Annotated in this window: 102 protein-coding genes (2 of these 102 running past the window's edge); 49 read left to right on the top strand and 53 right to left on the bottom strand. The window is 38.0% G+C overall.

The annotated features are described in order from the left end of the window. The 3 genes in view from WAO84_RS01775 to WAO84_RS01765 are tightly spaced (at most 60 nt apart) and all read right to left on the bottom strand, a layout consistent with a single transcriptional unit that may run on beyond the window. Nucleotides 1–314, bottom strand: the start of a protein-coding gene (locus tag WAO84_RS01775; RefSeq protein WP_340063306.1) for a hypothetical protein. The gene continues 418 nt to the left of window position 1, outside the view; 314 of the gene's 732 nt are visible here — the first part of the coding sequence; its start codon is at nt 312–314; its stop codon lies off the left edge, out of view. Between the two features lie 60 nt (nt 315–374). After that, a complete protein-coding gene (locus WAO84_RS01770; protein WP_340063305.1) occupies nt 375–1,937 on the bottom strand; it encodes an FAD-linked oxidase in 1,563 nt (520 codons plus the stop codon). A 5-nt stretch (nt 1,938–1,942) separates the two neighbouring features. Next, nucleotides 1,943–2,290, bottom strand: a complete 348-nt coding sequence (locus tag WAO84_RS01765; RefSeq protein WP_340063304.1) for a hypothetical protein — start codon at nt 2,288–2,290, stop codon at nt 1,943–1,945. 342 nt (nt 2,291–2,632) lie between these two features. Here WAO84_RS01765 and WAO84_RS01760 point away from each other — a divergent pair, with 342 nt between their 5' ends. Then, nucleotides 2,633–2,818 (top strand): hypothetical protein, encoded by a 186-nt coding sequence (locus tag WAO84_RS01760; RefSeq protein ID WP_340063303.1) that lies wholly within the window; start codon nt 2,633–2,635, stop codon nt 2,816–2,818. 628 nt (nt 2,819–3,446) lie between these two features. On the opposite strand, the gene WAO84_RS01755 is transcribed toward WAO84_RS01760, so the two are convergent. The 7 genes from WAO84_RS01755 to WAO84_RS01725 form a co-directional block, all read right to left on the bottom strand. Then, nucleotides 3,447–3,893 carry a cold-shock protein gene (locus WAO84_RS01755; protein WP_340063302.1) on the bottom strand — a complete coding sequence of 149 codons (447 nt, stop codon included), beginning with the start codon at nt 3,891–3,893 and terminating at the stop codon, nt 3,447–3,449. A 113-nt stretch (nt 3,894–4,006) separates the two neighbouring features. Continuing rightward, nucleotides 4,007–4,198, bottom strand: a complete 192-nt coding sequence (locus WAO84_RS01750) for a cold-shock protein (RefSeq protein WP_340063301.1) — start codon at nt 4,196–4,198, stop codon at nt 4,007–4,009. 86 nt (nt 4,199–4,284) lie between these two features. Beyond that, entirely contained in the window at nt 4,285–5,226 is a 942-nt protein-coding gene (locus WAO84_RS01745; protein WP_340063300.1) for a fatty acid desaturase family protein, read from the bottom strand. A gap of 544 nt (nt 5,227–5,770) precedes the next feature. Beyond that, the gene (locus tag WAO84_RS01740) at nt 5,771–6,283 is read right to left on the bottom strand and encodes a ferritin (protein WP_340063299.1); all 513 of its coding nucleotides are present in this window, start codon (nt 6,281–6,283) and stop codon (nt 5,771–5,773) included. An 89-nt stretch (nt 6,284–6,372) separates the two neighbouring features. Next, nucleotides 6,373–6,642 carry a hypothetical protein gene (locus tag WAO84_RS01735; RefSeq protein WP_340063298.1) on the bottom strand — a complete coding sequence of 90 codons (270 nt, stop codon included), beginning with the start codon at nt 6,640–6,642 and terminating at the stop codon, nt 6,373–6,375. A gap of 498 nt (nt 6,643–7,140) precedes the next feature. After that, nucleotides 7,141–7,851, bottom strand: coding sequence for a LytR/AlgR family response regulator transcription factor (locus WAO84_RS01730; RefSeq protein WP_340063297.1), 711 nt, complete (start codon nt 7,849–7,851; stop codon nt 7,141–7,143). Nucleotides 7,852–7,874: 23 nt separating this feature from the next. Continuing rightward, the gene (locus WAO84_RS01725; RefSeq protein WP_340063296.1) at nt 7,875–8,957 is read right to left on the bottom strand and encodes a sensor histidine kinase; all 1,083 of its coding nucleotides are present in this window, start codon (nt 8,955–8,957) and stop codon (nt 7,875–7,877) included. Nucleotides 8,958–9,201: 244 nt separating this feature from the next. Between WAO84_RS01725 and WAO84_RS01720 the strand changes: the two genes are divergently transcribed. Continuing rightward, a complete protein-coding gene (locus WAO84_RS01720) occupies nt 9,202–10,425 on the top strand; it encodes a serine hydrolase domain-containing protein (protein ID WP_340063295.1) in 1,224 nt (407 codons plus the stop codon). Nucleotides 10,426–10,620: 195 nt separating this feature from the next. On the opposite strand, the gene WAO84_RS01715 is transcribed toward WAO84_RS01720, so the two are convergent. Next, nucleotides 10,621–11,358 carry a bacteriorhodopsin-like gene (locus WAO84_RS01715; protein WP_340063294.1) on the bottom strand — a complete coding sequence of 246 codons (738 nt, stop codon included), beginning with the start codon at nt 11,356–11,358 and terminating at the stop codon, nt 10,621–10,623. 89 nt (nt 11,359–11,447) lie between these two features. Here WAO84_RS01715 and WAO84_RS01710 point away from each other — a divergent pair, with 89 nt between their 5' ends. Continuing rightward, nucleotides 11,448–12,350 carry a Brp/Blh family beta-carotene 15,15'-dioxygenase gene (locus WAO84_RS01710; RefSeq protein WP_340063293.1) on the top strand — a complete coding sequence of 301 codons (903 nt, stop codon included), beginning with the start codon at nt 11,448–11,450 and terminating at the stop codon, nt 12,348–12,350. 669 nt (nt 12,351–13,019) lie between these two features. Further along, nucleotides 13,020–13,565, top strand: coding sequence for a phosphatase domain-containing putative toxin (locus WAO84_RS01705; RefSeq protein ID WP_340063292.1), 546 nt, complete (start codon nt 13,020–13,022; stop codon nt 13,563–13,565). A gap of 67 nt (nt 13,566–13,632) precedes the next feature. On the opposite strand, the gene WAO84_RS01700 is transcribed toward WAO84_RS01705, so the two are convergent. Both WAO84_RS01700 and WAO84_RS01695 read right to left on the bottom strand, forming a co-directional pair. After that, nucleotides 13,633–16,254: a lanthionine synthetase LanC family protein gene (locus WAO84_RS01700; RefSeq protein ID WP_340063291.1), complete on the bottom strand. Its 2,622-nt coding sequence runs from the start codon at nt 16,252–16,254 to the stop codon at nt 13,633–13,635. Between the two features lie 57 nt (nt 16,255–16,311). After that, the gene (locus WAO84_RS01695; protein WP_340063290.1) at nt 16,312–16,638 is read right to left on the bottom strand and encodes a hypothetical protein; all 327 of its coding nucleotides are present in this window, start codon (nt 16,636–16,638) and stop codon (nt 16,312–16,314) included. 376 nt (nt 16,639–17,014) lie between these two features. Between WAO84_RS01695 and WAO84_RS01690 the strand changes: the two genes are divergently transcribed. From WAO84_RS01690 to WAO84_RS01680, 3 genes are all read left to right on the top strand, one after another. Then, nucleotides 17,015–17,206, top strand: a complete 192-nt coding sequence (locus WAO84_RS01690) for a hypothetical protein (RefSeq protein WP_340063289.1) — start codon at nt 17,015–17,017, stop codon at nt 17,204–17,206. Nucleotides 17,207–17,295: 89 nt separating this feature from the next. Continuing rightward, a complete protein-coding gene (locus WAO84_RS01685; protein WP_340063288.1) occupies nt 17,296–17,499 on the top strand; it encodes a hypothetical protein in 204 nt (67 codons plus the stop codon). Between the two features lie 245 nt (nt 17,500–17,744). Continuing rightward, nucleotides 17,745–17,942, top strand: a complete 198-nt coding sequence (locus WAO84_RS01680; protein ID WP_340063287.1) for a hypothetical protein — start codon at nt 17,745–17,747, stop codon at nt 17,940–17,942. A 349-nt stretch (nt 17,943–18,291) separates the two neighbouring features. Here WAO84_RS01680 and WAO84_RS01675 read toward each other — a convergent pair whose 3' ends face one another. The 7 genes from WAO84_RS01675 to WAO84_RS01645 form a co-directional block, all read right to left on the bottom strand. Continuing rightward, the gene (locus WAO84_RS01675) at nt 18,292–19,398 is read right to left on the bottom strand and encodes a D-TA family PLP-dependent enzyme (RefSeq protein WP_340063286.1); all 1,107 of its coding nucleotides are present in this window, start codon (nt 19,396–19,398) and stop codon (nt 18,292–18,294) included. 66 nt (nt 19,399–19,464) lie between these two features. Then, nucleotides 19,465–20,619, bottom strand: coding sequence for a pyridoxal phosphate-dependent aminotransferase (locus tag WAO84_RS01670; RefSeq protein WP_340063285.1), 1,155 nt, complete (start codon nt 20,617–20,619; stop codon nt 19,465–19,467). A gap of 79 nt (nt 20,620–20,698) precedes the next feature. Then, entirely contained in the window at nt 20,699–21,727 is a 1,029-nt protein-coding gene (locus tag WAO84_RS01665) for a helix-turn-helix transcriptional regulator (protein ID WP_340063284.1), read from the bottom strand. Between the two features lie 55 nt (nt 21,728–21,782). Further along, the gene (locus WAO84_RS01660; protein WP_340063283.1) at nt 21,783–22,730 is read right to left on the bottom strand and encodes an EamA family transporter; all 948 of its coding nucleotides are present in this window, start codon (nt 22,728–22,730) and stop codon (nt 21,783–21,785) included. A 110-nt stretch (nt 22,731–22,840) separates the two neighbouring features. Beyond that, a complete protein-coding gene (locus WAO84_RS01655) occupies nt 22,841–24,139 on the bottom strand; it encodes a retropepsin-like aspartic protease (protein WP_340063282.1) in 1,299 nt (432 codons plus the stop codon). Between the two features lie 70 nt (nt 24,140–24,209). Continuing rightward, nucleotides 24,210–25,322, bottom strand: coding sequence for a helix-turn-helix domain-containing protein (locus tag WAO84_RS01650; protein WP_340063281.1), 1,113 nt, complete (start codon nt 25,320–25,322; stop codon nt 24,210–24,212). Between the two features lie 64 nt (nt 25,323–25,386). Then, nucleotides 25,387–26,016, bottom strand: a complete 630-nt coding sequence (locus tag WAO84_RS01645; RefSeq protein ID WP_340063280.1) for a hypothetical protein — start codon at nt 26,014–26,016, stop codon at nt 25,387–25,389. A gap of 80 nt (nt 26,017–26,096) precedes the next feature. Here WAO84_RS01645 and WAO84_RS01640 point away from each other — a divergent pair, with 80 nt between their 5' ends. Then, a complete protein-coding gene (locus WAO84_RS01640) occupies nt 26,097–26,222 on the top strand; it encodes a hypothetical protein (protein WP_340063279.1) in 126 nt (41 codons plus the stop codon). 209 nt (nt 26,223–26,431) lie between these two features. Here the strand turns inward: WAO84_RS01640 and WAO84_RS01635 are convergent, their stop codons facing one another. Continuing rightward, on the bottom strand, nt 26,432–27,808 hold the full coding sequence (locus WAO84_RS01635) for an exonuclease domain-containing protein (protein WP_340063278.1): 1,377 nt from the start codon (nt 27,806–27,808) through the stop codon (nt 26,432–26,434). 125 nt (nt 27,809–27,933) lie between these two features. On the opposite strand from WAO84_RS01635, the gene WAO84_RS01630 reads away from it, so the two are divergent. Beyond that, nucleotides 27,934–28,725, top strand: a complete 792-nt coding sequence (locus tag WAO84_RS01630) for a DUF3050 domain-containing protein (RefSeq protein ID WP_340063277.1) — start codon at nt 27,934–27,936, stop codon at nt 28,723–28,725. Nucleotides 28,726–28,766: 41 nt separating this feature from the next. On the opposite strand, the gene WAO84_RS01625 is transcribed toward WAO84_RS01630, so the two are convergent. The 4 genes from WAO84_RS01625 to WAO84_RS01610 all read right to left on the bottom strand — a co-directional run bounded on the left by WAO84_RS01625 (nt 28,767) and on the right by WAO84_RS01610 (nt 33,135). Then, nucleotides 28,767–29,390, bottom strand: coding sequence for a response regulator (locus WAO84_RS01625; protein WP_340063276.1), 624 nt, complete (start codon nt 29,388–29,390; stop codon nt 28,767–28,769). 1 nt (nt 29,391) lies between these two features. After that, nucleotides 29,392–31,116 carry a tetratricopeptide repeat-containing sensor histidine kinase gene (locus tag WAO84_RS01620; protein ID WP_340063275.1) on the bottom strand — a complete coding sequence of 575 codons (1,725 nt, stop codon included), beginning with the start codon at nt 31,114–31,116 and terminating at the stop codon, nt 29,392–29,394. Between the two features lie 41 nt (nt 31,117–31,157). Next, a complete protein-coding gene (locus tag WAO84_RS01615; protein ID WP_340063274.1) occupies nt 31,158–31,526 on the bottom strand; it encodes a hypothetical protein in 369 nt (122 codons plus the stop codon). Between the two features lie 130 nt (nt 31,527–31,656). Continuing rightward, nucleotides 31,657–33,135, bottom strand: coding sequence for a hypothetical protein (locus WAO84_RS01610; protein WP_340063273.1), 1,479 nt, complete (start codon nt 33,133–33,135; stop codon nt 31,657–31,659). Nucleotides 33,136–33,652: 517 nt separating this feature from the next. On the opposite strand from WAO84_RS01610, the gene WAO84_RS01605 reads away from it, so the two are divergent. Further along, nucleotides 33,653–34,393, top strand: coding sequence for a thioesterase II family protein (locus WAO84_RS01605; protein ID WP_340063272.1), 741 nt, complete (start codon nt 33,653–33,655; stop codon nt 34,391–34,393). Between the two features lie 139 nt (nt 34,394–34,532). Further along, nucleotides 34,533–35,285 (top strand): tyrosine-protein phosphatase, encoded by a 753-nt coding sequence (locus WAO84_RS01600; RefSeq protein WP_340063271.1) that lies wholly within the window; start codon nt 34,533–34,535, stop codon nt 35,283–35,285. Here WAO84_RS01600 and WAO84_RS01595 read toward each other — a convergent pair. From WAO84_RS01595 to WAO84_RS01560, 8 genes are all read right to left on the bottom strand, one after another. After that, nucleotides 35,275–37,686 carry a GumC family protein gene (locus WAO84_RS01595; protein ID WP_340063270.1) on the bottom strand — a complete coding sequence of 804 codons (2,412 nt, stop codon included), beginning with the start codon at nt 37,684–37,686 and terminating at the stop codon, nt 35,275–35,277. The two genes, WAO84_RS01600 and WAO84_RS01595, sit on opposite strands and share 11 nt — an antisense overlap. A 33-nt stretch (nt 37,687–37,719) precedes the next feature. Then, nucleotides 37,720–38,490, bottom strand: coding sequence for a polysaccharide biosynthesis/export family protein (locus tag WAO84_RS01590; RefSeq protein WP_340063269.1), 771 nt, complete (start codon nt 38,488–38,490; stop codon nt 37,720–37,722). Between the two features lie 47 nt (nt 38,491–38,537). Further along, the gene (locus tag WAO84_RS01585; RefSeq protein WP_340063268.1) at nt 38,538–40,463 is read right to left on the bottom strand and encodes a polysaccharide biosynthesis protein; all 1,926 of its coding nucleotides are present in this window, start codon (nt 40,461–40,463) and stop codon (nt 38,538–38,540) included. After that, nucleotides 40,463–41,590, bottom strand: a complete 1,128-nt coding sequence (locus WAO84_RS01580; RefSeq protein ID WP_422614469.1) for a DegT/DnrJ/EryC1/StrS family aminotransferase — start codon at nt 41,588–41,590, stop codon at nt 40,463–40,465. The genes WAO84_RS01585 and WAO84_RS01580 overlap by 1 nt, the downstream gene beginning before the upstream one ends. 451 nt (nt 41,591–42,041) lie before the next feature. Then, the gene (locus WAO84_RS01575) at nt 42,042–43,529 is read right to left on the bottom strand and encodes a pectate lyase family protein (RefSeq protein WP_340063267.1); all 1,488 of its coding nucleotides are present in this window, start codon (nt 43,527–43,529) and stop codon (nt 42,042–42,044) included. Nucleotides 43,530–43,778: 249 nt separating this feature from the next. Then, nucleotides 43,779–44,711, bottom strand: coding sequence for a hypothetical protein (locus WAO84_RS01570; protein WP_340063266.1), 933 nt, complete (start codon nt 44,709–44,711; stop codon nt 43,779–43,781). Between the two features lie 4 nt (nt 44,712–44,715). Beyond that, complete coding sequence (locus tag WAO84_RS01565; RefSeq protein WP_340063265.1) at nt 44,716–46,122, bottom strand: MBOAT family O-acyltransferase; 1,407 nt, start codon at nt 46,120–46,122, stop codon at nt 44,716–44,718. A gap of 127 nt (nt 46,123–46,249) precedes the next feature. Further along, nucleotides 46,250–47,518 carry a right-handed parallel beta-helix repeat-containing protein gene (locus WAO84_RS01560; protein WP_340063264.1) on the bottom strand — a complete coding sequence of 423 codons (1,269 nt, stop codon included), beginning with the start codon at nt 47,516–47,518 and terminating at the stop codon, nt 46,250–46,252. 301 nt (nt 47,519–47,819) lie between these two features. On the opposite strand from WAO84_RS01560, the gene WAO84_RS01555 reads away from it, so the two are divergent. From WAO84_RS01555 to WAO84_RS01455, 21 genes are all read left to right on the top strand, one after another. Beyond that, nucleotides 47,820–48,851 (top strand): NAD-dependent epimerase, encoded by a 1,032-nt coding sequence (locus WAO84_RS01555; protein ID WP_340063263.1) that lies wholly within the window; start codon nt 47,820–47,822, stop codon nt 48,849–48,851. Nucleotides 48,852–48,943: 92 nt separating this feature from the next. Beyond that, nucleotides 48,944–49,942, top strand: coding sequence for an SDR family oxidoreductase (locus WAO84_RS01550; RefSeq protein WP_340063262.1), 999 nt, complete (start codon nt 48,944–48,946; stop codon nt 49,940–49,942). Between the two features lie 10 nt (nt 49,943–49,952). Beyond that, nucleotides 49,953–51,284 carry a UDP-glucose dehydrogenase family protein gene (locus WAO84_RS01545; RefSeq protein ID WP_340063261.1) on the top strand — a complete coding sequence of 444 codons (1,332 nt, stop codon included), beginning with the start codon at nt 49,953–49,955 and terminating at the stop codon, nt 51,282–51,284. Beyond that, nucleotides 51,277–52,551 (top strand): nucleotide sugar dehydrogenase, encoded by a 1,275-nt coding sequence (locus tag WAO84_RS01540; protein ID WP_340063260.1) that lies wholly within the window; start codon nt 51,277–51,279, stop codon nt 52,549–52,551. The genes WAO84_RS01545 and WAO84_RS01540 overlap by 8 nt, the downstream gene beginning before the upstream one ends. A gap of 5 nt (nt 52,552–52,556) precedes the next feature. Then, nucleotides 52,557–53,930, top strand: a complete 1,374-nt coding sequence (gene murJ, locus WAO84_RS01535) for a murein biosynthesis integral membrane protein MurJ (RefSeq protein WP_340063259.1) — start codon at nt 52,557–52,559, stop codon at nt 53,928–53,930. Nucleotides 53,931–53,939: 9 nt separating this feature from the next. Then, nucleotides 53,940–55,019: a glycosyltransferase family 4 protein gene (locus WAO84_RS01530; RefSeq protein ID WP_340063258.1), complete on the top strand. Its 1,080-nt coding sequence runs from the start codon at nt 53,940–53,942 to the stop codon at nt 55,017–55,019. Nucleotide 55,020: 1 nt separating this feature from the next. After that, entirely contained in the window at nt 55,021–56,265 is a 1,245-nt protein-coding gene (locus WAO84_RS01525) for an O-antigen ligase family protein (RefSeq protein WP_340063257.1), read from the top strand. Continuing rightward, the gene (locus tag WAO84_RS01520) at nt 56,262–56,843 is read left to right on the top strand and encodes a serine O-acetyltransferase (protein WP_340063256.1); all 582 of its coding nucleotides are present in this window, start codon (nt 56,262–56,264) and stop codon (nt 56,841–56,843) included. Before WAO84_RS01525 ends, WAO84_RS01520 begins: the two co-directional genes overlap by 4 nt. A gap of 16 nt (nt 56,844–56,859) precedes the next feature. Then, nucleotides 56,860–57,930: a glycosyltransferase gene (locus tag WAO84_RS01515; RefSeq protein ID WP_340063255.1), complete on the top strand. Its 1,071-nt coding sequence runs from the start codon at nt 56,860–56,862 to the stop codon at nt 57,928–57,930. Between the two features lie 7 nt (nt 57,931–57,937). Further along, nucleotides 57,938–59,083, top strand: coding sequence for a glycosyltransferase (locus tag WAO84_RS01510; protein WP_340063254.1), 1,146 nt, complete (start codon nt 57,938–57,940; stop codon nt 59,081–59,083). An 11-nt stretch (nt 59,084–59,094) separates the two neighbouring features. After that, nucleotides 59,095–60,993 (top strand): asparagine synthase (glutamine-hydrolyzing), encoded by a 1,899-nt coding sequence (gene asnB, locus WAO84_RS01505; protein WP_340063253.1) that lies wholly within the window; start codon nt 59,095–59,097, stop codon nt 60,991–60,993. A gap of 9 nt (nt 60,994–61,002) precedes the next feature. Then, a complete protein-coding gene (locus WAO84_RS01500) occupies nt 61,003–62,133 on the top strand; it encodes a glycosyltransferase family 4 protein (RefSeq protein WP_340063252.1) in 1,131 nt (376 codons plus the stop codon). A gap of 18 nt (nt 62,134–62,151) precedes the next feature. Continuing rightward, complete coding sequence (locus tag WAO84_RS01495; RefSeq protein ID WP_340063251.1) at nt 62,152–63,189, top strand: sugar-transfer associated ATP-grasp domain-containing protein; 1,038 nt, start codon at nt 62,152–62,154, stop codon at nt 63,187–63,189. Nucleotides 63,190–63,195: 6 nt separating this feature from the next. Beyond that, on the top strand, nt 63,196–64,512 hold the full coding sequence (locus WAO84_RS01490) for a phenylacetate--CoA ligase family protein (RefSeq protein ID WP_340063250.1): 1,317 nt from the start codon (nt 63,196–63,198) through the stop codon (nt 64,510–64,512). 96 nt (nt 64,513–64,608) lie between these two features. Then, a complete protein-coding gene (locus WAO84_RS01485) occupies nt 64,609–65,919 on the top strand; it encodes a phenylacetate--CoA ligase family protein (protein WP_340063249.1) in 1,311 nt (436 codons plus the stop codon). Between the two features lie 11 nt (nt 65,920–65,930). Beyond that, nucleotides 65,931–66,545 (top strand): sugar transferase, encoded by a 615-nt coding sequence (locus WAO84_RS01480; RefSeq protein ID WP_340063248.1) that lies wholly within the window; start codon nt 65,931–65,933, stop codon nt 66,543–66,545. Then, a complete protein-coding gene (locus WAO84_RS01475) occupies nt 66,523–67,125 on the top strand; it encodes a formyltransferase family protein (RefSeq protein WP_340063247.1) in 603 nt (200 codons plus the stop codon). Before WAO84_RS01480 ends, WAO84_RS01475 begins: the two co-directional genes overlap by 23 nt. A gap of 6 nt (nt 67,126–67,131) precedes the next feature. Continuing rightward, nucleotides 67,132–67,749, top strand: coding sequence for a sugar transferase (locus tag WAO84_RS01470; protein ID WP_340063246.1), 618 nt, complete (start codon nt 67,132–67,134; stop codon nt 67,747–67,749). Next, complete coding sequence (locus WAO84_RS01465) at nt 67,746–69,851, top strand: GNAT family N-acetyltransferase (protein ID WP_340063245.1); 2,106 nt, start codon at nt 67,746–67,748, stop codon at nt 69,849–69,851. Before WAO84_RS01470 ends, WAO84_RS01465 begins: the two co-directional genes overlap by 4 nt. A gap of 207 nt (nt 69,852–70,058) precedes the next feature. Then, nucleotides 70,059–71,084: a glycosyltransferase family 2 protein gene (locus WAO84_RS01460; protein WP_340063244.1), complete on the top strand. Its 1,026-nt coding sequence runs from the start codon at nt 70,059–70,061 to the stop codon at nt 71,082–71,084. After that, complete coding sequence (locus tag WAO84_RS01455) at nt 71,081–72,049, top strand: ATP-grasp domain-containing protein (protein WP_340063243.1); 969 nt, start codon at nt 71,081–71,083, stop codon at nt 72,047–72,049. Before WAO84_RS01460 ends, WAO84_RS01455 begins: the two co-directional genes overlap by 4 nt. Here the strand turns inward: WAO84_RS01455 and WAO84_RS01450 are convergent. The 12 genes from WAO84_RS01450 to WAO84_RS01395 form a co-directional block, all read right to left on the bottom strand. Beyond that, a complete protein-coding gene (locus WAO84_RS01450) occupies nt 72,046–73,014 on the bottom strand; it encodes a hypothetical protein (RefSeq protein ID WP_340063242.1) in 969 nt (322 codons plus the stop codon). The genes WAO84_RS01455 and WAO84_RS01450 overlap by 4 nt on opposite strands. Nucleotides 73,015–73,019: 5 nt before the next feature. Then, entirely contained in the window at nt 73,020–74,471 is a 1,452-nt protein-coding gene (locus WAO84_RS01445) for an MBOAT family O-acyltransferase (protein WP_340063241.1), read from the bottom strand. Nucleotides 74,472–74,488: 17 nt separating this feature from the next. Continuing rightward, a complete protein-coding gene (locus WAO84_RS01440) occupies nt 74,489–75,064 on the bottom strand; it encodes an MBOAT family O-acyltransferase (protein ID WP_340063240.1) in 576 nt (191 codons plus the stop codon). 544 nt (nt 75,065–75,608) lie between these two features. Beyond that, nucleotides 75,609–76,064, bottom strand: a complete 456-nt coding sequence (locus WAO84_RS01435) for a protease complex subunit PrcB family protein (protein WP_340063239.1) — start codon at nt 76,062–76,064, stop codon at nt 75,609–75,611. Then, nucleotides 76,065–77,195, bottom strand: coding sequence for an N-acetyl-alpha-D-glucosaminyl L-malate synthase BshA (gene bshA / locus WAO84_RS01430; protein ID WP_340063238.1), 1,131 nt, complete (start codon nt 77,193–77,195; stop codon nt 76,065–76,067). A 2-nt stretch (nt 77,196–77,197) separates the two neighbouring features. After that, nucleotides 77,198–80,125 carry a serine hydrolase domain-containing protein gene (locus tag WAO84_RS01425; RefSeq protein WP_340063237.1) on the bottom strand — a complete coding sequence of 976 codons (2,928 nt, stop codon included), beginning with the start codon at nt 80,123–80,125 and terminating at the stop codon, nt 77,198–77,200. Between the two features lie 82 nt (nt 80,126–80,207). Continuing rightward, nucleotides 80,208–80,693, bottom strand: coding sequence for an ABC transporter ATPase (locus tag WAO84_RS01420; RefSeq protein ID WP_340063236.1), 486 nt, complete (start codon nt 80,691–80,693; stop codon nt 80,208–80,210). A gap of 13 nt (nt 80,694–80,706) precedes the next feature. Beyond that, a complete protein-coding gene (locus WAO84_RS01415) occupies nt 80,707–81,501 on the bottom strand; it encodes a (Fe-S)-binding protein (protein WP_340063235.1) in 795 nt (264 codons plus the stop codon). Between the two features lie 56 nt (nt 81,502–81,557). Then, entirely contained in the window at nt 81,558–82,004 is a 447-nt protein-coding gene (locus WAO84_RS01410; RefSeq protein WP_340063234.1) for an LNS2 domain-containing protein, read from the bottom strand. 17 nt (nt 82,005–82,021) lie between these two features. Then, a complete protein-coding gene (locus WAO84_RS01405) occupies nt 82,022–83,350 on the bottom strand; it encodes a 4Fe-4S dicluster domain-containing protein (protein WP_340063233.1) in 1,329 nt (442 codons plus the stop codon). Between the two features lie 2 nt (nt 83,351–83,352). Next, complete coding sequence (locus WAO84_RS01400) at nt 83,353–84,312, bottom strand: MlaD family protein (protein WP_340063232.1); 960 nt, start codon at nt 84,310–84,312, stop codon at nt 83,353–83,355. A gap of 55 nt (nt 84,313–84,367) precedes the next feature. Continuing rightward, a complete protein-coding gene (locus WAO84_RS01395; protein ID WP_340063231.1) occupies nt 84,368–85,444 on the bottom strand; it encodes an N-acetylmuramoyl-L-alanine amidase family protein in 1,077 nt (358 codons plus the stop codon). A 198-nt stretch (nt 85,445–85,642) separates the two neighbouring features. Between WAO84_RS01395 and WAO84_RS01390 the strand changes: the two genes are divergently transcribed. Together WAO84_RS01390 and WAO84_RS01385 are read left to right on the top strand one after the other, a co-directional pair. Beyond that, entirely contained in the window at nt 85,643–88,354 is a 2,712-nt protein-coding gene (locus tag WAO84_RS01390) for a putative LPS assembly protein LptD (protein WP_340063230.1), read from the top strand. A gap of 34 nt (nt 88,355–88,388) precedes the next feature. Then, nucleotides 88,389–88,769, top strand: coding sequence for a RidA family protein (locus tag WAO84_RS01385; protein WP_340063229.1), 381 nt, complete (start codon nt 88,389–88,391; stop codon nt 88,767–88,769). Between the two features lie 22 nt (nt 88,770–88,791). Here WAO84_RS01385 and WAO84_RS01380 read toward each other — a convergent pair whose 3' ends face one another. The 3 genes from WAO84_RS01380 to pfkA form a co-directional block, all read right to left on the bottom strand. Further along, nucleotides 88,792–89,649 (bottom strand): N-acetylglucosamine kinase, encoded by an 858-nt coding sequence (locus WAO84_RS01380; protein ID WP_340063228.1) that lies wholly within the window; start codon nt 89,647–89,649, stop codon nt 88,792–88,794. A 71-nt stretch (nt 89,650–89,720) separates the two neighbouring features. After that, nucleotides 89,721–90,722 (bottom strand): type I glyceraldehyde-3-phosphate dehydrogenase, encoded by a 1,002-nt coding sequence (gene gap / locus WAO84_RS01375; RefSeq protein WP_340063227.1) that lies wholly within the window; start codon nt 90,720–90,722, stop codon nt 89,721–89,723. Between the two features lie 29 nt (nt 90,723–90,751). After that, nucleotides 90,752–91,738, bottom strand: a complete 987-nt coding sequence (gene pfkA, locus WAO84_RS01370) for a 6-phosphofructokinase (protein ID WP_340063226.1) — start codon at nt 91,736–91,738, stop codon at nt 90,752–90,754. A 112-nt stretch (nt 91,739–91,850) separates the two neighbouring features. Here pfkA and WAO84_RS01365 point away from each other — a divergent pair, with 112 nt between their 5' ends. After that, nucleotides 91,851–93,578, top strand: a complete 1,728-nt coding sequence (locus tag WAO84_RS01365; RefSeq protein ID WP_340063225.1) for a sodium:solute symporter family protein — start codon at nt 91,851–91,853, stop codon at nt 93,576–93,578. Nucleotides 93,579–93,593: 15 nt separating this feature from the next. Here WAO84_RS01365 and WAO84_RS01360 read toward each other — a convergent pair whose 3' ends face one another. Further along, nucleotides 93,594–98,006 carry a translocation/assembly module TamB domain-containing protein gene (locus tag WAO84_RS01360; protein ID WP_340063224.1) on the bottom strand — a complete coding sequence of 1,471 codons (4,413 nt, stop codon included), beginning with the start codon at nt 98,004–98,006 and terminating at the stop codon, nt 93,594–93,596. Nucleotides 98,007–98,091: 85 nt separating this feature from the next. Between WAO84_RS01360 and tsaD the strand changes: the two genes are divergently transcribed. From tsaD to WAO84_RS01325, 7 genes are read left to right on the top strand one after another with little or no spacing between them, the layout of a single operon-like run. After that, a complete protein-coding gene (gene tsaD, locus WAO84_RS01355; RefSeq protein WP_340063223.1) occupies nt 98,092–99,117 on the top strand; it encodes a tRNA (adenosine(37)-N6)-threonylcarbamoyltransferase complex transferase subunit TsaD in 1,026 nt (341 codons plus the stop codon). Continuing rightward, nucleotides 99,107–99,433, top strand: a complete 327-nt coding sequence (locus WAO84_RS01350) for a TfoX/Sxy family protein (protein WP_340063222.1) — start codon at nt 99,107–99,109, stop codon at nt 99,431–99,433. The genes tsaD and WAO84_RS01350 overlap by 11 nt, the downstream gene beginning before the upstream one ends. Beyond that, entirely contained in the window at nt 99,434–100,138 is a 705-nt protein-coding gene (locus WAO84_RS01345; protein ID WP_340063221.1) for a 16S rRNA (uracil(1498)-N(3))-methyltransferase, read from the top strand. It abuts the gene before it with no gap. A gap of 39 nt (nt 100,139–100,177) precedes the next feature. Next, the gene (locus WAO84_RS01340; RefSeq protein WP_340063220.1) at nt 100,178–100,828 is read left to right on the top strand and encodes a DUF4159 domain-containing protein; all 651 of its coding nucleotides are present in this window, start codon (nt 100,178–100,180) and stop codon (nt 100,826–100,828) included. 16 nt (nt 100,829–100,844) lie between these two features. After that, a complete protein-coding gene (locus WAO84_RS01335) occupies nt 100,845–101,933 on the top strand; it encodes an AI-2E family transporter (RefSeq protein WP_340063219.1) in 1,089 nt (362 codons plus the stop codon). A 4-nt stretch (nt 101,934–101,937) separates the two neighbouring features. Beyond that, nucleotides 101,938–103,137, top strand: a complete 1,200-nt coding sequence (locus WAO84_RS01330) for a class I SAM-dependent methyltransferase (protein ID WP_340063218.1) — start codon at nt 101,938–101,940, stop codon at nt 103,135–103,137. Nucleotides 103,138–103,184: 47 nt separating this feature from the next. Beyond that, on the top strand, nt 103,185–103,934 hold the full coding sequence (locus tag WAO84_RS01325; RefSeq protein WP_340063217.1) for a hypothetical protein: 750 nt from the start codon (nt 103,185–103,187) through the stop codon (nt 103,932–103,934). 68 nt (nt 103,935–104,002) lie between these two features. On the opposite strand, the gene WAO84_RS01320 is transcribed toward WAO84_RS01325, so the two are convergent. Then, nucleotides 104,003–104,734 (bottom strand): M15 family metallopeptidase, encoded by a 732-nt coding sequence (locus WAO84_RS01320; RefSeq protein WP_340063216.1) that lies wholly within the window; start codon nt 104,732–104,734, stop codon nt 104,003–104,005. 204 nt (nt 104,735–104,938) lie between these two features. Here WAO84_RS01320 and WAO84_RS01315 point away from each other — a divergent pair, with 204 nt between their 5' ends. Further along, nucleotides 104,939–105,133, top strand: a complete 195-nt coding sequence (locus WAO84_RS01315; protein WP_340063215.1) for a hypothetical protein — start codon at nt 104,939–104,941, stop codon at nt 105,131–105,133. A gap of 23 nt (nt 105,134–105,156) precedes the next feature. Continuing rightward, nucleotides 105,157–105,363, top strand: coding sequence for a hypothetical protein (locus tag WAO84_RS01310; protein ID WP_340063214.1), 207 nt, complete (start codon nt 105,157–105,159; stop codon nt 105,361–105,363). A gap of 93 nt (nt 105,364–105,456) precedes the next feature. Here the strand turns inward: WAO84_RS01310 and aceA are convergent, their stop codons facing one another. Next, nucleotides 105,457–106,734 carry an isocitrate lyase gene (gene aceA, locus WAO84_RS01305; protein WP_340063213.1) on the bottom strand — a complete coding sequence of 426 codons (1,278 nt, stop codon included), beginning with the start codon at nt 106,732–106,734 and terminating at the stop codon, nt 105,457–105,459. 109 nt (nt 106,735–106,843) lie between these two features. Then, on the bottom strand, nt 106,844–108,442 hold the full coding sequence (gene aceB / locus WAO84_RS01300; RefSeq protein WP_340063212.1) for a malate synthase A: 1,599 nt from the start codon (nt 108,440–108,442) through the stop codon (nt 106,844–106,846). Nucleotides 108,443–108,568: 126 nt separating this feature from the next. Between aceB and WAO84_RS01295 the strand changes: the two genes are divergently transcribed. After that, nucleotides 108,569–110,047 (top strand): helix-turn-helix domain-containing protein, encoded by a 1,479-nt coding sequence (locus WAO84_RS01295; protein WP_340063211.1) that lies wholly within the window; start codon nt 108,569–108,571, stop codon nt 110,045–110,047. 155 nt (nt 110,048–110,202) lie between these two features. After that, a complete protein-coding gene (locus WAO84_RS01290) occupies nt 110,203–110,346 on the top strand; it encodes a hypothetical protein (protein WP_340063210.1) in 144 nt (47 codons plus the stop codon). A gap of 168 nt (nt 110,347–110,514) precedes the next feature. Here the strand turns inward: WAO84_RS01290 and WAO84_RS01285 are convergent, their stop codons facing one another. Next, nucleotides 110,515–111,168 (bottom strand): OmpW/AlkL family protein, encoded by a 654-nt coding sequence (locus WAO84_RS01285; RefSeq protein ID WP_340063209.1) that lies wholly within the window; start codon nt 111,166–111,168, stop codon nt 110,515–110,517. Between the two features lie 226 nt (nt 111,169–111,394). On the opposite strand from WAO84_RS01285, the gene WAO84_RS01280 reads away from it, so the two are divergent. The 3 genes in view from WAO84_RS01280 to WAO84_RS01270 are tightly spaced (at most 11 nt apart) and all read left to right on the top strand, a layout consistent with a single transcriptional unit that may run on beyond the window. Then, nucleotides 111,395–112,708: a TolC family protein gene (locus WAO84_RS01280; protein ID WP_340063208.1), complete on the top strand. Its 1,314-nt coding sequence runs from the start codon at nt 111,395–111,397 to the stop codon at nt 112,706–112,708. Nucleotides 112,709–112,713: 5 nt separating this feature from the next. Beyond that, a complete protein-coding gene (locus WAO84_RS01275; RefSeq protein WP_340063207.1) occupies nt 112,714–113,799 on the top strand; it encodes an efflux RND transporter periplasmic adaptor subunit in 1,086 nt (361 codons plus the stop codon). Between the two features lie 11 nt (nt 113,800–113,810). Next, nucleotides 113,811–115,343, top strand: the 5' end (the start) of a protein-coding gene (locus WAO84_RS01270; protein ID WP_340063206.1) for an efflux RND transporter permease subunit. The gene runs 1,659 nt beyond the window's last position; only the first 1,533 of its 3,192 coding nucleotides appear in the window; it begins with the start codon at nt 113,811–113,813; its stop codon lies off the right edge, out of view.

Below are 115,343 nucleotides of genomic sequence, written 5' to 3'. Positions count from 1 at the left end.
GAGATCATGATCTGTGAAACTTTAATATCGTCTAAAACATCGGGGCTCAACTTATCTATTAGGTTGTTATACCGTTTTGAAGCGATATCAAAGTTCTCTTTTCCAAAATAAAACGCGAGTACGGTTCCTACCCAGGTGGCGAACAAGGGGATGAGGGTGTTAAAAATAGTATTCATGGTTTCCGGATCTCGGTTGGTAAGATAATAGACCAATGCAAGTATAATGATAGCCATAAATGTAAACCAAATCACTGTAGTGGCTAACCGGTTTCTGTTAGCAGCATCACCTAACTGATACCATTTTTTGTTTTCCATTGTTACAAGTTTTTAGGAGTTAGTTAATGAATTGTTTCTTTAGCTGTTATGTACCATACATTACCTGTCCAGCCCTACGGTTTTTAAAAAATTATTTGAAAACAGTTCCTGCATTTCCTGTGATAAGATTTTTTTACGCTGGATCTTCCATTCTTCTGCCTGATCGCCGAACATATAGTTTACCAAACCATTAAAAGCCCAATCGCTGTTTTTCCCCCAATGTATAGTAAATGGTATGTTGTTTTCCTGTAATACTTCTATCATACGCCGGCAATACTCTTTTAAACTCATGATCTTACGTGTTTTTTTCCAGAGCACACCATCTATTTCGATCATACAGGTAATGGGGAATTTGGTAAAGCCTATGGTAGCTTTGGTTTGCTTTACAAAACGCAGGGCAAAAATGCCGGGTATAGGGCCCTCTTCTCTCGTAAGCTTTCCCAAAAGACCCATTACTTTTTCTGAATGTGTATGGTCAACACCAAACGAACAGGCAAAGGCCGGACCCTGATAAGGTGCATCCCAGAATATTTCTTTTAGCGTTCCGGTAGTTTCGTCATCTACTTTTGGTAAAATGGTTTTACGTAAGCGTTTTACTAACCACGGAATGCTCTTGGGAAAATTTTCGGCAATTTTTACAAAAAGGTAGATCAGATCACGATAAACAGATTCTTTAATCACCGGAAACGGATCGGGATAAGACTCTCTATACGGTTTTTTATACATAATTTCTACTACACAATCAGGTTCATTACTGTATTGATTGATAAATATTTTGTAATGAAAGGGCCTGTTTCCTTTTCCCTGTGCGTTGGTCTCTTCGGGAATAACAAATTCTGAATTTTCAAAATCCATGGTGTTGGCCAGTGTAAAGGCCAGGCTCTTCTTTATTTTTTTTACATAACGCTTTATGAGAAACAAGGGTTCTGCTTCTATGACTACTCCGTGAATGAACCCGAAACTTCCCAATCCTACTAAAGCGGCATAAAAAAGAGCATCATCCCTAATTATCCGGGCCTGTAAAGTGCTTATGAAATTATCATGAAGGGCAGGTCTGGATGCGGGCTCCAGGTACACAATGTCTTCTGCATTTGGACCAATAATAAGATTAAGACCAACCACATAGTCCTGCACCGAACCTATGTCAAGTCCGGAGCCATGCACACCGGTAGAGATACAACCCGCTATGGTTTGTCCGTTACTGGCCCCGCTGGTTTTCAAGGATTTTCCATTTTGCACCAGAGTTTCTGAAATTTCTTTAATAGTGTTTCCACACTCAAATAAAAACAGGTTTGTAGGATCATAAGTACTGTCTTCGTGACACTGGCTGGCATGAATAGGTAATGAAATATTCATGGATGCATTAAAATGCATTCGGTCTTTATGACTGGCAATAGCATTCATAGACCATGCGGACCCATAAGCTCTAAAACCTTCGTTTGTGTGGTGGGTTTCTCTTAGTAGTCGTTGTATTTCATGTGCTGCATCATTATAACGTTCTATTTTATCCGGCATTACCCGCTCACCCTCGAGTTTTGTTTCATATAATAACTTTAAGGGAAAAGGCCCGTTTTTATGTAATGTATCCCACTTGTTTAATTGTTTTTCTATGGTAGTAGCCATCGTAATTAGTTTTGAAGTTTTTCACATACGTATTTTATTTTTACTTTTCTCTTTCTGCCAAAAGTGATGGCACTAAGCAATATACCTCCCAGCGTATTGCGATACTCTACTATGTTAATTCTGCCTGAGGGGCAGGAATCATTTTCAGTAATGAGGTAAGTGAAGTCTTTTGAAGTGAGTTTCATATTGATAACCGTATCTATCTCAATAACCTTCATGCCCCGGTAATAATCATCTCTATTCGAAAAAGGATCTGGTTGTGGCGCTCCATTCTCATTTCGCAACCTGACCGAATAACAGGAAGTGAGTACACAAAGGCTTAAGCCCGCTAAGAGGTATCTAATTTGTTTCATAATAAATGTATTGAGGTTTATTCTTATTGGTTACTTTTTAGTGCCTGAAAGTCGTAAACGCTTTGCCTTATTGTTTGCTAATGGCCAACGTAACGAAGCCATAGATCAAACATTAGCTTATATACACCTGCTCTTGGGGGGGGGGGGGGGGGGTAAACGGCAGAAAATCAATTATTTGGAGTACTTAAATATAGAAATTAATTGTTAAAGTTGATTATTGTAAAACCTCACAATTTATAAGGTTTTATGCTTCTTTTGGTGGCATTTCACGTGCTTTACCCCTTTTGTTCTTGTTTGGTTCAAGGTTTGTTTAATATTACTCAAATATGGAAAGTAAAAGCAATGCTTCCTAAAAAGGAAAAGTTGTGTAGAAATAAACTTCCCAATTATGTGTTTCAGGGGGAAGCGGTCTTTGAGAAGGAAAATACAGATAAGCGCAGTGGTGCCGAAAAAGAAGAACAAACCATTCTCAGTACCCTTGGTCAATTAAAAGTTGAGGACGATTTTTTAAAGGGTATTTTGCGCTGATACCATTTGCCGAATGCAGGAAAATAATGTGCAAAGGTCATTCCAATGCGAGTGTATCCGGCCGGTATTGTATGTTATATGTGCCTCTCGCCGGGTTTATTTCAAGCCCCGATCAGGCATGGGCTATATATTACCTGTAAACCCCAATGAATAGTGAATATATGTGTCTTATGGGCAGCATTGACATAAACACTGCATAGTTGCTTTTGTCATTAACCGGAGCTTATCATGTATAATGATGTGCAAACACCATGTAGGAGGCTGTGGAACAACACGGGGCACCTTAGTTCTTAAATACCGATCTGGTTAGCCGGTTTTCTTCTGCAGAATTTAATGCTATGATTTTAAACAATGGTATTAAACTATGGATGAATATCAAAGGAAAAGCTACTGACGATATTTTTATTGAGCGACTTAGTGAAATGTAAAGTGCTAAAAATCTATCTAAACCCTTCTTGTGATGGTCTGGAGCTGTTTCTTTTACGGGCAGAATACTTTGACCAGTATAACCATTAAAGAAGCTATGTATCCATTAAGTATGACAGACCTATGAGTATTTAAAAAGCTACATACATTGTTTAAGTTTGAATAAAAGCTGTCGTAAACATTGGGGAATGATCAATAGGGTCTAATCTATTCTGGTAACACGAACAGCGTTCATACCTTTAAGTCCTTTTTCAAGTTCAAAAGATACCACATCGTTTTCTGCAATGTCGGAAAGTAAAGAGCTAACATGAGTAAAGTGTTTTTCCTGAGTTTCCGAATCAATAATAAACCCGTATCCTTTTGAAGTATCGAAATAAGTAACTTTACCTTTACGTATGGGGTCTATTTCTTCTTTAACCTTTTTAGGCACACTTATTTCTATATCTTCGATATCAACCGGTTCTTTAAGGCTTTTATCTACAGGGGTATCTATTAAATTGCCAAATTGATCTGCATACGCAAAGGGAATTCCCTGCTTACCATCTTTTGAAGCATTGCGCTCTTCTTTTTTCTTTCTTTTTTCTTCCTGCTTCTTTTGTCGTTTCTTTTCACGTTCAAATTTGCTAAAGGATCTTTGAGATTTTGCCATTCATTTACTGCATTAATTGCATTACGTATTTAAAATTATTTTCAGTTTTTTATTAAAGCTATATAAAAAAGCCATCATTTACTGATAGCTTTTTTATATATAATGTGAGTTAACTATATTAACTCTACATTAATTGCATTAAGTCCTTTTTGGCCTCTTTCAAGGTCAAACTTCACCTTGTCATTCTCCTGAACTTCATCAATAAGACCACTTTTGTGTACAAAAACGTCTTCGTCTGAATCAGCCTGTGTAATAAAACCAAATCCTTTGGTTGTATTAAAAAATTTTACGGTGCCTTCTTTCATAATGTTAACTTTATTATTAATTATTTTATGTATTAATTGTTTTAAAACTTTCATGTTTTTTGTTTTATGCGAATGTAAAAATCTTTTTATTGCCCGAGCTTCTTCAACATCTTGTAATGGTCAAGTACGGCAGAAGCAAAGGTCTTTTTACTATGGTACGGTATTTCAAATTCTTTCGCGGTATCTGAAACTATTGCAGATAGGTTCTTATAATGAATATGACAAATATTTGGTAACAGATGGTGCTCGATCTGAAAATTCAATCCTCCTATACACCATGAAAAAAAACGGCTTTTTGGAGAAAAATTAGTAGTAGTGGCCAATTGATGGGTTGTCCAGTCACCATGTATCGATCCGTTTTTGTCAGGTAGCGGAAACGTGGTATTTGGCATTATATGCGCCACCTGAAAAATGATACTAATTAGTAATCCGGTCACAAAGTGCATACTTAAAAAAGCAGCAAGAACCACCCAGGGTGATATGGGTAGAATAATAATAGGTAAGATGATAGTATAGGAATAATATAACAGTTTCCAGGCGGTAATCTTAGCAATTTCTTTTCGATATTCATTTTTATGAGGCAATAACCCCATTTGGTTATAGCGGCTGAGTCTTATATAATCTTTAGTGGTCACCCATGAAATGGTAGAAAGTCCGTAAAACAGCCACACATATAAATGCTGGTATTTATGGAGCCAGTACTTTTTAGCATGGGGTGAAAACCTTAAAAACGCAGGAGCGTTTATGTCATCATCTGCTTCTTCAATATTAGTATAGGTATGATGCAGCACATTGTGCTGAATTCTCCATACGTTTGCATTGGCACCAATAAGATTTAAGGAATATCCTAAATATTTATTGATCTTAGGTTTTTTTGAATAGGACCCGTGAATAGCATCGTGCATAACACCCATGCCAATACCTGCCATACCCAGACCGCTGGTAATGTACAGGGCAAACAGCATTGGTATTCCCGATACAAACCCACTGTTAATAATGATAATTGGGATAAAAAACACTGCAAGCATAATGATGGTTTTAACTATCATATTCTTGTTGGCATGCCTGCTAAGGTTATTTGATACAAAATAAGTATTTACTCTGCGTCTTAAAGTTTTTGAAAACTCAGAGCTTGTTTTTTTTGAGAATGTCGGATTTTTGATACAGTTACTTTTTATTAATTGTTACTATTTTTTTGAGATCTTTTTAATAAACGCAAAAAAATAATTTGGGCGGAACCGTAAAGAAACTAATTGAAAAACTATGATGAAGATGGATCCTCACTTAGGATAACAATAAAACTTACGCTGTTATTCCTTGCATTAATATATTTAATGCTCTATTTCTAAATACTAAAGAAAGCGAAAATCTATTAAGTTGTAATAATTTCAACAAAAAGGGAAAGCTAACTAACTATTTACGGGTGTAAAGATAGTCTAAATTATAATAGTGTATTCAAAAAATACGTTAAAATTCAATTTTGAATTAATCATGTTCTTTTAATAAGAGAAAAGCTCATTGCATACACAATGAGCTTAGCCGGTATATTTCAAGTAATGTGCGTGTTGAGATCTACTCTCGGGATATACGCTTGTCAAGAACATATAAATTCTCTGCATCATCGCCATGAAGCTCGTAAATTTTGATAGCATGTCTCATTTTCTGTTCTTCTTCCAGTTGCTCGTTAATAAACCACTGGAGGAAAAGCTCAGTAGGCACATCATTTTCTTTTCGGCATGTCAAAAATATCTGCTGGATCGATTTACTAACTGCAATTTCTTCCTGTAGTGCTGTTTTATAAAGATCGAGAATCGATTCGTACTCATGATTCACTTTTGGTACTTCAGGTGAATAGGCAATACCTCCGTTATCATTTATAAACTTAAAGATCTTAAGCATATGCTCACGTTCTTCATTAGATTGGTCGTAAAAAAACTTGGCGCTGTAATCAAACCCCTGTTGATCGCACCAGGAGGCCATAGCCAGATAGGTAGCTGATGCCTTTGCCTCCATTTTGATCTGCTCATTTAAGAGATCAATAATTTTAACGTTTATAGATAGATTTTCTCGTATAAGATTTTCCATAGCGAATGAATTTTAAATTTGTACAAATTTACAAAAAACAGAGGCATCATGCGCTGTCCAGAGATATTTGGGATTGGTCTAAATAAGTGTTAGTACGGGAGGGTCACTCCTCTTGGCGTAAAAATATACTCCATGATTTTTTTTAACTCTATAAGATCTTCTGTTTCGAGAATTAAGATCTCTTTTAAATTACAAAGGGAAACAATCTCAATACCACTGTGATGGTTATAGAAATGAGTATCAATATCAATAGCCTTTATAGTATTCCTAAAAGCTAGCAATTCACAGAAACTAAGAAGTATTTCCTTTCCGTGGAAATTAAACTGATATCTGTTTGAAGAGGTTGTAAACGTAATCACGCTCCAAAATTACAATTATTTAGAATTATTTCAAATAAAAAAATGATACTTATCTTATTTTTTTGGTATATTACCTTGTATTTGAAGTATAATGAGAATGTACCTCCATATCGTCATCGGGTAAAAAAAGAATAAAAGCCCACTTAAATCAATCAATCCTATTCAGGCCATATTCAAGGTAAAAACATTTTAATACCGGTTTTGATATGGAGGCCATCTCAAAAATTGAATTATGGTTAACTCCTTAAATAATTAAACTCGTCTGGGTAAAAGAGTCTTCTCATAACCATTTGTTACAGTATTTCTAAATTTTCTGACCGTTTTATGTCATTCAAGGCACCACTTCCTTATTTCCATAGATTGCATGAAATTATTATACACGCTCTTGAATAGGGAAAAACAGCAATGTAACGGACAAATACTCCCTAAAGGATAGCAACCGGGATCTATATTAGTAAATAAAAGGTATTCCCTTTTCGGATTGTATCGTTATATAATCTAAGATGCATGTAATGCTTCCCATACATGTTTTTTATAACGTACTCCGATGGGGATTTCAAGTGTGCCTATTTCAATATCATGAGCGGTATAGGCCGTAATTTTATTCATATTCACAATATAGGATCTGTGTGTACGAAGAAATTGTTTGGGTAATTCCTTTTCAAAATCACTTATTTTATACCTGGTGAGAATAGTAGCTTCGTTGGTGTGTATTTGCACATAATCTTTTAAACTTTCGGCATATAAAATATCTGAAAACAAAATTTTATAATGCTTCTTGTTGACATTTACATACATAAAACCGGAAGTTGGTTCCTTTTCAGAAACGGTAATCTTATTTTTACTCCTGTTTTCAATGCCGGTAAAATATTTATTAACCGCTTTGAAAAAACGATCAAAAGAAATAGGCTTTAATAAATAGTCAACTACCTCCAGTTCATAACTTTCTACTGCATACTCTCTGTAAGCTGTAGTTAAAATTACTTTGGGCGGATGGCTCAGGGATCTTAAAAACTCAATCCCGGTAAGCATTGGCATTTGGATATCTAAGAATATAAGATCTACCTGTTTCGATTTTAATACTTCAAAACCCTCCATAGCATTATTACAGGTAGCTACTACTTCCAGATTGGGGATTTTGGCAATGTGTGCCTCGATCAATGTAATTGCCAAAGGTTCGTCGTCAATTATAACACACTGTACATTCACATATTTGCATTTAAAGTCACAATTTAATCTTTTAAATTTATTTGGAGTAGCACCTTATAGCTGGTTTTATCCTGTTCTATTTTTAGAGAATGTTTTTCAGAGTAAATAAATTGTAATTGATTTTTTGTATTTACCAGCCCTATCCCCTTTTTATACTTAGTAGTGTCTGCCTGCACATGTATGGGTTTTGTATTATACACAGAAAATATGAGTTGTTTATTATTAACACGTATTGCTATATCTATTTCCGGATGAGTAACCGATCCGCTGGCACCATGTTTAAATGCATTTTCAATAAGAGATATCAGAATTAACGGTGCTATGGGTGTTTGTACATTGTCAATATCTTTTTGAAAACGAAGTGTTAACCGGTCTCCATATCGCAATCGTTCCAGGTCTATATAATTTTGTATCAACTGGATCTCTTCTGAGATAGAAACGGTTTTTTCATTGCATCTATATAGCATATAATCTAACATTTCCGAAAGTTTCAGTACGGTATCAGGAGCTTTATCTGATTTTTGTAGTGTAAGAACATACAAATTATTTAATGTATTAAACAAAAAATGAGGATGGATCTGGGCCTTCATAAAGTTTAACTCGGCTGTAATCTTTTCTTTTTCCAGTAACTCCCTCCTGCTCTTTTCTTCAAAGCGCTCTTTTAACAGCTTTACGCTCACAACGATAAATACCGGCAAAAAGACAATACTAAAAAAATCCATGTAGAGCCGTTTAATATCTGCGGCAATTTCAAAAAGAGATTCCTGTCTAAATGGAGGCGACCTGTACAGTTCCTCAGCTACATACACCACTAAAACACGTGCTAAAAATGAAAATACATACGTGCTTATTAAAAACAGAAGCCCAAAGAGCAGATATTTCTTTCGGTATAAAAAAAACGGATTAAGAACATACATAAGGTAATACGAAGCCAGTATTTGAGGAACCAGTATAATGGTATTGCGAACCAAAGACTCTGACATAGAGCCGTATGTACCCTGCAGGGCTATGGTATAAAAAAACAATAATACCAGCCAAAACAAAACGTGGGTCAACCAGCGTTTTTGAAGGATCGCATTGATAAATTGAATGAGAAAGTTATTCATGAACCTTTAAAACTAGCCTTAAAAATACATAATACCCTCTTACCCTTATCAAATTCAGACGAACTGGCATTTGCAACATACGTATAAAGCATACCTGCCCACCAAGTGCATATAACATTGTGTATGTACTATCGGTATGTATCAACAGAGTATGGGTCGATTTTTTTGAATGCATGCCATTTTAAGGAAGACTTTTGGCTTTGTAAAATATGATTTAGATAAAAAACAAATAAAACCAGCTACTATGACTGTTAAACAAATGAAACCCGTTTTTATAATTTTGATTATCTATGGCCTGGGCAAGATTCTTCTCTCCTGTTCTACATCAAAAAAGGTACTGGACTTTGAAAATTTGCCTAATACCGTACATATCTTTGATAAAAATTATGAGAAAGAAATTACAGGCGCACAAAAGTACCTTCAAACCATCCCTGAAAAAATTAACACCCCTTCTTTCTCTGTAGCAGTGGGCTACAAAGGAAAAGTAATCTGGTCCGAAGCAATTGGTTATCAGGATATAGAAAATAAAACCCCAGCTCATCCAAATTCCATTTACCGTATAGGAAGTACTTCAAAGGCAGTAACTTCAGTATTAGCGGCAAGATTGGTTGACAAGGGGCAAATGGACCTTGAAACCCTTATAACAGATGAAATAGCCAACTATCCTAAAAAAGAGTGGGGTTTTACACCCAGGCAATTATTGAGCCATTCGGCGGGAATACCTGACTATAACGATCTAAAATTAGGAGGGTTATACAGAACTCTGTGCAATTGCAGGAACTATACATCAGTAACAGAAGGCTTAAAAGTGTTCAATAAAGTAAAGCTCCTGTATAAGCCCGGTAGTAGTTTTAAATATACTTCTTTTGATATTGTGCTTTTAAGTGCCTATATGGAAACTGTTACCCAAACCGATTTTCTCTCTCTCTTAAATACAGAGGTTCTAGAACCTTTAGAGATGAAACACACTTTTGCCGACCATAGCAAATACCAAAAAGATACTATAGTTAAGTTTTATAAAACCCGGGATAATACTTATAAAAAATGGCCTGCTTTTGGGATATTCAATAAAAAAATTGACCTGAGCTACAAATGGGCAGGTGGCGGTATTCTCTCTACCCCTACCGACCTGGTTAAAATGGGAAATGCGGTATTAACCGATCGTACTTTTATGACCTGGGAGACCAACGCTTTGTTCTTCGAACCTCAAAAATTAGACAACGGAGAGCTAAACCCACAGCATTATGCCCTGGGATGGCGTTCATATTATGAGTATGAAAATGAAGCATTGAACCAAAAGGTATGGATCGTTCACCATGCAGGTATTAGTAAGGGCGCCATGAATTTTCTTATTTTATTTCCCGAGTACGAACTGGTTATAAATGCATCCGTAAACACCAGAACTGATGAGTTCTGGACTTTTGGGAATGAAGTAATTGCTTTAGCAGGCTTTTTTATAAATAATTAATGATGTACGGTAACCGTTTTACTTTCAAAAACAGGTATTGATCAGAGGGCCCCGGTCCTGCAAATTGTTTTCATACTTTTTTATCGGGGCCTTTTTGTTGAGTTTATATGCTTTCTGGGGTGAACCGTAAGTACCGGTAAAAACAAAAGCCGTTCATAACAGAACAGCTTTTGTATATACAAAACATGAAAAAATTTATGCGGTTTCCTTTTGTGATGTGCTTATTACAGCAAGATTATAAACCACTAAACCAAAACCAATCTTGTTAACGGCATCACCAATGTTATAAATAACGTCCATATTGAGTCCGGTAAAAATACCTTCATACCAACCTGGGGTACCTGCCATATAACCAATAGGGTAAATGGCCCATCCCACCAGTACAAACCAGCAAAGGGTTTTGTGAGCTCTTAAGACGGCCCCACCTGCCTCCATAGCCAGTTTTTTGGCGGTTCCAAACCAGATTTCGTAAACAATGGCAAAGTAAGCAATACCGGAGACGAGTCCCCAAAACCAGGCTTGATCACGATATACGGCCTCTCCAAAGTATCCGGTTACCAGCATCACTACAGATAAAAAGATAAGACGCCACATTAAAGACTTTCTCGCCCCTGCAACCTTGAGAATAAGGTAGAACTCAACGCACATTAATGGTACGGTAAGCACCCAGTCTACATAACGGAAAAAGGTAGGGGATTCGGCATTCGCGGCCCAGTAGTCACGCATGTACCAGTAATGTACTGCAGCAATGAAAGTAATAAGGCCCGATACCAGTATCGAGGTTTTCCACTTTCGGTCAAAATTATTCATTGAAAGAAAAAAGAAAGCCGAGGCAGCCATCATGGCCATGCACCCTACAAAGAAGGTAAAGCCCACATAATCATCGGTTGCTATAGTAGCAACCATGGGTAGAGAAGTTAATAAATATTTCATAATTAGAGTGATTAATTAATTTTGTTTAAGTAAATTTAAAAAAGATTAAACATATTTTGTTTATCTTTTTGTTAAAATTTTTAAACAAAATGAAAAATCAGGCCTTTTTTTTACCAAAAATGAACAATATTGCCGTTGTTGCCACTTTTCTTTTTTTGTGGATTGCCGTGTATTTTAACGACGATGTGGAGAATATGCTTGCCTATTTTTTAATCCTTACTTTTGGTATGTTACATGGGGCTAACGACCTGAAATTAATTCGAAAAAGCACTCAGAATACCACCGGGAGACACGTATTTTTTAGAATATTGTCTCTGTATGTGTTGGTTGTGTTATCTGGTTTTGCACTTTTTTATCTGCTACCCGGCCTTGCTTTTGTTTTATTTATTGTAGTAAGCGGGTACCATTTTGGAGAACAGCATTGGTTTCCAAAACTGTACACCAAAAGTCTGTTGGGACGTTGTCTGGCACTTCTTTATGGCTTATTCATATTAAGTATGCTTTTTGCAGCACATCCTGAAACTGTTTCGGCGGTGATAGAGAAAATAACAGGGTACTACGTTGCTGAGGTTATCTATTCCTGGTCTTTATGGGCTTGTGGGGGGTTAACTGTTCTCCTCTATCTTATTCTACACTTTCAAAAGCAGATAAAGGCACATATCGTGAAACAATTGTTTTTTTTGCTGGTTTTTTTCATCGTTTTCCATACGGCCTCCCTTCTTTGGTCTTTTGCCATTTATTTTGTGCTGTGGCATTCACTGCCTTCTATAGCAGATCAAATTGTGTATTTGTACGGTAACTTAACAAAACAAACTTTTTTACAATATGTGCGATCATCTTTTATTTACTGGTTAGTGGCGGTACTGGGGTCTATTGCCATCCTATTTGTTCTCAGGAATGATATGGAAACCGCTCTTTCCTTTTTTATTTCGTTTCTTGCTGCCATTACGTTCCCTCATGTTTTGGTTATTAGCAGACTCGAACACTATTAAATAAATTACTTTATACCTCTTTTATGGAGTTTACAGAAAAGGCCTTTATGAAGAGAATTGCACATGCGATAAACAAATAATCCATGAATTATACTTACTGTCTATGAAACTCGGTTTCAGAAACCCTATTTGTATTTTATTTGGACATATACTCGTTTTTAGTTTCTATTATGAAAACTAATACTTCTTTAAAAAAAGAAAAAAGTATTAGCATTAATACCTGTTACAAAATCTGAGTCGAACTCTGATTGAAAAGTTGCCAGTACATAAAAACTAAAATTGGATGTCATTTTTAGAATTCTCTTTAGGGTTTTGCTTTTCTTTTGAAGGATTTCAGACCTCGTTATGGTCTCAGTAATAATGGGTAAAATAGCAATAAGCCATAAGAGTATTTTTGTAAAAAATAACAGCATGCTTTCTAAGAAATATACTAGGGAGTAAAACAGAGAACACTATACTCTTTAAGGAATAGATAAAGGTATCAGTAACGAGCTTAAAAGAATGTCTGCCTAACTAAAAAAAAATCTCAAAACGAAAAGGATATAACCAATTTGACATAGGTACCGGTCTATGAAAGAATATCATATAAAACAGCCCATTAGGAACCCTATAGGTTGTACATACCTGTTCACTTTTATTATTGTATCTTTCCATAAAAATTCTTTTGCTATGCGTGCCCCATTTTATATACTAGTACTGTTTATTTTACCTGTAGTTAAATCATCTGCCCAACAAAACGAAGCTAAAAAAATAGAATCATACTACTTTAAAAAATTGTATCGTATTAACGATAGTGTGTACAGGTCTGAACAGCCTCTTAAAAAAGGGTTTCGCGAACTGGAAACTATGGGCATTAAAACCATTCTCAATTTACGACGCTTAAGAGATGATACAAGGAAAGCCAAAGGCACCGGGTTACATCTGGAACACCTGCGACTCAAATCGGGTGAAATTACTGAGCAGGACATTATTGAAGCGCTTCGCTTACTCAAGGATGCAGAAAAACCAGTGTTAATTCATTGCTGGCATGGGTCAGACCGTACTGGTGTGGTAACGGCAGCCTATCGTATCATTTTCGAGAACTGGCCTAAAGAAAAAGCTATAAAAGAGTTTATGCTTCCTGAATTTGGTTATCACAGAAATTGGTATCCTAATCTTTTGGAACTTCTGGATCAACTGAATGTTTCTCGTATAAAGAAAGAATTAGGAATATAGCCTTTCTGCTGTTTTAAATCCTGACATTATACAAAATGAATCAATGGTTTTTTTAGGAGTGCTTTTTTTAAGTTATTGGGAATAGTACCTGAGCTTTCTTGTAAACTGTATTATAATAATCAATTAGAAAATATAAGATTCCCCCATTACCAACAAAGAAATCAGCTGTTGGATAATCGGGGTTTTCGGTTAGCCAATACATGTTTTTCCCATCTTTAATATAAGAACTTAACAGGGTCTCTGCTACACAGCCTGCTCTTTCCAGAAAAATCTTATCTTGGGTTACACTGTATGCATGTAACCATACTTCCCCAACACCACTTAAACCGTGACATAAACTGAAATTAGAAAAATTTGGTTTGGGCGGAAGGGAACTTAATGACTTGATTACAACATCCAGGTATTTTTTATTATTAGTTATAGCGTAAAGGTTTAGAAAAAAAATAGAAATTCCTGTAGCTCCATGGCACCACCAGTTCCATGTTTCATTATTTGTTTTACTAAAACTCCATGAATAATGCTTTCCGTTATCTTTTTTACTTTGAAAAAGCCATTCCGCAGTTTTTTCAGCACGTTCTAAAGCATCCGGCTCTTTGGTATATTGATAATATGATAAGAAAAAGTTGGCTATCCCGGCTACGCCGTGCGCAAACCCGTACATGGTTTCGCCACTAATACCTTCTACACCCTCTTCTATTACCCAGGAACCGTTTTCTTTTTGAGCATCTTTTAGATAGTTGAAACACTTCTCTAAAAACCATTCTATTTCTTTATCAAAACCTAACAATTCAATGGTTTTTAAACATGCCATTCCTTGACCAGCGGCCCCATGTGTATAATCACTCCAGTCTAAACTTCTCTGTAAGCTTTTTTTTATGTAGCTGAGGTTATCTTTACTTTTTGGCAGTATTCCTGATGATATACCATATGCAATAGATACTGCGATTCCAGCAGTACCAAAATGAAGACCCGGTAATAAATCTTTATTTTGATCAACATCGTAATACTTTTTTAGATATACTATTGAATTATCAATGATTTTTGTATTTGAAACAGTAAACCCTGATTTTACTAGATGTGCCAGAACGTATAAAACACCGCTAACACCTCTGTTAAGAGACCCGTAAAAGGTTTTATCTGAAGACCTAATTTTACCCATATGCTTATTCTTATCCAATGATTCTGAAAACCATAAATCATTAGACAAAAAAAGGCTGGAAACTAATGAATTAGAAAAATTAATGATGGTTGCGGTCAGCCTGTTTTTATTACTGGTAAACCATATTTTTTTGTGATTTGACTTCTTAAATTTCAATTGTTCTAATTTTGATTTCAGGCTTAACAAAGAAGGTATAGAGTCTTCCGGGTTAAAACAACTGAGTAAATCATCCAATAAGAATTCGATTTCCGTTCCGGCTAGATAAAGTAATCGCTTTTTAACCTGATTCAAATCACCTTTTACCACTCGTCTTGGATCTAAGCCTGTAAATATTAAAATCATAATGGCTGATACAGAATACGTGTCATCTTTAAATGTGGGAAGTTGGTTGTTTTTTTGCTGATTAGACATAAAACCTTCGGTCCCCCCTTTAAAAGGTTTTTGGGATCTACTTGTATCATACGCCAGCTCAAAATCTGATAAATACACTCGATTTTTTGCTGAAATTAAAACATTACTGGCAGATAGATCTCTGTGAACTATTCCCTGATCGTGTAACTTAATTACTTCTTCAATTAATTGAATGGCATAACTTATCAATAGACTTTTAACTGAGAAATCAGAAAATTTGAATGTTGACATTTTTAACAGTTCAAAAACCTTATTTTCCAGATTCTCTCCTTCTATATATTCAGTAATTAAATAATAATTTTCCTTGCATTTCCTTAAATCATAAGGAATTGGAATATTTACATTTTTGATCTTTTTACATATTTGGAACTGTGATTTAAGCCTGTTTATGATATCTCTATCATCGGTATCGGAAAGCATGTGGGCTACTCCTTGTTTTAAGACCACAGGTTTGATGCTCTTTTTGTTTGAAACATCAAGAGCTCTAAAAACGTTTCCTTTTGGGTCTGATTTTAATACATCTAGTACTAGATACTGGTCCAACAGAAGTTTATTTTTGTTATTGGGAGCGGTCTCAAATTTGAAGTCTTCAAATGGAAATTTATAATATTTTAGGTCTAAATGAGTGGTATAGTTGTCTTCAATAAGATTATTATACGGGTCATAAATCATTAATTTTTTACGCCCAAACCTGTCATATTCTATAATGGGATTATAACCTCCATATCTACAATATAGAATACTCCCCAGTCTTACATCTGTGCTGATTCTGGGCCCTGTGAATTTAAAGTCGGTTTTAGCTTTTATGAATTCAATTATATTTTTTGCTGTTTGATAGTCTTCTGGGTATATGGTCATTGTTTTTCCAATTTGTGTTTGCCCAAGCTCTCCACTATTTAGTTGTACACAAAGTGTTTCATTAGCTATAATTTTAAAAACAACGCTATTTCTATTCAAATATGGACATATAATGTTATATATTTCATCAATTTCATTGGGCATAGAAGACACATGTAATTTCCATCCCTGAATTAAATTTGTTTTTCCGCAAATTAACCAAGGTGATTTTTCATCAAAACTGATATTATACTTGTTTAAAATAGTTTTATAAGAGTCCATGTTTTTGTGAAAAGCCACCCCTTTTTACATGTAAAAAGAGGTGGCATTGATATTAATTTAAAATAATAGTCTTCCTGGGTTCTTTAGGCCAAGAGTTCTAAAATCAACCGGGTTAACTATATTGGTAGTGTAACCGCAACTTTCGTTACACGTAACCCCACAACTACTTGTGCAGGTCACATCGCATCCTGCTGCAGGTGCGATATCTCCAACAATTACCCCTATAAATTCTTGAGGATCAAGAGAAAGTATGGCAGCTTTGCTCTTTCTGTCTAAAAAATTAAGTTTTTCTAAAGCCTTTTCTGTATCAAAAACCAAGGCATGTAAAAACTTTGGGTCGTTCTCAACTTCTTTTAATAATTGGTTGAATTGTTTTGCATTCATGTTTTAAAAAAATTTACCTACATTTTCGCATTCGGTTTTGCGCCCTACTCTATTGAAGGCTTTTCGGAGTCTGCCTCATACAACTAGTTGTTAATATCAAAATCATTATTTATTCTTTACATTAACTAAATTAGCATTTTTCAAAATACAGATTAACAGTTATTTACACCTTTTTAAAAGGGGATTTTACCTTATTTGAAAAATGTTAAAAACAGGGATCGTTCAATAAGAAACCTGGTTTCTTGATATAGGACATCAAACTAAAAAAAAGTGCTTTTATCAATATTATTTACATTATTTATAAGTTATTTCCTTAATTAAAAAATCTAATACCGTACCTTTAACGGCGATTTACATTAATTCAAAACAATGTCTTATGAAAAAAAAGCATCTAAAATCACTAGCATTTAAAAAAGTGTCTATCTCTGATTTACAATCAAATTTTGGTGGGCGTCCCTACACTACTGATTATCCGCAACTACCGGAAGAACCAAGAGTTGAAGAAACTATGGCTCGTATGTGCCCTACCGGGGTTATCACTACGAGTTGCCCTACCGCAATTTGCTAACAATGAATAGAAAAGCAGGTTAAAAGCCTGCTTTTTCTTTTTTAAAATATCTACCGTCTTTTATATTGTTTAACTAAAAAAAATTAATTATGAAAAAAAAACATCTTAAAACATTATTGCTTAACAAAGCATCTGTTTCCAGTTTACAGTCTAATTACGGAGGGCGTACGTACACTACGCATACCACTGACCTTCCTGATAAGGATACAGGTACAGGTAATGATCCATCACCGCAAAGTCTTTTAACAGGTACGTGCCCTACAGATTATATAACTTTACGTGGCTGTAATTAAACTATTGTAAATATTTGTGAAAGTGGGCTTACGCCCACTTTTTTTTTACTTTCTTCATTTTATCTAGATTAACACTTTATCTATTCTAAAAACACACGGTTAAACTTCTGTGAATTGATATACTTACTTAGTGATCTATTTAAAATAATTATATATATAATTATTTTTATAAATACAGTTTTTTCTTACTTTATATGAAAAATCACTATATTAAAGTCATTAATAATCAATTTAAATCTTTCTATATGAAAAGGAAAAGTTTGCAATACCTAAAGTTTACTAAAATATCTATTTCTAACCTCCAAAAAATAGGAGGACGTCCACCCGATGGTGGGGCATCAGGCCACAATCCGCCAGATGACGAAGGATATGGGGTATCTGTGAACCGCATCTGTACTGACGATATTATGCTTACTTTGCTATGCCATTCCAATTTCTGTTAAGAAATCGGCATAGAGCACGTAATAAATAACTTTTCTTTTATTCATATTATCCACTCCTTTATTTCATTTTTATAAAGAAGCCTAAAATACTCTTATTATAAAAAGAAATTTAAAATCATTACCTTTTACCAAAGTATCTGTAGCTGATTTACAATCGAATGTCGGGGGGCGCCCCAACCCCATAGAGACTGAAGCCTGTGAAAGCCCAACCGGGGATGTTGATGTCCCAACTGTTGCCCGCACTTGCCCTGGTACTTTGTTTACCACCGGATGCCCTACGGCAAAGTGCTAGAAATTAATTGACAAGCAGGTTTTTACCCGCTTTTATATTTGTTATGGCAGTATCTATCTATATTGTAAGTTTTCTACGATTGGCCAGAATCTCCCATTCTGTGACTTTTTTACCCTTACGTATCACTGAAATGTGATGATGCAGGTTTATGGTAGGACAAATATGATAGGGAACACCGTAAAGCACGGTCCCTATGGGCAGAGCATCGGCATTTTCTACTTTTAAAACGCCGTGCTCTTCACTCTGTGAAAGCAGTGTATATGTTTCGAGATTTAAAAAACGTACTCTTTGATCTATGGGGTTTTCAGCTGCCACCGCTTTATGTCCCAGATCGATCGTTACGATTCCCTCTGCCGGCTTTGAAATAACCCGGGTGAGTAACAACACTGCCCATTTAAACGGCTGTTCTGCCAGTTTCTCACTATACCCCCAATCCCAGAACACGCATGTGCCAGGACTACATACACGGTCATTATAGAGAGCATGAGTGGAGAATGAAGGCGTACCTCCGCAAATAAGCTCTATTTCCGGGTAACGCTTTTTAGCTGCTCTAAAATACGGCTCGAGCGTATGAAGACTGTTTTCTATCTCAGTTTTTCGATAGGTATATTCCGGTTGTCGTAAATGCCCGTCATACACATGAAATCCTTTAAATACCAGGTTTTTATAATTAGAAAAAGCCTCTGTAAGTTGTTCCATTCCTGTTCCCGGCTTAATCCCGGAACGATCCATTCCGTTATTGATATCTATATATACACCTAATAGTTTAGTGCGAATGCCGGCTTCTGTCTCTAATTGGCCCAGAGTTACTGCATTATCTGCTATAACACAAAATGAAACGTTGGGGAACTTTTGTATTAACTTACCTAAATGCGAAATCTTAGGCCCTACTAGCTGATGTGCCAGTAAAACAGTTGAAGCCCCCGAAAAAGCAACCATTTCTGCCTCTGCCAGTGTAGAAACTTTAAAACGGGTAATCCCTAATGCAAGCATACGCTTTACAACTTCTGGCATTTTATGTGTTTTTACATGAGGCATGAGCCTTGAAACATCTCCCTTTACCATATTGAGCATGGTAGAGAGATTATGCATAAAATGTGCTTCGTACAGAACTACTGAGGGAGAATCAATTTCATGACTATTCTCAATTTCAAACCAATGCATTGTTTCGTTTTTTTACTACCTTCAAAGGTAGCAAAAACTCATGCATAACCGGTATATCTTACCCGTTTATTGACCTACCCATTTTTTTATCTCTGCCATATAGATTTCCATTTCAGGACGGGTAGCTATGCTTACTCTTACCCAATCAGGATATTTAGGCCAGCCGCCAGGTAAAATTCCCAGTCCCGCCTTTTTAATTGCTTCTTTAAAACGTTTTACGTCACCCACTTCGTGCATGATAAAGTTGGTATTACTCTCTAAAACACGCAACCCTGACTTTTGTAGTTCGCCTATGACCCAGTCACGTACTTCTTGATTTTTTAACCGATAGTTCTCTACATAGTTATCATTTGTCAGAGCGGTAATGGCTGCAGCAGTCCCAAGGTTATTCAATAATCCGTAAAACCCTATATGATGATCTTTTATTTTTTGAATGGTTTCAGGGAGTCCTATAAGATATCCTATGCGTAAACCGGCCATTCCATAGGCTTTTGAGAAGGTTCGAATACTGAGTATATTGTATTTTTCCTGTAACAGTTTTATCAAATCAGGGCGCTTCTGTGGAGGTGCCAGATCAATATAGGCTTCGTCTATTGCAATAACACGTTCACCGGATGCTACTTCTTTGCAAAAATCTTCCACACGGCCGGCTGGTAACAGCTTACCTGTAGGATTGTTGGGATTACAAAGATATACCAGTTTTGTAGCCGGGGTAATAGCATTGATAGTAGCATCCAGGTCAATATCTGCTTCACTGCTCATAGGAACATAGGTGGCGGCATTCTCAAATATCTTATTGGCATACGCGGCAATCACATTAAATGTAAGTTCGGGAGCAATAATACTTGCGGGACTCCCTCCAAAGGCCCTGCTAAGCATACACAAGATCTCAAATGATCCATGGCCCAAAAGTACCTGATCGGGATGAAGGCTGTTCTTTTGAGCGATGGCCTCTGCCAATTGATCTGTAGCAAACGGATGGTAGGAAGCATACCTGTTTACGCGTTTGCTTTGCTGTGCAATTACCTTCAATACTTGGGCAGAAGGCCCATAAGGATTTTCATTAGAGAACAACCGTACTTTTTCTGGGTCATCATAAAATACCATTTGGTTTTTGATCCAGGAAGCCGCCTGTAACTGCGGGCCCACGGTTCCTGCCAAAGCAGCTGCACTTCCTAACTGTAGAAATTTTCTTCTGGGTACTTTTGAGTCTGTTTTCATGGTTTTGTTTTTCACAAAAATTGATCACATTCTTCATTTTTCCTAACAGGATCATGATCCTGGCTATCTACCGGAAGTTTTATTTACAAGATTGTCGATACGCGGCGGCGGTGGTATGGGTGAGCTTTCGGAAAATACTATTGAAGGAGGAGATGCTGTTAAAACCACTTTCATAGGCAATAGCGGCTATCTTGTAATGGCGGTGTTTCTCTGAAGCTAATAACATTTTGGCTTCCTCTACCCTATAGCGGGCTATGTATTGTGAGTAGTTTTCATTTTGTACCTGGTTAATTACCTGTGATAGTTTTTTAGGTGACATAGCTACCTGTTCACTCAGACTTTGCAGGCTCAATTCGGGATCCAAGTATGGTTTTTTTGTCTGCATGTAGGTTTCGAGGCGCTCAATAGAAGCTATTATCTCTTCTGAGCTCCACGAAGAATTGGCATATTTCTTTCGGTTTTCAGAAAATATGGATGGGGTTTTCAATGCCTTACCCGCCAGAAAAAGTATGGCCAGTGAAAAAAGAAAGGCATTACTTAAATAGGGGATCCACCCAAAGAAAACCCCAATATGAGTAAGTGCTAAAGCAATGGTCACTACATTAAAAAAAAGCAACCAGTTTTTTAAAACAGAAAGCTTGTCTGTCAATGAATCTTTCCGTAGCCAAAACAAAGTATAAAATGCATATGCAAGTATATTCACCTGCAAAATCATATAAACTACCCGGGAAATAAAACTGCCGTCATTTGGGATTACAGTACTTAAAAGCAGCATAGTCACAAATGGTATAAAATGCAAAAAAACAGACCTTTGCAATCTTCGGGGACGAAATGAATAATATCCGTAAAACCATAGAGAGGGGCCCGCCACAAATAACAACCCTAAAAACACATTACGAAGGGCCGCATGAATGGGAAAGTAATTAAAAAACAACGATTTAGCTATACGCAGACTAAAAGCTATAAGGAAAAAAGCTAAAAATATATTTGCCCCGGGACGCTTGCGATGAGTAATCAGCAGGAAAACACCAAAAAACAAAGCCATACTTACCCCAATGCTGGCAAATAGCAATTCAGCATGTTTTAGTATTTGGGTATTGATTTCCATGTCTTGTTTACATACTTTTTCTTTATAAAAGTTTCTGTTTATAACTGTTACCTACCTACATGGGTTTTGACCTCCCTCCTGCCCTTTTTCTAAAAATGGTTAAAAAAACATCTCCCTTTTTGCTGGTATTTATAAAATACACTCCGGTTAAAAGGATAATGGCAGCAGCAACCGATTGCAGTGTGATCTTTTCATCCAGAAAATACCATCCTAAAAGCAATGCAATAATGGGGTTTACATAGGTATTAGTAGCCACTTTTTCGGGTGATACATGTTTTAAAAGGAAATTAAACGATGTAAAAGCTACAATGCTTCCAAAAATAATAAGTAATACCATTGATATCTGTACAGGTTCGCTCCAGTACCAGGGTGCAGACCAGGTTTCCCCTAATAACAAACTACCAATAAACAGCATGACCCCTGCAGTGAGCATTTGATATCCTGTATTTACAAAATAGTTGGAAGGCATATCTGCTTTTCCCACAAAGAGGCTCCCATAACCCCAGCTGATCATACAGGCAAATATCATAATCATTCCCAAAATGCTGTTTTCTTTGCTTATTACCTGTTTTTGACTCACCAGAAGATAAATACCCACTATACCCAATACTATACCAATGACTGACATACGGCGGATTTTCTTCCCTTGTAAGACACGCATGAGAATGAGTACTACGAGTGGTTGTGCGGATATTTCAAGAGCGGCCAGGCCGGTATCTACATACTTCAAGGCCCAAACTACGACACCATTCCCAAAAGTGAGGAATAAAAATCCCGCTATGGCTGTATTGATAAGCTGTTTTCTGGTAATTCCCGCATAAATACCCAAAAAACGGCAAAGCCCCAGAATAAGTATGCCCGCACAACTAAAACGAATCCCCGCCAACATAAAAGGCGATAACTCTCCAACGGCTATCTTATTAAGAAGATAGGTTGAGCCCCATATTACATAAATTGAAAAAAACGCAAGGACAATAAGAGTAGTGTTTCGGTTTTTTGCCATAAGTTCTTCGCCTTTTTGGGCAGACCAAAATACACATTACTTTTTATATGTAACACAACTATTTACTACGCTTTTTCCTAATACAATTTTGGTAATAAAAAGAACACTTTTTATTCAAAATAAATACACATCGTGTCAAAATTCAGGATCATTTTATCAAATTTTTGAATAAAATCCTGTCCAATATTACCATATACATGATCATCAGACTTTGACAGGGACTCTTTAAGTACGGTAACTGAATCAATTGTAACCATCATTTTATCAACCGCCGCCGTAAAAGAAATTTTGTATCCTTCCTTTTCAATGGCTCCTGCAGCCCCTGCAAACCTTACCTCTGTTTGATCATAATTCTTTGTAATACTGTCACGGAAAGTTTCATAGTATTTTTTATAAAGTATGGTAGAATCTGCGCCGGTATCAAATGAAAAATACAGAGGTGTTCCTTCTGAAAACAGGTTGATATATGGAGTGAGATATTCAATGGCCATATTAGGTTCGCAGTTCAATGTGCCCGTAAGAGGTACATATATGTGATCGTTCTTTAGGAAGTGGATCTCCCCCATAGCCTCAATAACAGGATATCCCAGAATACCCTGTATTTGAAAATCAATTTGAGGGATATACAATGCTTCATCGGGAAAAACAAGAAAAACCACATTTTCAACCCTCATATTCTGAATCGTAAAATAAGGAGCTACCGCAATATGGGCAGCAATACGCTGTCCGGTTATGGTATTTACTTCTACAGAACTATCCTGTATCTGCATATTCATCTTTTTCGCAACAGATTCTATAATCACCGAAAGATTGGCACCTGTGTCGAAGATAAACGGTACCTTAAGAGTATCATATGCAATATGAAAGCTTTTTAACCCTGCTATTTCTGAGAAAAGAGGAATATGAGAATCATTTTCTTTGTAAAGTTTTTGTTCTGGAAAAGAGGAAACCGCGTTCCAGATAATAGCATTGTTTTTCAGATCATACGCCTCTTTGTCAGAAAGTACTTTTTTGTATTGGGTGAGCAATATCTCTGTGCTTTCAACCACCTTAGCATACTCAAACAACTTTACGTGATTTGATATCTGTACATTGTAAAGATCTTTGGCCTGGTCATTACTGAGGCTGTCCTGGTATTGGTCAAACAAAACATTAATTTCTCTCCTGGATGTTTCCAGATCGTTAAAAAGATTATGAAGAACGGCACCCAGGCGTAATTTTTGAAATTCATTTAAAAGATGACTATTCTCTTTATATACTGATTGTGCCAGGAAGTATGACTTAACGTTGAGTAAAGAATCTATTTTCTTTGTTATCTCCGCATCGCTATTTTGCGAAACCGGTGTTTTACAATTGTTAAAAACCAAAAGTACCAGAATAAGCGATATACCGTAAAGTAGTTGTTTCATGTGTTTTTATGGCAATGGTAGTACAATTTACGAACTTGAGAGTTGTACTGCCTGAAGTCGAACTAAAAAATCAGGTCTTCATATATTCTTTTCTATATTGCCCGGCAGTGAGTCCGGTTACTTTTTTAAAAGCTGTATTAAATGAGGAGCGTGAATTGAACCCTACTTCAAACATGATCTCATAAATTTTATGATCCTTTCGGGAAGGGTCTGCTAGTAGTCTTTGCGCTTCCTGTACACGATATGTATTAACATAATCAAAAAAATTACGTTGAAAGTTCTCATTAATGGCTTGTGAGAGGTTTTTGGGATGCGTTTTTAATATTTGGGCAAGGGTTGACAGTTCAAGCGTGTCATTTAAATAGGGTTTTTGATTCTGCATAAGAGCTTCCAGTTGTTCTGAAAGGGTTTTACTTTGTAAAGCTGTTAATAATGAACCGCTGTATTTTTCTGCTTTTTTTAGAGGACTTCGTTTTTTATATACCTGGTAAATATATCTAACCTTAGAAAATATGTGTCTCAGAACGAGTACGGCAAAAACCAGAAATACCACGACAAAAATAAAACGATACTGTTGTAACGGATGTATGATAAAAGTTTCTAAAAAAGCCATAATATATATAAGATACACTCCTGATAAAATATACCACGATGTACGCCGTTTTCTATCTTCAAAACTCAATTCTTCCCGGAAACTACCTGTTTTTTTCACTGAAGAAACTATGACTACCAGAGTACTATTAAAAATATAAAATCCGGAATGTAAAAAGATAAAAACAGATTGATAGGGCTCCAGAACATACGGATCTATTAACAAATACAGGCCTATTCCCAAAAAACCAGGGGCAAAGTGATGATACGATATCATCGCAGATTTTGTGTCTCCGTGTAAAAAGGTTTTAAGGAACCACCAGAAAAACGGTCCTGCACATAACAAAAATGCCGGAATAAGATTAAATAGCCCGATATCTGTGAACCTTAGAAAAAAACTATTGCCCAATAAAAACAGGAAAAGAGAGAGCAAAGCAACCAATGGAAAAGAAACCTGCCTTTTAATTACATATCGCACAAGGTAGATAACTGTGCTCAAAGCCATCAGTATTTGAAGCAGGAAAACCAGATCTACCGAAAACTCGTATTCTTTTACCATGGCCATAGCTAGAATGATCGAGGAAATATACAAAGGTATCTGCTTTAAAAACAAAGCTTTTAACGCATAAGCAGAGAACTTTTGCCGGGAAGTATGCTTAATTGCTAAGCAATACCTTCTTTAACTGTTCATAACTATTTATAGAGATGTGTAACCGGCCTTTAATGCTTATAATCGGGTAGTCCCGTTCCTGTACAGGAATTGATGTATTGGGAAAAGCTCGGGACAATTGATTGGTTATATCATCGTTATCTGCCAATTTAACCACTTGATAGGCATAAAAGTCCTTTTCAAGAGCCGCTATCATGGCATCACATGAAATACACTGTAAGGGCACATAGATCACCAGGTTTTTTTCGGGCATCTTTCGTTTAGGTGGTAAAGTGATTTTTACATGAGGCTTCTTAAGGGCCCTTTTAGACAGACTGTCATTTACTTTTAGATCATACGTATATACAGGCTTTTTATCTCCAAGAAGATAAATGTTTTTCAAATGTACCTTAGATGCCCCAGGTACTCGTATCCATCTGGGTTTGGCTTTGCTTTGCCGTATGTTTGTTCCGGAAACGGTAAACAATATATCATAATCGGTTTCCGTTTCATTAATGGCAAAAAATGAAACCTTGTTAACGTTTACTTTTTCAAGTACCTGAATTTTCTTCTGTTGAGAATGGAGCAGAGAGGTACAAAAAGCGATACTGACTATACACAGTTTTTTAAATATCATTTTTATGGTGGATTTGGACCGGCAATTTACAACTTCTACCTGATTTGTGCAGGTTGTACGGTATAAAGTAAGAACAGAATATGGAAAACGAGCATACACCCTTTGTGTTTTTTCCGGAGATGAACAGAGTAACCGATGGCTTTCCCAATTTTGAATGGATACACAAAAGGCATATATTTACGGTTTTAGCACTTCTCATACTATGACGCGTACCTCACAGATCTTAATGCTTACGGGACTTGTAATTACTGTTATCGGACTACTTACAGGCCGCTTTTTATTTATTTTTATATGGCTGCCTCTGGGTTTTTTGCTGAGGAAAAAAAACAAATAGTTTTAGGTTTATATAATTTACCCGTTTTTTAATGATCGTAAAAAACCGATAATACATAATTTTGAATGTTTTCACAGAAAGCTATGATATCCTGAAAATAGTATTTCCCTGTTCTCTTCGCATATATTGGTCAATAATACGTTTTACATCAGTATTATCGCCACCGGTCAATAACCAGTTTTCAAGATCTTCCGGCCGGGTGACTGTCGCTTCAGTGTCAATAAAACCATACCCTTTACAACGGCTGCCAGAAACCCATACAAATCCGTATTCTTCTGTGGTACGCCCTTTTTCTTTGATGATGAATTCTTCTTCCTGCTGTGTTTTTATCCACTGTAATGCTTTTAGAACACGCTGATTATACGTATGAACGGTTTCTTTTTCGCGGCAAATGCCTTTACAAACCGGTACACGATAATGAGAACAATGAACAACTCTGTTTTGCAACTGGGCATATTTAGGACATAATGAAAAGCGAATACTAAGATCTTCAAGAAAAGTAATGGCCTCCTGTACTGTATAAAAACACACGGATGTATGCGATGTCGCAGATCGTACCGGAACATATCCCAGTTGCCATATTCCGGCTCTGTTGGTATAATCTACCAGTGTAAATCCTTTTTGTGTTTGCTTTTGGGCCCGATTGTATTTAGGGTAGAACTTTTTGATAGCATATGATTCTATGAGCAAAGCCAGTAACTCACTGCCTGCCAGTTCAAAATCAATATGTGCCGTTTCCCTGCAAAGTGCCAGTTCCCGCTCACTCTTATCATAAAAATGACCCAGCACTCTTTTTTTAAGGTTTTTGGCTTTGCCTACATAAATTACAGTTCCTTTGGCATCTTTAAAATAATAGACCCCATATGCTTCCGGAAGTTGCTCGTAGGTTGCCCTGGGCAGTAATGGAGGTAGTGTGCTTTCTCCGGAACGAACATTAAGGTGATATTGTATTACCCCTTTTTGGTCTTTATACAATAATTTTTCAAAAAGGATTACCGTAGCTTCCGCATCTCCCATGGCGCGATGCCGGTCGTATATGGATATATTGAGTTGCGAACATAAATTACCCAGACTATAGGACTTGAAGCCGGGAAAAAGCTGCCGGGAAAGGCGTACGGTACATAGCTTTTTTCTTTGAAATGTTTTTCCCAGGCGCGCGTATTCTTTTTTGATTATGTTGTAATCAAAATTTACACTATGTGCCACAAATATATGATCATGCATAAGTGTATCTACTTTTTCAACAATATCTGCAAAAACCGGTGCTTCCCGAACCATATCTTCCGTTATACCGGTCAAACCGGTTACGTATGGAGATAAGGCTGTTTCAGGATTGACCAGGGTATGAAATTTATTTATTATACATTTTCCATTATGTATAATAATGGCTATCTCAGTTATTCTGTTACCATGATCTCCACCCAATCCGGTAGTTTCCACATCTACAATAGCATACATAACGATAGTGGTATTATTGCAGGCAATTTAAGTTTTATTTGTGAGTGTGAAAACCCGTTTTTTGATAACTTATTTTTCTTTGACTTTTTTAACTTCTATTTTTGTAAAAAATGTAACAAAAAGTGATGAACACAATAAATTCTATCGAAAAAGAACTGGCACCCATGCGTGAAACGCTGGAGAACCACCCTATGTATGAGTTGCTACGTAACGTAAGTGATGTAAAAGTTTTTATGGAGCATCACGTTTTTGCGGTATGGGATTTCATGTCTTTGCTCAAGGCACTGCAGCAGAATCTTACCTGTACGCAGGTACCGTGGATACCGGCCCCTGATGCTGAACTTAGCAGATTTATAAATGATATTGTACTGGGTGAGGAAAGTGACGTAAATGAAAAGGGAGTACCCAGGAGCCATTTTGAAATGTATCTGGAGGCAATGGAAGAGCTTGGAGCTGATATACATCCTATTAATAACTTTATGGAAGCTATTCAAAACGGCACACCTGTAAAAAATGCTATTAAAACATTCATTCCGTGGCCGGAAGTGCAAAACTTTGTAACCTATACCTTTGAAATTATTGAAACCGGGGAATTGCATCAAATTGCGGCAGTATTTACTTTTGGTCGCGAAGATATCATTCCGGATATGTTTGAAGGCATCATAGAAGGCTCGGGCATGAGAACTGACCAAAATAAGTTTTTGTACTACTTAAAACGCCATATTGAACTGGATGGCGATGAACATGGCCCCCTTTCTTTACGAATGATTGAAAAACTTTGTGGTACTGATGTAAAGAAATGGGAAGAAGCTCTACTTGTTAGTAAAAAGGCCCTTAAAAAACGTATCACTTTGTGGGATGGTGTTTCAAGAAGCCTGGAAAAAAAGGTGTTGGAAAAGGGAGCCTATACCTCATAATACAGCATACACTCATCTACTGTTTGGGAAACAGGAGACATTTATCGAAAATCATATTTTCTCTCAATAGCATAGCGCAGAAGCTCGCCCGACCCCTGAAGTCCCAGAACGCGTATCATATTCTTTCGATGGGTTTCTACCGTAGTGCGCCCAATAAAGAGAATGTCTGCTATCTCATTATTGGTTTTGCCTTTGGCTATTAACTTTAAGATCTCGATCTGACGTCTTGTTAGTACCGTTTTACCTTTTGTGGCAGGTTTCTTCTGCCGGGAAAAAGTAAGTTGCGGGTCAAAATAGGTCTTTCCTGAAGCTACGGTTCGTATGGCGACAAGTAACTCTTGTAAACTTGAATTTTTGAGTATATATCCGGAGGCTCCTGCTTCCAGCATTTGCTCAACAGCTTCTTCCTGATCGAACATAGTAAACGCAATAACTTTTACATTGGGGTATTCCATTTTGATCTGAGTGGTAGCGGTGATGCCATCTATTACGGGCATACGTATATCTGAAATCACTACATGGGGCGATTTTCTTTTGACCAGATCCAGTAATTCTTTACCGTTATTGGCAAATCCAATTACCTCAATATCCTCCTCATACTCGAGAAAAAGCTTAATGCCGTCAATTAATGCATTGTGGTCCTCACAAATGGCTAGTCGTATCATGTCATACCGGTATATCAATTATGACAGAAGTACCTCGTCCTTCTGCCGCATCTATGTTTATTGTTCCTTTCAGGTGAGATATTCGTTTTTCAATAGCAGAGAGACCCATGCCTTTATTCTTAAAAATCCGATCCGGGTCAAACCCTTTGCCGTTGTCTTCTACCATTATGTTAATGTGGTTTTCATGCAGATTAAGATGAATGATAGCTTCTGTGGCTTTGGCGTGTTTGATAACATTGGTAATAAGTTCCTGAATAATCCTGAAAATAGTGATCTCAAGAGTATTTTCCAGTCGTTGATCCAAACCGCTATCTGCTACTTCTATGAGAAGCCGGTTGGCAGCGGAAACTTTGGCTGCAAAGTTTTTCACTGCGGGTAAAAGCCCTTCGCTGGTCATAACTCCGGCATTCCGGGCATGGGCAATTCCCCTTACTTTCTGATAAGCCTCGTCAATAAGCGCATCGGTTTTTACCAGTAATGACTCTTCTTCGGCCTGGAGTTTTTCTTTTTTGGTTTTTAGATTCTGAAAATGCAGTTTTAAGGTTGCCAGCAGGCTTCCCAGATTATCATGAAGGTCATTGGCAATGCGTTGGCGCTCTTTTTCCTGGCCCGCTATCATGGCATCGATACCGTTGATCTCCTGTTCCTGAAGTAAACCGGCTACTTTTTCCTGTTGCAGTTCTTTCTCTTTAATGGCCAGACGCTTTTTTTTGCGGTAATATAACATGGCAAACACAGCGATTCCGGCTAAAAGCACTACAAAAACTAATAAAATCAGTACTATGTGAAGATTACCCCGTAAAGAGGCATTCTCGGCTTCTTTTTCAAGAACCTGGTATTTTCTGTCTATTTCAGCAATCGCCCTATTTTGTGCTACTTCGTTTAGTTTTTGACTATACACTTCCTTTTTTTGGAGATACTCATAAGCCTTTACATAATTTCCCATTTTATCATAAAGATCTGCAAGGTTAGCATAAAGGGTTTCTCTATTCTTGGTTGGGTATTCCTTAATCTGAAAAGAATCCAGCTTTTTGTAATATGTCAAGGCTTTTTCATAGTCTTCTTTGTATTTATATACAGTAGCTTTATTGTTAAAAATGTAACCTATATAATCGGTAAGTCCTTTTTGTTTATAGGTAGTAAATGCTTTATCATAATGGTACAAAGCAGAATCATACTCTTTAACGATCTCTGCATACAAGACCCCTATATTATGATGTATTTTTGCTCTGAAAAGACTATCAGTACCTGATGCAGTGTATATAAGAGCCTTTTTAAAATGCTGCATAGTCTCTTCCGGCAAACTGTCAATAAGGCAACTGCCTGCCTGCATATGTCCTCTTGCCAGTAGCACAGTATCCTGTTTAGTTCTGGCAAATTCCATATACTCCCGGAGATATTGCCAGTAATCCACATCATTGCGCCCCAGTGCACAAAGCAGGTTTACGATACTTATATTAGTCTCGGCAAGAGAAGAAGTATTACCGATGGCTTTATAAATACTTTTTGCTTTTTGATAAGACGCAAAGGCCACCTGATCGAGATTGACTAATGCATATGCTTTTGCCTTTAGAGTATAGTAGTGCCCCATGTCTTCAGGAAGGAAATTAAGGGTATCCAAACCGGTATTCAAAATTTGTACCGCCTTATCTCCCTGGGATGCAGACACGTATTTCTGAATAGAATCCAGTAAGGGTTTCTGCCCATACGAGAAAATAGCAAGCATACAACAGCCTGCTGTTAACCAAAAAATGTTTTTATATATGTTCATCCTAATCCTACTACAGTGCTACCTCCTACGGTTTTGGGTAAAAAGCCCTTTTCTGCATGAACAAGTTGAATGTAAAACCCGAATGGGTTGTTAATGTCATAATTAAGAATTGCTAACTCTGGTATATACCCGCAAATAGATTTTAACTTTGCCCTGTACGCTGCATTATCAACGGGTCCCGATAAGTAAATGATGAGTTTTCCGTTTTCTACTTTCCAAAAGGTACCGTTCCCGTCAATATCTGAGAAACTGAAATCTTTAGGAACTCTTATCGTTATATCCAATGCTTTCATAATATCATTATCATAATGTATCTCGCATTTTTCATGATCTATACTAAATTTGTGTACTTCTTTTTTGTTCATGTCTTTGTGTTTAAGTTTAAAAATGAAATAGGTGTTTAGTTATCGTAAATATGTTTCAACCATATATTTTCAGGCAGATACAAGAGTTAAGAAAAGGGCAACCTAATAGTAAACTAACAGAATATAAAAGCTACTCGGTATCAGAATCAGCATTTGCGCCTACCTGGGTATCTTCCTTTTTCTTTTTAGAAAAATTATAGGTAAGTCCTATAAAAAAGGCCGGGCGGTAGGTTTGGTCATAGCGTATTTCTGTATCTGTTTCAGATCTAAATTCGCGAATTCCATTTTCCGGACTCTCCAGATTTGCTGTATTGAGTTCATCAAGTTGGGTAAAGGATACTCCTGCGGTGAACACTACCCTGCTCTGCCCGTTAAAAAGCAGTGACAATCCCGAATAAAAACCTAGGCTGCCATTTTCTGAAAGGCTTGCTCCGGCAGAGAACCCTGGTTGAACATCACGCCATCCACGACTATAAATGTGGGCCAATGCTCCAATGGTATGAGTTAGTCTATCTTTATTTCCTTTTTGAACTCCCGTGGTTTCACCATCTTCATTTTTTACGAGTTCGTAGTTGTCATTTCCCTGAAAGCTCAATAAGTACCCGGCGCTAAAATCTACTTTTACACCTCCCCGGGTTCGAAAACCATATGTGCCAAACTCATAAGCTTTGTTTCCTTTTTGATCTTTGAGGAAGGGCGTAATACGCATTTCATCTGCTTTGGCCTGAACCACTTTGGTTTCTATACTAAACGAAGCGTTGTAAACATGTACATACAGGGTAACCCCGGAATGCATGTCATCCAGAAGTTTTGTTTTTTTGAAAGCATCAGTAAATACAGTTCCCGTTTGGGTTATCCATTCAAGCTGAGAGGCAAGTGCCTGTTTCCTGGCGGTAACATATGCCGCACATTCGTTATACTGTTTTTCTAAAGCTGTAAGAGCCTGTAACAATTGCTGATGTTGTTGTTTTAAAAAGTATAACAACCCTGAAGCCTTTTGAAAAGTACTAGTTATGGCCCTGGTAGCCTTGTTGGTATCCTTATCTCCATAAACCCCAGAAAAATAATTGGCTACCGCTTCTTTTCTGGATTCATAATCAGGTAACACAGGTTCTTCTCCTATAATATCCAGAATCCGTTTTTTCACACGGGCATACTGTTGTAATTGGATAAGCGCTTTTTGATACTCTCCAAGATTTTCATACCACGTATTTGATTTATCTTGAACATCAGCCCACATGTCTTGAATTATACTAGCTTTTTGATCTGTCAACTTTCCCGCGATCTTCAAACCCTGAATATCACTGTTAAGCGAATCATCCTCACTATTTCTGCTTTCCTCTGTTGGCATAATATTATCAGGAAGGTCAAAATCAAAATTCGTTTCGGCAATGGTCAGGTCTGCGTTATACTTAAAAGTGTTTATCCCTTCAAGACGGAATTTTATATAGTCACCATAGTAAATGCCTGTTATAATACTATCTTTATCAATATCCGAAAGTGTTTCAGGGGGAATAGTGATAGTACGCAGTTTTTTGTACTGCGGAGTTTGTGCCTGCAATAAAAGAGGAATACAAAAGAATGAAATAAGTACAGATAGTTTTTTCATAAGAAAGAGGTATTGGTTGGTGTTTCAAAAGTAAAAATAGTAATCTATGTAAAAAATACCCTGTTAAGGGTAGTTTAAATAATTTATACCCTTCTAATTATCAAATATTTGACTCAAATTTTATTTTACTACGTAAATTATCATCCTTTTCTTTCTTTTTGTATTGTGATTCTATATAGCTAATAACCAGTGCTTTTGGTCGTTTTGTGTATTTAACAAAACTTTACCTACGAAGCCTGGTCTTAGGTTAAAGCCAAATAAGCGCATATGCCGTATTTTAATTACGTGCTAACATCATCTAAAACAAACTTTTCATAAATAAAAAGTGCTGAAAAAGTGAGTTATAACCTAAAAACCGTATAGCCCCTGAGTGTTAACCGTAAAACAATACTTTCTTTTATTACCGTTTACTTTTTATAGATGTTTAATTAATATCTTTGAGAGAGACCGATATGTAAAACTCCAATTATAGAGATTAAAGAATTACAGTTTCAAAATCTTACAAAACCATAATACTATGAATGAAGAAGAAAAAGCTATCGTTATCGCCCTCCCTTTCGCTGGAGGTAGCCAGTTTTCCTATAAAGTATTGGAGCGTAATGTGTCTTTCCCGTTTGAATGGTTTAGTGTTGAAATTCCCGGAAGAGGAACCCGGATCAATGAAATCACCATACCCGATATTCTTTCGGTTTGTGAAGATATTTACCAACAGATCCTACCTATTGTCCGTAATTATTCTTTTATGTTTTTTGGACACGGCATGGGTGCTTTATTAGGGTATGAGCTTACACGAATGCTTATTGAAAATGATGAACCCGTACCTTTGTGTTTGTTCTTTACCGGGCAGTCGGGCCCTTCTGTAGAGCGTACGCAAAGTATATCCCGAAGTGATCGCGATATTTTCTGGAAGGAAGTTCGCAAATTAGGAGGATTGTCAGATGCACTTTTTAATGACAAAGAACTCATTGACCTTTTTGAACCTACCATACGCGCCGATTACCGGGCACTGGAACAGTATTCATATACCCCTCTTGAAGAGCCTTTTGAGATCCCTATATTTTTAAGATCCGGTTCTGAAGATGTTACCGACTGGCATAAAATGGAAGCATGGCAGGAAGAAACTGCATACCCATTGAACTTTCAGGTATATCAGGGTAATCATTTTTTCATATTTTCACATATACACGAATTATTGGAAGATATAGAAGATGCATATGAAACTGCTATGAATATGACCTTTGAGTTTATTAGACGTTGATCTTAATATCTATTGTTTAATTTAACCTCTTTATAAAATGCGGTACTTTTAAAAAGTACCGTATCTTGGTTCTCGTAACCATAAGGTAAACTTTGTTAAGTTTGTCCTGTAGTTGAAATTAAGGTGTATTTTTGTACTTATGTTTCAATTCTTTACCAGGAAAATATACTTAAGAGACTTTTTAGAAGGTTTTGTTGATATACACTGCCATATACTTCCCGGTATAGATGATGGCGCTTCTAACATCGATGAATCTATCGCTCTGTTGAAAAGATTTGCATCTTTGGGTGTTAAAAACTTTGTAGCCACACCTCATATCATGGTCGATTTTTATCCCAACAATGAGCAAACCATTGTAGGTGCCTATCATACACTGGAAGCACAAAATCTGAGAACCGAGGTACCAGGCATTATTATTAACCTTTCTGCTGAATACATGATAGACAATCATTTTGAAGAGCTGCTGGAGGCAGAAAAGCTGGTACCCCTTAAATACCGCTACGTATTGGTAGAACTCTCGTATTTGCAGCCCCCAATTAATTTAAATGAGGTTATTGGAAAAATGAGAGACAAAGGCTATTATGTTGTATTGGCACATCCTGAGAGATATACGTTTTATCATCAAAAAAAATACAATTATACGGCCCTTAAACAAATGGGATGCTTTTTTCAGATGAATATACTCTCACTAACCGATCATTACGGCAGAAACATTCAAAAAGCAGCTCATTGGCTCCTGGAAGAAGGCATGATGGATTTTATAGGATCTGACACCCATAAACTCTACCACCTAGATCGAATTGAAAGTATAAAGTTAGACAAGAAGATCGCTCCCGTTGTGGAACAACTTATTGTAAATACCAATAACAGTTTTAGCGGATTCAGACTTTAACTTTTGCCTTCTTTGCTTTAGATTTACTTCCTGCTTGTACACCTGCTTTTTTCTGGTTTCGCTTGTTACCGTAATAACCGTAACCATACTTTCCACCGTAACCAAAATCAGACTCTTTTACATCGTTTACTACCATCATCATCCCTTTCAGTTTTTTATCTGCAAACAATTCATACGGGAAATTCAGTAAACGCACATTCGTATAATCGGCCCTGGTGACATAAATGGTATGGTCAGCATACTGACTAAAAAGTAACGTATCGGTTACCAACATGCACGGAGCGGTATCTACAATAATGAAATCATACACCTCAGATGCCTCATCGAGCAATGTTTTGATGCGCTCATTCATTAAAAGTTCTGCCGGGTTTGGCGGCGTTTTCCCAGATTGTATCAAGTCAATGCGGTTGCCGTGAACTTCAATTGTCTCAGTAACTTGCTGTCTGTTTACAGAACGGTCGTACAGGTAATCTGTAAGTCCCGGTCCAGTCATTTGCTTTTTTAAATACTGGTGTAGTTTCGGGTTACGGATGTCTGCTCCTATCAACAAAACCGTCTTGTCTGAATTAGCAAGCGTAAGAGCCATATTAATACTCACAAAAGTTTTCCCTTCTCCGTTTATCGTAGAAGTAACATATATAACATTGTTACTTTTGGTATTTTGACCTTTACGACTTCGTATTAAATAATCGAGGTTGGTTCGAATAATACGAAAAGATTCTGAAAGAATAGAACGGTCATTTCTATGAATAACCAAGGGATGGTTTTTTCCCTTTACTTTGGGGATCTCTCCAAGAATGGGCATATCCTTAAAAAGCTTGGAAAGGTCTTCTTTATTGTGAATTTTATTATCCAGTAACTGTCTGAGATAAATTATAGAAAACGGAAATGCCATTCCGGCCATTAAAGCAGCAATGAATACCATTTTTCTTTTGGGAGAAATGGGAGCATCATTGGGGCTATAGGCACTGTCTATAATTTTTGCGTTAGGTGAGGTAGCTGTAAGAGATATGGTAGCTTCTTCTCTTTTTTCAAGAAGATATAAATACAATGATTCTTTTATTTGCTGTTGCCGTTGAATATCTCTTAACTGACGTTCCTGCCCCGGTACGGACGATATTCTTGAATTAATACGGGCCGCCTGTTGCTCCAGATTGTTTACACGAATACTCAAAGTACTCTTATGGTTACTTAAACTCTGTTGCATACTTTGACGAAGCCCGGCGAGTTGTTGATCGAGGTTAACAATGATGGGGTTCTTTTCATTAGAACTTTTTAACAACCGTTCCCGTTCTAAAATTAACTGGTTATACTTCGCAGAGGTATTGCTTATGGAAGGGTCTGATAATCCTATGTTAGAAGGGATCGGTTCAAAATCATCCTGATTTTTGAGATAGCTGTTCATGTAGTTTACCATACTCAATTCAGTTCTGCTTTGAATTAGCTCCTGTTCATTTTCCGAACCGGAACTGAGATAAATATCAGCCTCTGAAGTTATATCTGTAAGCCGGTTCCCGGTTTTGAAACGCTCTGCATTGCTATCTACATTAGCCAGATCGGTAGCAATAAGATCAATACGTTCATTAATAAAATCAGCCGTTGCTTTAGATTCAGCGTTTTTTTGTTCAATTGAGTTCGTATTGTACTCGTCTATAAGTGTATTGATAATTTGACGGGCCTTTTCTTTATTGGCATCCTGTAGTGATATGTTTATTACTTTAGATAATTTCTCAACCGGTGTGATCAATATTTTGTTTTTGAAGCTCTCGGCAACCTTTTTTACAGGTTGTACGGCTACCTTTATGGTTTGGTTCGCATAATTCTCAATATTCGTGACCTTAGGAGTAATAACCACATCCCCTATTTCGGTGGGTATATTCTCCCCAAAATAATATTTTTTACTTTTTTCTTCTTCTGCAACTCTATACTCAAAAGAGGTTTCTGAGAGTATTTTTACATTAAACCCGAATTTTGAGTTTTTGATAGTAGAATCTGACGCTATAAAATTTACTTTAATAGGAGGATCTGGAAAAATCTCCATATCGTGAATCCTTCCTTCAGAAAAATACTGTACATTTAGTTTTAAGCGTTCTACTACATTGGCCATAATCTTTCTTGATTTCATGACCTCGATCTCATCTTCTACCCTTTTACTTTCGGCTTCAGAAATCAATTCAAAATCTTTGAGCAATGCACTGGCAGGGGTAGATGCGTTCTTATCATCTACCAGCATAATTTTAGCATACGCCCCATACAAAGGAGTGGCATATCTTAAATATACAAAAGCTGCTCCCAGACATACTATACAACTTAGAAGAAACCATTTCCATTGTCTCGTATAAACCGCAATAATCTCTCTTAAATTAAAACTCTGTGCGGCATTAGTAGATTGATCATTCATTTATTTTCCTCCAAAATCATTTAATTGGTTATCTTACCTGGTTAATAACAGTACACCGGCGGTAATAAGAGTGGTAATAATAGATATCGCTATAGATGTGCGGTTATCTAAGGTGGAAGAGACAATAGCAGACCTGTTGGGCTCAACGTACACAATATCATTTTGTGTTAGGAAATACACCGGAGAATTTAAAGACTCTTTGTTTGTAAGGTCTATTCTGGTATATACTTTGGTACCTTTAAAATCTCTTATTACCAAAACATTATCTCTCCTGCCTTTAATAGTCAAATCTCCTGCCTGGCCGAGTGCCTCCAGTATAGTAATCCGTTCTCCTGAAATATTGTAGGTTCCGGGCCGGTTTACTGATCCTAATACGGTTACCCTAAAGTTTAAGAGTCGTATATTAATTATGGGGTCTTTAAGATAATCTGCCAGTTTTTCCTTCAAAAGATCCTTTGCCTGCTGTATGGAAAGCCCGCCAAGCTTTATCTTGCCCAAAACAGGATAATCAATCATCCCGTCTTTATCTATAAGATAATCTACCGGAGCCGATCTTCCAAAATCAGACGTTTTGTAAAGATTAAAGGGTCCGGTCGCTTCCTGGTCAAAAGTAGATAAACTTATCGTTAGAATATCATTTACTTTTAATTTAGTCGTAAAAGTGTCAGTATCGACTATGGTTTCAAAATCTTTGGCATTTTGAAAATATACAACTTCTTTACGCGTTGCACATGAAACGGTAAAAACGGCTATTAACGAGAGTGATAAAAGCCGTTTTACAAAAAAGGGTGTTAGTTTTTTCATTTAATGTTGTTGCTCTTTTATTTTACATCTTTTCTACTCCTCTTCAGCTAAATCGATTCGAGCTTCTTTGTGCGGTATTCTCCCAACTTCTCGTGATCCAACTCTTCAAACTCAGAGTTATTAGATTTGTATTCAGGAACCAATGATTTCATTTTTCTAACGATATTAGTATTCTGAAACAGGTTGGAAATACATAAATCATCAATTTCAGATTTTACTTTTTGATAATCAATTTCACGGGTTTTGCTGATCATTATTTTCTTGTGATATGTAGGAAGTGTATTCTCTCCATTTGCCAGCAATTCTTCATATAATTTTTCGCCAGGTCTCAACCCAGTTATCTGAATCCCAATATCCTGCGGATATCGTAAACCTGATAATTTAATCATATTAAGAGCAAGATAATAAATCTTAACGGACTGACCCATATCGAAAATAAAGATTTCACCTCCTTTACCCATAGCACCTGCTTCCAGTACCAGTTGCGATGCTTCTGGAATGGTCATAAAGTACCGGGTCACTTCTTTGTGGGTAACAGTTAGCGGACCTCCTTTTTCAATTTGTTTTTTAAATAGTGGTATTACAGAACCATTAGACCCTAATACATTCCCAAAACGAGTGGTAATGAATTTGGTACTGCTATGCCTTTGCAGGCAACTTATGTACATTTCTGCAATTCGTTTGGTCGCTCCCATAATACTGGTAGGGTTTACAGCCTTATCAGTTGAAACAAATACAAACTTTTTTACTTTGTAATGAGAGGCAGCATCTGCCAGTATTTTGGTTCCGTTAATATTGATCCTGATTGCCTCATAAGGGCTTTGCTCCATAAGAGGTACATGCTTATAGGCCGCAGCGTGAAAAACAATCGTTGGTTGGTATTCCTGAAAAATATAATCCAAACGGTTTTTATCACGAATATCTGCCACGATAGAAACAAAGTTATGAATACCTCTTTGCTTAAGATCCTGTTGCAAATCGTACAAAGCAGATTCTGCCTGGTCAAGTAAAACTAATTTCTTAACCTGATAATTTGCAATTTGAGAAGATATCTCACTTCCTATAGAACCTGCAGCTCCCGTAACGAGAATGGTTTCCCCCTGAAGCTCTTGTTTGATTTTAGGGTTCTCAATTTCTATAGGCACCCTGTCTAACAGGTCCTCAATTTGCACCTGTTTGATCTGGTTTACATTTAACTCTCCGTTTATCCATTTTTCTATAGGAGGTACAATCTTAACCTTGGCAGGCAACTCTACCAATCCATCTACCAGTTCCCGTAGTTTTTCTGAACTTATATTATGAATGGATACAATAATCTCCTGAATATTATGAGAAAGAATGTATTGTTGTGTAATTTTTGAAGGTGCATGTATAGGCACTCCGTTTATAAACTTTCCATTCTTTTTAATATCTTCATCAATATAGCACATTACATTTACCCGGTTTTCCGGATTATTAGCAAGCGCATTGTAGGTGGCGATCCCTGAATTACCGGCACCATATATAACCACATTTTTACAACTTTTTAAGCGCTGAGAAATATAACGATACGCCGTTTTAAACAGTAATCGTGATGCTACCAGTGCAACAAAAGAGATAAAAGAGTGTATTACGATGATAGACAGAGGAATAGTAAATCCCTCTACAATAGCGAGCTGCTTGTTGAGTAATACCAAAGTAATTGACAGTAAAGACAATAATGAAATACCTTTAAACAGGTTCATTACATCGGTAAATCCGGTATGACGTACTACCCCTTTATAAGAACCTATAAAAAGGAAGCTTAGTATTGCCATGGCGGCCAATATAGGCACCTGGATAAAAAACTTATCCAGATCAAAGTTTAAAGTAAAATTAAAACGTATTAAATAGGCCAGAAAAAAGGTGCTTACTACCGTAATGGTATCAATAAGGAGTACCAGCCATCTGGAAACATATTTACTGGCATTATTACCAAAGTAGTTTTCAATCATTACCTTAAGGTTTTTATAATTATGTCTGTGGTTCTAGTTAAGTCTGCAGTTTCCAAATTGGAGCCGCTTGGCAAACACAATCCTATTTCAAAAAGTTTTTCTGAAACGCCATTAGTGTATGCAGGACAATTTTTAAATACGGGTTGCATATGTAAAGGCTTCCAAAGGGGCCTTGACTCTATGTCATCTTCCATCAACGCTTTGCGAATGGATTCTCGTTCATTATACGTTTGCATAGTTATGGTAGTAAGCCATCTGTTAGCAAATGTACCGGCTGGTTCATCAAGAAACGAAATTTGATCAAAAGCATTGAGCCGGGAGCGATAAAAATCATAATTATATCTCCTGGCAGCTACCCTGTCATCAAGCACTTCCATCTGCCCTCTTCCTATACCGGCAACAATATTACTCATGCGATAGTTATACCCTATTTCTGAATGTTGATAATGCGGGGCATGATCTCTTGCCTGCGTAGCCAGAAAAACAGCCTTATCCTTACTGCTCATATCCTTTAGCAGTAATGCTCCTCCGCCGGATGAAGTAATAATTTTATTACCGTTAAACGAAAGAACAGCCATTTTACCAAAGGTTCCGCATTTACGGCCAAAATAACTACTACCCAACGCTTCTGCACTGTCTTCCAGAATTGGTATATCATACCTTTCTGCTACTTCGTGCACTTCTTTCACTTTATAAGGCATTCCGTAAAGATGTACACTTATAATAGCCTTAGGCTTTTTCCCTTTTGATATACGATCTTTAATAGCTTTCTCTAAAAGTTCAGGACACAGGTTCCAGGTCTCTTCTTCGCTGTCAATAAAAACGGGAAGAGCTCCCTGGTAAATTATAGGGTTAGCAGAGGCAGTAAAAGTAAAACTTTGGCAAAGGACTTCATCTCCATGAGATACTCCCAATAAAACAAGCCCTAAATGTAATGCTGCGGTTCCTGATATCAAAACTGCTGCATGCACATCGTGCGCCAGATATTGTTCTAAATCTTCTTCCAAACCGTTCACGTTAGCTCCAAGCGGAGCAACCCAGTTCGTTGCAAAAGCTTCCCGAATATATTTCTGTTCAGTTCCGGCCATATGCGGTGAAGAAAGTAATATTTTGGTTTTGGTTACCACCTGTTTTCTGTTTTTTTTAAATTAATTACGAACAATACTTTTTGAAATGAATACTGAATTGATCTTCATTTAGTATCTGAGTTTTTAAAGGAAAATTTATTCTCAATAAAATAATGTGAGGAGATTAATAATGTACATATCCAAAAAAAAGGAAAGGTACTAATAGTTTTATTGAGTTTCATAATCCAAAATTTTAAATTAATGTGTGCTATTAATCAATTCAAATCTTGGCTTAACGGGTGTAAATTTAACAATAGTTTTGTACTTAAAACTACGTTGCAGGTTTATTTCGGCAAAAGCTTCAGAAAAATCGGTTAACGGTAAAAAGCAACCTTTTACATACCGGGCAATGAATATGAGCCGGGTTTTATTTGTAAACTAAAAGTAAAAAAAAAGTTATGTAAAAAAGAAAAAAGCCCTATAAAAGGGCTTTTGTTTATCTTTACATTCTTTAATTAAAATCTACTCTGTTAAGGAATTCTTCAAGGTTGGTATAACCATTGTTGTTGGCATCTCCGTTACGATCTTCCGGGTTCTTAGGATCCAGACCGTTAGCTCTTTCCCAGGCATCTGGCATACCATCAAGATCAGAGTCGGCATAGGGCGCATTACTGGGCAGGGAAGGATAGCTCCACAGTGAAACGGAACGATATAAACTGCTTGCCCGGTATTTCACCATATTGATATAGTAATCATCAAGTTCATCAATAAAACTATTTTTTTCACCATTTTCACTAACTACCATGTTACACCCCACATTTTCAAGAACATCCTGAAAGGCATTTTCAGCACTCTGTATTTTGATAGGAGAGCCTAAAAGAGTAAAAGGTTCGTCCCTTTTAAAACTTTCGGGAGCAGGTTCGTTGGCGCTAAACCGATTGGTGTCCAAAAAAATAGTCCACATAAACCAATTGTCCCGATTAGGATCGGTAAGCACATCCGGAACAATCAGATTGCCCGAGGTATATATCTGCGGAGTATGCTGCTCGGAATATGCAATTTTATGCATAATCCTGTTAATATCCTGATTAACAGTAACCAGCCCACGCTGGTAATAATTATTAATAAGATTTAATCTGGGGGCATAATTGATACGGGTTAGCCTGTTTTGCCAGTTGTGTACTACATTGTTAATAATTTCGAAATTGCCATTTCCGGAAATATTGGGAAAACGATGGCTTATATCTACAAATAAGTTATGATGAAAAGAAAAGTTACCGGCATTTTGTTCACTTCCGGATGATAATGCACCCATGATGCTTCCTGTTTTCGATTCTCCTATCAAACTCCTTTGAATAGTAATATTATTCACAAATTTAGTACCTCCATCGGTAGCACTCATGGCCTCGTCACCACCAAAACTGGTAGAAACATGATCAATCATAATATTGCTACATCCCATGAGGGTCATTACATCCTGATTATTAGATGAACTTTGCCTGATACGTATGTAACGTATAACAATATCATTGACATCGAAAAAGAACAAACGGTTTCCACGAATGGTTACCCCTCCCCGGGGAGCAGTTTGTCCTGCAATGGTGAGAAAGCTTCGTGACTGACCGGAAATCAGCAATTCTGAATTAAGAACTATTTCACCGGAAACTCTGAAAACCACGGTTCGGGGGTAGGGCTGCTTAAGTGCCCACCTAAATGTCCCTTCATAATCGCCATCATCTAAAGTAGTAACCGGGATAACTCTACCTCCACGACCGCCTTTGGCATACGCTCCGGCACCTTGTGCCGATGGAAAGGCTTTTAACTCATTATCTTGGGATTGATCATCTTGCGGAGGTGTAGGCGTACCATCATCTTTGGGTGGGTCTATGGGAGTTTCATCACCAGGTGGTGGATTTGAAACTGCATCCAGGAACTCTTCTTTGTCTGTGCATGCCAACAAAAATAAAAGCATGAACACTGATAAAAATACCTGCTTCATTATGTATAAGATTTTAGGGCTGAGACAAATATAAATACAATTTATCGATATTTTATGCATTTAATCGAAAAAATTAAGTGTATTAATCATAAAATGAAGCGTTAACATACAATGTGTCCAGGAAAAATTATGTTTTCTGCTATTAATCAGTAGATATACGGATCAATCCTGATTACTGGATCACAAGATATTAAGTCTTAGCAATTATTTAACATTTAACCACTTAATGTTATTAACAATTAAAGCATCTTATTTATTGTGTGTAAGTACATCATGTTTTAACCTTCTGGTAAATGTTTCTGCGCCAAAGGCAGACATATGCGTGAAGTCTTTCCAGAGCTTTGGGTTAAATTCTTCAAAAAGATGGGTATAATCTAAGTACAAGATACCCTTTTCTTTAAAAAATTGAGTAGTAGCTTCCTGCAGATCAGGATTAATATGATTAAGAGTAGGTGACGTAAAAAAGATGAGCATATTGTTGTTTTCCTCACATTTTTTTTGAATACGAAGGATCATTTTTTCAACAACCGGGTTCAATTCAAGAGTACTGTCATACCCCATTCGATCCGGCCCTTTGTTTTCCATTAAACCGGCAAATATTTTTTCTTGTTCCCCGGTTGGAATAAGCGGGTCATAACCATTGTATTTTTGATAATCGTAAGAGGGTTTCCAGTAATTTTTTAAAAAACCAAGTGCTTTACCGTTATACATATAACTCTTGGAAAACCATAATATTCTTAGTTCTTCCGGGTACAGTTCATAAATAACAGAGTAGATCTCTTCATAATCTTCCGCCAGATTAATAAGACTCAGACAATCTTTACCTGTATATTCATCTTTATTATTGAACATACGGAGCTGATCAACATGAACCAAGATATTCTGTCCTTTTTTTTTCAGTGTTTCCACAAGTGCAGCTGCATAGGCCAGTTTGGTGCCATCTACTCCCATATTGTAGGCAGTACTGTCAAATATAGATACATCTATATGGTGGTTAGCACGTGAACTTCCAAAAACAAGGGTGTTAACAGAATCTTTTAAGGTCAAAAACTGATTTACTTTTCCGGTGATCTGACCGGTAAACACTCTTTTGTCTACCTGTTTCAGTAAACCATAAGTAAGCCTGTCAACTAACAAATAGCTTATAATCAGTATGAAAGAAAGTGTGAGTGATTTTTTCATGATCCTAAAACTGAAAATAGATAAAATTACTGGCGCTGGAATAAAAGAGAATAATATTAATGACAATAAAATTCATTAATAACACATAAGGAACCAAAGGTATTTTAGATCCCAGATTTTCAAGAGGAATGTTTTTCCTGAAAATGTACACATCAAATATTAGAGCAAGGGTCAACCCGTAAATTAACCCCACCAAATGGTTCATGGTCCCATAATACGGAACTCCATAATCCCCAAAGATCAATGTATTGAAGATGGTGAGTGAATCAGTAAGAGTAAGTGATCTGAAAAAAACCCATATAAGACTCACTGCCACAAAAACCAATACATTTTGCAGAAACCTATAATTTTTGGCTACCAGGTTAAACCTTTTCTCAAGTCCCAGTAAAATACCATGCATGCCACCCCATATAACAAAGTTCCAGGAACTGCCGTGCCAGAGCCCTCCCAATAACATAGTGTACAAAAGGTTTCTGTATTGAAGTACTACTCCTTTTCGGTTTCCTCCCAAAGGTATGTAGAGATAATCTCTGAGCCAGCTGGATAATGACATATGCCATCGCCTCCAAAACTCAGTAATAGAAGACGAAAAATAAGGTAAGTTGAAATTACGCCTAAAATCAAAGCCCAACAGTTTTGCTGTTCCTATGGCAATATCAGAGTATCCGCTAAAATCAAAATAGATCTGGAACGAATATAAAATTATGGCCATTACCAGACTGGAAGCATTATGAATATCAGGTTGATTGTAAATACCGTCTATAACAACCCCAATAGAATCTGCCACTACGACTTTTCTAAAAAAACCTACTGCAATCTGTAAAACACCATCACGAAAACGAGTATGGTTCCAGGTACGTTGGCGAGCAATTTGCGGTATGAGATTGGAAGCTCTTTCTATAGGGCCTGCAACCAACTGAGGGAACATACTTACAAAAGTAGCAAAAACGATAAAGTTACGAGTAGGTTCCAGTTGCTTTCTGTAAATATCGATAGAGTACGACATAGTTTGAAACGTATAAAAGGAAATACCTACAGGTAAAATAATAGAAATAGTAGAAAGTGGCATTTCATAACCAAATAGTCTCCAAAGCTCGATCCAGGAGTCAATAAAAAAGTTGAAATATTTAAAAAAGCCTAAAAGCCCCAGGTTTGCTATTATACTGAGCAGTAAAAAAAACTTTCGCTTCTTATCGTTGTGTTGACGGCTTATCTGGATTCCTAAAAAATAATCAACTACAGTAGAAAAAGCAATAAGAGAAAGGAACCGCCAGTCCCACCAACCATAAAAAAAATAGCTCGCTATGAGTAAAAGAATATTCTGCCAACCCACTCTTTTTGTCGGAATAAGCCAGTAGAGAAAAAATACCACCGGAAAAAAAATAAGAAAGGCTATGGAGTTAAATATCATCTACTAACTATTTGGGTGCTATGATATATAAGTATGAGAGCGAATTTAAAAATATTATCGAGATAACCTTCGTCTGTACCTATAAAATTGGTTGTGTGGTAAGTTTTTGTAGATAATTGGAAAACTTTCAGGGGATATCTTCAAATTGAAAGTCAAGGGATACCCCTCTGTTCTGAGCCGGATGATATTTAATATACTCTATACTTTTTTCGTATTTATTACGAACCATTAACCGGCCTGTTATGTTCTCAAAGCCCTTAAGGGTTCGCAACGAAGAGCCTTTTATTTTAAAAACAGGCAAATTAGACTCATAATCTATATAAAAGTTTTCAAAAGTAAAACCTCCAAGAGGCCCCGATGAATTGAAATAATCAGGTACTTCAAAATAAAAGGGGGGCATCGTTCCTTTCTGGCAAATATTTCTGGCATAACAGTTCCTGAAAGTTACCTGAAACGCTTTACTCAACTTTCTGGTGTACAAAACACCCCATAAACTGCCATCTATAAAAAGATTTTCAAACTCTACTTTACCTTTTACAGGATCGGTAGCATTGGCATTAATAACGATCTCGGCAGGTGCATATGAATTAGAAGGTAAGTGATTCATTTTCAGATAGCACCCCGAAAACCGAACTTGTACTGGTACAGAAGCAGAAGTAAGTTTAGTTAAGGCCAAAAGTATTCCTGCATGATCATTACCTGTAAATACACAATTTTCAAAAGTAATGTTTTCAATGCGGTCCTCCGGGTGATCAGGTTCTATATCTACCCCTGCTCCGGGTAACACACCCTTCGTGTTTTTAAAAATAGAATTGACAACTTTCACATTTCTGGCACTCACAATGCTTATACCTTGTCTTTTGTGATTTTCAGAAACAATATCCTCTATATAAATGTTTTCTGAAAACTCTCCTCTCCGGGCTCCGCCAATATAAACACCATCACCACCACTATTCGAAATTACAAGCCCTTTTACAGTAATGGCTTTGGAACTAAGCATACTTATTCCCATTCGCCATTCACCATCGGTATATTCCTCCTTATTCATAATAAATTGAGCACCATACCCCAGGATATTGATATTCTCGCAGTTAATGAGCTTTAAAAGCACATCCCCTTTTCGGAGGAATGCATTTTTCTTGGCCTTTACTACCACACCACTTTCAAAAACAATAGTTTTGTTGGTAAGATTGCGCAACGTTACCGGACTTAATATCCAATCTTCTTTTTGCCTGTCTATTAAAATGGTATCATGTGATGATTGCAGGGCTCTCATAAAAGCTTCGGTAGCATCTAATGCCTTATACCCAAATGCAGAAGCTTTTATTTTCTGGGCAGTTATCTCTTTAGGACATAACAGTACCAGAAGTGTACATATAATAATTCTTAAAACCAATGAGTGAACAATTACGTTTTTCAAAAATAAAAGTAAGCAAAAGAAACTATTTTTATTCATCTTTTAAATGCATACTATCACGATTACACTTTTTTAAATAAAACCTTCATTTTTATACATACTATTCGCATCACAAAGTACATAAAAAACAGAAATACAGGTTTCTATGTGAGTTTCAACAAACGTATTGCCTTTTATATTATAATAGTTTACCGATATTATTTACTGTTTATCATAGTTCTTATATTTTGTTTTTTATTTTATGCATATTTACACCGTAAATTTTTTCATTTTGCATTTTATGAAAATACTAGTTACCGGTGCGGCAGGTTTTATAGGATATTATGTATCGAGGGTATTGGCCCAAAAGGGACATCAGGTAGTTGGAATCGACAATATTAATGATTATTACGATGTAAACCTGAAATATGCCCGCCTCAACGAGTTAGGTATAAATAGAGATTTAGCTGAGCATTTTAATGTAGAATGTTCCAGTACTGTTTTCCCGGAGAACTTTCGTTTTGTAAGAATGGCACTGGAAGACAGGGAACATCTCCCTCCTTTGTTCGAAAAAGAGAAATTTGATGTGGTATGTAACCTCGCTGCTCAGGCAGGCGTACGTTACAGTTTGGAAAATCCTGAAGCGTACATAGATAGCAATATCGTAGGATTTCTAAATATACTGGAGTGTTGCAGGAACCATCAGGTAAAACATCTGGTATATGCAAGTAGCTCAAGTGTTTACGGACTTAACGAAAAAATCCCGTTTGAAACATCAGACAATGTGGATCATCCTATAAGTTTGTATGCCGCCTCAAAGAAAAGTAATGAACTCATGGCACACACATACGGGCACCTCTTTGGGATACCTACCACAGGTCTGCGTTTTTTCACAGTGTACGGGCCATGGGGACGGCCTGATATGGCTCTTTTTCTGTTTACCGATGCCATTACCAAAGGGAAACCCATTAAAGTTTTTAACCATGGTAAAATGGAAAGAGACTTTACTTTTATAGATGACATTACCGAAGGAGTAGTACGCGTAGTAGAACAACCCGTAGAACAAAGAATACAATCCGGAAACCTTTACAAAGTTTATAATATTGGCAATAACAACTCTGTAAAACTCATGGATTTCATTAAAGAAATAGAACATAATCTTGAAAAAGAAGCCGCTAAAGAGATGCTTCCCATACAACCAGGTGATGTGGAAAGAACCTGGGCCGATGTAAATGACCTGATTACCGATTACGGATACAGACCTGACACTTCAATAAAAGAGGGCGTAAAAAAGTTTGTAACGTGGTATAAAGAGTTTTATAATATTACATAATAAGTTGGCCGTGTTTTCACTCAGAAGTAAAAAACAGCTTTTGTGATCTTAAACAAGAACCCTAATCATTAACATACCCTAATCTAAATTACATGAACACTTCGTTTCCCGATTCAATATCAAATACAAATATCCTGGTAACAGGCGGTGCAGGTTTTATAGGGTCTAACCTGTGTGAAGCTTTACTCAAGTTAGGCAACAGGGTGGTTTGTATGGACAACTTCGCCACCGGAAAAGAAAAAAATATTCGCGATTTACGGGAACATCCGGACTTCACATTTATAGAAGGGGATATTCGCAATCCCGAAGATTGTCAAAAAGCAGTACAAAACGTCACCTACGTACTTCACCAGGCAGCACTTGGGTCTGTACCCCGGTCTATTAATGATCCCGTTACCAGCAACGCGGTAAATGTATCCGGTTTTCTCAACATGCTAGTTGCTTCCAGAGATGCAGGCGTTAAACGATTCGTATATGCTGCCAGTTCTTCAACCTATGGCGATTCAAAAAGCCTTCCCAAAGTAGAAGATACTATAGGTAACCCTCTCTCCCCCTATGCAGTAACCAAATATGTAAATGAGTTATATGCAGATGTTTTTCAAAAAGTGTATGGTCTTGATACCATAGGCCTTCGTTACTTCAATGTTTTTGGAAGAAAACAAGATCCTAATGGTGCGTATGCCGCCGTAATTCCTAAATTTGTGCTTCAGTTTTTAAAGCATGAATCCCCCATAATCAATGGGGATGGTAGTTTTTCCCGTGATTTTACGTATATAGATAATGTTATACAAATGAATATACGTTCACTGGCAACGCAAAACCGGGAAGCACTTAATAAAGTGTATAATGTGGCCTGTGGCGAACGTACCGATCTTAATGAATTGGCGCAAATGTTAAGAACCTTTCTATCGGATTATGATCCGGAAATTGCTCACATCAAGGTAGAGTACGGACCAGAAAGGAAAGGAGATGTTCCACATTCCCTTGCATCGGTAGAACGCGCAGAAAAGCTTTTAGGCTATCAGCCTCAGTTTGATATTAAATCAGGATTAAAAGAAGCTGTAAACTGGTATTGGAAAAATTTAAAATAATTGTAAAAGAATGAATTTAACTGTTATTGGAACCGGCTACGTTGGTCTGGTAAGTGGTACCTGCTTTTCCGAAATGGGAAACAGAGTAACCTGTGTTGATATTGATGAAGAAAAAATCAGGAAACTTAAAGAAGGTATTATTCCCATTTATGAGCCCGGACTTGAAAACATGGTGGCTAAAAATGTTAAACTCGGAAACCTGCATTTTACTACTAAACTCAGTGACGGACTCGAAAAATCTGATATAGCTTTTATAGCCGTGGGAACTCCTATGGGAGAAGATGGGTCTGCAGATCTTAAGTATGTACTGGCGGTAGCCAGACAAATTGGCCAGGAAATGAAAAAGCCTTTGATCGTAGTTGATAAATCTACCGTACCCGTAGGAACCGGAGATAAAGTAAAAGCGGTTATAAAAGAAGAACTCGAAAAAAGAGGAGAAGACATTGAATTTCATGTAGTTTCTAATCCGGAATTCTTAAAAGAAGGGGCTGCCGTGGGAGACTTTATGAAACCAGATCGCGTAGTGATCGGGGCCGAGAGTGATTATGCCTTTAAAAGAATGGAAGCCCTCTACTCTCCGTTCCTTTTAAATACCGGACGGTTTATTGAAATGGATATCCGCTCGGCCGAAATGACCAAGTATGTTGCCAACACTATGCTGGCTACAAAAATCTCATTTATGAATGAAGTAGCTAACATCTGTGAATTGGTAGGAGCCGATGTAAATCAGGTTCGCATAGGTATTGGCTCAGATTCACGCATTGGTTACAGTTTTATTTATCCCGGCTGCGGCTACGGAGGTTCCTGCTTTCCCAAAGATGTAAAAGCACTGAAAAGAACTGCTGAAGAACACGGGTATAAAGCCAAAATTATTACCTCCATTGAAGAAGTGAACGACCGTCAAAAACTGGTGATTAGTGATAAAATAGTTAAACATTTTGGGGAAGACCTGTCTGGGAAAACCTTTGCTGTCTGGGGACTTGCGTTTAAACCGGAAACCGATGATATGAGGGAAGCACCCTCTATTTATGTGATAAACGAACTCGTAAAACGAGGGGCCAGAATACAGGCATATGATCCCAAAGCAATGGATGAAGCACAACATTTTTATCTTAAAGATCTGGAAGGTATAACCTACTGCCAGTCTAAATATGACACCCTTAAAGATGCAGATGCTATGATATTGCTTACCGAATGGAAAGAATTTCGTTCTCCCGATTTTGAAGAACTGAAAGCACAGCTCAGGAATCCACTAATTTTTGACGGAAGAAATCAATATACTGCTTTTAACCTTAAGGAAAAAGGTATTGAATATTATCAAATAGGAAAACGTAATGACTAAAATAGCAGTAATAGGACTTGGATATGTAGGGCTGCCCCTGGCACGGTTATTTGCAACCGAATATCCGGTAATTGGTTTTGACATTAACAGAGAGCGGATTAATGAATTAATGAAAGGTAATGACAGTACCCTGGAAGTAACTCCAGACCTGTTAAAATCAGTGATCCGCGATTCCCCGAATATTTCCAAAGGATTATTTTGTTCAGACCAGTTAGACCATATTAAAGATTGTAACTATTTCATTATTACCGTACCCACTCCGGTAGATCGCAATAACCGACCAGACCTGACCCCTTTGTACCGTGCCAGTGAAACCGTAGGCAAAGTACTGAAAAAAGGAGATGTGGTAGTGTATGAATCTACCGTATATCCCGGAGTTACCGAAGAAGAATGTGTACCGGTGCTGGAACGCGTAAGCGGACTTGTATTTAATAAAGATTTCTTTGCGGGTTATTCTCCGGAACGTATAAACCCCGGAGACAAAGAGCATACCGTAGAAAAAATATTGAAAGTAACTGCCGGATCCACTCCTGAAATAGGGAAAAAAGTAGATGCTTTGTACGCATCAGTGATTACCGCCGGTACCCACCTCGCTCCCTGTATAAAAGTAGCCGAAGCCGCCAAAGTAATTGAAAACTCCCAGCGTGATATTAATATAGCATTCGTTAACGAGCTGGCAAAGATCTTTAACTTACTGGATATAGATACCCATGCTGTGCTGGAAGCTGCAGCTACCAAATGGAATTTCCTTCCGTTTAAACCCGGACTTGTAGGCGGACACTGTATTGGTGTAGATCCTTACTATCTGGCACAAAAAGCACAAGAAGCAGGGTATCATCCGGAAATCATCCTCGCCGGCAGAAGAATTAATGACGGTATGGGAAAATATGTGGCAGGAGAAATTATAAAACTCATGCTTAAAAATGATGCAAAAGTAAAAGGCGGTAAACTTTTAATGTTAGGCATTACATTTAAAGAAAACTGCCCCGATGTACGCAATACCAAAGTAGTAGATGTAATTTACAACTTAAAAGAATACGGCCTGGAAGTAGATGTTTATGACCCGTGGGCAAATAGTGAAGAAGTAAAACACGAATACCGACTTACTACCTCAACTACCCTTCCCGATACAACGTATGATGCTATCGTTCTCGCCGTGGCCCATAAAGAATTTGTTAAGCTCGATTTTAAAAGTAAGCTCTCAGAAAACGGAGTGATCTACGATGTTAAGGGCTTTTTAAAAGATGAGGCCCATAAAAGCCTTTAGTATGAATGAAAAATATAGCGGCAATACTTAAACCTTTTTTAAAGAAAGAATGGCTTAATCCTGCCGAGGCTATTAAGAACCCTTTACTGGTTAACATAGTCATAGTAGGGTCTATTACATTTGCCGTTAAAATTATAGGTTTTTATAAAGAAACAGTAGTTGCCGCATATTTTGGCCTTTCAGAGCTGTTAGACACATTTTTTATAGCTTTTCTCATTCCCTCATTCATTCAGAATGTATTTATCAATGCGTTAAAATCTATATTTATTCCCAATTATATTCAGGAATTAGAAAGCTCCGGCAATAAAGGTTCCTTTCAGATGCTGGTATTTATACTGGTATTTGGTATTTGTGTAGCACTAAGCCTGTTTACCCTGGTCTTTTCAGAGTTTTTCCTGGATATTATGTTCAAGGGGCACTCCCCTTCTTATTATGCATTAATACGGTCACAACTGTATGTGTTATTACCTTGTGTTTTTTTCTGGGGATTTGGTTCCATACTAAGCGGATTACTGGAAATTGACAATAAATACGTGTTTACAAGTGCATCCGGAGTTTTTATTGCCATTTCAATCATAATTTGTCTTAAATTTTTCAAAGATAGCATGGGCGACCAGGTGCTGGCCATAGGCACCCTAATAGGTAGTTCCCTTGGATTTCTCACAGTGCTTATAGTAGCTATGAGATTCAAGATCCTGCGCTTTGGCATACCGGTATTTAATAAAAATACCAGAAGTATGATACGCCAGCTTTTTCCAAAAGTGTCTTCAGGGTTACTCAGTGGACTTAATAATTTTGTAGATCAGTTTTTTGCAGCGCAGCTCGCTGTAGGTTCTATTGCTGCACTTAATTACGGGCTTAGATTCCCGGCATTCACCATAAGTATTTTAATCCTTGCTTTGGGAAATGTATTGCTTCCCCATTTTTCAAGATTAGTAAATACTGATATAAAAAAAGCATATACACAATTATTTTTTATTCTCAGGCTTTTATTTTTCGGGGCACTTTGCGTTGCCATTGTTCTTATCCTGTTTTCCAACAACATTGTAGAGTTCTTTTTCGAAAGAAAAGAATTTACTTCAGAAGATACCGTTATCGTGGCCAACGTTCAAAAAATTGCATTTATTTATGTTCCTTTTTATATATGTACCCTGGTACTGGTCAGGTTTCTTACCAGTATAAATCGCAATAGTTTTATGGCGTGGGTTTCACTGTTAAGCCTCACTTTAAATATTATACTCAATATCATACTTATCAAGTATTTTAAAGTGTATGGGCTTATTATGGCTACAACCATTATTTATATAATTACCAGCATCATATTTGTAACGTTTACGTTAAAACAGCGCAAATTGGCATTCAAACAATTAAACACGTAGCATTTAATTATGAAAATTGATTTTATTATCAGTTCTTTAAGAGGTGGAGGTGCAGAAAGGGTATTAACTCTTTTAGCAACTCATTTTGCTGAAAGCCAAACCTATGATGTAACCGTAATCACTATTAATCGCGGAGAAGAATACGAACTCCCCTCTTATATAAAAAGACAAAAGCTTTCAGGAGGTATCATTCCCAATCATACCATACGAAGTTTTGTCAATTTAACACGGTACTACGCCAGAAAAAAGAACAGGCCCGATGTTATTATCTCATTTATTACCCTTACCAACCTTATCGTTATTCCGGTAGCAAGACTGTATAATATCAATATCATTGCTACTGAACACAATAGCTATCTTAGGGTAATGCCTCCCCTGTTCCTTTCCAACTTTACCAGAAAGTATCTGTACCGAAAAGCCAACTTTGTTACGGTACTTACTTCATTTGATCTGGATTTCTATCAAAAATACAAAGCCCCAGTAGTAGTAATGCCTAATCCCTGTACTTTTAAGCCTCAGGAAACATACAATACTCAAAGGGATAAAGTAATATTGGCAGTAGGTAAACTGGACCGGTATCACCATAAAGGTTTTGATAACCTGATACCTTTTATCGCCCCTGTTTTAAAGGCGAATCCAGAATGGACTTTAAAAATAGCCGGTTCGGGAGATACGGGTCTTAAACTCTTAAAAGAACTTGTGGAAGAACACGAGTTGGAAGATCAGGTAGTATTCCTGGGCTTTGTTTCCAATATCTCAGAAATTATGAATCAGAGTGCCGTTTTCATACTATCCTCAAGATTTGAAGGACTTCCCATGGTTCTGCTGGAAGCAATGTCTCAGGGTATGGCCTCTATTGCCTATAATTGTCAAACCGGACCTTCAGATATCATTTCAGACGGAAAAACCGGTATTTTAGTAACCGATCAGGATGCCGAAGAAATGCAACAAAAACTGGGCGAGCTTATTAATGATGAAAAACGTATTCATGAATTAGGAACCAATGCCCTTCAGGCACTGGAAAACTTTAGTATTGAATCCGTAGCTAAAAAATACGAAGTACTTTTTGAAAAAATGGTAAAGAAATAACGTGAAGAAAGCAACCGTCATATTGTTTTTTATATGGCCCTTTATATTTAGTGCCCTTAACGTGCAGGTACTTATATCCAAATTTGTATCTGTCCCGTTAAGTCAAGTATTTGCGTATGGCAATGTTTTATTGCTTATTATTGGTATTTTCACGCAACTCAAACAACCGGGCACCTATTCAAAAACCGCCACCATGTGGTTTGTTTTCTATATTAGTTATTACGTGTTCGGACTAATTGCAACCGCATATCATGGGGTGAGCTCACCTATAATGCGAACACTTATCCCAGTAGTATATTTTGCGGCTTTCTACTTCTTTTTTAAACAGGAAGAAAACCAAAAGTTCTTTGCAAAAGTTCTTATGTATACTTTTCTCATCTCCTCTATATTCACCATTCTTATGTTTAAGAAAAACTTTGATATTGACTATGGAGGAGTACATATTTATAAACTGGACAGAGCCGGAGGTCTTTATGGAGATGCTAATAACGCTGCATTGGTATGTATTCTGTCATTCCTGCTGATCAAACAATTTTTTGTAGCGAAAACCCGCAGGATGAAACTGTTTAAATATTTTTTATATGGGGTTGTTTTTTATAGCCTTGTACTCACCTTTTCAACTACAGGACTTTCGGTTTTCATAATTACATTTGTTTTAAGTAACCAAAAATTCTTTAATAAACAGCGTCTGTTCTTACTGGCCGGTTTGGGAGTTGTAGGCTTTATACTCATTTTAAATCTGAAGACGCTTACTGCTGATATGCCTCTTACGACCAATCAGCGATATAAAATAGAAAACCTGGTAAATGTGGTTACTTTAAGTACGGATGAAGTAGATAACTCAGGAAGGGGGGAATTATTGTCAAATTTGTTAGAAACCATTTATGAAAACCCCTTCCTCGGTAACGGTATTGACCATTCTGTGGTAATGAGAGGACATAATACCTATATGGGTATTTGGGCAGACGCTGGGCTTATTACCTTCATTATTTTTTGCTTTATCTTAATAAGTTTCTTTGTCAAGAGCCTTAAATTAAAAGGAGATGATCGAAGTTTCTGCCTATCTACATTGATCGTTTTTTATATTTTTATGTTAAGTCTGCAAACTATTCTTAACCAGCCATACCTCATTATCATATTTGTGTTTCTTGCCTATTTGATCGATGGTCATAAAAAAGTTGCTGAAATCAGGAACCTTCCTGTTAGAGAATCAAATTTAGCCAATAAAAAATACCAGTCAGTATGATAACTTCTAAAAAGGAATATCTGCACTATCTTCAGGAAGACAAACGTGCCCTGCAAATAAAACACCTGTCCATAACTTCGAGAATAAAAGAGTTTTTGTTTCCCCATCCTATATGGAAATTTCAAAAAACTCTTCGAAAACTGGAATATTATACAAATTGTAAAAAAGGCTTTTTTTCAGGAATTTATAAAAATTATTTAAAGTTAAAGTTCAGGAGAGTATCAATAAGAATGGGGTTCTCCATACCCCCCAATGTATTTGGACCCGGTCTGGCCATTGTACATTATGGAACGATCATAGTAAACTCTAATAGTAAAGTAGGTAAAAATTGTAGAATTCACGCCTGTACCAATATTGGTGCCTCAGGTGGTAAAAAAGCGGCTCCGCAAATAGGAGATAATGTATATATAGCCCCAGGGGCCAAAATATACGGAGACATTATAGTCGGTAACAATGTAGCTATTGGTGCCAATGCAGTAGTCAACAAATCATTTCCAGAAGATGGGATCCTTATTGCAGGAAACCCGGCTCAAAAGATCAAAGAAGTAAATATTAAAAAAATAATTAAGCATATTTAATATAAATGCCGGTACCATGAAAAGAAAAATCCGTATCGTCTTTGTTTTACCATCACTGGTTCCCGGTGGTGCCGAAAGGATCATTTCTTTTGTTTCACAAAACCTGGATCCCGATACTTTTGATTCCCGGCTTTTAATTGCAGGGTATGCGAAAGATACTGCTTATGATGTTAATGGTATTGAAGTAACCTACCTCAATAAACCCAGAGTATTATATGCCATACCTTTTATGCTTTTCTTTCTTTTGAGAAAGCGTCCTGATGTGGTAGTAAGCTCTATTGCTCACTTAAATGCCGCTATGGCACTTATCTCTCCCTTCTTTGCCAAAACCCGTTTTATTGGCAGAGAAGCGACTGTTTTAAGTTATCGTAAGAAGGAAAAAAAGACCAGAAAACGCTGGTACCCTTCTTCACTGGTAAGAAATAGTTACAAAAAACTGGATGGCCTTATTTGCCAGTCCAAAGATATGGCCACCGATATGGTAACCAATTATGGTGTGCCTATGCATAAAATAGCAATTATTAATAATCCTATTTCACATATACCCCCTCTTAAGAAACTAAACAGGGAATACCGCGAAGAAAAGCGATTTATTACTGTAGGCAGGCTAACCGAAGTAAAAGGGCATTTCAGAATTCTTAAAATATTATCTAAACTTGATTTCCCTTTTACCTATACCATTGTTGGTGATGGTGACCTCAAAAGCGATATTTTTATCAAGGCTCGCGAATACGGTATTCTGAATAAAATAACCCATATTCCCTTTACTAAAAATGTAGATACCTTTCTGGCAGACCACGATATGTTTCTTCAGGGTTCTTTTGTAGAAGGTTTTCCCAATGCCTTACTGGAAAGCTGTGTGGTAGGCACTCCTGTAATTGCATTTAATGTTCCCGGAGGTACCCGTGAAATCATAGAACACAACGTTAACGGGTATTTGGTAAACAGCGAAGATGAGTACCTGTCCTTACTCCAGGAAGAAAAAGAATGGAAACCACAATTAATTCGCGAATCTGTATATAAAAAATTTAATAGGAGTACTATTTTGAACAAATACGAGTCTCTCTTTAAAGAAATTATAAAGTAATTTAGTTATGTCCCAAAAACCGAGAATTAGTATCCTCGATATTAGCTTTACCAGTGGTGGGGCCGAAAAGGTTATAAGTCTTTTGCTCAAAAAACTTATTAATGATTACGATGTGACCCTGGTCTTATTTTACAATGAAATCCACTTTCCTATTCCCGATGAAGTAGATACGGTGATTTTTTGTAAACAGGGACCAGATCGCAAGTTCAGACAAAAAATAATAGATACGATAGGTTTTCTTTTTAAATACCACAGACTATTGCGCAGAAAAAGAATTGAGTATGCCGTTTCCTTTCTGGCTTTCCCCAATTTAATTAATGGCATCATAGCTATGTTTAATCCTCGTACTAAAATGTATGTGAGCGAGCGTGGGTTTCCTTCAGACAATACTACCAGTAAGTTATCATTAAAAATAGCCAAAATATTTTATCCGCTTTTGTATAATCGTTGCTATAAGCTTTTTTCAAATTCAGTTTACATCAATCAGGATCTAAAAGAAAATTTTGGGATCACCATTCCCATGGAAGTAGTTTACAATCCTATAGAATTGCCTAAGAATACCCTGGTCCCCTCCTCTATTAAAAATACTGAAGCACCTTTTAAAATAATAAATGTAGGAACTCTGAATACCCGAAAAAACCAACAAATGATCATTGCGGCTATTGCCCAATTAGGCACGAAGTATGAACTATCGGTTTTAGGGAACGGACACCTCGAAAACGATCTGAAAAATCAAATTATCACATTACAGTTAGAGAAACAGGTATTTCTTAAAGGCCGTGTTAAAAACGTAAATACTCATTTGTTAGCAAGTGATTGTTTTGTGTTATCATCATTTACGGAAGGCTTTCCAAATGCACTTTTGGAGGCAATGGCTGTAGGTCTTCCCTGTATCTCAACCAATTGCCTTTCCGGCCCTCTGGAATTACTTCATGACAACAAGCCATTACAAATTGAAAAAGGAGGTTTTTTCAGGGCCACTTATGGTATTCTTATAAACAACGATGACACTGCCGGATTAGCAAAAGCGCTGAGGTATCTCTGTGAAAATCCTGAAGAACGTCAAAAATACAGTGCGCTAAGCCTGGAAAGGGCTTCTCAATACCAATTGGATACCATTTATAACCATTTTAATGAATTTATAAAAAGTTAAACACCTCGTACATGTGTGGAATAAACGGAATCGTAACTAAAAAAACTACTGCTAAAGAGTTGATAACCAAACAACTCTCGGCCATGAATGATCTTATTATTCACAGAGGTCCTGATGATGACGGGGTAGTTGCCTTTAGCTCAGACCAATACAGTATAGGCATGGCCATGCGCCGGCTTGCTATTATAGATCTTGCATCGGGAAAACAACCTATGTATTCAGAAGATGGAAAAATTGCGATCGTTTTTAATGGGGAGATCTATAATTACCGGCAACTTAAAAAAGAACTGGAAGCCCGGGGAAACGTTTTTAAAACAACCAGTGATACAGAAGTCATATTAAAGCTTTATGAAACGCAAGGCACCGCTTCGTTCGTAAAACTAGATGGTATGTATGCTTTCAGTATTTACGATGCAAACCTGCACAAGCTGTATATTACACGTGATTTCTTTGGTGAAAAACCACTTTACTATACCGCACAGAATGACTCTTTTCTATGGGCATCTGAGCTGAAGTCTATAAAAAAGAGCCTGAAAGTAATACCCCCTGTATCAGCAAAAGGGTTAAATCTGTTCTTCAGGCTTACTTATATACCTGCACCTTATACCATCTATGAAGGTGTATATAAGCTGGAAGCTAATCGGTGCTTAGAATATGACCTCACCAACCACTCTTTCCGTATATTTCCTATTCATGAGGAACCAGTGCCAAAAACAAAAGATATTTCTTTTGATACTGCCCGTAAAAAAGTAAAGGATATGGTATATGAAAGTATAAACAGTAGATCCGTATCCGATGTGCCTCTGGGCACATTTCTTTCCGGGGGGGTAGATTCCTCGATCGTATCTCTTTGCCTCTCACAAAGCACCGGCAGAAAGATAGATACTTTTTCCATTGGTTTTAAAAAGGCTTCTTTTGATGAAACTGATAAATCCAGACTGGTGGCCAAGCTTATAAATAGCAATCACCATGAGTTTATTATTGATGAAGATGATCTGAAAAATAGCATTCATGAAATTCTGCTCAATTTTGATGAACCATTTTCAGATACGGCTGCACTGCCTACCCATCTTATGTCACACAAAACCAGGCAATACGTAACCGTAGCACTTACCGGCGATGGTGGAGACGAAGTTTTTGGAGGCTATAATAAGTATTACATTGGAAAAATGAACCAGAAGTACACCCAATTGGTACCCAAGTCGTTTCATGGTTTTATACGCAATGCAGCATCTGCACTTCTGGCTACTAAAGATGACCATAGAGGAAAAAGATTTAAAATTCGAAAACTGTTAAATGCTGTAGATTATAATGGCCAGTTTTACTGGGATATCATTTCGCTCGCAAATACCGAAAATCAGTTACGGGAAATCATGTTGCCTCATTTGTTTGACAATAGCCTTTTTGAAGAGTATAAAGAAAAATTGAATATAGATAAGCCCGTGAGCCTTACTCATTTCAGACTGGTAGATAAAATACTGAGTCTTGAGGGAGGAATGCTCCCCAAAGTAGATCGAACCAGTATGATGAACTCACTTGAATGCCGGGCACCATTCCTTAACCGTGAATTATGGGAATTTGCCAATACCCTGCCGGAAAGTTACCTGATGAAAGGCTGGAACAAAAAATACATTCTCAAAGAAGCATTTAAAGATCAGTTTCCTGAAAATTTTCTGGAACGTCGTAAAAGCGGGTTTGGCTCACCAGTTGGAGACTGGCTTAGAATGAGTCTTCGTACTGAACTTGAAAGTTATATAGAACCTCAAAAACTCGAAAAACAGGGCCTCTTTAAAATAGATACCGTTGTAAAACTGGTGAAAGACCACCTAAGTAGTAAAAGTGATAACACTTTTAGGGTATGGGCATTTTACTGCTTCCAAAAGTGGTATCACCATCAATACATGCAATAACCAGAATTTATGAATAAAAAAAATATACTAGTACTTGCTTCTTATGCAAAATCACTAACTCATTTCAGGGGTGATCTTATTGCAGATCTTATTGCTAATGACTACAGTGTGTTTGCGGCTTCGCCTGAAATAGATGAAAAAACACGGGAAGAGCTCATTGTCCTGGGTGCCGTTCCTGTGGAATATTCGCTTCAGCGATCCGGTCTTAACCCCGTTAAAGATCTGCAATCTCTGTTTGAGCTAAGGAGCCTCATGAAAAAGTATTCTATACACTTTGTTTTTCCTTATACCATAAAACCCGTTATATACGGTTCTTTAGCGGCCAGATCCCTCGGAATACCTGTTTTTTCATTAATAACCGGCTTGGGCTATACATTTAGCGGGGTATCAAAAAAAGCCCGTATCCTTCAAAAAATCACACAGCTATTGTATCGCTTTGCTTTAAGAAAAAACAAAATAGTTATTTTTCAAAACAGAGACGATTATCATCTGTTCCTTGAAAAAAATATTTTGAATCCTTCTCAGGAATACGATATTGTTGATGGCTCTGGAGTAAACCTTGATCGCTATCCGTTTCGTGAAAAGACCAATGACGGGAAAAAGATCATCTTTGTTTTTGTCGCAAGGCTCATAAGGGAAAAAGGTGTTCATTTATTCGTAGAAGCAGCCAAAAAAATAAAACCCCAATTTCCGGAAGCAGAATTCCATATTCTGGGAAGCTCACCCAAAGGCTCCCCTTCTGCCATAGGAAATGAAACCCTTCGCAAATACCACGAAGAAAAGATTATTGTGCATCATGGCAGGCAAAACCATATTGAGTCGTATTTGCACAACTCAGATGTATTTGTACTTCCTACCTTTTACAGAGAAGGAGTACCACGCTCTATACTGGAAGCCTTATCAGTAGGAATGCCCATTATCACAACAGATGCTCCCGGATGCAGAGAAACAGTAATTAAAGAGCAAAATGGTTTTCTGGTCACACCGAGGTCTTTAGAAGATTTGATTGAGGCAATCACCTTTTTCCTGAAATCACCAGAAAAAATAACCTCCATGGGACTGGAAAGCAGAAAATTAGCAGAGAAAAAATTTGACGTTAAACTTATAAATGCCAGGCTTATTGAATTGATAGAATCATAATATTTAAATCATACAGATATGATCTCCAGAATAAAAAAACTACGCTTTTTTATAAATGATCCTAACAAGAAACCATATTGGCTAATTATTAAAGAAGCAGGTACATACGGATGGTTAAAAAAAGAAATTCCTTCAGACTACATACGAAAACATTTGTATCGCAAAGGGGTAGTAAATTATGGGAAATACTTAAGTATGAAGCAATACAGGAGTATTATAAACTCTCCAAATATGGTCTATCCCGAAATATCTTCTTTATTAAAGAGCAAATTAAGTTTTGCCTTTTTTTGCAGTGCTTATAATTTACCGGTACCCAAACTGCTTAGTTATAATCTTAAAAATCACTTTTTCTTCGGAGAATCAGTCTTTAAAATAAAAACAAAACAAGAGCTTATTATCTTTTTTGAAAATGTATTCAAAAAAACCGGTCAGACACGTATTTTTATAAAAATGCTAGAAAAGAACGGAGGTTTTGGTTGCCTTGTGTTAAACAAAAACACATTTGAAAATGATGTTGAAATACATGCTGAAAGCCTCCTTAAAAATTGTTACATCCATCAGGAAGTCTTGGAACAACATCCGCTTATAAACAAAATTAATGCTAATGCTATTAGTACCCTACGGATAGACACTTATATTGACCCGGTTGGGAAAACACACATTCTTTCAGCACTAATGCGTTTTGGTATAGGTGCCAGCATTACAGATAATTCATCTTCAGGGGACATCTTTGTAAGTGTAGATATGCAAAAAGGTGAATTAAGAGGTACTGGCAAACAGAATATCACTTCTGGTGGAGGTGAATATGTGGCACATCCCGACAGCAGAGTTGTTTTTGACAAATACACCATTCCGTTTTTTAAGCATACAAAAAAGCTGGTAAAAAAAGCCGTTGATCATTTTCCTAACAGAATTATTGGTTGGGATATTGCCAAAGGACTTGACGGACCTTACATCATTGAAGGAAACTCAGATCCATCCCTGCATATGTCAGATATGGCATATGGGGGGTACTGTAACCATCCGCTTATTCAAGAAATCCTTAAACAGGTATAAAAAATCATGCATTTCTTTCATTACATAAGGAACAGAGCATTTTGGGCTTTTGATTTTTTGAAAGGAGGAGATATTTATCGAAAATACAAATACATTTGTTTTATTAATGAGCATTATGAAGATAAGAAAGCTCTTCGCCTAAAGAAAAAATCACTGCAAGACATATTAAAACATACGGCAACGCATATTCCCTTTTACCAAAAGTATAATGGGGTCACTAAACTAACCCGTTTTCCTGTGATCTCCAAACGGGATATGGCCGCTAAAATAGATGATTTTATACTCCCCGGACAGGACAAGGACAAGCTTCATAAAGCATTGACCAGTGGTTCTACAGGTGCTCCTTTTACCAGTTATAAAGACAGGGATAAAAGGAACCGAAACGCAGCAGACGTAATTTATTTTGCAGAAAGCGCCGGATTCAAATTAGGCAGTACACTGTTCTATTTACGCCGCTGGAGCGAGGACCTCATTAAAAGTAAACTCAGTATCTGGTTACAAAATATCGTACCCGTTGATGTTTTACATCTTAGCGATAAAGAAGTGGCTAAACTGCTTGAAAAACTATTAAAAGACAGAGCAGATAAAAATATAATCGGGTATCCCTCCAGCTTTGATACCATACGCAGGTATCTCAAGAAGCATAAAGTACCTCCCAAAGATTACAGGATCAAATCTATTATTGCCACTTCCGAAGCGCTCCCCAACCATGTAAAGCAGGAAATGCAATATTATTTTAAAACCCCAGTAGTGTCTCGTTATTCCAATATGGAGTGTGGTATTATAGCCCAACAAAAGCCCGGCAAGGGTGATCATTTTTATATTAATTGGGCCAGCTATCACGTAGAGATTGCAGATATGGAAAATGATACTCCACTACCTTACGGAGAACCCGGCAGAATCATTGTAACCGATCTTTTTAATAAAGTAATGCCCTTTATTCGTTACGATACGGGAGATGTAGGTATAATGTCCGAGAATAACGAAGGTTTTGGTCCGGTACTCTCCAGTATAGAAGGAAGAAAAATGGATGTCCTTTTAAATACAAAAGGAGAACTCATCTCTTCTTTTGCAGTTACCGAAACATCGCTGTTTGAAGGAATCGTGCAATCACAAACCATACAGGAAGGCATTAATGAATATACCATTAAACTAAAAGTAAATAATCGTTTCAATCGGGAAGCCGAGTTAATAAACCGTTTTAAGGGGTTTCTGGGAGAAGACGCAATCATCACAATAAAATATGTAAATGAAATTCCCCTGCTTCCTTCGGGGAAACATAAAATAATGATTAACAAGTATTTAGAAAATAAAGCTCCCTAAACATAATGCAGTTTTTTACGTAACTTATACTCTTAAAAATTGCAGCGACCTTAAAAATTTAAACTTAAACCATACAATCACCTAAAAACCATTTATATGCAACTGCTTCAACGATTACGAAAAAGATCTTATTGGGTCGTAGATTTCTGTAAAGGCAGCGAAATTGCAAAACACCTGAAGGATATTGAAAGTATAATTCACCATACTGATTATGCAACAGCAAACCATAGAAAAGATGTGTATCTGGATTCTATACTCAAATTTGCCACCGCCACCGTGCCGTTTTATCAAAAACTGAATGGAAAAAACATCCCTCTGGAAACCTTTCCCGTTATTAATAAAAATATAATTAGGGATTCCCAAAATGACTTTCGTTCATCATTCTATAAAGACAAAACGGTTTCTAAAGTCACTACCAGCGGCTCTACAGGAACACCTTTTTCTGTTTACCAAGATACCGACAAGAAAAAACGAGGTGCTGCAGATATGATTTTTTATGCCAGACAAGCTGGCTTTGAATTAGGCAATACACTTTACTATTTGAGACACTGGACCCGGTATTATAAAAAAAGTAAACTTCTGGCATGGCTTCAAAATGTGATTCAGGTAGAAGTAATTGATTTTTCAGATGAAAATATTGAAAACCTGTTAATAGCACTGGCTTCAGATCAATCAGAAAAAGGTTTTTTAGGGTATGCTTCCAGTTACCAAGCTATATGTAATTACATGGAACGTACCGAAAAAAAACCTAAGGATTATAATATAACCTCTATAATAGCTATGTCTGAGGGTCTAAGTGACTCTACCAAAAAAGGTATGGAATATTATTTTAAAACACCGGTAGTGTCCCGTTATTCAAATATGGAAAACGGTATTATAGCACAGCAGCTTCCCAAAAAGGGAAACGATTTTCAAATTAACTGGGCCAGCTATCATATTGAGGTTTTAGAACTTGACAGTGACATACCAGTACCTTTTGGCACCCCCGGAAGGATCGTAGTAACCGATCTTTTTAATAAAGCCATGCCCCTTATACGTTACGATACCGGTGATGTAGGAGTTATGCAGCAATATAATCCTGATGAATTTCCTGTATTGGAACGAATAGACGGACGAAAAATGGATGTAATACTCAATACAAAGGGAGATATTGTATCTTCTTTTTTAATACTCAATGCCGGTAAATATAAAAATATAATTCAAATGCAACTGGTACAGGAGAGTGCTAAGCACTATACTTTTAAACTAAATACAGTAGATACTTTTGAAGAAGAAGAAACCATGCGAAAAGAATATCAAAAATATCTGGGTACAGATGCCCGGATTGATTTTGAGTATGTAGATGATATACCATTACTTGCCTCAGGGAAAAGAAAAACAATCGTGAATAACTATTTAAAGAATTAATAAACCGGTCTATGTACACTAAATTCCTGAAAAGAACCGGTGATTTTTTAATCGCTTTAATCGCTTTAACTCTCTTATTGCCTGTATTTATTTTTATCCTTATTTTTTTGACATTTGCCAATCGCGGGAAACCTTTTTTTTATCAGCACAGGCCGGGATATAAAGAGCGTATTTTCCGCATTATTAAATTCAGGACCATGAACGATCGTAAGGATATGAGTGGAGATCTTCTTCCCGATAACCAACGGTTAACTTCTATAGGTGCATTTATACGAAAAACCTCATTAGATGAAATTCCTCAATTGCTAAATGTCATAAAGGGAGATATGAGCATTATCGGGCCCCGGCCTTTGCTCATACGCTACCTGCCGTTTTATACAGATCACGAACGAAAACGACACTCGGTACGTCCCGGAATTACAGGGCTTGCCCAGGTATCCGGCAGAAACCTGTTACCTTGGGAAGAACGACTGGCACTGGATGTCGAGTACGTTCAAAACCTTTCCTTTGCTCTTGATTGTACCATACTTGTAAAAACTTTTCAGCGGGTACTTACCTCCAAAGATGTAGTAGCAGATCCGCAATCCGTAATGATAGATCTAGATGAATACCGAAAAAAAACTTAGTTGGGCACTGCTTACCACAGGCTGGGGCAGAAATGCCAGAACACTTATTAAAGATTACGCAGCAGGAAAACTCAAGAATTCCAGCATCACGCTGCTTATATGTACAGACCCTGACTCGGGAGCAGCCCGGGCAGCTAAAAAATACGGGGTGGAAATGCTATGCGTAAAGAAAAAGGATTTCGCCAACGTTGATGATTACCAGCTACACCTTATTGAGGAATTGAAAAAACGAAATATTGATAGAATCTTTCTTTTGTCATACGGTTATATCATTAGAGAACCCATGCTCTATACATTTCCAAAACGTATAGTGAACATACACCCATCTCTGCTACCCAGCTTTGGTAAAACCAGTAAAGCTATTCAACAAGCACTTGCGTATGGCGTGAAAATTACAGGCATAACAACGCACATCATCGATGAAAAAGTGGATGAGGGCGTAATTTTATGTCAGGAAGCTATAAAAATAAAAGATAATGATACCTTTGATACACTAGATAAAAAATTTCAGAAGAAAGGCCGTAGAATTATACTCAATACTATAAAAAAAATGGAACGGCAATTGAAAAACACAAACTGATTTGACATGTATCGCAGGTTTTTTAAACGGGTATTTGACTTCTGTGCAGCGCTTTTCGGTTTGATCTTGCTTATACCGGTCACGCTGACCATTACCTTTGTGCTTCTTTTTATAAACAAAGGAAAACCCTTTTTCTTTCAGGAAAGACCCGGTAAAAATGAACAGGTTTTTCGCATTATGAAATTTAAAACCATGACTGATGAGAAAGACGCGAACGGAAATCTCTTACCCAATGAGCAAAGAGTTACCGCTTTTGGTACTTTTCTTAGAAAAAGTTCATTGGATGAAATTCCGCAACTTTTCAATATTCTTAAGGGAGATATGAGTTTGGTAGGGCCTCGCCCTTTACGGGTACATTACCTGCCCTATTATACACCCGAAGAAAAAATCCGACATTCAGTAAGGCCCGGGGTTACCGGTCTCGCTCAGGTATCAGGCCGTAACTTACTGAGCTGGGACGACAAACTAGCTAAAGATATCGAATACGTAAAAAACCTGTCGTTTTTTAATGATGTGATAATCATTTTTAAAACCTTTAAAAAAGTATTGGAATCAAAAAACATCGAGCTTGCTTCTGATATGCCAGACCTTGATGAACAACGAAAAGCAGCCCATACCTCATGAAATGTAATATTCTCTTTACGTGTGCAGGAAGACGCAACTATTTAATTAACTACTTCAAAGAAGCCTTACAGGGTAATGGGAAAGTAGTGGCAGTAGATCGTCAACTTACTGCTCCTGCCCTGGTAGATGCCGATTTAGCCATTAAAGTCCCTGATATTTATAATGAGAGATACATTCCTACTCTTATTGAAATAATTAAGCAAGAAAATATTCATGCAGTTATTTCATTAAATGATCTGGAACTACCTATTTTATCTGAAAACAAAAAAAAACTGGAACAAACCGGTGTTAAAGTACTTATATCGGGTAAAAATGTAATTGATATAGCCTTTGATAAATGGGAAACCTTCAAGTTTCTTCAATCTGAGGGAATTAACACCCCAAAAACATATCTTACTTTACAGGAGGCCAGAGAAGCCATTGAAAAAGGAGAACTTCAGTTTCCACTAGTGCTAAAACCCCGGTGGGGAAGTGCTTCTATAAGTATTGACTTCCCTGAAAACGATGAGGAGTTGGCTCTTTCATATAAGTTGCAATCTCTAAAAATTCGAAAATCCATTCTTAGCAAAGCCAGTAGCAAAGATCTTGAGAAAGCCATTATTATACAGGAAAAACTTACCGGAAAAGAGTTTGGTATGGACATTCTCAATGATTTTGACGGAAATTATTACGGTACTTTTCTAAGAGAAAAACTGGCAATGCGTTCGGGAGAAACCGATAAAGCAATATCTGTTCTTGATCCACGGCTGGAAGATATTGGCAAAAGAATAGCAGAATCTCTAAAGCATGAAGGCAATATGGATTGTGATGCATTTCTTCATAACGGCGATCTGTACATGCTGGAACTCAACCCTCGGTTTGGAGGCGGATACCCCTTTTCTCATGAAGCCGGGGTTAATATAGCAGCGATCTATCTGGAATGGCTCAAGGGAAATAAAGATGTAGATTCGTTTAACCGGTATGAGCCCGGTATCATTTTCTCTAAATGTGACCGCCTTTTAAAAATATCAGACCCAAAAGACGATTTCTGGAACCTTGAAGTAAAAGAAATTGAAAATGAAAAAGACTTCAAGAAGTATAAAAAGCTTTTAAAAGCCATTGATTGTGACAATCCGTTCTATAAAATACGAATAACCACCAGTTCTCTGGAGCAGGGCTGGGGAGAGCGCTTCTGCTATTTTGTATTTCATAAGAATAAAACCCCTATGATCGTTATGCCTTTCTATTTTAGGGATGTGTACATCAACAATGAAAAAATGCCATACTTTGATGTGTGTTCTCCTTACGGTTATAGCGGTCCCTCATTTTCACCTGAAATGCCCAAAGAATATCTCACCAAGTTCTGGAAAGCAGTAGATGCCTGGTATAAAGAAAATAATGTGGTTAGTGAATTTGTGCGTTTTAGCCTTAATGGGAATCATATAAACTATACCGGTACATTAGTACACACCCTTAACAATGTGATGGGAGTTATACGAGACGAGAAAGAACAATGGGAAAACCTGAAATCCAAAGGAAGAAATAATTACAGAAGAGCTCTACAGGAGCAACTCATGTGTAAAATATATTATAAAGACATTCCCGAAGAGATCATAAAAACCTTTTATGATATTTATATTAGTACCATGCAACGCAATAATGCTGATGAAAGGTACTTTTATAAACTCGATTACTTCAAGACCGTGATCGCACAGAACCCAAAAATTTGTGTAATTGCAATTATTTATAAAGATGAGATCCCTATTTCTTCTGAGTTTATCCTATTATCCAGAGATACGGTATATTCGTTTTTAGGAGGTACCGATGCCAACTATTTTAGTAGCAGACCTAACGACTTTTTGAAACTCGAAGTTTTGAAATGGGGTCGGAAACAGGGAAAAAAGTTTTATTCCCTGGGAGGCGGACGCGAAGATAATGACGGACTCTATAAATACAAAAAGTCATTCTTCCCGAAAGATCCGGATGTTGTGTATTATACAGGTAGAAAGATCGTAAATAAAAAAGTGTACAAAGAGTTATTGCTCAAAAAAAATATTAATGATATTCAGGTAATTACCAATACCATCGAAGCAAACTATTTCCCTTTTTACAGAACCAGTTAACCCCATTTTCTTTGAAAAAAGTATATTAATTAATGACAAGAAAATTGTTTTAAAGGCACCTGAACAAAACACGATAAAAATTCTTAACCTTTTTTACAAAGAATACCCATCTTTTTTTTCATTTTTGTACATCTATAGCAGTAGTTATTACGTATAACTCATATAGAGAACCTCAAAAACGTTCGCGTTATTTAACAATGCACTTGTATGCTTCTCAGTTATATCATACCCGTATTTAATAATGAAAAGTACATAGCAGATTGCCTTGAAAGTATTGTAAGGCAGGACCTATATACAGATCAATACGAAGTACTGGTTATAGACGATGGTTCTAACGATAAAAGTTCGGAAATTGTTGAAGATTATACCCGTCAATATACCAATATTTATTTACTTCAACAACCGCACACCGGTGTAGGCAGTGCACGCAATCTAGGGCTTTCCAAAAGTATGGGAGATTATATTTATTTTCTGGATGCAGATGATTATCTGGTGGGTTGTGAAATGAGTAAAATAATAGCCTGCGCTTCGCGTAAGAATGCAGATATTTTGCGTTTTGGATCGGAAACAGTTGCGCACGGGCCAGGAAAGAAAGAAATACGCTCTCATACCGAATGGCAATGCCACGATAAGGAACCGGAAACAGGCCTGTCGTTCCTGGCTAATAATCACTATAGTTCCGAAATTTGGTATTACATTATTAAACGCTCCTTTTTGTTGCGCACAAAGCTTTGTTTTGAACCCTCTTTATTTATTCAGGATAGTTTTTACACTCCGGCTTTGTATCTAAAAGCAGAACGCACCGTTCAGGTACCGGTTTCTATACATCGGTACCGAAAAAATGAAACCTCTATCACGCGACTTTTCACAAAAGGGCATCTTGAGATTTTCATAAAAAGTATTATGCATGGTATTGCCCGTATTGAAGAATTAAAGAAAACACTTTCTGGTAAATACTCTTTGGAGAGTGCCTGTAAAAACAGGCTAACAGTAAAACAACAGTGGTACACGTTCCTTCTCATAATCCGTTTTACAAGATCTTCATTAAAGTTACATACGCTTATGCCATTATTGAAAGTGCTGCATGAATATGGGGCCTACCCTATTCAGCGTACCGGAAAAAAACCTTTTGACAGACCCGTGCATGATTTGCTTATTTTTGTTTTCAACCGTAGCATATTGTTAAAACTGTTTGTTGTTTCGTATCGCTTTTATTTTCGTTTAATCAAATGAATATACTTATTACTTCTGCAGGCAGGAGGGTTTCCTTAATTAAAAGCTTTAAAAAAGAGCTTAAAAAGCGTTTTCCTGACGGAAAAGTATTCATTACCGATATGAATCCTGAATTTGCTCCTGCCAGTTATAAGGCAGACGGTTATTTTGGAGTTCACAGAGCCACACACCCTGATTATGTAAAACAGTTACTGGTACTATGTAAAACAAATGCCGTAAAACTTTTAATTCCTACCATCGATACCGAGTTGCCGGTGCTGTCTAAGAATCGTTCGTTATTTGCCAAACAAGGAGTACAGATAGTGATCTCTAATGAGTCTCGCATTCAATGCTTTGCTAACAAACGGGAAACACATTCTTTTTTTGCTCAGAGAAATATAAGTCACCCCCGAGAATATTCTAAAGAACATTTTAAATTACCTGTTTTTGTAAAGCCTTTTGACGGGAGTCGGAGCATAAATACACATATTGTTCATAAAAAGGAACAAATAATGCCCTATTTTTTTAGAGATACCAACCTTATGTTCCTGGAATATCTCGATCATACTTTGTTTGATGAATACACTTGTGACCTCTACTATACCCGTCATGGAAAACTTATATGCGCTGTACCCCGAAAACGTATGGAAGTGCGCGAAGGAGAGGTAAGCAAAAGTAAAACAGAAAAGAACAAACTGGTTGCTTTTTTAAAAGAGCACATGCTGCAAATAGATGGTTTACGCGGTTGTATTACTATTCAACTATTTATGAACAAAAAAACGGGAGATGTAAAAGGCATCGAGATAAATCCGCGCTTTGGCGGAGGCTTCCCACTCTCCTATCTTTCAGGGGCCAATTACCCTGGCTGGCTTATTGATGAATATCTATGTAATGCTACCTTACCTGAACGTTTTGATATATGGGAAGATCAACTTATGATGTTACGGTACGATGATGAAATTCTAGTGCGAAACCCAAAAAATTAATTCCTGTTCTTTATTTCCTCCTGCTCCTTGATATAAGAAGTGATCACCCGCGCAATAAGCTCTCTTCCATAGTTGTTCCAGTGCTTGTCATAAATGAGGTCTGTAGATCGTTTTGCTTTTGCGAACTCATCGGCAAAGTCTATGTATTTAATATTACTTTCATGTAAAAAGTCTATAAAAATCCTACTTGTTGCACGGCTATCTAACAAAAATACAAAACGCTCCTTGTCAAAACCAAACTCATTCATAAGGCTTTTGAGGTTTTTGAGGTATTCTTCATCCTGTTGTCGGATTTCTTCCGGCGTAGGTTCTTTTTTCTCTGAGGTTTTCGTTTTACCAACAGAGAAAATACGCGTTGCCAGATCCCTTACCGGGTCCAGTCCTCCTATATTTTGTGTATAGACTAATAATTTACTCTTTCGGATAATACGGTAAAAAGGTTGTTCAAACTTCATACGGGAGGCTACATTGTAATAGCTTCCCCTTCCCAGATCATTTGAAAACTTGATTCCCAGGATCACATAGTCAATAAGATCAAACTTGTCTTTATAAGCATGGATAAGGTGTAACTGATCGGCCATATCATAGCCGGCATACCCGTATTCATACACTTCTATCCCGAGGAGTTTGTTCTCAATTTTCTTTCCTGTAGAATTGTAATAATTTTGATGAAACCCTTCTATAAACGAGTCACCTACCAGTGCAATCTCTACTTTTTCTTTGGTCGGGCTAAATTCCCGATAAGAATTAAAGCCAGAGCGGTTTATAGAATATTCCGAGAAGTTCTGACGACGGTTTCCGGTTACCGAATGCCCCTGTTGATCAGGCATCCATTTCTCCACTTTCTTTTCATCAATAAAACGAACAGGATTGTCTTTACTGAGATGAAAAATACGAACCCATACTTCCAGCATAAGAAGCAACAATATAGCGTATAAAGCACTTTTTAAAAGTAATTTTTTCATGGTTCTTAGAATTGAAAATAAATGAAGGATCTGTCAACATTACTGTCGTAAAATAATAATATACCCAATAGTACAATAGAATACACAACAAATCTCACTACGGGCGATTTGAACTTGAACGGAGAACGTTCATCACGTCGAATTCTAAACTCATACAACACAAATAAAGCTATGAGTACATAATAATCTATCATGCGGTACCCCAACGGGTGCGAATAGGCTTCATATCGGAAATCATTAAAAATCCGGTTGAGATATCCAAAAGAGTCGGTTAGCGATTCCGAACGGAAGAATACCCTTGAAAAGGTTACCAGTACAAACGTCCAGAACATTTGCAACATCTCTTTTACCGAGGGTAACCAGGTTTTTTCAGCTACTACATTGTCCATATAAATACGGTTTCTCCCCATTAAAAAAACAGGAATATAGAAAAGTGCATGCAGCCCTCCCCAGAATATGAAGGTCCAGTTGGCACCGTGCCAAAAACCGGATACCAGAAAAATAATGACAATATTACGAACGGATTTTAGCTTCCCTACCCTGGAGCCTCCCAGAGGAATGTATAAATAATGTCTGAACCAAGTAGATAATGAGATATGCCAACGTTGCCAGTACTCGGCTACGTTTCTGGAGAAATTAGGGAATTTGAAATTAGACATAAGTTCTACCCCAAATAGTTTGGCACAACCAATTGCTATATCTGAATACCCGCTAAAATCACCATATACCTGAAAACTGAACAACGTTACTCCCAAAATCAAAGTAGATGCAGGATAGGTGCCGTAATTGGCAAAAATATCATCTACCACAGGAGCAATCCCATCTGCAATAACAAGTTTTTTAAACAATCCCCATAAAATAAGCTTTATACCGCTTACTGATTGTTCATAATTAAAAATACGCTTATTGGTAATTTGTGATAAAAGGTTTGATGCCCGCTCTATGGGTCCCGCTACTAATTGAGGAAAAAAGCCCACAAAGGCCGCAAAGGATATAAAATCTCTGGTAGGTTCCAGCCGTTTATAGTAAACATCAAACGAATAGGACATGGTTTGAAAGGTATAAAATGAGATACCCACAGGTAGAATTACCTGTAGTGTCCAGGTACTTTGAGATTGCCACCCCATCATGGTAAGCATATCAACCCAGGAATCAATAAAAAAATTAAAGTATTTAAAAAACCCAAGCAGTCCTACATTAAATATCACACTTACCCATAACCACAGTTTTCTGCGTTTGTGTGCCTCACTTTTAGATATGGCCTGACCTACATAAAAATCAACAACAGTACTTAAAAGAATAAGTATAAGAAAACGCCAGTCCCACCAGCCGTAAAAAAAGTAACTGGCTGCTAATACCAGAATATTTTGGAGCCTGAGATTACGATTGCAGACAAACCAGTATAGCAGGTATACAACGGGTAAAAAGATAAAAAACTCCAGCGAATTAAAAAGCATATTTTAAATATTATGGGTTAAAGCTGAATAGGTTTGAGCTTTTGTGCTACCTGAGCAGTCGTTTGCCGATAACCATGACATGTCCAGTAACTATTGTGTTCAAAAGATGAGGTACTACCTTCTTTTTTTTCTAGAACAACAGTTTGAAAACCGGCTTTTTTAGACAAATCTATAATTCTAACCTGTGAATCCGGCCTGAATACTAAAATTTTATTTTGCATTTCATAATTTTCAGTCACAGTAGCATATTTAGCACCCAAATCTGCTACAGCTAATCTTTTGAAAAGATCCCGTAATATGGGGCGAAGTCTATTGGTAGCCTTTTTACACGCAAAAGAACGTTGTTTATAAAATTGCAGTAAAAGATATATCGCTCTTTCAATAGGGCATGCCAGCAACTGCAGAAAAAAACTAACGTATGATGCAAATGCGACCAGATCTTTCGTGGGTTTCAAATTGCCTCGGTAAACATCTATGGTATAGCTAAGCGTTTGAAATGTGTAAAAACTGATACCTATAAGAAGTACCATTTGTAGTGTACTTACTTGCGGGGTATTTCCAAAAAAAGTAAACGCATTTGTAAAGCTTTCCAAAAAGAAGTTGTAGTACTTAAAAAAACCGAAAAAGCCCAGATTCACACAGATGCCAAACCATAAAAGAAGCTTACGTGTTCTTTGATTTTTATTACTTCTTAATAACAGGCAAACGGTAAAACAGAGAAAAGAACTAAATATGATTAATAGTAAAAAAAGGCTATCCCACCAGCCATAAAAAACATAACTTGCCAGCAGAATAAAAAAGTTTTGCAAACGCAGATCTCTATGGAGCACAAACCAATAGATTAAAAAAACTATTGGCAAAAAAATAAAAAAATCTTCAGAATTAAATAACATACTCTCAATTGTTATTTAGTAAGCAGAAGTATTTTGACCAAAACAGGGCTTGATTTAGTTCTAGGTTTCAATACTGCGGTCTAAAGATCAAAGATTTTATTTTGTATATCAAAAAAAATCTTTGAAATACTGTTTTTGTTATGTTAACTGCCTGAATAGTTTAAATTATTTTTTGGGAGAAGTCTAAAATTCAAATTCTCAATAAAAGTCAATAGGTAAAAACCAAAAGGCTTCTTAAAAGAGTTTAGGGCTCTTTTTTGAAAACTACCGATTCATATACCCCATTTATTTTATAGATACTAAAAGGCTCTGTAAGAACATAGGCCGAAGTATCATTAGGTATTGTTTCCTTTACATATACAGTAAGTATTTTGTTTTTAACTTCTGTATGAGTGATACGGGTTGAATATCCAAGAGATTTTCTGGTACCCATGCACAATATTACTATAAATTCATTGGCAAAATCGATTTTGGGTACTGCTAATCCAGGTTTTCGGGTTTTATTGACCTGTCGGTAAAAAGCTTTTAAAGTACCTGGGTCCTTAATAACCAGTATTTGTGGCTCTTGCGGCCCTCCGGTCGTATCTTCAATAATAAGCTGATGCCGTTCCTGCAAAACAAAAGGGGTATGGATACCCACAGCAATAGAAATGCCCATTGGTATCATGATCTTCAATAATGTAAATATCGTTTTCAGCATTTATAAAGCGGTTGCAAAAGCTTTTTGATATATACCTTCATAGAGAGGTACAATGATATTAATATCGAATTTAAGTGCCTCCTTTCGGGCATTGGTTTTAAACTTTTCCAGGGTTTTAAGATCTTTTAAAATAGAGATCGCGTTGTGTGCCATATCATGCGTATCTCCTACTTTGCTTAAAAAACCACTTACACCATGTACATTTACTTCCGGAATACCTCCTGTATTACTTGAAATTACCGGAGTTCTGTTAATCATAGCTTCTAATGCTGCCAGACCAAAACTTTCGGTTTCCGAAGGCAGTAAAAACAGGTCTGAAAAGCAAAGCACACGATCAATTTCGCCACTATTACCTAAAAATAAAACTTTTTCGCCAATTCCAAGTTCTTCACACTGGTATTCGGCCCGTTCCTTTTCAGGGCCTTCTCCCACCATAATTAACTTAGCAGGAATACGTTCCTGTATCCTGTAAAAGATGTCAATAACATCGGGAATCCTTTTTACCTTTCTAAAATTACTGATATGCGTAATGATACGCTCTTCAGGTTTTGCCATCATATCACGCTGGCAATCTGTAAAAGTCATTGCATATTTTGAGGCATCGATAAAATTGGGTATTACATGAATATCTTTCCGAATGTTAAAAAAACGCAGGGTGTCTTTTTTGAGACTTTCGGAAACTGATGTCACTACATCAGAATTATTGATGCTAAAGGTTACGGCTGGTTTATAGAATGGATGGTTCCCTACCAGGGTAATATCTGTACCGTGTAGAGTGGTAACCATAGGGATGGTAATACCCGCTTCTTCCAGCATTTTTTTTGCCATATACCCTGCATAGGCATGGGGAATGGCATAATGTACATGCATCAGTTCAATTTTATACAGCTTTACCATATCAACCAGTTTACTGGAAAGTGCCAGTTCATAAGGCTGGTAATGAAAAAGTGGATATTCGGGCACATGTACTTCATGAAAATGAATATTCCTGGTAAGCAATGCAAGTCGCACAGGTTGCCTGTAGGTAATGAAGTGTACTTCGTGCCCACGGTTAGCAAGGGCTATTCCAAGTTCTGTAGCGACCACCCCACTTCCTCCAAATGTTGGATAGCAAACAATTGCGATTTTCATATTTATTTTATCTGGTTAGTTATGGCATCATAGATAATTTGCTGCACTACTGTACGTGTTCCCTCTTTAATGAGTTTTTTATTCTCAGATGTAGGATAGGTTCTGTTGGATAAAAATACATAAACTATTTCATTTTCAGGGTCGGCCCATGTGTATGTTCCGGTAAAACCGCTGTGCCCAAAACTTTTCATAGATACGCATCCGCAGGTAGGGCCCACCTCTTCAAGCTGAGGTTTGTCAAACCCGGCCCCTCTCCGGTTGTTTACTTTGCAGAAATAACATTTATTAAAACGATCTACTGTACGTGTTTTAAAATACCTTTTCCCTCCGTAATAGCCATCCCAAAGATACATTTGCATTATTTTAGCAACATCATTGGCATTGCCAAACAGCCCGGCATGCCCGCCTACACCTCCCTGCATGGCTGCTCCCATATCGTGAACATACCCATGTATTACCTGGTGCCTGAAATAGGTATCTTTTTCTGAAGGTACTATGCGATCACGGGAAAATTTCTCCAAAGGCTTATAGGTGGTATTATAAGCGCCCAGGGAACGATAAAGCTGTTCCTGCACCAGTACTTCCAAAGGTTCCCTATAGATACCTTCAACTACTTCTTTGAGTATATAATACGGCAGGTCACTATAGCGATATTCGCGTTTTCGAAGCAAATCGGTTTCTAAAATACGGTTTCGTATGGTGTCCTGATAATCTTTTCGTATATATAAATTCCCGACTACTTTGGTATTGTAAAGATCATTGGCCCGGTTTCGATAGAATATCGGTGAGGGCTTTCCAGAAACACTGTCCAGCGTATGAAGATAAAAAGGTATCCAGGGTTTCAATCTGCCAAAATGTGTAAGCATTTCCAGTAAAGTAATATTTTCTTTATTGGTTCCCTTTGCCGGAGGGTAAAAATCTTTGAGCAAAGAATACAGAGATAAATGCCCCTCTTCTTCGAGTTTCATAACCATTGGTAAAGTGGCCAGTATTTTGGTTAATGAGGCCAGGTCGTATATATGGTCTGAAGTAATTGTTTTTCCTGCACTATAATCAGTTTTTCCAAAACTTTTATGATAGACCACTTTCCCTTTTCTGGCTACCAATATTTGGGCTCCCGGCACAACCATAGAATCTATAGCCCGTTTCATTACCGAATCTATTTTTTTGAGTACCTCACTTCGTAAACCTACACTCTCGGGGATACCATAAGACAAACGCGAAAGGGTATTTGTGGTTAATGAGGTATTTACAGGCAATGTGTCCTGAATGGTTACAGGCAGAACCCCAACAGAAGGTATGGCTCCAAACAAAAGCTGGGCAGATTGTTTTTGTGATACCTGATTATTTTGATAACTCACTACTATGGTCTCGATGTTGCTTATAGTATTTACATCTAATAAAGCATAGGGTTTGACAAAAAGGTCTAGTATTACATTGTGTTTTCGTGCAATTTCGTGCAACCATACGCGTTCTTTAGCAGTAAATTCATAACGTTGCCAGGGAGTAGCATCTGATCTGTGCAGTCCCACTACTACCAGATTGTATGAGGCAAGCTTTTCCATTATCTGTGGCAGGTTCTCTCCCTGAACTTTGTCAACTCTGGCATATTGCTGCATTGTACGTAAAAAGACATCTCCCGGGGCATCTCCTAAAGGCACGTACGCAATTTTTTTGATTTGGAGGTTACGAATAGGTATCAGGTCCAGGTCATTTTTTACTGTGGTCAGGGAACGCGCAGTTACTTTTTCAAAAAGCACACTATCTTCAATCGTATTGAGATCCTCAACCAGGTTTTCAGTGTTTACGGGAGTAAAAGTATGCAGGCCGGCCTTGTATTTAGCCATCAGTATTTTTTTCACAGAGTGGGCCAGTCTTTCTTTGGTAATAATTCCCTGTTCAAAAGCTTCTTTAAGTTTTGCATGGGCTTTGGGAACATCTTCCGGAATAAGCAGTATATCATTACCGGCCATAAAAGCGGCGAGATCTATATCGCCCGGAGAAGAGAAATTACTGGCTCCTTTCATATTAAGGGCATCTGTAAAAGTAAGTCCTTTAAAAGCTAGTTTCTCCTGCAAAAGGTTGGTGACTATTTTTTTTGAGATCGAAGAAGGATATTCATCACGGGTTTCCAGTGCCGGAACATTAAGATGCGCTATCATGACACTTTCGAGCCCTTCATTAATAAGTTGTTTGTAAGGATACAACTCTACACTATCAATTCTGGATTCTGAAAAAGAGATAGTGGGCAGGGTATGATGAGAATCTGATTCGGTATCGCCATGTCCGGGAAAGTGTTTGCCACAGGTAAGTACGCCGGTACTTTGCATGCCTTTCATTAAGGCAATAGCTTTTTGGGTTACATTGAAGCGGTCTTCACCAAAAGAACGGTTCCCTATAATTGGATTTCTGGGATTGGTATTTATATCAACATCGGGGGCAAAACTGATATGTACCCCCAGTCTTGCAGCATGGCAGCCCATTCTTTTTCCTACCTGTTCAATGAGGTCGAGATCCTTTACGGCGCCCAGGGTCATATTATAAGGAAATGCAAAAGTAGAATCGAGCCGCATAGCCAGGCCCCATTCGGCATCCATGCCCACCAGTAAGGGTACCTTTGAAATTTCTTGAAACTCGTTTGTGATTTGAGCCTGCATTACGGGGCCGCCTTTAGAAAAAATAACCCCGCCAAGGTGATACTCGCGAATTAGTTTTTTAATCTGGTCTGTATGGGCTTTTCCTTTTGAAGAAAAAACATCTACCATAAACAACTGCCCTATCTTCTCATCAAGGGTAAGCGAGTCATATATACCGGTAACCCACTGTGCCTGAGCTGTAGAGTCTGCCGTAATTAGCGGATGTTGCCCTTGGGATTGGGCAAACCCTGTAAACATGTAAAAAAAACAAATAATCCTGAAAAAAGTTCGCATAGTTTATCTACCACCAAAACAGTGCCAAAAAGCATTGGTATGGGTTATGAAACACCTTGTTATAAGGCTACTATTATATGATTTAGTTCAGAAACCGGGCATGCCAACTTTCTTTAGCGGGCACTTCCCAGTGTTCCTCATACTCTCCTTTATTTACCACCAGATTGTTAAAAACAACGGTTTCTCCGGTTACGGCTCTGTCTTTCACCATCTTCTTAAAATCGCTTAATGGCTTATACGCCACGAAAGCTCCCTGTTTAAACGATACATTCATCTTATCTAACAGATCTACATTATAGGTTTTTTCCAGTTCTTTGATAAACCGGACAGAAGTGTCTATTGAACATCCTGAAGCACCGTTTAGAGATTGGTCTAGTGCGATAATTATAAAACGATTATATCGTATTTCATATCCGGCCTTTAAATGGGCCCCATGCGCTGTCCATTCCTGTAAAAAGTTTTCCAGTTTTGGTTTTATCTCAGCTATTTCCTTATCTGAAAATCCCCTATTTGCCTGATATATCCATACGCGTGATGTATCTGGCAGGTCTTTAAAATCTGCTATCATCTTTCTCTCTTCTTTACAGGTCTGCTGCACTCGCTATAAGTTCTGCCACATCCATCACCTGGATTTCGGCCTCTTTTTCTTTATTCTTAATACCATCGGTAAGCATGGTATTACAAAACGGACATCCGGCAGCAATAATTTGCGGTTTTGTTTCCAGGGCCTGTTCAGTACGTTCTATATTTACTTCTTTATCTCCTTTTTCAGCTTCTTTAAACATTTGTGCCCCTCCTGCCCCACAACACAATCCGTTTTTGCGACATTTACGCATCTCTACCAGTTCGGCTTCCAGTTTTGTGATCAGCTCTCTGGGAGCTTCATAAATATTATTTGCTCTTCCTAAATAACAGGGATCGTGAAAAGTAATACGTTTCCCTTTAAAAGAACCTCCTTCTACGGTTAATCTTCCATCATCAAGAAGTGTTTTTAAAAATTGTGTATGGTGCATTACTTCATAGGTGCCTCCCAATGCAGGATACTCATTTTTAATAGTATTGAAACAATGCGGACAAGCGGTAACTACTTTTTTTATTTCATAGGCATTCATTACTTCAATATTGGTCATGGCCTGCATTTGAAACAAAAACTCATTACCACTGCGCTTGGCCGGGTCTCCCGTACAACTTTCTTCGGTTCCCAAAACAGCAAAATCTACGTTTGCCTTATTGAGAAGTTTTACAAAAGCTTTGGTGATCTTTTTCGCCCTGTCGTCAAAACTGCCTGCACACCCAACCCAAAAAAGAACTTCGGGTTGTTTTCCGGCTGCAAGGGACTCTGCCATCGTTGGGACTTTCAAAATTTTTTCGCTCATAGTCAATTTTATAAAGGCAGGCTGTAGGGTATATCGGGAGTCAGCCTGTATATTTATTAATCGTGTTTTCCATCGTCAAAAACCTGAATAGTAACTTCTTTTTCAATAAGATCGGTGAACTTACCATTATATCGTGTGGCTTTTACCAAATGATTATCTATCCAATGATAATTTCCTCCTCTGGGTTTCCCCATAAGCATACTGTGGTACTTAAACCCATGTTTTTTTAGCCATGTTTCAGTAACTTCTCTATGCGATTCTGTACGCGAAGTAAAAAAACAAATAATATGACCTTCATCATACCACTTGTTAAGTGTTCTTAATGCATCGGGGTACACACTGGCAGTAGCCATTCGCTCAGGTTCTTCATTAGGAATATCATCACATATAGTACCATCAATATCAATAAGATAGTTTTTAATACCCTTAGGAAGCACAGGGCTTACATGAGCACCTTCCTCCAGTTTTTTATGCAATAGCTTTTCAACATCTTCCTTTTTCATTGATTTGGTATTTTTGGTTACGTCTCATTTTTCCAGTTTAGCCTGTCCATTTGATTGTAGGGCCAGGGAGCACCGTTGTTCTCTATATTGGTCATCATGTTATTGAGCTCAACCGGTGCTGCCGATTGTTCCATTACAAGATATCTGCGCATTTCAAGAATAATGGAAAGCGGATCTATACTTACCGGGCATGCCTCAACACAGGCATTACACGATGTACAGGCCCATAACTCTTCCCGGCTAATATAATTATCTAACAATTGCTTTCCGTCATCTTTAAACGTGCCTCCGTTAGCATCTATGTTTTTACCTACTTCTTCAAGTCTGTCACGGGTATCCATCATGATCTTTCGGGGTGATAATTTCTTACCGGTTTGATTTGCCGGACACTCACTGGTACATCTGCCACATTCAGTACAGGTATAGGCACTTAACAATTGTACCCATGAGAGATCTTGCACATCAGATGCTCCAAATTTTTCGGGAGGTGGTGCATCTTCCGCAGGAGCCGCAAACGGGTCTGCATTAGGATCCATCATCAGTTTTACCTCTTTGGTTACCGACTCCAGATTATTAAACTGTCCCTGAGGAGTTACTCTTCCGTAAAAAGTATTCGGGAACGCAAGCAAAATATGAAGATGCTTGGAATAGTACAAATAGTTGAGAAAGATCAATATCCCTATTATGTGCCCCCACCACGCGCCGCGCTCTACCATTATCAATGTAGTTTCTGACATGCCTGAAAACAAAGGCCCCAACCATTTACTTACCGGGAAAGCACCTGCTTCACTGTAATGAGCAGCTCCCATTTGTTGCAACTGATAGTCAGTAGCGTTCATGGTAAGAAACAGGGTCATTAAAACTACTTCAAAATAGAGGATCAGGTTCCCGTCCTTTTTGGGCCATCCTTCCATTTCAGGTTTAATAAAACGCTGAAGCCTGATAATATTTCTTCGTATCCAGAAAACTACTACTGCTACAATAACAAGTAATGCCAGTATTTCAAATGAACCAATAAGAATATTATAAGCTACACCCATACCTGAAAAGATACGGTGTGTGCCAAAGAGACCGTCAATAATTATTTCCAGCACTTCAATATTGATGATCACAAACCCCACATATACAATGAGATGTAATAGCCCTGCTATGGGGCGTACCACCATTTTTTGTTGGCCCAAAGCAATCATGATCATGTTTTTCCATCGTTCTGAACGATGACCGCTAACATCTATATCTTTCCCCAGCTTTATATTGCGGATAAGCTTTTTTACATTTCTGGCAAAAAAGAGTACCCCGGCAAGAAGAATGATAGCAAAAAGTATGTTGGGTAAGTAGCTGGTCATAGTTATTCGTTTTCCTGATTTTCAGATGCAGACGGTTCATACGGTTTGGGCTTTTTCCCAAAGAGTGAGAAATGTACGTATCTTTTTGGATTTAACCTCATATCTTCCATAAGAAGTTCCAGTTGCTGTGAAGCATTTGCGAGGTTTTCGTATAGCTTTTTATCTTTCATCAACATTCCTATAGAGCCTTCTCCTTCAGCGATTCCCGAAAGTGTTTTTTCTATATGGGTGATAGATGATTGCAGATCTTTTATAGTTTTTCCGAAATTAGCAGCCGCTAAAGAATCTGATATACGCGAAAGGTTGGACGACAAATTCCGGACGTTCCCTAAAGTTTCATCAAGTTTATCTTTATTACCGGCTACCAGCTCTTCCACAGATGTGGAGATCTTTTTAAAGCTAGAGGTTATTTCTGATAGTTCTGCAACGCTGTTTTGAAGATTTTTCTTGGTCTTATCATCTAAAATACCGTTCACATTTACAAGCACAGAATCGGCACTTACCAGCATATCACCGAGTTTTTTTTCCAGTGGGGTGAGTTTTTGGGTCACCAATTCGGTAAGACCGGGTTTTGTGTCACCCTGAAGGGTGTCTCCGGATTTAGCAAAAGGAGAGTCGTCAAAAACCGGTATGATCTGTATCCCTTTACCTCCAATAATACCGGTATCGTATAGTTGCGCAATGCTGTGTTGTGAAAATTCAAAATCGTTCTCTATGGTAAAAGTCACTAATAGTTTCCCAGTAAGGTCTTTAAACCGAATATCTTTGATATGGCCTACAGAAAATCCATTAAGAGTGACCGGGGTACCTACGGCCAGCCCCCCCACATGGTCATAGAGCACATAATAGGTACGATAGTTTTTAAAGATAGGATTTGATTTCAGGTAGCTGAACCCTAAAACGAATAGAAGGATTCCGCCTAACACGATAATAGCTGTCTTAATTTCCCGCGAGAGTTTCAAATGTTTCGTTTTTCGGTTCCGAACAAAATTAGAAATAATTTCAATAAAATTGTGATTAATTTGAACGGTTATTAATAGCTTCTTCCACAGTTATTCTACTACCGTCTCTATAAGCTACAATGAAGGCCCCGGAATAGCCTTTGGCAATGGCGGTTGCCTGTAGTTCCTTTGCCATATCAAATGCATGCGTCTCCCCGTAAAAATAACGATAGCCGCCCGGAAAACTTTCTTTTGAAAGTGGCTCGAGCCCTTTAAAGTTAGAAGGCTCTAATTCCAATGCGGCACTACCTGCAGCAATTTGAACCTTAAAAACTGCGTTGGCAGCAGGTTTATCTGCAACTGGTACGCCATTGGTTCCTGAAACTGACGAAGCATCTTCTTCTCTACTGTTTTCAAAACTGAAATCACTGCCTACATTTTCCTGAACAGACTTTTTATACGCTAAAATCCCTGCTCCTATAGATCTTGCAATTTCGGCCTGGCCTGAAGCAGAGCTGAGATAGCGCCCTTCCGGTTTATAGGTTAAAAAACCTACTTCTACCAGAACACTCGGCATAAAGGTTTGATGCAAAACAATAAAGCCGGCCTGTTTTACCCCACGGTTTTTTCGTCTTAATTTTTTTGTGAAGTTCTCCTGAATATGCTTGGCCAGCATGATACTTTGGTCAAGAAACTCTTCCTGCATAAGCGTAAGGGCGATAAACGATTCGGGAGAGTTAATATCATAACCGGCATAATTGGTTTCATAATCTTCTTCCAGATAGATCACCGAGTTCTCTGCCTTGGCCACTTCAAAATTCTGGCGGTTTGAGTCCAAACCCAAAACAAAGGTTTCTGTTCCGTTTGCCGAAGAATTATGAGAGTTACAATGTACTGATACAAAAAGATCGGCATTGGCCTCATTGGCGATCTTCCCTCTTACAAAAAGATCTACAAATACATCCGTCTTTCTTGTATATATCACTTCTATATCTTCTTCTTTTTGAAGCATAGCCCCTACGGCGAGTACAATTTTAAGTGCAATATCCTTTTCTTTGTAGCCGCTACCCAAATTTCCGGGATCCGTGCCTCCATGTCCAGCATCGAGTACTACTTTAAAAGTATCTTTACCCGACTGTGCAACGGTAGCCACGGAAAAGCATCCAGTAGTTATAAAAAGAATTATAAACCAAGGAAGGCCTTTTTTACTGAATATAAAATAATGACTATTAAACACGGTTATAATTAAAGATTAAAATAATGGTAAACCTTTGTCTTGGACAAAAAAATATACGTATGTTTGACACGGCAAAAATTGAGCCAGGTTTTTACAAAAATAGGATTTAAAGCTTTGCAAGCAAAACAACCTTACATACTTTTATCTGTTATTGTATCTCTTTTTTTCCTCAGTGTCTATTCGCAAGAACCGCCTGCCAGAAAACCTCTGAAAATCCCTGCGGTAAAAGACTCACTACCGGAAAAAAAATTAGATTCTATTTTACCTGCACCCGTTGTACAGGACACCCTTCAAAAAGATTCTGTAAATGCACCTCCTCCCCTTTTACTGGATAAGATCAAATACAAGGCAAAGGACTATGTGCGTATAAGCCAGAAAGAAAAGAGAATATATCTTTATAATGAAGCCGAAGTCTATTATCAGGATACAGAATTAAAAGCCGGTATTATTGTAATTGACTACGAGAAAAATGAAGCCTATGCAGGACGCATCAAAGACTCGGCCGGCGATTTTATTCAGCCACCTTATTTTAAACAGGGTTCAAACGAAGTAAAACCAGATTCCATACGTTTTAACTACAATACTGAAAAAGCACTTATATGGAAATCACGCTCCGAACAAATGGCCGGAGGTCTTGGAGGTGTTACCAGCGGAGGTAATGTCCTGGTATTTGCCGAACTCACCAAAAAAGAAAGTGATTCGGTGTATTACCTTAAAGAAGGAAAACTCACCACCGATGAAGATCTGGAAAATCCCGATTATTACATACGCATACGAAAAGGAAAATTTGTACCTAAAAAAAAGGTAATTGCCGGATTCAGCAATATGTATATTGCCGATGTGCCTACCCCTATAGCCGTGCCGTTTGCCTATTTCCCGCTTTCACAGAGCAGGACATCCGGAATTATTTTTCCCGCTTTTGGGCAGGTGAATGAGCGGGGGTTCTTTTTACAGAATGGAGGGTATTATTTTGCGATAAGCGACTATGCAGATCTAGCACTGAAAGGTGACTATTACACCAATGGAAGTTATGCTGTTCGGATAGAAAGTACTTATGCCTTACGGTATCGGTTTTCCGGAAACTTAAATTTCAGTTATGAAAACATCCTGACCAGTCAAAGAGGTTTCTCAGATTTTAGCCAGCGACGTGTCTTTAACCTGCAGTGGTCCCATAATCAGGATCCTAAGGCAAACCCTAATTCCCGGTTTACCTCTTCAGTAAATCTGGGAAGTAGCAACTTCTTTCAGGAATCGCTTAACCAGTTAAATACGCCTAATTTTTTACAGAACACCCTTAATTCGTCGGTTTCATATTCCAAAACATTTCCTGCATACCCTTCAGTAAATATTAGTTTAACAGCCACGCACTCACAAAATACGCAAACAGAACAAATAGACCTCACCCTTCCCACATTGCAGGCAAACATGGAGCGTGTTTTTCCCTTTGCTCCCAGAGAAGGCATTAAAAAAGGAATTTTTCAAAACATTAACTTCCAATACACCGGACGAGCCGAAAACAGAATGCAGACTACTGACTCTCTGTTCCTTAAAAGTGAAATGTTTGAAAATGCCCGTGTAGGTTTCCGGCATACTATTCCCATTAATACCAACTTTAAAGTTGCCAAGTACCTGAGTGTTTCACTTAATGCTAACTATGATGATGTATGGACCTTGCGAACCATACAAAGAAGAGATTTTGATGCCGACCTGAACGAAGTACCCATTGATACCATTAGTGGTTTTGACCGGTTTAGCCAATACAATCTGGGTGCCAGTCTGGGTACCACGATCTATGGAACTTTCAGGTTTAAAGAAGGAAGTAAAATTCAGGCTATTCGCCATACCATGCGTCCGGTAATCACCTATGGGTTTACTCCTTCCGGAGACCGCTATTACGAAGAGTATATTGCAAGCGAAACCGGAGAGATACGGGAGTTTACAAGATTTGAAGGAGGGCTTTTTGGTGTACCTAATCGCCGAAATGCCAATTCCATCACATTTGCACTCAGTAATACGCTGGAGGCCAAAGTAAAATCGCGTGACACTACCGAAACCGAACCTAAAAAGGTTATGTTATTGAACAGCCTTAATTTTAACACCTCTTACGATCTGGAGGCCGATTCACTGCAATTAGCACCCGTACGAATGACAGGGGGGACCCAGCTTTTTGATAACAAAATGAGCGTAAACTTTGGAGCCACCTTTGATCCTTATGCCATAGACAATGCCGGAAGACGTATAAATACTTTCAATGTAAACAACGGTGGGGGGCTTTTTAGAATGACCAATGCCAACCTTACCCTAAGCTATGCACTTTCTAATAAAACATTTCAAAAAAAGAAAGATGGTGAAGAAGAAGATCAACGATCTGCTGATGAACTGGTCGCAGATCAATTCTTTCAAGACGGATTTGCTTTTGGGGATAATCAACGGCGAAATTTTGAAGAAGAAGATGGTGATGAAGAAGAAGAACCCTCTGAAAATTACCGAACCAACATACCCTGGGACGTCCGTATTGGTTACAATCTGAATTACAATAACTCTAACCGACAAAACGAAATCACTAACAATATTATTCAATTTAGTGGCAACATATCCCTTTCTACTAAATGGAAAGTACGATTTTCCTCGAGCTACGACTTTGTGAGAAAAGGCTTTGGTTTTACCAACCTTGGTTTTCAAAGAGACCTGAATACCTGGCGAATGAGTTTTGACTGGCAGCCTTTTAGAGAAAGTGGCACCTGGTACTTCTTTATCGGTATCAAAGGAAGTATCCTTAGTGATGTAAAATGGGAAAAAAGGCGTGATCCCGATAGAAGACTTTAAAATCGATATATTATTTAATAAACAAATTTGTGTTATGAAAAAAGTTATTAAAACGCCAAATGCTCCCGAACCATTGGGACCGTATAATCAGGCTATTTTAAGTGGCAATACCCTGTATCTGTCAGGACAGGTGGCTATAAACCCTGTTACCGGAGAATTGGTAAAAGGTACTGTTGAAGAGGAAACAGAGCAGGTAATGCAAAACTTAAAAGCCGTACTGGAAACCGCAGAGATGACTTTTGAAAATGTGGTAAAGACCTCTATATTTCTCAGCAGCATGGAAGATTTTAGTAAAGTAAATGGTGTGTACGGTATGTACTTTACAGAAGGTACAGCCCCTGCCAGGGAAACCGTAGAGGTGGCCAACCTTCCTAAATACGTTAACGTAGAAATTTCTATGATCGCTGTAAAATAGGGGTTCTAATAAGAACAGTTTATTAGGCAAAAATAGATCGGTGGTATTCTACCAGCCCGTCAATGGGCCTTCTTAAAATACGCCCCAAACTTAAATTGTTTTCCTGAAGAACCTCCCTGAGCTCATCCTGCAAATAATAGGCAATGCTGCCTACAAAGTGAATGGGGACCCCTTCTGTGGCCTGATCAAACTGCTTAATGGAATTTTCTATAAAAAGTTTCATGCCTTTACGTATGAGTTGTTGGCAATACACTTCATTCTTGTTTTGTATTACAAACTTGGCAAACGTAGCCAGGTAGGTATTGGGATTAGGTTGCTTATATAAGTGGTTCTTGATCACATCAGCATCCAGATCGTATTCCTGGTCAAATTTTGCCGCGAGCCTGGGTGGCATTTTGTGGAAATAAAAATCTCTTAGCAATTGTCTGCCAAAATAGTTGCCGCTGCAATCATCCATCAATATATAGCCCAAAGAGCTTACTTTTTGATAAAGTTCATGCCCGTCATAAAAACAGCAGTTAGAGCCCGTTCCCAATATGCATACTATGGCACTCTGGTTATTCTCAACCGTTGCATAAACTGCAGCGTAGGTATCTTCTTTTACATGTATCCGGGCATTCACAAAGTACTCAGAAAATATATCTTTCAAATAATTTCGCATGCGAATCGTACCGCATCCGGCACCGTAAAAATGAAGCTGGGTTACTTCTTTTCTGTGTTTAGACAGCTCAAAATTATTAGCCAGCCGCTCAACAATGATCTCGCGGGTAAGTACTTCCGGACTCAAACCAAGTGTTTGTGTCATTAATAACTGATTCCCGTTTTGGTCCATGGCAATCCAGTCAGATTTGGTTGCCCCACTGTCTACTATTAAAATCATTTTATACGTTTTTTATCCCCGGCCGGGTACATGCTTTTTCTAACCAGACGCTTCTTTAAAAAGTTCTTTAATTAAAGCTTACTAATATGCTCTGCAAGATCTACCAGTTTATGAGAATATCCGGCTTCATTGTCATACCAGGAAACTAATTTAAAGAATTTTGAATTCAGCTCTATACCGGCTTCTGCATCAAAGATACTGGTTCTTGGGTCACCAATGAAATCCTGAGACACTACCATCTCATCTGTATATCCTAAAATACCTTTCAGTTCTCCTTCGGCAGCCGCTTTCATCGTTTGTTTGATGGCTTCATAAGAAGTATCGGTTTTCAGGCGCACTGTCAGATCTACTACCGAAACATTTGCCGTAGGTACCCGAAAAGCCATTCCTGTTAATTTACCTTTCAGTTCAGGGATCACTTTAGTAACTGCTTTTGCTGCTCCGGTGGAAGCCGGAATGATATTAAGCAGGGCACTTCTACCTCCTCTAAAGTTTTTCTTTGAAGGGCCATCTACTGTTAATTGCGTAGCCGTAGTGGCGTGTACGGTGGTCATAAGTCCCTCATCTATACCATAAGTGTCATTGAGCACCTTTGCCAGTGGTGCCAGACAGTTTGTGGTACAGGAAGCGTTAGATACAATAGCATCTGAAGGTTTTACTTCATGGTGGTTCACACCCATTACAAACATAGGAGCATCTTTGGAAGGGGCAGAAATTACCACTTTTCGGGCACCGGCATCCAGATGTGCCTGTGCGGTTTCCAAAGTGGTGAATATCCCGGTACAATCGGCAACAACATCAACTCCTGCTTCACCCCATTTTAAATTTTTCGGGTCTCTTTCGGCAGTGATCCGTATTTTTTTTCCATTTACTACCAGATGTTCATTTTCTACGGCAATAGTACCGTTGAATCTGCCATGTACCGAATCATATTCTAAAAGATACGCCAAATGCTCTACATTCAGTAAATCGTTAATTGCCACTACCTCTACATTCTCTCTTTGAACCGTAGCACGAAATACCAGTCTTCCTATACGGCCAAAGCCGTTAATACCAATTTTTAATGTTGCCATTTTATAATTTCTTTAATTGTATTTTTAAATTAAATAGACATTATGTCAGATACGCGAAGTAGTTCAAGATCAATTTTTGAATGTCCTTTTATCGCTTTATCCAACGGGGTAAGCGCCATTTTATTATCAATAACCCCTACCATATAGTTTGTTTTGCCTTCCAGCAGGCTTTCTACAGCTTTTACACCCATTCTGCTGGCGAGAACCCGGTCAAAATACGAAGGGCTCCCTCCGCGTTGCATATGTCCCAAAACCGAAACACGCACATCATAATCAGGCAGGTTCTCTTCAACATATTCTTTAAGCTCAAATACATTTTTACCTATCTTATCTCCTTCGGCTACCACTACCAGGCTGGATGATTTTCCTGATTTCCTGCTGCGTTCCAGTGATTCCAGTAAACGGTCAAGCCCCAGGTCCTCCTCAGGAATAAGTATTTCTTCTGCACCCGCACCAACTCCTGCATTAAGTGCTATGTGCCCTACATCCCGACCCATTACTTCAACAAAAAACAGCCGGTTATGAGAGCTGGCAGTATCCCGTATTTTATCAATGGCCTCTACCACCGTATTAACGGCCGTATCAAAGCCTAGTGTAAAATTAGTGCCAAAAATATCATTATCTATAGTGCCCGGAATACCCATTACAGGAAAACCAAACTCCTGATTAAAGATCATGGCACCCGTAAAGCTCCCGTCCCCTCCTATTACCACAAAAGCATCTATACCTGCAGCCTTTAATGCCTCATATGCCTTTTTTCTCCCTTCTTTCGTTCGGAATTCCTGTGAACGTGCCGATTTAAGGATAGTACCTCCCTTGTTAACAATATTGTTTACACTACGGGCATTCATTTCCTTAAAATCTCCTTCTATCATTCCCTGATACCCTCTGTAAACACCCACACATTCTAATTTATGGTAAACGGAGGCACGCACTACAGAACGAATTGCGGCATTCATACCTGGTGAATCACCTCCCGAAGTAAGTACTGCTACCCGGTGTATACTTGCTGACATAAAAAAATTTTAGAAGTAAATCTACCAAACATATTTTAATTTTCTATGATTGGGTTCTCTAATTTTACATAGTTTTGGGATTTCAAACGTTTTCGTTAATAAGTTTTATTTTATGACGCTTTCTACCATAGATTATGCGCTGATTATCGGTTTTTTTTTACTCTCATTATATATTGGTATAAAAACCTCTAAAAGCTCCGGTAAAGATGCGAGCTCCTTCTTTTTGTCGGGTCGTAATATGCCCTGGTGGTTATTAGGGGTATCTATGGTAGCTACTACCTTTGCAGCCGATACCCCCAATTTTGTTGCCGGACTGGTTCGAAAAGAAGGTGTATATGGAAATTGGATATGGTGGAGTTTCCTTTTAACCGGTATGCTCACTGTGTTTTTCTATTCCAGGCTCTGGCGCAAAAGCGGTATTACCACCGATCTGGAGTTTTATGAATTGCGATATCGCGGAAAAGCCGCTGCCGTTTTACGAGGTTTTAGAGCACTTTACCTGGGAGTATTCTTTAATATCGTGATCATGGCCAATGTTTGCCTGGCTGCTATTAAAATAGGGCATGTAATGTTTGGTTTTAATGAGTGGCAAACACTTCTTATAGCATCATTGGTAACCGTTTTCTACGCAATGTTAGGCGGTCTAAAAGGGGTATTGATCACAGATTTTATTCAGTTTATCATAGCAATGACCGGAAGTATCTGGGCTGCCATCTATATTATTGACCTTCCGCAAATTGGCGGGCTTTCTAAACTGTTAGATGTTCCACAGGTTACAGACAAACTTTCTATGTTTCCTGATTTTAGCAAACCTGAAGTATATATTCCTGTTTTATTGATCCCTCTGGCTGTACAGTGGTGGAGCGTCTGGTATCCGGGATCTGAACCCGGAGGTGGTGGGTATGTGGCGCAAAGGATGCTGGCTGCCAAAAATGAAAAACACGCTACCTGGGCCGTACTTTTCTTTAATGTGGCGCATTATGCCCTGCGCCCCTGGCCATGGATACTTATTGGCCTGGCCTCTCTGGTAATTTTTCCCGATCTGGCCTCCTTACAACAAACGTTTCCCAACCTCAAAGAAAGCTTTATTAAGCACGACCTCTCCTATCCCGCTATGCTTACTTTTTTGCCGGCAGGGCTACTGGGTATTGTGATCACTTCGCTTATAGCCGCTTTTATGAGTACCATATCAACACACCTTAACTGGGGGAGCTCATATGTAGTAAACGATTTTTACAAACGTTTTATCCATCCGGAAGCTTCCGAAAAACACCTGGTAGGCGTGGGACGGTTATCTACTCTAGTTATGATGATCCTGGCAGCTTTACTGGCAACTGTACTGGAAGAAGCCCGGGAAGCATTTGACCTGATGCTGCAAATAGGCGCAGGAACAGGTTTGCTTTTCATACTGCGATGGTACTGGAAACGAATTAATCCCTACAGTGAAATAGCCGCTATGCTACTGTCTTTTACCATTGCCATTATATTTTTTATTGACGGAAAACAGGATATTCCTTTTATCGAAATGGCCTCACACTGGAAACTGGTTACAGGGGTGTTAGTAACTACTGTGGGTTGGGTGCTCGTCACCTTATTGACCCCGGCTACTGATGCGCAAACTATGACCTCTTTTAATACGCTTATTTTTGGTGAAGAATCTAAATTTAAAGGTTTTCCGCTTAAAATAGGTGCTTTTCTCTGTGGAGTGGCCGGCGTATATGCCCTTCTCATAGGGACAGGGTATGTTATTTACGGAAAAACGTCTCTGGGCCTTATCTTATTTGGCATCACGTTAATTTGTACATGGGTGATCATAAAACTGTGGAAAAAAATAAATTAAACCTGTTGAAGGGTATTATTCTCGGTTTTTATTCGAAAAATTAATGATCCCCTCACCCAGTTTAGGAGCTTCTGCCTCTTTCTTCTTGGCTACCTCTATCATTTCTTCTTTATCTTTTTTCTTGAAAAGAGTATTTATCAACTCTTTAAAGGTATTAAAATCTACCTGATACGATAAACCTATTCCCTGAGTGTACCCCTGTCTATCTGCAAGAAATTGTTGTACTTCATTTTGTTTATTAAAGATCTTAGCACTCAGGGTTCCTTCTTCATTAAGCAATATTTGCACTTCAACATCTCCGGCCACTACTGATTCGGTTACTCCTCCTACGGGTACTCCTATCTCGCCGTTAACCAGAATACGGTCACTTATCTGCGTAGATACCGTTACTCCCAAACGATCTCCATTATTAATACCCAAGGGATTCCTTTCTCCTACATCATAAGAAAAGCCCAGATCAAACTTACTGTTTTCTGAGTTAAAAATGTCATTTACGAAGCTGGAAGCAAACCCGGCAATATTACCGGCAAGGGCCTGTTGAGTAAGGGTTACTTCATTCACAAAAGTACCTTGTGACAGCAATGAAAATGCCTGTAATTCTCTACGGTTTTTATCTTCCAGGCGGTATTGCAGTTCTGCAACGGTAACGGGATTGGTATTGGGAAAATCTATTTCAAAATCTATTTTAGGTTGTAGTAGCTGCCCTTCCAGATGAATAATTACATCGGTATCGATCCTTCGGGTAATAGAGTTATTATCTAACAGAATTGCAGGGTTGGCAGATGTTCGGTAAACAGCTTCAATATTTACGTTTGCATTAAGAGGGTCTCCGTCCCACGTAATGGTACCCCCGGGTAACACTCTGAAATCTCTCTCAAAAACACCTTTGTATTTATATTTATAATCTCCCTGAAAGGTAATAAAGTCACCCCACATCCTGAATTTTCCATTGGTATTGATCTCTATAAGAAGGTTTCCGGCTCCCCGTCCTCTCAGGGTACTTCCCGATTTGCGATCTAACACAATTTCTACCTCTGCTGCAGGATTTACATCCAGGTCAAATTCCAGTTCAAGTCCGCTGTACTCCCGTAATCTGCGTTCCAGTGCTTCTTTATCCGTTTCATTCTTGTCAATAAAATTAATAAATGAAGCATCGCCTATAGTAGTTACATCGCTAATAGGGATCTTAAAAGATGTTCCTTCGCTGGTTTCTGCAATAACCTGAATGGTAAGAGCGTCTGTAGGGCCACTTATCTCTGCAAAGCCATTCATGAATGCAGTACCGTAGTATAGAGCATCTTCATCAAAATCAGTATTTAACACAAGAAAACGCTCATTCTCGGTGTCTAGTCTCAGGTTCATGAACCAGTCTGAAAACTGGTTATGAGAAATACCTCCATTAAGGCTGGCTTTAGTACCAAAACTGGTATCGGTTACCTGTATATTTGAAAACTCAAATGTTTGCCCGTAAAGGGTAATGGTAGAAAGGTCATCAAAATCCATATCCACATTCAAATATGGGACGCGGAGCCCTGCTTTATCCAGTAAAAGCTGTCCGTCAATCGAAGGGTTTTCAAAAGAGCCTGTAATACGGGCGGCACCGGAAACATTACCGCGTATATCAGAGACTACTTCGTCTCCCAGCGGACTAAAAGGTGCAAGATTGAGATTATCTAATGACGTGGAAAGGTTGAATGAAGATTCTTTTTCAGTAAATACTACATCGCCCAAGATACTAAGTGCCTTTACCCTGTTGTTAATTAAAGTGGCATCTACTGAGTATTTGGTTAGATCCTCATTTCCTAATATGGAAACATCCAAGACCCCAAAAGGATACTTGTTTACTGCAAAGTTGTCAATTATAAGATTGGAAGAAGGAAAATACTGCGTATTTCGTTGCAAGATATTCAAAGACCCATTAATCTTTCCGGAAAGATAAAGGCTGTCTATTTCCGGGCTTATTTTTTCTAAAGATACGTTCCTGAAATTGAGTTTGATATCTTTGTAAACAGAGTCTATAAGTTCTCCTCTCAAAACGATCTCTTCTTGATTAAGGGTCATATCTATATCCTGAATACTAATAGAATCTAAAGTGCGGTTAAATACTACTTTATTTTTATTGTTCCCTTTTTCATTAAGCTGCCATTTGTTGCCTTTAAAGCCAACATCTGATCTTTTCAGGCCAATTACTGATCTTTTTTGCGCATTAAAGGTATGGTAAAAATTGAGGTTATAGACATCTCCGTATTCCTTACCTCCCTGAAACTCTGTTCTAAAGAAAAGAGTATCTTTTATAGTGGCATTGATTAGGTTAAAGTTTTTTGCTTTGTAAAAGCCGGCATCCATATGCGCCACTTCAATATAGGTATTAAACAGCGGGTTTTTATTGTCTATTCTGAGTTGAACACTGTCCAGTGTTTTTCCAAATGCTTCTATATGGGGAGATCTGAAGTTTAATTTAAAATCTCCGTTATCGGCAATCATATTGCCCCGTAAGATAGTATTGGGGCCAAATACCACATCCGGAAAGAAAACTTCTACGATCTTGTTGTAAATGTTTAGGTTAAACTCCATATACTGTCCCGGGGTAACTTTATGGGGGCTATAATTGGTATAAATACTGCCAATGGAGTTTTCAATAAGCTTTCCTACTTCCCTGAACGAAAACTTACCCTGTACGGTTCCGGTCATGATATCTGGCGAGTTGATCTCCAGCCGGCGTTCATCTTCTAAAAATTCTGAAGTAATTTTGAAATCATCAAAATAGTACTCGTTGTTTTGGTTTATATAGCTGGTTCTCAGAAAACCAATGGTGCCTTCTGCATCATCAAGGGTATTGGCTGTCATGTTCATATACACTGTTCCTTTAAAAACAGAAAGTCTATCTCTCGTAACAAAACGAAGCTTGTTTAAGTCAGCACGGTCAACCACAGCAATGAAATTAAATTCATTCTTTGCTCCCGAAAGATCAGCAAGGCCCTTAAAGCTAAAAGTCGCGTTGGGATCTGATGAAATCATATTACCGTCAAAAAGCTGATCTTTTAGTATTCCAACCACCTGTATGTCTTTATAATTATATCCGTTGTAAACAAGGCCAAATACTTTGCCCGATACTTCTGTATTAAGGTTTTCCTTTGTAAACCCTTTACCATCTACATCAAAATCTAAAGACACTTTTCCTAATGAGGGATCATCCAGAAAGCTACCAAGATCAAAATCAATAAACGAAATGAACCCCTGGTAAGATGCATTGTCTATATCTTCAATATTGGTAAGTTTCATATCAGAGTAACTACTGCCGAGGTCTGTAAAAAGGTTAATGGTAGTACTAATATTCTGTTCGGTAACCGTGGTATTCCCTCTAATAGTAAACTGCCCAAACTTCTCAAATGATGAAGGGAGTGTTTTACCCAGTATATCGGGAAGTAACCCTTTTAATTGTGTGTAACTGGATGTAATATTCTCAATACCTGCTTTTAGATAAAAAGGTCTGGAAGAATCAAAAATATTCTTAAAGACAAAATCTCCACGTATTAATGTGTTACCAGACTCTACTTCCATGGCATTGGCATTAAAATCATTGAGCACCCCGGTAATTTCCGCAGAAAAGGTAATGATCTTATCATCACCAAACTCATTGTAAAAGGTATTTACTTCATTTAGAGAAACTTCAGAATCGTGAAAATCCATTTCTATCTTTACTTTGTTTAGAAAGTCTTTAAAATCTTCACGGTTATAATTAAAAACAATATCTGCACTTACATCGGAATACTGAGTACGCAGATGGAAGGAATCAAAACGCATCTCATCAAGACCATAAACAAAATGGCAACTCATATCTTTTACGTTCACACCCTGTTGGGTATCAAATGCCAGACTTTCTATTTGGGCAGTTACATTGGGCCCTGTAATAGTAAAGTCGGATACATTGGCATAAAGCTCATTAAAATCAAGTATTTTTTGCTTAGATGCATTTTCATCTATGAGCCGAAAGCTTCCGTTTTCAATAGAAATATTCCGGGTTGTCAATTGAAAGGTTCTACCGGAAACCGTATCAGAAGGCTCCTCAAACAGGGCTACGAAAACATCCAGATTGGTATCGACCTCATTTTCGTATGTTTTCAGGTTCATGGTGATCTCTTTCATGGAGACACTTCCAAAATCAAGCTGGTTATTCATCGCGTTACGCACACTTAGAAGAGAAGTTCTCAGTTCTTCTATATAAAAAAGAGTGTCTTTTTTATGATCTTCTATATATACGCCTTCAAGCCTTACACTACCCAGAAAAGAAAGATCTACAGATCTAATATCAATTCGAGTATTGAATTCTTCATTGAGTAATTGAGTGAGTCTGCCGGCAATTTTATTCTGCACTACCGGTAATGAAAGTACCACAAAAGCTATTAATAGCACCAGGAGTACGATCATAATAAAACGCGCTAGTATTTTTCTAAATTTTTTGATAGTCTTTTTTAGTTATATTTTTGTAGTAACAAATTTTATTCCAAAAGAAATGCCGAAAAAAAAAGATATCTACATTTTGGGTATTGAATCCTCTTGTGATGATACTTCTGCTGCTGTAATGCATAACGAAAAAGTACTGTCTAATGTTGTGGCCAGCCAGAAGATACACGAGGAATACGGTGGTGTGGTTCCTGAACTTGCATCGAGGGCACACCAACAAAATATCGTTCCCGTTGTACATCAGGCGTTAGCCAAGGCAAATATCGGCAAAAATAGGTTATCTGCCATAGCTTTTACCAGAGGACCCGGACTCATGGGTTCATTACTGGTTGGGACTTCTTTTGCAAAATCAATGGCTCTGGGCCTTGATATCCCGCTTATTGAGGTAAACCATATGCAGGCACATATCCTGGCTCATTTTATAGATGATGCCCATGCCCGTTCTCCTGAATTTCCTTTTCTGGCGATGACCATTAGCGGCGGACATACACAAATTGTAAAAGTATCTGATTATTTTTCTATGGAAGTCATTGGCGAGACTTTAGATGATGCTGTAGGAGAAGCTTTTGACAAAAGCGCAAAAATACTGGGTTTACCTTATCCGGGAGGCCCCCTTATTGACCAATATGCGCAGCAGGGAAACCCCAAGGCATACCGGTTTAGTAAGCCTAAAGTGAGTGACCTTGATTTTAGTTTTAGCGGGCTTAAAACCGGGATTTTGTATTTTATTCAAAAAGAATTAAAAGAAAATCCTAAATTTATTGAGATAAATATTAATGATATTTGTGCATCAATCCAACAAACTATAACTGAAATTTTAATGGATAAATTAAAAAAAGCTGTCAAAAAAACTGGTATTACCCACGTAGCCCTGGGAGGAGGGGTCTCGGCTAATTCGCAAATTCGAAAAACACTAAAAATGGCTGAAAAACAATATGGATGGACCACATACATCCCTAGTTTTGAGTATTGTACAGACAATGCGGCCATGATAGGTATGGTAGGATACTTAAAGTACCTAAAAGGCCATTTTACCGACCACAATATTAGTGTTAAAGCGAGATATGCCCTATAATCATGAATTAGCATCGAGAGTAAAAAGCTGCCTAGAAAGTTTACCGGAAGATTTCTCTGAAAAGGAAATGTTCGGTGGTATTTCTTTCCTTTATGAAGGACTTATGACTGTGGGTGTAGTGAAAGATGAGTTGGTTGTAAGGGTGGTTGAAGAAAAAATGGAAGTAGTATTACTGTCTCCATACGTGCGTCCTATGGACTTTTCCGGCAGAATTTTACGCGAATACATTTATGTGAAAAAAGAGGGGTTAAAAACCCGGAAATCACTATTGAAATGGATATCTTTGGGATTAGAACATGCTAAACGTAAACTGTAAATGCAACTTTTTTACCACCCTGAGATTACTGCCGATACGACCGTGTTTGCATTTGAAAGTGATGAAAGCAAGCACATTGTCAAAGTACTGAGAAAAGTTCCGGGAGACCTTCTGGAGATCACTAACGGGAAAGGTTTTTTTTTCACCGTAAAACTTGTGGACACCCATACCCGGAACTGTAAGGCCGAAGTAGTGAAGACCCAAAAAGTGCTTCCCAGAAAATACCAGTTGCACATAGCCATCGCACCTACCAAAACAAATGACCGTTTTGAGTGGTTCCTCGAGAAAGCTACGGAAATTGGTATAGACTCCATAACACCTTTGTTTTGTAAAAATTCAGAAAGGAAAATAATCAAGAAAGAGCGTTATAAAAAAGTAATGCTTTCTGCCATGAAACAATCATTGCAGTCTTTTCTACCCAGGTTGAACGACCCGGTTTCTTTTCATGAATTTATAGCACAGGAACAATTGGGGCAATTGTTTATAGCACATTGTCATGCAGGAGAACGTTTTAGTTTTAAAAGAAAAATTCAACCCGATCAACCTACTACCATACTCATTGGCCCGGAAGGTGATTTTACCGAAGAAGAAGTGCAGCAAGCGCTACGTAAGGGTTTTATGCCCATTACACTAGGGCATAATCGCCTTCGCACCGAAACGGCCGGTCTGGTGGCCTGTACTACAGTAGCCTTATGCAATTTATAGTCCGTTCTTTTTAGTACATTTGACTCACAAACATCAAGAATGATCAAAACCGGCAGATTCATTGTATTTATCTTAGGTATTACATGTATGTATTCCCAGGCTCAGGAAATCGCTATTTTGAAATATGGTGGCGGAGGTGACTGGTATGCCAACCCAACTGCCCTGCCTAATCTCATACGTTTTTGTAATCAGGAACTCAATACTGGTATCTCATTAAAACCACAAACCGTAGAAGCCGGCAGTACCGATATTTTTGAATTTCCTTTTGTACATATGACCGGGCATGGCAATGTCTTTTTTACCGATGAAGAGGCACAGAACTTAAGAAACTATTTGTTTTCAGGAGGCTTTTTACATATTGATGATAATTATGGAATGGAACCTTATCTGAAAAAAGAACTAAAAAAAGTATTCCCGGATAAAACGTTAACCGAACTCCCGGTAAACCACCCTGTTTTTGATCAGAAATTTAAATTTTCACAGGGAGTGCCTAAAATTCACGAACACGATGGCAAAAGGCCCCAGGCTTTTGGCATTTTTCACGAAGGCAGGCTTGTTCTGCTTTTTACATATGAAAGTGATCTGGGAGATGGCTGGGAAAATCCCGAAATTCACAACGATCCAGAAGAAATACGGTTAAAAGCTTTGCAAATGGGAGCCAATATTGTACAATACGTGTTTGAGAACTAAGATTTATTTCTAATTTATGGACTCGAAAGTTATTTCAAACGGGATTTTAAGAGCCTTTGCCATTCTTGCAGGTGTTGCGCTTTTAGCGTTGTTTTTATTTGAAGTACGGGCTGTAATTGCTTATATTGCTATTGCGGCTGTCATTTCGTTACTGGGCAGGCCTATTGTTCTCTTTCTGCGCAACAAGCTTAAAATTAAAAATACCATAGCCGTTATTCTTACCATGATCGTGATGATAGGTTTTTTAATAGGCCTGGCTTCTATGTTTATTCCACTTATTATACGACAAGGAAAAAACCTTTCATTACTCGATATTAATGAACTTCAAAGCAATCTGGAGGATCTGTACAGAGAAATCTCTGATTATTTTGCCATTAACGATATTGATCTGCAACAAAAATTGCAGGAAACAGACTGGTTTTCAAAACTTGATCTCTCTGCGATCCCCGATTTGCTGAATTCAGTAGCGGGAACACTGGGAAGTCTCAGTGCCGGTATATTTTCTGTTCTTTTTATTTCTTTTTTCTTTCTTAAAGACAGTAAGCTTTTTGAACAGGGCATACTAGTTTTCGTTCCTGAAAGTGATGAAGGAAAATTAAAAAATACTTTTGAAAAAATTAAAGATCTTTTATCCCGTTATTTTGCCGGTTTACTGCTACAAATACTCATTTTATTTGTGATCTACACGGTAGTTCTCCTCTTTTTTGGCATAAAAAACGCTGTGGTTATTGCATTTTTGTGCGCATTGCTTAATTTAATTCCCTATATAGGCCCAATTATTGGAGGTGCTTTAATGGTAATACTCACTATGAGTAGTAATTTGGGGGCCAGTTTTAGTGAAGTGATCTTACCAAAAACCATTTATGTTTTTATCGGTTTTCTCATCGGGCAGTTAGTTGACAACATTTTTAGTCAGCCCTATATCTTTTCCAATAGTGTACGATCACACCCTCTGGAAATATTTCTGATTATTATTATTGCAGGTATTCTTTTTGGCCCCGTTGGTATGATGATCGCAATTCCCGGTTATACTACTATTAAAGTAATGCTAAAAGCCTTTCTGGCCGATAATAAAATAGTACGGTCTCTCACTAAAAATATTTAAAAAGTTGAATAAAGCCTTGCTTCGTGAAGATGTACAAACGTTTATAACGCAACACTTAAATACCCGTGCTACCGATATTGTACTTAAAGGCAGCCCTTTTCCCGATATTACCGTACAGGAGTTAGTACAACAGATCGTTTCCCGAAAAAAAGCCGAAAAAAAACTTCCCACCTGGTTTGCCAATCCCCATATATATTATCCCGAAAAAGTTTCGATAGAACAAACTTCTTCCGAAAAAACAGCACTTTACAAATCACGAATACCCAGCGGAGCCCAAACACTCATTGATATTACCGGTGGTTTGGGAATAGATGCTTTTTATTTTTCAAAAACCGTAAAATATATAACCCACTGTGAAGTAAACCAGGAACTTTCTAAAATGGCAGCGTACAATTTTGAGCAGCTTAATGCGCAAAACATACAATGCATACCCGGTGACGGACTTGCGTATTTAAAGAAAAGCAAACGCACTTTTGACTGGATCTATGCAGATCCTTCCCGTAGAGGTTCACAAAATGAACGTATCTTTCTGCTGGGAGATTGTATTCCTGATATTCCCCGTAATCTCAAATTTCTGTTTGAGTGTGCACACCGTATTCTTATTAAAACATCGCCCCTTCTCGATATACAGGCCGGTATTAATGAACTGGAGAATGTAAGCGCCATTCATGTAGTAGCAGTACAAAACGAAGTAAAAGAACTTATATGGGTGTTAAAAAAAAACGAGCAGGGCACTCCCGAAATACACACAGTGAACCTGAAAGCTAACGAAAGTCAGGTATTCTCTTTTTCATTACCCGAAGAAAAAGATTCAAAAGCTGTTTTTGGAAGTGTTGAGAAGTATATCTATGAGCCCAATGCAGCGATATTAAAAGCAGGTGCCTTTAAGTATGTGGGGCATATATATCAAGTAAAAAAACTGCATCCTGATTCTCATTACTATACATCTGCAGTTTTAAAAGCCTTTCCCGGAAGAGTATTTGAAGTTACAGACGTTCTTCCTTTTCGAAAAAAAGAACTAAAAAAAAGGCTTCATAAAAAAAAGGTGAACCTGGCTGCCCGCAACTTCCCGTTAAGCGTACCTCAACTCAAAAAAGAGTTTAAAACCGAAGACGGAGGAACCGACTATGTTTTCTTTACCACGGGACTCCAAAATGTTAAAATTGCAGTTTTTGCAAAAAAACTAAAAATGACGGTAGGGTAAAATACCCTTTTCCTGTTTCATTAGTATAAACTTAAAAAATACATGTAATGAGACTAAAAAATTTGCTATCGGGATTTTTAACTTTCTTAACACTCCTGTTTGGCGTATCATGTAGTAATGATGACGGTGACTCTGAAACACCGGACGGATCAGGAAGAGTAAATATAACTGCCAAAGCTACCTATTCGGGAAGCACTTCCAGAAGTTCATTTGCAAGAAATGAAAATGTAGTGCTCACTCAGTTTCTGGTGAACATAGAAGAAATTGAGTTTGAAATTGATGATGATCTGTGGGATAACGATGACGATGATGCATGGGATGATGACGGCTATTACGATTTTGATGATGACATTGAACTGGTAGGGCCATTTGAACTCGATCTTCTCAGCGGCGAGGTAACACTCACCAACGTTATTATTCCCAACGGAGTATATGAAGAAATTGAATTTGAATTTGACTATAGTGAAAATGCCTCCAGTGAACTATATGAAAAAACCATCCTGATAAAAGGGACCATTGATGGAGTGCCTTTCGAATTTTGGCACCGTTTTGAGGAAGAAGTAGAAGTAGATTTTGAAGACAGTGAAGAAAACATTGTGGTAAATGATAACAATAACACAATTGTGATCACTTTCGACCTGAATATGGTATTAAATGATATTGACCTTTCTGCAGCAGTAGATGGTAACGCAGACGGACTTATTGAAATTAGCCCGAATGACGAGGATGGAAATAATGCATTGGCCAACAGCCTGAAAAACAAAATTAAAGAATATACAGATCTTCTTGATGATTGAGGTGTCATGCAGAATTCATTTTCTGTTAAAGCTAAAAAAGACTTCCATAAAAGGGAGTCTTTTTTGTTTTAAGGACAAGGCCATTTAAAATTAGCTACCCGTGCATTGGACAAGGCGGTAAGGTTATAATGCCACCATTCGGTACGTATGGACCAGAATCCGTGTTTTTCCATTATCTGTTTTAACAATGCACGATTTTTAAGTACCGTATCCGGATGTGAAGTGTAATCGTGGTGGGCTTCTTCACCAAAGAAATCAAAAGATGTGCCCATATCCAGTTCTTTGCCTGACGTATCTACCAGAGTAATATCTACTGCACCACCTTTATTATGTATCGAGCCTTTAGCAGGATTGGCCACATATTGAGGATTGGGAACCAGTTCCCACATCTGCCATTGTACATCATTGGGCCGGTAACAATCAAAGAATTTAATACGAAACCCTTTTGTCATAAAATCCTGATTTGCTTTAAGTAATGCTTTTGCAGTTGCTGCTCTTACATAACAGGCGGCACATTCGTAAACCGCTGTCTTTAAAAAATTATCTTCTGTGGCATACTTTAGGTCATACACAAAATCATCACTAAAATCACGCAGGTTTACAAATACAGTGTCGTGTGTTTTAGTCAGTTGCTTTAAATTTTGTTTAAACAAGGAAAGCGTATCAGTCTTTGAGCTCTTGCCAATAGTATCTAATATATGCGGCTTCGTAACCGTAACTCCAAAAGAATCGGGGTCTTTACAGTTCTTACAGGCCATAACCGACCAAAAAACCAAAAGCAGAAAAAGTACGGGCTTCATAAAACCAAGTTACAGAAAAAAGAAATGGTATCAAACTGAATAAAAATAAACTGCTTTTTTAAAAGCAAAAAAAAAGAAAAAATACAACATCACGAGTACTTCAAAATCCTATTTTTAATAAAAAAATAACATATTGTAATTGTTAAAAAATATTACAAATTATATCTTTAGATCAATCTTATTATATAACTCTTATTTTTTAATATGAAAAAGAAAAATCCTAAAAAGCTGATCTTTAACAAAAAAGTGATCTCTCAATTTACGTCAACACGTATAAAAGGAGGTGTTAACACAGATGAAGTCTCTTCATGCCTGCCTTGTTTTGAAGAACCCACCGAAGGTTGTGGAGACGACCCGATGCTTTCCAGAACATGTCCTACACGTATTGGATGCCCTTGAGGACAATTTTTAATACACAATTTATGAAAAAGAGAAACATGGGTGCTTTGCACCTTACAAAAAAGACGATTTCGAAATTGGATAGCCGGCTAATAAGAGGAGGCGAAACCAAGAACAGTGAAGAAGGTACTTCCATATGGCACTTATGTGTGTCAGAGGTATCTTTTTGTGGCTGTAACACTGAACCGGGAGATAACTGTACGAGTACCGTCTCGGCAGGATGTATTTGATATCTTGCTATCAATTCAACTTTAGGTAAAGTAAAATCAAAAAAAGTCCGCCGGTATGGCGGACTTTTTATAATAACTAACTAAAGATTATGTTTAAAACTGTGCGGTTTCTGTACTGCCTTTCATGGCTACAGTACTGGCACTGCCGGCTGTAACGGTGTTTTGAATGGCATCAAAATACGAGGTCCCCACAAACCCCTGATGTTTAACGGCTTTGTAACCGTCATTTTGTAACACAAACTCTCTTTCCTGTAATTCGGAATATCCGGCCATACCACGCTCTTTATAAGCTTTGGATAATTCAAACATACTGGTGTTAAGGGCATGGAAACCGGCCAGGGTAATAAACTGATACTTATATCCCATTTTGGCAAGTTCTTCTCTAAACGCTTCCATTTCATCTACGCTTAGTTTTGCTGCCCAGTTAAAAGAAGGTGAACAGTTGTAAGCTAACATTTTACCGGGATATTTTGCATGAATAGCATCGGCAAAGGCTTTTGCCTGCTCCAGATCGGGTGTAGAGGTTTCCATCCATATCAAATCGGCAAAAGGTGCGTAACTAAGTCCGCGGTCTATACCCTGCTCCAGGCCATTTTGTACGTAGAAAAATCCTTCTGAAGAACGTTCTCCGGTTATAAATTTCTTATCCCTGTCATCAATATCGCTAGTGATCAAATTAGCAGCATCGGCATCGGTACGGGCTATGATAAGAGTAGGAACTCCCATAACATCGGCAGCGAGTCGTGCAGCAACCAGTTTATTAATGGCTTCCTGAGTAGGCACGAGTACTTTTCCTCCCAGGTGCCCGCATTTTTTGGCAGAACTCAACTGGTCTTCAAAGTGAACGGCAGATGCTCCGTTCTCGATCATGGCTTTCATGAGTTCAAAAGCATTCAGGTTTCCGCCAAAACCGGCCTCAGCATCGGCAATAATAGGTACCAGGTAATCTTTTTGTTCTTTGGTCCCGTTTACTACCTGTATCTGGTCTGCACGCAACAGGGCGTTATTTATTCTTTTAACTACCTGAGGTACGCTGTTGGCAGGATATAAGGACTGGTCGGGATACATTTCTCCGGCCAGATTGGCATCTGCGGCTACCTGCCAGCCACTTAAGTAAATAGATTCAAGCCCGGCCTCTACTTCCTGTACGGCCTGATTACCGGTGAGGGCCCCGAGTCCGCATACAAAATCCTGCTCCTGCAACTTTTTCCAAAGTTTCTCTGCTCCCATACGGGCCACACTGTAATCTATGGTATAAGACCCCTGAAGTTTTACTACTTCATCTGCGGTATATGGCCTTTCAATGCCTTTCCATCTCGGGTTTGTCATCCAATCGGTTAACAATGCTTGAATTTTGTCTTTTGTTTCCATACTTTTGATTTGTAAATTAATGTTATTACGAATCCCGTTATGAATGTTGCCGCATTCGCGGGATTTTTTTTATTATGATTATGATAGAAATTTAATTTTTATGTAGCGATTAAAGATATTCATACGCGGGTAAGGTTAGAAACTCTTCAAACTCTTCAGAGGTAACTAACAGCTCAAACAGCTCGAAGGCTTCTTTAAATTTGCCGTGGCGTATGCCCTCCTCTCCTATTTCTTTAATGATCTTTTCTTTTTCTTCGTCAAAAATCTCATTAAAAAGTGCTTTGTTAAAGGGTCTGTCTCCTTCCAGTACTACTTCGTTTTTAAGCCATTGCCATACCTGGGTTCTGGATATTTCTGCGGTAGCTGCATCTTCCATAAGGTGATACAGTGCTACGGCACCGTTTCCGCGAAGCCATGCTTCTATATACAAAACACCCACATTTATGTTTTTTCTAATACCGGCCTCTGTTATGGTACCTTCGGGTAGCCTGACGAGATCGTGTGCGGTAACCACTACATCTTTTCTGGTTACATGTAACTGATTGGCATCTGGCATGTGTTTGTCAAATTCTGTTTTGGCTACTGCTACCAGTGCAGGGTGTGCTACCCAGGTGCCGTCATGCCCGTTTTTTACTTCTCTTTCTTTGTCGAGCCGTACTTTTTCCAGTGCCCTGGTATTGGCATCAGGATCATTTTTTATGGGGATCTGAGCAGCCATGCCTCCCATAGCGTGAATGCCACGCTTATGACACCGTTGTATTACCAGTTTTGAATAGGCATCCATAAAAGGGGTGGTCATGGTAACCTGATCGCGATTGGGCACTACAAAGTTCTTATGGTTCCTGAATTTTTTGATATACGAAAAAATATAGTCCCAGCGTCCGCAGTTCAGTCCTACAATGTGGTCCTTAAGCTCGAAAATAATCTCATCGAGTTGAAAACTTGCCGTGATGGTCTCAATGAGTACGGTGGCCTTAAAGGTGCCTGTGGGCACTTTCAAATAATTCTGGGCAAAAACGAATACATCATTCCACCAGCGGGCCTCCAGATAATGTTCCAGTTTAGGAAGGTAAAAATAAGGAGCCGTTCCTTTGGCAAGTAGTGTTTGGGTATTATGAAATACATACAGGCCAAAATCCACCAGGCTACCGGACGCTTGTTCTCCGTTAATCAGAATATGACGTTCGTTTAAGTGCAGCCCTCTTGGACGCACCAGTAAAACTGCGGTATTTTTGTTCAGGCGGTATTCTTTGTCTCGTTGTTTATCATACAACTCTATGGTACCCGTATTGGCATCTATAAGGTTTTGTTGTCCTTCTATCGCATTTTGCCAGGTGGGTGCATTGCTGTCTTCAAAATCGGCCATAAAGGTATTGGCTCCGGAATTGAGCGCATTTATGATCATTTTGCGATCTACCGGGCCTGTTATCTCAACACGCCTGTCCAGTAGATCTTCCGGAATGGTACCTGCAGTCCAGTTCCCGGTGCGTATATGTAGTGTTTCTGATGGAAAATCGGGAAACTCTCCCGAATCGAACAACCCCTGGTCTTCTTCTCTTTTCTGCAGTAAAGAAAGTCGTCTGGCATTAAAAGATTCATGAAGTGCTTTTAAAAAGGTAAGTGCCTCTGGAGTAAGTATCTCCGGATAGAAGTTTTTTACTTCTTTGGCAAATGATACTTCCTGTGGTTTTACTAAAATGTTTTCCATGACATACTGTTTATGAGGACAATAATAAAACAAAGTTTTGAAAAAAACAAGCGAACGTTCGCTAAAATTATAATTTCCTCTAAAATTATCATATTCGCAAAAAAATGTATCTTTGATTATTATATTATGGAAGAAGATTATATAAAACTCATATTCGGGTTAAAACTTAAGCAGATACGTACTGAAAAGAATCTTTCGCTTTTCGGGCTATCTAAGCTTACCGGACTTTCAAAATCGTATCTTAATGAGATAGAGAAAGGAAAAAAGTATCCTAAGACTGATAAAATTGCGCTCTTATCTGAAAAATTGGATGTACCCTATGACGATCTGGTTTCTTTAAAACTGGATAAGAATCTGGCACCGGTGGGCAAAATACTTCAGTCCAACATTCTCCGAGAAATACCGCTGGAGCTTTTTGGTATAAAAGAGAACGACCTTATTGCCATTATATCTAATGCCCCTGCACGCGTTAATGCTTTTATAAGTACAGTGATCGAGATTGCCAAAAACTACAATTTTAGCCGTGAGAGTTTTTACCTGGCCTCTCTTCGCTCCTATCAGGAAGCTAATAACAACTATTTTGAGCATCTGGAAACCGCAGTAATAAAGTTTTCTGAATCATACCAGATAGATCTTACCAAACCGGTTCACTCTGCCGAACTGGAAGAAATACTTATTGAAGAATACAAGTACACTATTAACAATAAAGATCTGGAAAAGCATAGTGAGCTTGACAATTTACGATCGGTTTTTGTTCCTGCTTCCCGCACGCTCTTACTGGCAGATCATATTGATGAAGCGCAGCGTACATTTATCTATGCAAAAGAGATTGCATACAATTATCTAGGTCTCGAAGAGCGTTTATACACCTTTTCATGGATCAAGTTTGACAATTTTGACCAGGTACTGCATAATTTTTACGCCTCGTATTTTGCCGGAGCATTGGTTCTGCCGCGCCCGCTTCTGGTACAACAGCTCACCTCTTTTTTTGAGAAACCCGTTTTTGATACAAAGTTGTTTACAGACATTATTGCTTCTCATAATGCTTCTCCGGAAACTTTTTACCAAAGGCTCACCAATCTGTTACCTAAAGACTTTAATATTCAAAACCTGTTCTTTCTTCGGTTTACCTACAAAAAAGGTAGTGAGAATTTTTACCTGAACAAAGAATTACATTTAACGCATCAACACTCTCCGCATGCTAATCAGACCAATCAACACTATTGTCGCCGCTGGATATCTTTAAAGGTATTACAACAAATCGCACAGGAGGAGGGCTCTCATATATTAGATGCACAGATATCGCAGTATCCAGATGACAATCAATCCTATGTGGTTTTTTCTTCGGCTACTAAAGACCCTTTTAAAAAAGATCAATATAGAAGCATTAGTATAGGGATGCTGGTAAACAAACAACTGTCGCGTAAACTGTCTTTTTTGAAAGATTCAGGAATAAAAACACAGCAGGTAGGAGTTACCTGCGAACGTTGTACCATAACAAATTGTGATGTACGTAAAGCGCCGGCTACAGTTTTACAAGCGAAAGCTAAAAACCGAAAAATTGAAGAAGTGGTACAAAACATTTTTAAAAACTATGGCAAATAGCTAGGTTTCACTCATTTTTTTACCGGTTTTCTAAACCCATAGATTGTGCCTATATTTTTACTCAAAATAAATAATGAGGGTAATGACAAATGTCATATTCTACAATACAACTCATAAGTATCTTTATGCTACCATTGATTTTAAACAGCAATACTATGATACTTCAAAGCATTCCCCTTGTTAACTGGAATAACGGTGTATTCATGATAGCGGTGTTCGCACTGGTATGTGTTATACTCATTACGGCTGTAATTCTGTTCATGAACAGCGGTAAAAAGAAAACAGAAGGAGAAAATTAAGATTTAATTTTTCAAAGTTTAGTTTTACCTGTAATTATAAAAAGAGGGCATGTGCCCTCTTTTTTGTTTTATTGATATCAACCTAATTCTAATCAATGTTATTATTTACCAAAAAGCCCGCAATATGATTGCGGGCTTTTTTTGTTTAAAAGTGAGATTGTCCGGCTTTTAGAACCTGTATCCAACTCCAAAGCCAAATACAAAAGGATTAATGTCAACATCTGCATCAACGGTAGCGCCTAAAGCAGTTGTAGCATCGATCGTTACATCTGTGTTGATAAATATCTTTTTCACATCCAGGTTAAGGAACCAATGGTCGTCAAGAGCAAAATCTACACCTGCCTGAAAAGCAAGACCAAAGCTGTCATCATAATCAATATCATCTGCCACGGGGCCTTCATCAGCACCATAGAAAATAGTGTAGTTTACACCAGCTCCCAAATACGGTTTAAGTGCTCCTCCGGTAAAGTGATATTGTAGTGTTAAGGTAGGTGGTAACAACCATACATCACCCAGGTCAATATCTCCGGCAGCAGTTGATACAGCCTCCACATCGTGATTAGCAGTACCCAGGATAAGTTCAACCGCCCAATTTTCAGTGAAGAAATACGTAATATCCAATTCCGGAACAAAGGCAGAAGATATCTCTACATCTCCTCCTATGGCCTCAATGTCAGCACTTTCATCAGGCGAGATCAGAATACCTCTGAGCCGTACCTGCCATCTGCTGAAATCATCGGAATCTTTTGAAGAATCATCCTGTGAATACATAGAAAACGGAATTGTTAAACTAGCTAATAAGATAATTGCTATTTTTCTCATGATTTATTTATTTATTGTTTGCACAAAGGTATTTCCGGATAATTTTCTGTGTGATGATAATTATCATATTCGTGCTTTTTTTTTAGCTTTTTTTATTTGCAGACCCAAATACACTCCCTTTTCGCAGTAAGATCAATTCACCTTACTTCTTCTGTTAATGCGTAACAAATGTTACTGACTCGGCTATGTTTCGCTCCTAATTTTGTCTTTATTAAAAAAAGAACACATGAATACTAAAAAATACCTGATGTTATGTTGCTTTTTGCATTTTGCCATACTCCTAACGGCACAGAGTACCATGCCTGTTTCTATGGATGAGGTTCTGAAAAAAGCAGAAGCACACAATACCTCCTTACAAATATCAAACGAAGATGTGAACCGGGCAAAAGCAGATTACGCGCAAACCAATGCAGTGTTACTTCCCAATATTACTGTGTCCCATACGGGGTTTGCTACTACCAATCCGCTCATGGCGTTTGGATCAAAGCTCAATCAGGAGATCCTTACACAGGGAGATTTTAATCCGGTTTTGTTAAACGACCCTGATCAAATAGAAAACTTTGCTACCCGAATTGAGGTACAGCAACCGCTTATTAACGTAGATGGTATTTACCAACGCAAAGCAGCGCGGGTAAAAATAGAAGCGGCCAAATTACAGAGTGAACGTGCCAAAGATTACATTCATCTGGAAGTGACCAATGCGTATATGCAACTCCAACTGGCTTACAAAGCTGTAGATGTTTTGCAGAAAGCGCTTCTGGCTGCCAGGGAAAACAGTACACTGGCAAACCATCGTTATGAGCAGGGCCTGTTGCAAAAAGCAGATGTACTTATTACTGAAGTAAGAGTTACCGAAGTGGCCAACCAGTTACAAAATGCCCGAAGTACGGTAGGCAATGTTTCTAACTACCTGTCTTACTTAATGAATGAAAAAACAGATGTACTCCTTATCCCTACAGATAGTTTGAACATAATTGGTAAAACAAACGACAATATACTTATGGTTTCTCAGGATCGCGCCGATATCAAGGCCATGCAACTGGCTACTGATGCCTATAAAAACAATCACAAAGCCGACCAAATGGCCTTTTTGCCTAAACTGAATGCCTTTGGCAGTTATGAAATGTATGACAGTAACCTTTTTCAAACCGGAGCCAACGGATATCTGTTCGGGGCGCAACTTAGCTGGAACATTCTGGAAGGCACCAAACGGTTTGGCAAGGCCCGCAAGAGTAAAGCCGAATATGAAAAATCAAGACTGCAGTTAAACGAGTATATTTCAAAAAGTAAGTTAGAGCTTCAAAAAGCTACCCGCAGCCTGGAAGATGCCGAAAATAATGTGGCACTTACCCAACTGGGGTTACAACAATCGGAAGAATCATTACGCATACGAACCAACCGATTTAAGGAAGGCCTTGAAAAAACGTCAGATCTTCTTAGTTCTGAAACACTGTATGCACAAAAACAACTGGAATATTATCAAGCCATATACCAACACAATTATGCCCTGGCATACCTTAAATTTTTAACCAAAGAATAGAATTTATGATGAGAATATATATAAAATCAATAGTACCCGTTCTTACTTTGTTTCTGGTAAGTTGTGGGAAAAATAAATCTGACCAAGCCGGTATTCAGGAAACAACTGTTTTGGTAACCGTAAACACGGTACAGATACAGGATAGTGATGCATTTATGAGTACCAGCGGAAAAGTGGAAGCTGCCAACCGTGCTAACCTAAGCACCCGTATCATGGGGTTTGTAGAAAAATTACATGTAAAAACCGGCAACAAGGTAAGAAAGGGTCAGTTGCTTCTTACAATTAACAGTAATGATCTCCTGGCCAGACAGGCACAGGCAAAGGCAGCTACAGCAGAGGCTAACGCAGCCTTTAGTAACGCTGAGAAAGACTACGATCGCTACCGGCAATTGTTTGCGCAGTCCAGTGCCTCCCAAAAGGAAATGGATGATATGACCGTGCGTTTTGAAATGGCAAAGGCTCGTTTGGAAACCGCCCGGCAAATGCAAAAAGAAGTAGAAGCACAACTCTCATATACCCAGATCTTAGCGCCTTTCAGTGGCGTTGTTACCAATACTTTTGTAGATAAAGGTGAAATGGCCAGCCCAGGAATGCCCCTGGTGGCCATGGAAACCCCGGGTAATTTTGAAGTAGTTACCACCGTTTCTGAAAATTATATTCATCAAGTAGAGGAAGGCAATTCTGCCCTAGTAGAGGTCAGGTCGCTTGGAACCGAAATTCCCGGAATAATTACCGAAGTAAGCAGTTCAGCTCTTAACACCGGTAGTCAGTATCTGGTAAAAATAGCCCTTTCCAATACAAATGCCCCCTTACATTCCGGTATGTTCGCTACGGTGAAATTCCCGGTGAGGAAAGTGACAGACGCAAGTTCTGTATTAATTCCAAAAGAAGCGATCGTAAGGCACGGGCAACTTACCGGTGTGTATGTGGTAAGTGAGGAGAGTAAAGCCCTGTTGCGATGGGTACGCCTCGGGAGGGAACACCATGATCAGGTAGAAGTACTGTCCGGCCTTTCAAAGGGTGAAACCTTTGTAGTTACAGCAAAAGGAAAGCTCTATAACGGCGTGCGCATTACCACTCAATCACTATAAGTAACAGAACTATGAAAGAAGGACTAGCAGGAAAAATAGCGAAGGGCTTTATGCAATCAAAGCTCACTGTGCTATTGATGATTATATTCATGGTAGTGGGTGTTTACAGTTCATTCCTTATACCCAGGGAAGAAGAACCGCAAATAGATGTGCCTATGGCCGACATTTTTGTGGGCTACCCCGGTGCGAGCCCCGAAGAAGTAGAATCCAGAGTAACCCAGCCTCTGGAAAAGCTTATTTCAAACATTAAAGGTGTAGAGTATGTGTACTCTACCTCTATGAAAGATCAGGGCATGGTCATAGTACAGTTTTATGTGGGTGAAGATATTGAGCGCTCTTTTGTAAAGCTCTACAATGAGATTAACAAACATATGGATGTTATGCCACAAGGTGTTACCATGCCTTTGGTAAAAACCCGGGCTATTGATGATGTCCCTATGCTGGGGCTTACTCTTTGGAGCGAAGACTATGACGATTATCGTTTACGGCAAATGGCACAGGAACTGGGCGATGAAATTGAAAAAGTTCCCGATGTTTCGGTAACCAAAAAAATTGGAGGACGCGACCGGCAAATGCGCATTGTGGCCGATAAGGATAAACTGGCCGCTGCCGGATTGGATTTTCTTTCGGTAGCCCAAATGCTAAAAGCCGGGAACCAGCAACTCCCCGCAGGAAGTTTTAAAAGAAATGATCATGAGTTTACACTCAGCACCGGGCTCTTTTTGCAGAATGTCGAAGATGTGGAAAACCTGATCATAGGTACCCAGCAGGGGCAACCTGTATATCTTAAACAGGTAGCTACCGTTCTTGACGGACCCGAGCTCCCTAAAAACTACGTTTCCCTCGGGTTTGGCAAGGCTTCCGAAAAGGCTGACCAATATGCATCAGAATACCCCGCCGTTACGATCTCCGTAGCAAAACGCAAGGGAGCCGATGCCATGAAAATATCTGAGGTGATCCTGAATAAGATAGAACACCTTAAAAAAACACTCATCCCTAATGATGTACATGTAGAAGTAACCCGCAACTACGGAGAGACAGCCTCCCAAAAAGTCTCTGAACTGCTTATGCACCTTATAGGAGCCATAATAGCAGTAACCATAGTAGTTATGCTGGCTATGGGCTGGAGAGGCGGCCTCGTGGTATTCCTTTCGGTACCCATCACCTTTGCCCTTACGCTTTTAAGTTACTATATGCTGGACTATACACTTAACCGTATTACCCTTTTTGCATTGGTATTTGTAACAGGGATCGTGGTAGATGACTCTATTATTATTGCTGAAAACATGCATCGGCACTTTAAAATGAAGCGCCTGCCTTTTAAAGATGCAGCCCTGTATGCTATTAACGAAGTAGGAAACCCTACCATTCTTGCCACATTTACCGTTATTGCTTCGGTATTACCTATGGCTTTTGTATCGGGACTCATGGGGCCCTACATGTCCCCTATGCCTATTGGTGCATCTATAGCTATGTTACTTTCCCTGTTTGTGGCACTTACCATAACACCATACCTGGGCTATCTGTTTCTTCGTGAAAAAGAC

The organism is Ascidiimonas aurantiaca, assembly GCF_037646345.1.
GTDB lineage: Bacteria > Bacteroidota > Bacteroidia > Flavobacteriales > Flavobacteriaceae > Ascidiimonas > Ascidiimonas aurantiaca.
This window is presented reverse-complemented; position numbering and strand designations above follow the sequence as displayed.

What these genes read in the sequence shown, in the direction of transcription:
- WAO84_RS01455 (WP_340063243.1), top strand. Translation starts at nt 71,081, where the DNA reads ATGAATATACTTATTACTTCTGCAGGCAGGAGGGTTTCCTTAATTAAA.
- WAO84_RS01720 (WP_340063295.1), top strand. Translation starts at nt 9,202, where the DNA reads ATGACTGTTAAACAAATGAAACCCGTTTTTATAATTTTGATTATCTAT.
- WAO84_RS01485 (WP_340063249.1), top strand. Translation starts at nt 64,609, where the DNA reads ATGCAACTGCTTCAACGATTACGAAAAAGATCTTATTGGGTCGTAGAT.
- WAO84_RS01700 (WP_340063291.1), bottom strand. Translation starts at nt 16,254, where the DNA reads ATGGACTCTTATAAAACTATTTTAAACAAGTATAATATCAGTTTTGAT.
- WAO84_RS01490 (WP_340063250.1), top strand. Translation starts at nt 63,196, where the DNA reads ATGCATTTCTTTCATTACATAAGGAACAGAGCATTTTGGGCTTTTGAT.
- WAO84_RS01645 (WP_340063280.1), bottom strand. Translation starts at nt 26,016, where the DNA reads ATGATATTTAAAAAACTGTGTATAGTCAGTATCGCTTTTTGTACCTCT.
- WAO84_RS01685 (WP_340063288.1), top strand. Translation starts at nt 17,296, where the DNA reads ATGAAAAAAAAACATCTTAAAACATTATTGCTTAACAAAGCATCTGTT.
- WAO84_RS01600 (WP_340063271.1), top strand. Translation starts at nt 34,533, where the DNA reads ATGTTTCAATTCTTTACCAGGAAAATATACTTAAGAGACTTTTTAGAA.
- WAO84_RS01380 (WP_340063228.1), bottom strand. Translation starts at nt 89,649, where the DNA reads ATGATTTTAATAGTAGACAGTGGGGCAACCAAATCTGACTGGATTGCC.
- WAO84_RS01310 (WP_340063214.1), top strand. Translation starts at nt 105,157, where the DNA reads ATGAAAAAGAGAAACATGGGTGCTTTGCACCTTACAAAAAAGACGATT.
- WAO84_RS01570 (WP_340063266.1), bottom strand. Translation starts at nt 44,711, where the DNA reads ATGAAAAAATCACTCACACTTTCTTTCATACTGATTATAAGCTATTTG.
- WAO84_RS01765 (WP_340063304.1), bottom strand. Translation starts at nt 2,290, where the DNA reads ATGAAACAAATTAGATACCTCTTAGCGGGCTTAAGCCTTTGTGTACTC.
- WAO84_RS01670 (WP_340063285.1), bottom strand. Translation starts at nt 20,619, where the DNA reads ATGAAAACAGACTCAAAAGTACCCAGAAGAAAATTTCTACAGTTAGGA.
- WAO84_RS01630 (WP_340063277.1), top strand. Translation starts at nt 27,934, where the DNA reads ATGAACACAATAAATTCTATCGAAAAAGAACTGGCACCCATGCGTGAA.
- WAO84_RS01760 (WP_340063303.1), top strand. Translation starts at nt 2,633, where the DNA reads ATGCTTCCTAAAAAGGAAAAGTTGTGTAGAAATAAACTTCCCAATTAT.
- aceA (WP_340063213.1), bottom strand. Translation starts at nt 106,734, where the DNA reads ATGGAAACAAAAGACAAAATTCAAGCATTGTTAACCGATTGGATGACA.
- WAO84_RS01410 (WP_340063234.1), bottom strand. Translation starts at nt 82,004, where the DNA reads ATGAAAAAGGAAGATGTTGAAAAGCTATTGCATAAAAAACTGGAGGAA.
- WAO84_RS01545 (WP_340063261.1), top strand. Translation starts at nt 49,953, where the DNA reads ATGAATTTAACTGTTATTGGAACCGGCTACGTTGGTCTGGTAAGTGGT.
- WAO84_RS01590 (WP_340063269.1), bottom strand. Translation starts at nt 38,490, where the DNA reads ATGAAAAAACTAACACCCTTTTTTGTAAAACGGCTTTTATCACTCTCG.
- pfkA (WP_340063226.1), bottom strand. Translation starts at nt 91,738, where the DNA reads ATGTCAGCAAGTATACACCGGGTAGCAGTACTTACTTCGGGAGGTGAT.
- WAO84_RS01520 (WP_340063256.1), top strand. Translation starts at nt 56,262, where the DNA reads ATGATAACTTCTAAAAAGGAATATCTGCACTATCTTCAGGAAGACAAA.
- WAO84_RS01595 (WP_340063270.1), bottom strand. Translation starts at nt 37,686, where the DNA reads ATGAATGATCAATCTACTAATGCCGCACAGAGTTTTAATTTAAGAGAG.
- WAO84_RS01285 (WP_340063209.1), bottom strand. Translation starts at nt 111,168, where the DNA reads ATGAGAAAAATAGCAATTATCTTATTAGCTAGTTTAACAATTCCGTTT.
- WAO84_RS01615 (WP_340063274.1), bottom strand. Translation starts at nt 31,526, where the DNA reads ATGAACAAAAAAGAAGTACACAAATTTAGTATAGATCATGAAAAATGC.
- WAO84_RS01690 (WP_340063289.1), top strand. Translation starts at nt 17,015, where the DNA reads ATGAAAAAAAAGCATCTAAAATCACTAGCATTTAAAAAAGTGTCTATC.
- WAO84_RS01420 (WP_340063236.1), bottom strand. Translation starts at nt 80,693, where the DNA reads ATGATAGCAGATTTTAAAGACCTGCCAGATACATCACGCGTATGGATA.
- WAO84_RS01510 (WP_340063254.1), top strand. Translation starts at nt 57,938, where the DNA reads ATGTCCCAAAAACCGAGAATTAGTATCCTCGATATTAGCTTTACCAGT.
- WAO84_RS01530 (WP_340063258.1), top strand. Translation starts at nt 53,940, where the DNA reads ATGAAAATTGATTTTATTATCAGTTCTTTAAGAGGTGGAGGTGCAGAA.
- WAO84_RS01605 (WP_340063272.1), top strand. Translation starts at nt 33,653, where the DNA reads ATGAATGAAGAAGAAAAAGCTATCGTTATCGCCCTCCCTTTCGCTGGA.
- WAO84_RS01315 (WP_340063215.1), top strand. Translation starts at nt 104,939, where the DNA reads ATGAAAAAGAAAAATCCTAAAAAGCTGATCTTTAACAAAAAAGTGATC.
- WAO84_RS01575 (WP_340063267.1), bottom strand. Translation starts at nt 43,529, where the DNA reads ATGAAGCAGGTATTTTTATCAGTGTTCATGCTTTTATTTTTGTTGGCA.
- WAO84_RS01495 (WP_340063251.1), top strand. Translation starts at nt 62,152, where the DNA reads ATGATCTCCAGAATAAAAAAACTACGCTTTTTTATAAATGATCCTAAC.
- WAO84_RS01680 (WP_340063287.1), top strand. Translation starts at nt 17,745, where the DNA reads ATGAAAAGGAAAAGTTTGCAATACCTAAAGTTTACTAAAATATCTATT.
- gap (WP_340063227.1), bottom strand. Translation starts at nt 90,722, where the DNA reads ATGGCAACATTAAAAATTGGTATTAACGGCTTTGGCCGTATAGGAAGA.
- WAO84_RS01740 (WP_340063299.1), bottom strand. Translation starts at nt 6,283, where the DNA reads ATGGAAAATCTTATACGAGAAAATCTATCTATAAACGTTAAAATTATT.
- WAO84_RS01365 (WP_340063225.1), top strand. Translation starts at nt 91,851, where the DNA reads ATGACGCTTTCTACCATAGATTATGCGCTGATTATCGGTTTTTTTTTA.
- WAO84_RS01345 (WP_340063221.1), top strand. Translation starts at nt 99,434, where the DNA reads ATGCAACTTTTTTACCACCCTGAGATTACTGCCGATACGACCGTGTTT.
- WAO84_RS01665 (WP_340063284.1), bottom strand. Translation starts at nt 21,727, where the DNA reads ATGGAAATCAATACCCAAATACTAAAACATGCTGAATTGCTATTTGCC.
- WAO84_RS01755 (WP_340063302.1), bottom strand. Translation starts at nt 3,893, where the DNA reads ATGGCAAAATCTCAAAGATCCTTTAGCAAATTTGAACGTGAAAAGAAA.
- WAO84_RS01335 (WP_340063219.1), top strand. Translation starts at nt 100,845, where the DNA reads ATGGACTCGAAAGTTATTTCAAACGGGATTTTAAGAGCCTTTGCCATT.
- WAO84_RS01715 (WP_340063294.1), bottom strand. Translation starts at nt 11,358, where the DNA reads ATGAAATATTTATTAACTTCTCTACCCATGGTTGCTACTATAGCAACC.
- WAO84_RS01550 (WP_340063262.1), top strand. Translation starts at nt 48,944, where the DNA reads ATGAACACTTCGTTTCCCGATTCAATATCAAATACAAATATCCTGGTA.
- WAO84_RS01705 (WP_340063292.1), top strand. Translation starts at nt 13,020, where the DNA reads ATGCGTGCCCCATTTTATATACTAGTACTGTTTATTTTACCTGTAGTT.
- WAO84_RS01280 (WP_340063208.1), top strand. Translation starts at nt 111,395, where the DNA reads ATGAATACTAAAAAATACCTGATGTTATGTTGCTTTTTGCATTTTGCC.
- WAO84_RS01325 (WP_340063217.1), top strand. Translation starts at nt 103,185, where the DNA reads ATGAGACTAAAAAATTTGCTATCGGGATTTTTAACTTTCTTAACACTC.
- WAO84_RS01540 (WP_340063260.1), top strand. Translation starts at nt 51,277, where the DNA reads ATGACTAAAATAGCAGTAATAGGACTTGGATATGTAGGGCTGCCCCTG.
- asnB (WP_340063253.1), top strand. Translation starts at nt 59,095, where the DNA reads ATGTGTGGAATAAACGGAATCGTAACTAAAAAAACTACTGCTAAAGAG.
- WAO84_RS01470 (WP_340063246.1), top strand. Translation starts at nt 67,132, where the DNA reads ATGTATCGCAGGTTTTTTAAACGGGTATTTGACTTCTGTGCAGCGCTT.
- bshA (WP_340063238.1), bottom strand. Translation starts at nt 77,195, where the DNA reads ATGAAAATCGCAATTGTTTGCTATCCAACATTTGGAGGAAGTGGGGTG.
- WAO84_RS01475 (WP_340063247.1), top strand. Translation starts at nt 66,523, where the DNA reads ATGAATACCGAAAAAAAACTTAGTTGGGCACTGCTTACCACAGGCTGG.
- WAO84_RS01710 (WP_340063293.1), top strand. Translation starts at nt 11,448, where the DNA reads ATGAAAAATCAGGCCTTTTTTTTACCAAAAATGAACAATATTGCCGTT.
- WAO84_RS01585 (WP_340063268.1), bottom strand. Translation starts at nt 40,463, where the DNA reads ATGATTGAAAACTACTTTGGTAATAATGCCAGTAAATATGTTTCCAGA.
- tsaD (WP_340063223.1), top strand. Translation starts at nt 98,092, where the DNA reads ATGCCGAAAAAAAAAGATATCTACATTTTGGGTATTGAATCCTCTTGT.
- WAO84_RS01465 (WP_340063245.1), top strand. Translation starts at nt 67,746, where the DNA reads ATGAAATGTAATATTCTCTTTACGTGTGCAGGAAGACGCAACTATTTA.
- WAO84_RS01620 (WP_340063275.1), bottom strand. Translation starts at nt 31,116, where the DNA reads ATGCTTGCTATTTTCTCGTATGGGCAGAAACCCTTACTGGATTCTATT.
- WAO84_RS01460 (WP_340063244.1), top strand. Translation starts at nt 70,059, where the DNA reads ATGCTTCTCAGTTATATCATACCCGTATTTAATAATGAAAAGTACATA.
- WAO84_RS01425 (WP_340063237.1), bottom strand. Translation starts at nt 80,125, where the DNA reads ATGCGAACTTTTTTCAGGATTATTTGTTTTTTTTACATGTTTACAGGG.
- WAO84_RS01625 (WP_340063276.1), bottom strand. Translation starts at nt 29,390, where the DNA reads ATGATACGACTAGCCATTTGTGAGGACCACAATGCATTAATTGACGGC.
- WAO84_RS01415 (WP_340063235.1), bottom strand. Translation starts at nt 81,501, where the DNA reads ATGAGCGAAAAAATTTTGAAAGTCCCAACGATGGCAGAGTCCCTTGCA.
- WAO84_RS01770 (WP_340063305.1), bottom strand. Translation starts at nt 1,937, where the DNA reads ATGGCTACTACCATAGAAAAACAATTAAACAAGTGGGATACATTACAT.
- WAO84_RS01725 (WP_340063296.1), bottom strand. Translation starts at nt 8,957, where the DNA reads ATGAATAACTTTCTCATTCAATTTATCAATGCGATCCTTCAAAAACGC.
- WAO84_RS01660 (WP_340063283.1), bottom strand. Translation starts at nt 22,730, where the DNA reads ATGGCAAAAAACCGAAACACTACTCTTATTGTCCTTGCGTTTTTTTCA.
- WAO84_RS01290 (WP_340063210.1), top strand. Translation starts at nt 110,203, where the DNA reads ATGATACTTCAAAGCATTCCCCTTGTTAACTGGAATAACGGTGTATTC.
- WAO84_RS01655 (WP_340063282.1), bottom strand. Translation starts at nt 24,139, where the DNA reads ATGAAACAACTACTTTACGGTATATCGCTTATTCTGGTACTTTTGGTT.
- WAO84_RS01640 (WP_340063279.1), top strand. Translation starts at nt 26,097, where the DNA reads ATGGAAAACGAGCATACACCCTTTGTGTTTTTTCCGGAGATGAACAGA.
- WAO84_RS01675 (WP_340063286.1), bottom strand. Translation starts at nt 19,398, where the DNA reads ATGCATTGGTTTGAAATTGAGAATAGTCATGAAATTGATTCTCCCTCA.
- WAO84_RS01385 (WP_340063229.1), top strand. Translation starts at nt 88,389, where the DNA reads ATGAAAAAAGTTATTAAAACGCCAAATGCTCCCGAACCATTGGGACCG.
- WAO84_RS01555 (WP_340063263.1), top strand. Translation starts at nt 47,820, where the DNA reads ATGAAAATACTAGTTACCGGTGCGGCAGGTTTTATAGGATATTATGTA.
- WAO84_RS01450 (WP_340063242.1), bottom strand. Translation starts at nt 73,014, where the DNA reads ATGAAAAAATTACTTTTAAAAAGTGCTTTATACGCTATATTGTTGCTT.
- WAO84_RS01480 (WP_340063248.1), top strand. Translation starts at nt 65,931, where the DNA reads ATGTACACTAAATTCCTGAAAAGAACCGGTGATTTTTTAATCGCTTTA.
- WAO84_RS01350 (WP_340063222.1), top strand. Translation starts at nt 99,107, where the DNA reads ATGCCCTATAATCATGAATTAGCATCGAGAGTAAAAAGCTGCCTAGAA.
- WAO84_RS01500 (WP_340063252.1), top strand. Translation starts at nt 61,003, where the DNA reads ATGAATAAAAAAAATATACTAGTACTTGCTTCTTATGCAAAATCACTA.
- murJ (WP_340063259.1), top strand. Translation starts at nt 52,557, where the DNA reads ATGAAAAATATAGCGGCAATACTTAAACCTTTTTTAAAGAAAGAATGG.
- WAO84_RS01745 (WP_340063300.1), bottom strand. Translation starts at nt 5,226, where the DNA reads ATGCTTGCAGTGTTTTTTATCCCAATTATCATTATTAACAGTGGGTTT.
- WAO84_RS01695 (WP_340063290.1), bottom strand. Translation starts at nt 16,638, where the DNA reads ATGAATGCAAAACAATTCAACCAATTATTAAAAGAAGTTGAGAACGAC.
- aceB (WP_340063212.1), bottom strand. Translation starts at nt 108,442, where the DNA reads ATGGAAAACATTTTAGTAAAACCACAGGAAGTATCATTTGCCAAAGAA.
- WAO84_RS01750 (WP_340063301.1), bottom strand. Translation starts at nt 4,198, where the DNA reads ATGAAAGAAGGCACCGTAAAATTTTTTAATACAACCAAAGGATTTGGT.
- WAO84_RS01635 (WP_340063278.1), bottom strand. Translation starts at nt 27,808, where the DNA reads ATGTATGCTATTGTAGATGTGGAAACTACCGGATTGGGTGGAGATCAT.
- WAO84_RS01340 (WP_340063220.1), top strand. Translation starts at nt 100,178, where the DNA reads ATGATCAAAACCGGCAGATTCATTGTATTTATCTTAGGTATTACATGT.
- WAO84_RS01610 (WP_340063273.1), bottom strand. Translation starts at nt 33,135, where the DNA reads ATGAAAAAACTATCTGTACTTATTTCATTCTTTTGTATTCCTCTTTTA.
- WAO84_RS01515 (WP_340063255.1), top strand. Translation starts at nt 56,860, where the DNA reads ATGAAAAGAAAAATCCGTATCGTCTTTGTTTTACCATCACTGGTTCCC.
- WAO84_RS01435 (WP_340063239.1), bottom strand. Translation starts at nt 76,064, where the DNA reads ATGCTGAAAACGATATTTACATTATTGAAGATCATGATACCAATGGGC.
- WAO84_RS01360 (WP_340063224.1), bottom strand. Translation starts at nt 98,006, where the DNA reads ATGATCGTACTCCTGGTGCTATTAATAGCTTTTGTGGTACTTTCATTA.
- WAO84_RS01445 (WP_340063241.1), bottom strand. Translation starts at nt 74,471, where the DNA reads ATGCTTTTTAATTCGCTGGAGTTTTTTATCTTTTTACCCGTTGTATAC.
- WAO84_RS01320 (WP_340063216.1), bottom strand. Translation starts at nt 104,734, where the DNA reads ATGAAGCCCGTACTTTTTCTGCTTTTGGTTTTTTGGTCGGTTATGGCC.
- WAO84_RS01295 (WP_340063211.1), top strand. Translation starts at nt 108,569, where the DNA reads ATGGAAGAAGATTATATAAAACTCATATTCGGGTTAAAACTTAAGCAG.
- WAO84_RS01405 (WP_340063233.1), bottom strand. Translation starts at nt 83,350, where the DNA reads ATGACCAGCTACTTACCCAACATACTTTTTGCTATCATTCTTCTTGCC.
- WAO84_RS01275 (WP_340063207.1), top strand. Translation starts at nt 112,714, where the DNA reads ATGATGAGAATATATATAAAATCAATAGTACCCGTTCTTACTTTGTTT.
- WAO84_RS01565 (WP_340063265.1), bottom strand. Translation starts at nt 46,122, where the DNA reads ATGATATTTAACTCCATAGCCTTTCTTATTTTTTTTCCGGTGGTATTT.